The organism is Nostoc sp. DedQUE04, assembly GCF_034530995.1.
GTDB lineage: Bacteria > Cyanobacteriota > Cyanobacteriia > Cyanobacteriales > Nostocaceae > Nostoc.
Window position 1 is genome coordinate 57,672 of sequence record NZ_JAVRCA010000014.1, and the last position, 109,208, is coordinate 166,879.

The following is a 109,208-nucleotide window of genomic DNA, read 5'->3' on the forward strand; positions in this document are numbered from 1 at the left end:
GCTACCTAGTTTTAACTCGGAAATGAATATTGTTCTTTTTTATCTCTTTGAATCAAGGATATTGTATCTAAGAACACAATTGTATTTTGTAATACCTTTTGTCCAAAAAATATGCTAATGAGTACAACGAGATGAACACTTTTTTTTGTTCTGATGATTCGCGGCAAGTAGGAGAAGATGTTATTGGTAGTGCCACCAATTATCAAACTTATATTTTAGTTGAGTGTCCTTTACCTTGGACATCAGAAGCCTTTAACTCCAAGTGGGTGCCTCAGAATTTGAGGATTTTGGTAGAAGAAGTGAAGCGTGCAAAACTGCCAATTAGATTTCTTCTAATTGCTAATGATTTATCACACAAGGTAAATCACACTACGCTTTTGATTTATCAAAAAGAAGAGGGGCTAAGTAATGGATACCATAAACAGGAGTTTCAGCTAGCAAATATTGAGCAAGTAGCAGGAGTTGTCCAAAAATGGATATGGGGTATCGATTCTAATTTGGAAGTAGAAACTAGTACAACTAGAGATATTTTAGTTTGTACCCACGGCAGCCATGATAAGTGTTGTGCGAGATATGGCGCTCCTTTTTACTTCCAAATAACAGCGAGTAAAGCTGATTTGTGCTTAGATAATGTGCGAATTTGGAAATCATCGCACTTTGGTGGACATCGGTTTGCACCAACAGTTATAGACTTGCCAGAAGGAAGATACTACGGTCGTCTCGATCGAGATTCATTTAGATCGATTTTGACTCGTACTGGTGATATTCAATGCTTACATCAAGTCTATCGAGGCTGGGGAATTTTGCCTGCTGCACTTCAGGTTTTGGAAAGAGAGTTAATTCTCTATAAAGGATGGGATTGGTTTAATTACAAAGTTGCAGGCAAAATTTTAGAGCAAAGTTTAGACAATAATACTATTTTAGCTGAAATTAGTTTTGAACAACCTTGTGGTTCTCTCTATACTTATCAGGCTAAACTTGTAAAAGATGAAACGAAGACTCAACAACTGAAAAGTTCATGCAATGCGACACGAGAGTTAGTAGTTACTAAATATGCTGTTGGTAGTTTTTGGATTACCTCTAGTAAGGTAATGAGTTATAGTACGCAGAAGTAAAGAGAGAGTTTTTAAACGCAGAGGAACGCCAAGAGAAGCGCAGAGGAACGCAGAGTATTACTAAATTTAGTTTGCTACAAATTAATTCGCTATACAAATTCGTAATAAAATCTTTGCGTCTTTCTGCGTTTAAATTTCAAATCAAGATGAAGCCATATTTAAGACTTTTCGTAACAGTATTTGGTCTTCTAATTTGGCTTTTAAACGACCATTTTCGATATCTCGAATCCAGCTTTGGCTTTTACCTGTAAGTTTTGCCAATTCTCTTTGGGAAAGATTTAAATTTTTTCGCGCCTGCAAAATCTGTTCGCCTAGCAAATCGTTTGTAGCTTTGGGCTTCTTTTTGGCTTTAGCAGTTCTTGTTTTCTTTTTTTCCGATTCTGAGATTTGCTGTTCCCATTCTGGCGGCAGTTCAAAAGCCAAAATCCGCGCATTCATTAGCAGATTCCATTTACCACGGGGGCCTGTGTCTGTGAGGCGAGTTTCAGCACCACCGTCATTAGTCCAAAATTCTAATGCTTCATCTGGATCTTCGGGAAGATCGATTAATTTCGCCCACAAAGGTTGAATTTCTGGTGGGTAAGTAACTGGATCGAAAAGTGGCTTCATTCCATAGTGATTGAGAATTTCCAAATCGCTTTCAAAGGTTCGCAGCAGACGTTTGCGTTCTTCCCGTTGTCTGGATGCAAGGGCGACTTTTTCTTCACCGTAAGCAATACGCAGCAAGGTAGGAATGGTAATGCGTTGTTCTTTGCCCATTTTGGTTTTAAACAGCAACCACAACATTAGTCGAACTGCGCCTTCATGTTGCTGCCAAATACTCATGACTGTGGTTAGCAGCGTTTTAGGGAGACTGCCGTATTGATAGAATGCAGTTCGCTCTTTACACGCTTGTTTGTTTAAGAAATATTGCGCCCATAAACCTGCTTTGACTTTAAAAGTTAGTCCAATCAGATATTTGCATCCGAGATTGTCTTCTTGGAAGTGGTGCTGAATATCTACTAAGTGCCATAGGCGGCTACCGACAAGAGAAAATCCGTTAATTCGGCCTTGTTGCGGCCAGTCAATGGAGATCGTCAGGGAGCAAGCTTGCTGGACAAGATTTTTCATTAAAGCTAGCTTGGCTGCTTTACTTAAGTCTTTGCGCTTCTCCATCCCCAAATATTTCTCGATTTGTCGCTCATCGATCGCAAATTCTTGCTCCCAAGGTTGCTCTAAAGCTGTAGCATAAGCTGCAAAAATCAGATGTATGCAAGCGGCTCTGATGTCAAGCCCCTCAATTGCTGCTATGTCTGTGGCCTTGTCGTTCACTTTCAAGGGATCTTGGATATGAAAAGCGATCGCACCTCGGCCTTGATTGACTTGTCGGCTATAACTGATGTACCCTTCTTCATCGGTTTCCCAATGTAGGGATGTGCGCTGCGCTAATACATTACAAGCTTCCCAAATTGCGATCGCTGAAGCAAATGGATTATTCTTGCCGTTAGAAAACAAATCTAAACTGGTAGAATCTCTCGGTTCAACTTTGCATCTCCCCTTTTTCGCCTGCCAAGGAATGGGAGACTTAGTTGGACAAGCTATTACACATTGTGGTTCTGAATAAAAGCCCTCACAATTATTACAAAGACCAGGATCGACCCAATATTCATTGTCCTCTATTCTGATTGCACCCGTAGGACATTGGGGGCGGCAGTTGTCACATCCAACGCAACTGTTGTTAGGAATTGTATAAGGCATTTGGCTCTTTTCCCACTCTAATCGTTGAGATGTCTGTCTCAGGTCTCCCCTGGATGAGTCCTGTCTATTCATGACTCGCTAGCACATAATCTTTCTAGCGAGAATAATTTTTCTCGCCCATTCACTCCCCACATCCATATTTTGACTTTGCATCCAATCGGAAGCTATTTAAGGCTTTTAAACCGAGCCGGACAAAACTTATTTATTAACTATACATTTCATGAAAAAAATGATTAATTTGTTCGTACAGAGCTTAGAAAGATATCTTAATATTCATTTAATTAGGTATTGAATGAACATTTTAGCTTTAACCATAAATTGTTTTGAGAACATATTTAAGCCTGATACGATTGGACTTCATCTGATTTATTAATAATTTTAATATTTAAGACACGCTCGGTTTCTGCCATAAAAATCACAGTTACTTTATAAATTGATTATGTTTCCTTCATAAATTCATTATATTGATTTAAATGTAAAACCAATATTTATTTTGTCATCATTTATATAAATAGTTGAATCAGATCGACTTGCAAATTGTTGCTTTGCAAAATACATATTGCACATATCAAAATGTAATTAATGAACATTTATTTTTGTATATATGCATACTGTTTCTCTACATTTCTTTGTCTAAAGCTAAAAGTAGTTGAAAAATAATATCATCACTTTTATCGATATCCTTGCGTTTAGATCGGGCTTTAGCGACGAGGGTAGGTTTTAAACCTGTAATTTATGCGTCTCTTTTTTCTATACTTTGCATGGGAATAGCTGATTAGCGGCTGCTGCCTCCAGTCAGATATTGAGTCAGAGACTCAATGAATGCGTTCCCATGCGGAGCATAAGAACGAGGTAAACTTAAGCATTCATAATGATTATTGGCAATAAATTGCATTTATCTTTGATTTAAAAAATGATTTTTAATTGTGTTCAAAGTTATCGATTTATTATCAAGCAAAAGTGAGTTTTGAATATAAAAAATAAAAATATTAGGATAAGATGATGATTAATGCACAAACAGATTGATAGGCAAAATTGCCAAGGGATTATTAATGGCACAACTAACAGGTTTGACGTTTGGCGGTAAAGCTTGGACACCAAAATTCGCTCAAGAAATTGACAAAGATAAATGTATCGGCTGTGGCAGATGTGTTAAAGTCTGCGGGTACAATGTGCTAGGTTTGAAGGCACTCAATGAAGAAGGTGAATTTGTAGACGACGAAGACGATGACGAAATTGAACGGAAAGTAATGGCAGTTACTTCTCCAGAAAACTGTATTGGTTGTGAAGCGTGTTCGCGGATTTGCCCGAAAAATTGCTACACCCATGTTGCAGTAAATAATTAGAATTTTTAGAGTTAGTCCAAATTGTTGTTAATTCAAGGAGGCACTGTTTGTAAAAAGCGTAAATGCGCTAGGCAAGGTAACTTGAGGGGAATACTAAGTATTTACTGCAACTAATAAATAGTTCCCAGTAAACAAATCCGTAAATTGCAAAATGTCAGTTATTAACAAATTTAAACTTGCTGCTAATATAGCCTAATCAATATTAGGCCAACAGTGCCCTCTTGGAACAACGAGCTTTTTTGAAAGCAGGGGGCTAACTTTTTCATAGGAGTTGAAATATAGTTTGTATTTTTTTGTGGGAAAGATATGGAAAAAATCTGGAAGTTTCCCCCATTTTTAATGGCTGCACGTTAGAAAGTTAATAAGTGAAAAGGGAAAAGGGAATTGGGACTGGGGAATAGGGACTAGGAAGACAAAGAATAGTTTTTCTAATACCTAATACCTAATCCCCAATCCCTAGTACCCAATACCCAGTACCAATAAAAGACTGTTTACACAGGTAGCATGTATGCAACAAGTTCCTGTTTCATTATGGACTCTGGTTGCTGGGATAGTAGTTACAGCAATCAGCATTTTGATCGGTCACAACCACACTCTCATGCCGGTGCAGGCATCGCTACAAGCGCCTTTGGTAGACGGTTTTTTCAACGTCATGCTTACCATTGCGATCGCACTCTTCTTGGTGGTAGAAGGAACAATTGTAGTTTTTTTGGTTAAGTTTCGTCACCGTCGCGGTGATGATACCGATGGTTTGCCAATAGAAGGCAACGTTCCCTTAGAAATCTTTTGGACAGCAATTCCCACAGTGATTGTCCTCGGTTTGGGCATCTACAGTGTAGATGTTTTTAACCGAATGGGCGGCTTTGAGCCTGCTGGTCATCCTCATTCAGCAGCTCATGTTGCTCATATACCGGGGAGTGCTTTGGCAGCTACATTAAGCGATACTGAAGCAACAACTGCCCCAGCAATCGGTATTGGCGCGTCTCCTCAAACTCTAAACAAACCAGCCGATTTAGTTGTTGATGTCAAAGGCATACAATACGCTTGGTTATTTAATTACCCTGATAGTGGCATTACCTCTGGGGAATTGCACATACCCGTCGGTGCTGATGTCCAACTCAACCTTTCAGCACAAGATGTAATTCATTCATTTTGGGTGCCAAACTTCCGCCTGAAGCAAGATGCACTTCCCGGTATCCCTACCGAACTGCGATTTGTCGCCACCAAACCAGGTACATATCCCGTAGTTTGTGCTGAATTGTGCGGTGGTTATCACGGTTCAATGCGGACACAGGTAATTGTCCACACACCGGAAGAATATAATAACTGGCGGACAGAAAACCAGATTGCTCAACAACAAAACTTAAATCAAGTTGTTGCTGTTAATCCAGCCAACTTATCAACATCAGAGTTTCTCGCGCCCCACACCCATGATATGGGAATCAGTGCAGCAACTCTAGAGTCAGTAGTCATGAGTCATTAGTCATTAGTCATTGGTCATTGGTCATTAGTCATTAGTTATTGGTAACTGACAAATGACAACAGACAAATGACAAAGGACAAAAAGACAAAAGACAAATGACAAATGACAAAGGACAAAGGACAAAAATATATGACACAGGTAGAATTTCCACGAAATACTCCACCAGAAGGAAAGAAACCGGAAATGGTGGCTGGCCACGCTTCCCATCCGAAGGCGTGGAAATGGCAAGACTATTTTACATTTAATGTTGACCACAAGGTTATTGGTATTCAATACCTGGTGACAGCGTTTGTCTTCTATCTCATCGGCGGACTGATGGCTGTTGCTCTCCGTGTCGAATTAGCAACACCAGATGCAGACGTACTCGACCCCAATTTGTATAACGCTTTCATGACCAATCACGGGACGATCATGATCTTCCTGTGGATTGTTCCTAGCGCCATTGGGGGATTTGGTAACTATTTAGTGCCGTTGATGGTTGGTGCTAGGGATATGGCGTTTCCGAAACTGAACGCGATCGCTTTTTGGTTAAATCCACCAGCAGGTGCGCTCATTTTAGGTAGTTTCATTTTCGGTGGTTCCCAATCTGGTTGGACAGCTTACCCACCTTTGAGCTTAGTGACAGCACCAATCGCTCAAACTATGTGGATATTAGCGATCGTTTTGGTGGGAACTTCCTCAATTTTGGGTTCGCTGAACTTTGTAATCACCATTTTGATGATGAAGGTTCCTAGCATGAAATGGGATCAAGTACCCCTATTTTGCTGGGCAATCTTAGCAACCTCTCTGCTGGCGCTTCTCTCCACACCTGTATTAGCAGCCGGTTTAGTTCTGCTGTTGTTTGACCTCAACTTTGGCACCTCCTTCTTTAAACCAGATGCAGGCGGTAACGTTGTAATTTATCAACACTTATTCTGGTTTTATTCTCACCCGGCAGTATATCTAATGATTCTGCCCATCTTCGGCATCATGTCGGAGGTAATTCCAGTTCACGCCCGCAAGCCAATCTTTGGTTATAAAGCGATCGCTTATTCTAGTGTAGCCATCTGCGTTGTCGGTTTGTTCGTCTGGGTACACCATATGTTTACCAGTGGCACACCCGGTTGGATGCGGATGTTTTTTACCATCTCTACTCTTATAGTTGCAGTTCCCACTGGCGTGAAGATTTTTGCCTGGGTTGCTACCCTTTGGGGTGGTAAAATCCGCTTCACAGGTGCGATGCTTTTCGCCATTGGTTTGTTGTCCATGTTTGTCATGGGCGGCTTAAGCGGTGTGACGATGGGAACAGCCCCCTTTGATGTTCACGTCCACGACACATATTATGTTGTTGGACACTTCCATTACGTTCTGTTTGGCGGTTCCGTGTTTGGCATTTACGCCGGTATTTATCACTGGTTCCCCAAAATGACCGGACGAATGTTGAATGAAAACTTGGCACGCATTCACTTTGCCCTTACCTTCATCGGCACGAATCTCACCTTTTTACCCATGCACGAGTTGGGTTTAAAAGGAATGCCGCGAAGAGTGGCAATGTATGACCCCCAATTTATCGACCTCAACCAAATTTGTACCTTTGGTTCATTTGTTTTGGCGATATCGGTAATTCCTTTCGCCATCAACATGATTTACAGTTGGTTGAAAGGGCCTTTGGCTAGTGATAATCCTTGGCAAGCTTTGACTTTAGAATGGACAACTAGCTCACCACCTGCAATTGAAAACTGGGAAGTGTTGCCGGTTGTAACTCATGGCCCTTATGACTACGGTCAGGAGCATAGAACTGAATTACAGTCATCAGCGACGCCAGAAGCTAGTGCTTAGGTAGTAGAGTGAGTAATGCGATCGCACTCAAAATCACTGAAACTTCTAGTCATTAGATTTAAAAACTCAAAACTCCAAGCTTGGAACCCAAAACTTCAAGCTTGGAACACGAACGCCCGAATCAATAAGGGACTTCCAACTAAAATAAATATCCTATCTTGGGTGTAGGCAGGGGGGCAGGGGGCAAGGGGAGAAAGAAAAATACGATCTGAGTAAATTGGATAATTTATTTTCTGGAAGTCCCTAAACGAACGCCCAAATTCAATAAACGGACACCCGAATTCAATAAACGGACGCCTGAATTCAATAAACGAACGCCCGAATTCAATAAACGGACGCCCGAATTCAATAAACGGACGCCTGAATTCAATAAATGGACGCCCGAATTCAGAACACGAAACTCGGAATTTTCAAAATTCCTGAACAAGTTAAGAGTTTGGCTAAACAAGAATTTTGGATAAAGAATGGAAATTTTGCCACTTCAGACTTCATTCTTTATTCAAACTTCCACAACAAGACAGAGTAGATCGTATTGTCAAAAAATCTATGACTATAGCTACAACCACAAGCGAAGAACACAGTGCAGGACATGAAGAACATCCAGATTTAAGAGTCTGGGGATTGTTGACGTTCCTCGCTTCTGAATCCCTAATGTTTGGGGGATTTTTTGCCACCTATTTGTTTTTCCGAAGCAGTACAGCCGTTTGGCCTCCAGAAGGGAGTGAAGTAGAACTACTTGTGCCGACGATTAACACCATTATTCTGGTGTCTAGTAGTTTCGTGATTCACTTTGGTGATACGGCGATTAAAAAGAATAACGTCAAGGGAATGCAACTGTGGTACGCCATTACTGCAATCATGGGGGCAGTTTTCTTAGGTGGTCAGGTTTATGAGTACTCAACATTAGGATATGGTTTGACCACCAACGTCTTCGCCAACTGCTTTTATATCATGACTGGGTTCCACGGTTTGCACGTTTTTGTGGGACTGTTATTGATATTACGCGCATTGTGGCGATCGCGTCTTCCTGGTGAATATTCTGCAACCAATCATACTTTCATCGAAATGACAGAAATTTACTGGCACTTCGTAGACATTATTTGGATTGTCTTATTCACCTTGGTGTACGTTCTCACTTTGTTTTAACAAAAGTTAGGAGTGAGGAGTGAGAAGTCAGGAGTTAATAAGTTATAACTTCTAACTCAGAATTCACAACTTCTAACTTCTAACTCCTAACTCCTAACTCCTAACTATCCAAGAGTTCATTATGCAAGCTAATACAAATAAATTCTCATGGTTTCAGGTTCCAGATAATATCAAAAACCTATTAATTTTAGCTGCAAAAAGCTGGGAAAATACATCAGAATCAGAAAAATATATTCAACAAGCTTTAGACCAGACTGGTGAAAACACAGATGTATTGGTAGCAGCATATAGATTTTTCTATTATAAAAATAATTATTCTCTTGCATTACAAACAACAGTCAAATTATTAGATAAAATTAAAGAACTAGAAAAACTTCCTGATGACTGGGAGCAACTTCAGCCGATATTAGTCAATCGCAAAGAAGACCCACAAATTCGATTGTACTTAAATGCTTATGCTGCTTCTGGATTAGTGCTAGCAAAGTTAGGAGAAATTGAGCAAGCCAAAGAAATCAGCACCAGAGTCAAACAGATAGACGAAAAGAATGATTTTGGTTCTGGTATTCTGCTGGATATTCTGACACGTCCAGCAGAAGAAGACGATTAATTAGTCAATGCACTTCTCTGTAAAAGAGTGGGGGGACAAGGGGACAAGGGGACAAGGGGAAAAACCATAGCAATGCCCAATACCCAATGCCCAATGCCCAATGCCCAATGCCCGATGCCCAATGCCCAATGCCCTTTTTGTGAAAAATCATGAACAATTGGTTATCTACCAAATCCTATTCCTTATTAGGAGCAAGTACTGATAGTAACTCTATCATTCCTCCTATTAACATACCTACTAAACTGCCTGTAGGTAACATTCCTAATGTCTCACCGATCATTGTGATCCAATCTTCGCCACTATCAATTTAAAAATTATGAAAGGTAGGGATTGGCTGCTAACAGGGGACGGTCAGCATCAAGCTTGTAAATCTGTAAGAGCCTGGGATTTATTGAGAGAAAATTACCGCCTTTATCGGTTTTTAACTGAGGTGGAAGATGTTCTCAATAGCAGCGACAATGAAACCAATTGTCTGCCAGAAATTCGGATGCTTGTAAGGCGCTTAATGGTAAATTCCTACTGGGTGCAAAGTCAAAAGTTAGAACCTTCACCCAAAACGGGAAGCTCTGTTTTACTCCTATATGATGAATTGGGTTTTCCCTTAACTGTGCAAACAGTAACATTTGCACCGGGAACCCGTTCAAACATTCATAATCATGGGACATGGGGAATAGTGGCGGTGTTAAAAGGTCAGGAAAAAAATACTTTTTGGCAACGCACTAATAGCCCAGAATTTCAGGACAAAATTGAACCGACGGGAGAGCTAACTCTATTACCAGGAGATATTATTAGCTTTACTCCCGATGCAATTCACAGTGTAGAAGCAGTGGGTGATGAACCAACTGTGACTTTCAATATTTATGGCGAAACCGATCCAAATGAGAGGTTTGAGTTTGACTTAGTTAGCCATAAAGCGAGGAATTTTTGATTTCATCGGTTCGTAGTTGGCGCTTTAGCGCAAAAGAGTAATTAGGAGATAGTTGAATGGCAAAGGTAATTTTCTATAGCAAACCAGGCTGTAAAGGTGGAGTTAAGCAAAAAGTTTTGCTAACAGCTGCCGGTCATGAGGTGATACCACAGAATCTGCTAAAAGAACCTTGGACAGTTGAACGGTTGCGTTCCTTTTTTGGCGATCGCCCCGTAGCCGAATGGTTCAATCTTTCCGCCCCCAAGGTAAAATCTGGTGAGGTGGTTCCTGAAAAAGTGGATGAACAAACCGCTTTGGCGCTGATGCTGAAAGAACCACTGTTAATTCGCCGCCCTTTGCTAGAAGTAGGCGAACAGCGCGAGGTAGGATTTGATGTACAAAAGATTGATGCTTGGATTGGCTTACAAGCTGTAGATGAATCCTTGCAAGAAATCAGCGACAAGCTTCTGAAGCAAGATTTGCAAAACTGTTCCCACGGTAAAGATCATAGCCATCAACACCATAATCACTAGGCTGGCTGTAACCATCATGGCGAACAACATCAAAAGCAAGGCAGCTTGTAGTCATTAGATTTCTTGCAAAAGTCTATAAATAACACTCTAGCCCTGTCAAGGTAAAAAAGTAACCTTGACAGGGCTAGTACAGTATGGCGTAAATTGTCTAAAACTCTCACACAATGGTAATTACGAATTACGCAAAGTGGTACTAGTCTTAGCCTTTAGCTAACTTCTTGTTGGATGTGTAGTAAACCTTACTACCAGTATCAGGTACAAAATGGCAGCTGATACATGAATTCCATAATGACTTCCAAATTGGTTCTTCCGCCTTGTGGAAATACTCACCCATTACTGGTTTGATTGCCTCAGTTGCCTTCAGCAAATTGTAGTGAGGGATGTTAAGGAATATATGGTGAGCAACATGAGTACCAATATCGTGATGGATATGATTAACCAAACCATAATCACGGTCAATACTAGAAATTGCGCCTTTGAGGAAAGTCCAATCTTCTCCACGATACCAGGGAAGCTCTGGCTCAGTATGGTGCAAGAATGTCACCAAATCTAGCCAAACTATAAATACAAGGTAGGGCACAGCGTAATATTTCAGCAACCACATCCAACCCCATTGGTAGGTGAGGAAACCGAGCAAACCTACCATCCCAATCAAAAGGACAGTGCTAGTGATAACATCCCATTTTTCCGATGATTTGAAAAGCGGACTGCTGGGCAAAAAGTGAGAGCCTTCTTTATTAGGAGAACGCTTAAATAAATACAGAGGATAAGCCAATAGAAAAATATAATATCGGACTATCTTTTGTGCTAAAGGCATCTCTTTGTATTCTGATTCCGTCACAGGATACCAGCTTTCATCGTTATCGATATTGCCAGTATTTTTGTGGTGAGTTCTGTGACTAATCCGCCAACCATGATAAGGAACAAGTATTGGTGTGTGAGAAAGATGTCCAATCAAATCATTGAGCCATTTATGCTTAGAAAAAGATTGGTGTCCGCAGTCATGCCCGACTACAAACAAAGCCCAAAACATCGTTCCTTGCATTAGCCAGAAAATCGGAAAGAAAAGCCAAGAATCCAGGTAAGAAGCAACTGCATAAAGCAGACCGATAATCAAGATGTCACGAAAAAAGTAAAAAAGTGATTTTGTCACATTGGGCTGAAAGCATTCCGCAGGAATTGCAGCTTTTAAATCCCCAAGTGTGAAAGGCAATTTAGTCGTATCCTCAGACGTTTCAGAAGGAGGATTATTGAACGTGATGATGTTTGATGGCACTGGATTCTTTTGATTGGATATAAATCGGAACTTTAATTGAGACAAAATTATCTCACCTATAGGATGCCCACGAAACTAGCGATCGCTAACATCAAAGAAGATAAATTTTGGCAATTTAGCTAACAAATTTTAGTTAGTAAAAAGTCGCCAAATTCTATTTAAACACAGCATGATAAACGCTCTCGTTGAGTTCAAGAGCGTAAGTCTAATCACAGCGCTATTTATTGCTCTGTATAATATTCGTTGAAAGTTTTATAGCCAACATCAGTTGTGTATAGTTGACACTGGTCTGTAATCTGCTTCATTAAAGACCAAGAAAACTGACACTCATCATGGAGATAAGGCTGCCAATTTTCTTTGATGCTGCTGTAAGCTAGCCGCAAATTATAAGAAGGAATCGCAGTGGAAATATGATGAGGGACATGAACATTGATATCGTGGCACAAAACCTCTACCCAACGCGGATAATCGCAATGAATAGTGCCAAATAGCTGTGCTAGAGCTTCGTTCCACTTGTTCGCTGTCGTAAAAGGAACATCTGCGGCAGTATGGTGAACAATAGTAAAAGTACTCATCCAAAAATGGTAAATCATCCAGGGCACTAGCCAAAATTTGACAAAGCCCCAGATACCAGTTGTGGCGATGAGAGTCGGGAAAGCGATCGCTGCAAACACAACTACTACAGCCACAGAAAGCTTGATACTCGATTGGTCTTTAGTTTTAAAGTTCCGCCAATCAAAATGCACCACAGCCCAATGTCCAATGGAACCTACCCACCAGAAGCGTTTACGCATGAACAGTTCAAAAGCAGACTGTCGGGTTTTATCCCAATCTTCAAATACTTCTGGTCTGATTGGATGCCAAGCGTTGTCCTCATCCAGCTTGTTGGTATGAGTATGGTGATAATTATGCTTAATGCGCCAACTGTGAAAAGGGTAAATTAACGGCATCATGAAGAAATGCCCTACCAAATCATTTACCCAACGACGTTTGGCAAAAGACCTGTGACCGCAATCATGGCCAATTACAAAAAAACCTGTTAAAGCAGTACCCGTAAAAATCCAAGCTAGGGGCAAGAGAAACCAAGGAGCGATAATCAGGCTGTAATAACCCAACGCAACTGCCAAGACACTGAGTATTACTTGTGTCCAAGCTTTGCGACGGTTCTGCTGAAAACATTCCCGTGGCAAGGTTTTGACAATATCTTTGAGCCGAAAGTCGGAATTACTAGGCTCGTCACTTAGTTTCTGGCTATTAATTATTGATGTAGTCATGGACACCTAAAAAACAACAAACTCCTCCACCAAGTCACCAAAAAGTAACTTGCAGTAAAATTTCTTCACATTAGCGCTTTGGATTATAGCAACCTAACCGACACAAGCGCACCAGTAAATAGCTTTTTGAAAAGTTAGGAGTTAGAAGTGATGAGTTCAAAAAGGTATATATCCTAACTCCTAACTCCTGTAGAGACAAGGGTTAATCGCGTCTCTACTCCTAACTAACTTTTGTTGGGGCCAACTTCACATTAGTTGCCAGACCAACTGCTTGCAACAATTGAACTGTCATCCAGGTTAAATCGATTTCCCACCATTTCAGCCCGTGACGAGCTGAATATTGAAAAGCATGATGGTTATTATGCCAGCCTTCACCGAAAACTAGTACGGCTACCCACCAGCAATTAGTCGATTTATCGCCAGAATCATAGCTCTGATAGCCAAATTTATGAGTAGCGCTGTTCACCAACCAAGTGCAGTGGTAAACCCAGACAATGCGAACAAAAATTCCCCAAATAACAAACGGCCAGCCACCTAGAAGCAAAAGCAATACACCTAGAGCAACCTGGATTAAAATGAAATATTTTTCTAAAAACTGATAAACTGGGTCTTCGGCAATGTCTTTGGTGAAACGAGGAACATCAGCGTGAGCGGGACAGTAGTGAATCAGCCAATCCATGTGGCTCCACCAGAAGCCTTTATTAGAATCATGGGGATCGGCATCAGTATCTGAGTGTAAATGATGAATGCGATGCGTCCCTACCCACTCAATTGGGCCTCCTTGACACGAGAGTGTGCCGAAGAAAACCAAGAGATACTCTAGCCACTTGGGAGTTTGAAAACTGCGGTGAGTAACAAGGCGGTGAAATCCGAGAGTAACTCCTAAACCACCTGTTATCCAGTACAGCAAGAAACCCACACCAACTGCCGTCCAGCTAAAGTTACCAGGAACAAAGGCAAATAAAGCGCCGATGTGCAGTCCAATGAAAAATAGGGTATTGACCCAGTTAATTTGAGGTTTGGTTGAAGTAGCAATTGTCATGCAGTAACCTGAATTTTAATTTTCCAGCTTAAGAACAGCGCGATCGCAAAATCCGCATATCGATAATTTTTTTTTGAACGAGGAACTGATGAACAGCTTAGAACAGCTGCGGCAAGCAGAACAGGCACTATTAGAAATTTTTTCTGGTATTGACGCTCAGGTCAAGCATAATCTAAAACGAGTGCTGGATGCTTTTCGTAATCACCGTGTAGGCGCACACCACTTTGCAGGTGTAAGTGGTTATGGTCATGATGATTTAGGACGAGAAACTTTAGATAAAGTTTTTGCCGAAGTTATGGGCGCTGAAGCTGCGGCCGTGCGGGTTCAGTTTGTTTCGGGAACTCATGCGATCGCCTGTGCTTTGTTTGGTGTTCTCCGTCCCGGAGATGAAATGTTAGCAGTAGTCGGTTCTCCATACGATACGCTTGAAGAAGTCATTGGTTTACGGGGTCAAGGTCAAGGCTCCCTTATTGAGTTTGGCATAAATTACCGCCAATTGGAGCTAACCCCAGAAGGAACCATAGATTGGCAAGCTTTAACTACTAGTGTGGCTGAAAACACTCGTTTAGTCTTAATTCAGCGCTCTTGTGGCTATTCTTGGCGTCCTAGTTTATCAATTGCCGATATTGAAAAAATCGTCCACTTAGTCAAACAGCAAAACCCGAATACCGTTTGCTTTGTAGATAACTGCTACGGCGAATTCATTGAAACCAGAGAACCCACAACTGTAGGTGCTGATTTAATGGCGGGATCGCTGATTAAAAATCCTGGTGGCACCATTGTCAGCGCTGGCGGTTATGTCGCCGGTCGCGCCGACTTGGTAGAAGCAGCCGCCTGTCGCCTCACGGCTCCCGGTATCGGTAGTTATGGCGGTGCTACTTTTGACCAAAATCGCTTGCTGTTCCAAGGTTTATTTCTAGCGCCGCAGATGGTAGGAGAGGCAATGAAAGGGACTTATCTTACTGGTTATGTGTTTGATAAACTCGGTTATCCAGTCAATCCCCCTCCCTTGGCTCCCCGTGGAGATGTAATTCAGGCAATTAAACTTGGTTCTGCCGAAAAGCTAATTGCTTTCTGTAAAGCCATACAACAGCATTCTCCGATCGGTTCCTACTTAGACCCCGTTCCAGATGATATGCCAGGGTATGAGAGCCAGGTAGTTATGGCTGGGGGGACATTTATTGAAGGGAGTACTTTGGAATTATCAGCAGATGGGCCAATGCGATCGCCGTATGTAGTTTATTGCCAGGGTGGGACTCATTGGACTCATGTAGCGATCGCCCTGGAAGCTGCGATCGATGCAGTTGGCAGTATCGATAGACAGGAGAAGGGCGAGTAATGAGCGATCGCTACACCACCACTGCTGCACGTCTAAATATCTATACCCAAGGTCAAGGATTCCCTATTTTGGGCTTACATGGTCATCCTGGTACTGGTCGTAGTCTTTCTGTCTTTACCAATCATTTATCAAAACGCTACAAAACTTTTGCCCCTGATTTACGCGGATACGGCAAAAGCCGCTACAACGGCAATTTTGACATGAATGACCATTTGACTGATTTAGAAGCACTGCTAGACCGTTTGCAGATTGAAAAGTGCCTAGTATTGGGATGGTCACTTGGTGGCATTTTGGCAATGGAGATGGCATTACGTTTGCCAGAGCGCGTTACTGGGCTGATTTTGGTGGCGACAGCTGCAAAACCCCGTGGCAGTCATCCTCCTATTACTTGGCAGGATAATTTATATACTGGCATTGCTGCGCTATTAAACTATATAAAACCGAGTTGGCAATGGAATATTGAAACTTTTGGTAAGCGATCGCTTTTCCGCTACCTAATCCAACAACATACATCTATCACTTACAAATACATCGCGAAAGAAGCAGTACCAGCTTATTTGCAAACCTCTCCTGCTGCTACTCGCGCCCTCTATAGTGCAATTCAATCAGGATATAATCGGCTTTTAGATTTACAGCAAATACAATGTCCTAGTTTAGTACTTGCTGGCGAACAAGACCGTCACATCACATCTGATTCCAGCTTACAAACTGCTCAACACCTCAACAATTCTCAGTGGCACTGCTATCCCAACACCGCCCATCTTTTTCCGTGGGAAGTTCCCCAGTTGGTGCTGAATGATATTGACCATTGGCTCGAAGAACATCCGCAGGTAATTCGTAATTCGTAATTCGTAATTAAACTGAGAGTCACAGGAATTGACTATAAAAGGTTTAGCCGTTACAGGTGGGGTCTAAATCTTCACCCGTAATGTAATTACGAATTACGAGTTATTAATAGTCAAAAATAGTGAAAAAATTTTGACTATTGACGAAGAAATGGAGAAGGAAGATGTGGTGACGCAATGAGTGAAAAAGACGTAATAACCCCCGTAAAAGAATTTTCTGTGTCTTTATATCTTTACGTCTTTGCATCAGAGCCTCCTTTTCATTCTCTGGCCTAACTTAAATTTGACCGCCAAAGGCAGGCTGTACTTTGCGGTCAAATCTTTCCCCCAAGTCGTCAGCAATTGTTAAGTTACTAGGTTTGCAACGCTTGACATTCACAATAATTCCCTGCGCTCCTTCAAGCTCTAAATCTTCTATGTATCCTTTACTTGCTAATGTTGCATCAGAAGAATTTAGAAATGGCCCGAAGTAATACGTGCAACGGGGATTCTGCGTCACAATCTCTACCCACCAAGCCAAGCCGAGGTAGTCGAATGTGTTAATTAACACTTCCTTGAGGTTATGCCAAATGGTTTTCATGGTTTTCGCTGATTTATAAACGTCTACAGGGTGTTAAACGATAGGGTACTTTATTATCTTTTACATTTCTTTATACTCTGTTACTGTTATTTTTTCAAAGAGATTTTTTGCAATTTATCTAAGTGCAGCGTATTTAGCGATCGCTGACGATAAATCTCATAAAGCGCCATACCTGCTGCTACAGAAGCATTCAGGCTGGGAGTTTTACCTTGTAGAGGAATCGATACTAAAAAATCACAGGAGCGTTGAGTCAACATACCCAGACCTTCACCTTCTGAGCCAATTACCAAAACGATTGGGCCAGTAAAATTGACTGTATGCAAAGGTTCGCTACCACTTGCAGCAGTACCGTAAATCCAAAAGCCAGCTTCCTTTAATTCTTCTAAGGAGCGGCTGAGGTTGACAACTCTAGCTACAGCAAAATTTTCTAAAGCGCCTGCTGCCACTTTCATGACAGTGGAAGTGATCCCAGATGCCCTTCTTTGGGGAATCACCAATCCTTGAGCGCCTATTGCTTCGGCTGTGCGAATAATTGCTCCTAAGTTGTGGGGATCGGTAATTCCGTCAGCCACGACAATTACAGCATCAGTTACAGATTTGCACTGCTCAATTAGATCGGCCAATTCCATATAAGCGTAGGGAGCAATTTGTGCTGCCACACCTTGGTGATTAGCGCCGTTGGTGAGATAGTCTAAACGTTTGGGTTCAACCTCATCAATAACTGTGCCATTTTCCTTTGCTTGCAAAAGGAAATGGTGAAAGCTGGGATCGTACCGCAGACGGGTAGTAATCCACAGACGATTGAGATTGCGCTGATTTTGCAATGCACTCAATACTGGATGACGACCGTAGATGAGATCGTTATCTTCTTCTGTAGATTGTGTAGATACAGATGGCTGAGAAAAGTTGCTATTTCGTTGTCGCGAGTTCCCATAACTGGGGTTGCTATCTATTTTCTTGGGATTGCGATTCGGATTAACAACAGAGATGGTGTTGCCATCTACTTTTCTGGGGTTGTGAGTTGGATTCGCACCAGAGATAGGGTTACTATCTACTTTTCTGGGGTTGTGAGTTGGATTCGCACCAGAGATAGGGTTACTATCTACTTTTCTGGGCTTGCGAGTCGGATTCGCACCAGAGATGGGGTTGCTATCTATTTTCCTGGGATTGCGAGCCGGATTAGTAACAACACGTTTACCTTTAATTTTTACGGGTTGTCCACGATTTGGTTCGCTAGAAGTCTTGACTTTTCTGGGTTTATCCTGCATTTGAGTTCTGAATATAGCGTATAGTTGCTCGTTCCGATTACCTCAATTTTTTGAACCTAATCTAGTGTTGTGGCTACAGCGAAATTGAGTTTTCACTCTTTTTCTAGATGAAGTATTTGCAACAGCTCGGTTAGACGTTGGTAATCGGTGATATATAAGTAGCCTATTAAAGTTTCTAGACTAGTTGCCTGTTGATAAATTTCGGGATTAAGTCGCTTAGGGCGTCCTGTTGCGGCGTTTCTACCCCGTCGGACAATTTCTAATTCGGTATCCCTGAGATGAGGAATCAGCGATCGCAAATGTAGCGCTTGTGTTTCTGCTCTTACCTGCTCCACTACCAGACGATGGTAAATTCCTGACCGCTGCAATGGCAGCAGATAGAACATTCTAACATACAACTCATAAATTGCATCCCCTAAATATGCTAAAGCACTAGGAGAAATTTGTTGCACTTGCGAGAGGGAAATCTGTTGGAATGGCCCTGTGGTTGCCAAGAGTGCTTCAGTCCAAGACAAGCTCTGTTTGGGAGTTTCATCTTGTCCATCTAATAGCTCTTCCTCCTGTGACTTCACAAATAAATCATTCCTTGACGGGCTACATTTGGCAGGCATTCTTGGCAAAGACTGATTTTTCTGAAGTATGCCGTGATAGTATACTTAGCATAATCAATACTATCAAAATTACTTCCTAATTTCATCTTTTTGATTGAGAGTTGGCATTTAAAATCACCCTGATGTCAACATCTATAAACCAAATTTCGCCTACTTCTTGTGGTCTGCGCCTAAGATAGGGTAAAATTTTAACATCAAATTCACCCTTTTACTTGGCAGCATTGCCATACTTACTGAGTAAACGACAACTTTTAACTATACAGCATCAAGTCAAGTCTATCTATAAACAAATCTGCTGGCTTTGTATTTCTTACAACAAATATCTCAGACTTGATTATTTATCCAATATTCTAACCAACAATTACATACCCAATACACACCTAATAAATTGGGTCTCTATATCTTTAAGTTATTACTCAACTTTAAACATAATAGCTCAACTGGCTTTATGCCTCTCCCACAAGGAGAGAGGTTTTCTGCCAGAAGTTTTAAAAATTAAGCTACCCGATTTTGAATCTGGATAGCTAAATTTACCTCTGAGATCGAGCAATCAAGACTACTTGACGTTTTCTAGAGCGTCTTCAACTGATTTTTGCAGGGAGAGAAACTTCTCTAGGCGAACAAGCTTGACCGTTTGAGTTACGCGGGCATTCGTGACAATTTGCAAAGTGCCATCAGCAGTTTGAGCTTGCTTGGCTAGCTGCACCAGAGCGCCCAAGCCAGAGCTATCAACAAAGTCAATTTGTGAGAGATCCAAAATAATGTGCTTAGGGCCCTCGTCTATCTTGCTGCCAAGTGTCTTGCGAAATGTCGGCTCGGAAAAAGCATCTAACAAACCTGTGAGGCGGAATAGCTGACAGTTATCCCGGACTTCACGAGTGCCCCTCAGGCTAACGGTTAGATTTAGTGGCTCAGCAATAATTCCCTCCTCATGAGTTAAAGTGAACGCTCAAGTATAAATGGTTTTTGAGCAAGTTGTCTACAATCTGTTGAAATAGGAGATCGGGAATTGGCTACTGGGTAATGGTTATTAGAAAACTTTTCCCCAGTCCCTAGTCCCCGATCCCCCATTTGCATTTTGCTATTTTTATTTAATCCTAGATGCGACAACTTGACTCTTGCTTTTTGCTCTAATTCCAAATTAAAAATGCATAGTTCAAAAAGAATTCTTTCATTTTGAATTTTTTATTTTTAATTTTGAATTCCCTGGAGGGGTTGACGTGCTGTTCGCATGGCTTGAACAAATTGCTCAAACAAGTAATCAGCATCGTGGGGCCCAGGGCTGGCTTCTGGATGATACTGTACGGAGAACACTGGTAGAGATTTGTGACGTACCCCGGCAATAGTGCGATCGTTTAGGTTTAGATGGCTGATTTCTACAACTGCCGTAGGTAAAGAATCTGGGTCAATAGCAAAACTATGGTTTTGACTAGTAATTTCTACTCGTTGTTGTAAACCGGCAGGCTGATTCAAACCACGATGACCAAATTTGAGTTTATAGGTTTCTGCTCCTAGTGCATGACCTAAAATTTGGTGTCCCATACAAATACCAAAGATGGGTTTTTCACTTAACAGGAGTGCTTTGGCAGTCGCAATCCCTTCAGTGACAGCAGCAGGGTCGCCAGGCCCATTAGAAAGAAACACACCATCTGGATTGTATTTGAGAATTTCCTCTGGTGGTGTATCAGCAGGTACAACAATTACCCGGCAACCATAACTGACTAAGCGACGTAGGATATTGCGTTTTACACCAAAGTCAAGGGCAACAACGGTAAAGGCTTCCCCAAGATTTTCCCCAGCCTCCGAGTTAAATTCCCAAGCTGGAATTGTGGGATCGGACCATTCATAAGCCGTTGAGGTAGTGACTTCACGAACCAGATTCAATCCTGCCATGTTGGGAGCTGCTAGTACCTGCTCTAACAATTCCGCTTCATCGAGAATGGTTGTAGAAATGCCACCGTTCATCGCTCCGAACATCCGAATTTTGCGGGTGAGGGCGCGGGTATCGATGCCGTAAATCCCTGGTATTTGGTTTTGTTTGAGGTAGTCAGGTAAAGTTTGTGTCGATCGCCAGTTACTTGGATGATGACAAATATTCCGGGCGATCGCACCCCGCACTTGGGGCCCATCTGATTCTTCATCTTCGAGATTGACGCCAGTATTCCCCAATTCAGGATAGGTAAAAATCACAATCTGACCGCGGTAACTAGGGTCAGTCAGAACTTCTTGATAGCCTGTCATGCCAGTGTTGAACACCACTTCTCCGATCGCGGTTCCCGTCGCACCAAAAGACCAACCGCGATAAGTGGTTCCATCTGCAAGGACAAGTAAAGCTGGTATTGAGTCAGTCAGGGGCATAGTAGATTGGGCAGTGGGCATTGGGCATTGGGCATTAGGCATTGGGCATACTCTTTCTTATTCCCTATTCCTTATTCCCCAATACTGCGATTGTTAATTATCCCATAAGTTGAGCAATTGGGAGTTTTTAAAATAGTTAATTAAAATTAAAAGGGAATTAAAGTAGCGGGAGTGGATTTGGCAAAGCTTGGGCAGTTAAAATTAATTATGCTTCAGTCTTTTTTATCCCGTGCAACCCTAATTTTTGTCTCAAGCACTCTAGCAGTTTTGTGCGTTGCCTGTAGTGAAGACAAACTGAACACCGCTACTGGTGGCGACGAGCAACCTATGCCAATTGGGGATCTAGCACCAGTCCAGCCTAGCGTTGAACCAGTAAGACCAGCAGCTACCCCAAAAGCGCAGCCGCTAGATCCGTTTGAAAGTGAACCAAGTCTTTTTGAGATGGGACGAGACAAAGCTGTTGGCGCTTGGAGTATCAGCCAATCGGCTCAATCTCCAGATGATTGGAAATTGGTGGCGAGTCAGTATCAGGATGCGATCGCGCTGATGCAAAAAATACGGCGACAAAGCCCAGAATTTGCGATCGCTCAAACCAAAATTACGGAATATCGCCGCCAGGTTAAATATGCCCAACAGCAAGCAAATCCTCGCCCTGTCGCAGTTAGAGAACCTCATAAAATAGTCGTTGTTGTTCCCCAAAGAGAAACTATACCAAAGCTCACTTTACCTCCACGAGAAACAAAACCGTTATCACCAGAGCCAGCTTTGCCTTCATCAGCAGTGGTGATTCCCGATGAAGCAGTATTTACAGCGCCGATAAAAAGACGAATTGGTGGTACGCCAATTGTGGAAGTTACCTTTAATGGTCAGCAACAATTTGAGATGATTGTGGATACGGGAGCAAGTGGCACTGTCATTACCCAAGAGATGGCTAATGCTTTGGGAATCGTCACAGTGGGAAAAGCCAAGGCAAATACCGCCAGTTCCAGAGCTGTAGAATTTCCTGTGGGCTATGTTAATTCGATGGCCGTTGGCGGGGTAGTAGTGAATAGAGTAGCAGTAGCGATCGCAGGTGCGGAACTAGAAACTGGACTTTTAGGACATGACTTTTTTGGTAACTACGATGTCACTATTAAGCGTAATGTGGTAGAGTTTCGCCCGCAATTGCGATCGCAAATCAATCCGCCAGAAACTCAACTAACTGCTCCAACTTCGTCCAAGCAGCCCCACTTTGTAGGATATCCTTAGCGATTTTAATACCCTCGGCGTGATCGAGGAAGGCGATCGTACCCGCGACTTGCAGCGCCAACGACGCATTTAAGGCAACTGCATCTTGTTGCGCCTGAGTTCCCTTACCTTGGAGTACCGCCTTAAGAATCTCCGCATTCTCTTGGACATCTCCACCCCGAAGCATACCTATAGGAGCAGGCGTTAAATCCAAATCTAGGGGATTAATAGTAGTTAACTGCACTTCGCCGTTTGATAACACCGCTAAGTCAGTTTCATCTCCTAACCCAGCCTCATCAAGTTTTTCTCGCCCGTGTAGCACAATCGCCTTTTCCTTACCCAAATTTTGTAAAGCTTCGGCAACAGTTGCCAACAGTTTGGGAGTAAATAAGCCTACCACTTGCCCAGTTGGACGCAAGGGATTTACTAACGGCCCGAGCAAATTAAAAATTGTTCGCACTTTCAAAGTCCGCCGTAATGAGGCAACAGCCTTGAGTGCTGGATGCCAACCAGGAGCAAACAAGAAGGTGATCCCCACTTCTTGTAGTGCTGCTTGTACTTTTTCACTAGAGGCACTTAAGTTTACACCCAAGGCTTCCAATACATCTGCACTTCCTGTGAGACTTGAAGCTGAACGATTACCGTGTTTGGCGACAGGTATGCCAGATGCAGCAGCAACAAAAGCAACTGCTGTGGAAATATTAAAGGTTGATGAACCATCGCCACCAGTGCCACAGGTATCAATTAAGGGGATTAGGGATTGGGTAGATTCTTGCCCAGTCCCCAGTCCCCAGTCCCCAGTCCCCAGTTTTGATTGAGATTGTAATACTTCAGCCATGCCGGTCAACTCGTCGGCAGAAATGCCTCTAAAGTTAAGTGCTGTTAAAATTGCTCCCGATAATTCTGGGGGAACCGCTTCACTGAGCCAACCCTTCATCAATTCAGCAGATTGAGTGCGAGACAATGATTGTCCATCTATTAATTGTTGCAGCAGGATATACCAGCTAGCAGACGATTCTTGAGCAGGGATTGGAGAAGTTGCCATAGCTAAGATTTGTATGTTGTAGCTATATTGAGAGCTATGGGAGTTATACTACCGGAAAATTGGAAGCTATCAAAGTTAGGCTTAAATCTCAAGGCTTAATTGCAAAGCTGGATTAGCAAGATTCTGAACTTGTGATTTTTTCTTAAAATCAAGTTTAACTTTGTAGTTAGTAATGAATAACTCTTTTCCTTTAGCTGCACCACTTTGCTTATAGTTATTCATCCCATACTGTAATTCCCACTCTGAAATATTAGCCCATTGAAAATTTTCTAGAATTTGCGTTGAATTGTCATAGGTAATTAACCAGCGATGATGACATTGTTGCAAAAGTTCAGAAAATCTCTGATGTTCAAAAGAGGTGTGTAAGTCACCGTCTTTACCATATAGTTTTGATTTAGTAGCACTAAAATATGGCGGATCTAAAAATAAAAATACATCTTTTCCATCTGATTTTAATAAATGACTGTAATCCAAATTAGTAATTTGAACATTTTTTGATAAAATATTTTCTAATTTTTCAAGTCGTTCTATTGAAGTATCAGTAAATCTTTTATGGAAAGCTTCTTGGGAAAAGCCACCTGATTCTACGGTTCCAGAAAAAGTAATTCTATTGAGTACGAAAAACCGAACGGCTCTTTCTAAATCAGATAAATGATTTACATCTACACGAGTTAATTCTATAAAGAGTAATTTACCATCTGTATATTTAACTTTAATATCTCGAATTTCTTTCACTAACTGAGTTATATCAGATTGGGCAAACTTCCAGAATAAGAAGAGTTCGCGGTTTAAATCGTTAATCCAAATTTTGATATCGGGAAACTTTTGTCTTAAATAAATAAATACAGAACCACCACCCACAAAAGGTTCTCGAAATTCAGAAAAGCTATCTGGCAAGTATTCAACTATTTGATTTATTGCTTTTGACTTACCACCAGGATATCGTAAAGGACTTTTGAGCATAATTAGAAATCATCACATATCGGTTAAATTGCCAAAAATTAAAATTATAGCCTAATAATAAAAGTCCTCATTAGAGGACTTTGCAGTGTATACGGGTATTCAAGCTATACTACCAAAAAGCAGGAATATTTCTCTCAAACTGAGAATATGTTACTATTCAACATTGGTACTTAATATTAGACCAAGGAATTCCAGCGAAAAAATCCCTACCCACCTTTAATATCTCAATGATTTCCTTAATGCAATCTTTTGATTCTATTGTAGAAGATATTATCTCACGCTGATGATCAAGATATTTGTTCCAATCACGTTCTACTACATCAGCTACTTTTTCAAAACCATCAGCTGTGTCTTGCCAGAATTGGTCAATTCCTTTGAGGAACTGTTCACATACACTCTGTTTCTCAAAATCTTTAACAAGCTGTTTAGCTAAACGCTTTTGCCATGATTCTGTCCAAGAACTCCATAAGTTTGCTACTGCCAAACCTATCGTAATAGATAGACCTATCCCAAGCACAATTGGGCCACCTATAGCCGCGACGATAGTCATTATTCCAGCCGTACCACCACTGAAACCAAAACCAACACCAAGTGCTGATAAAAAACTGACAAACTTAGCAACTAAGATGTAACCGCCAAGATTTCCAAAAGATATTGCCCAAGCCGCCAAAGCACCAAAGCTACTTAAACCTGCAACTGCGCCCATAACAGATGCTTCCCAATCAAAACGAAAAGTTTTGGAATTTGTATATTCTCCTGATTTGTATCCATTAAATTCTGCTTCTGGGTAGCCTTGAAAGAAAGTATCAAGTTCTATTTTGAATTTTTCAGAATTTTCTTTCATAAGCTTTTCTAACTCATTTTGAAGTTTTTCAACCAGATACCCAGCAAGATATTCCTGCGCCTCTTTTTTGTCATCGTACTTTTGGCGAATGATTTGTTCTACAGCATCAACATTGAGTAGTTGTTCTGTATACTTCTGAAAATCAATTTCGGTATTTTTTTTTAATTTATCTATATTTTTCCTAACGTTGTCACGTTTAAGTTTATTTTCTTGCTGCCGAACAGACTCATTTTCTGTCAATACACTTAATTGTGATCGTTGTGCATTTTGTGCTTCTATATCAGCAATACTTGTGTTATATGTATCAATCAAGCTAGTATACTTTTTTGTATTATCCTCCTTTATAGCTTTCATTTCTCGATCAATACGGCATATACGTGCTTGAGGTAGAGAATCGCCAAGTATATTGGTTAATTCATCAAATAGGTGCTGACATCTATCCGGTCTTTCTGACCAAAAAGTGAAGAATCTTTTTCGTACTTCTGCTTCAGTGATGGCGCGATTTGTTTTTTCTCTACGACGCTCTAGAACAGTTTCGCTGAGGTTTTTATAAAATCTTTTTGAAGCTTTATCTGAGATTTCTTTCAGCTGATGGTCAGAGATACTTGGATCAGCATGAGTCGCTACAATGAAGAAGTTGCCTAGTGTTGGGAAATTATTGCATTCAGTTTCTGGAGCAGGAAGTAACCGTAGTAAACCGCCAAGGCGAATCATGTCTTGGCCGTTAATATGACCTTTGGCTGGCGAAGCATACAGCAATATATCGGCTATCTGTGCAGCACTAGTAGCTTTTTCAACGTCTTTTGAGACTTCATCAGATTGATCAGAATAGCCTGGGAGGTCTATTAGGTTGCAGGCTTTTAGCAGGGAAGAATCCATATAAACTACGGCTGCATGAGCTGCTACATCATCATTGCTACCATGTACTCCATATTCCTGCAAAATATGAAAGTTTCCTGCTTGTAAACAATACTGCTCGCAACGTTCTTTGTCATTTAGAAGTAATAAGTCAATTATTGGTTTACCACTCTCATCTTTTAACCAAAAGTTTTCATCAAAAACCAAAACATCTTGTTTGAACCATTGAGGGCGGTCTTCTATATGGCGAACAAATGTAATTACTCTAGTGGCTGGCTGATAACCAACTGGTAAATTTTTGCTACCCAATAGAGCATTTGCTAGGTGTGATTTACCAGCATCAAAACCTCCTGTCAATGCTAAATTAGGTTTTTGCTTATAGAGCTTCAGTTGCTTTTTGAGATCATGTGGTGTAGCTGGCGGTGTTGGTATATCTAGTTTGTCTAGAGGATGAGTAGCATCAATGTACTGATTCAGTAAATTTAGTTTGTGATAAAGTTCAGCGTATGGAGTTCCTGGAGCAATTTCTTTGAGTGGTGGCGTTGATACTGACATAGCAGTGGCAATATCAAGCCCAAATATTCCCAGCCATTTCACTAAAAGCCCCATTGGAACTGTTTCAGGCTTTTGCTCATAAATACAAACTTCTTCATGGGAGATGCCCAGTATATTAGCAACCTGTACTTGACCCATGCCTACTTTCTGACGATATCCCAGTAAGTTAATATTCATTGCTGTATCTCAACTGCACTATTAATATTACTTATTTAGTTATGGTATAGATATTAATCTGCCAGTCAGTAGGGATTACCCACCCTTATTTATGGGAAAGAATTTTGCTTTGAGTTTATGTTGCAATTTTGTAAAAGTCTGTTACATTACTTTACAGGCAGTGATAACTGTTACAACATAAAAGCTCGGAGTATTATTTATGGCAGACGTTAAGAAGACTACGCCTTCGGTTTCAGAAGATCCTAATGCTTTGCGCTGGGGCTTCACTCCTCAGAGCGAAAATTGGAACGGTCGTTTTGCAATGATCGGTTTTATATCTGCTGTTGCGCTTGAAGTGTTTTCTGGTCAAGGGATTTTACACTTCTGGGGCATCCTTTAGATTTAAACGTTTTTAGCTTCATTAGATTATGAGGCAAGGCGGGGATCAGTAAAATTATCTGTCTTGCCTGATAATCTCAAGAATTAGAAAACTCGCCAGCAACTAGCGTGATGAGCGAAATATTACACGACCGGGAGATTCTTCTTGATTGATTCGCGCATATACTCGAAGACAAGTTAAGACTTCGCCAGGAATACCGCCACAGTCTAGTTGTAAGTCATCCTTGGATGAAGCACAGATATCTGCATAAAGTCCCGATAATTGGCGAATTCGCACTTCATTACCTGCATTAATAGCTTCATCAGCGACTTTCTTCAAAATGCGCCGTGATTCATGTTGTAGCTTTCCCCACCAAGAATAGCGTTCAGCCGGTGGTACAAATACTAGGGAATGTATTGCTTCATCCATGTCAATCCAAGCACGGAGAATTGACAGGGGATCGGTATTTTTCTCTGCTTTTTGGGTGCGTTGGAAGCGATCGCTTAAAGCATCAATATATTGATCGCGTTGTTCTGGTTTAGAGTGCAAGGAAATGACATCGAAGCTAAAAACGCTCTTTAAAGCATGATGTAAATCTGGGTCTATTTCGATAAAATTCATATATAAAAATAGAAATGCTGCTGGTAAATCGGATGCATTACCTTGGGGAATTTTAGAATTTGAAAGTGCTTGTTGATACAAGCTCAATCCCTGAGCTTGAACAGTACCAGTAAGTCCGGGGTAGATAATTTCGTCGCGGATAAAGGGAAGCTGAAAGAGATTAGAATTATCTGCGATCGCACCAACTTCTTGAGCTAAATCCAAGGTGCGCTGTCGCCAAGTTGCAGCTAAATCCTCTGGGACTCGCAGCAGTTTGCGTTGAATCTCATTCCACAAATCAGAGTCTGTTTGGCTTTGCAGTTGGGAATTACCCAAATAATAACTAAGTTCTGAGTCAGAATCGAAAGCTTCTCGAAGGTGATTTAGTTTTAACTCATCTGGCGGATCTTCCCAACCAGTATTTTGCTGTGGCGGTGCAGGTTGTAAGAGGTTATGAAGTTCTTGCAACACATCATCACATATTTTAGATCCTGGATCTAGTGGAAATTCAGCGCGAGCCTGATTTAAACTAGCCTCTAGTCCATATAAACTAAACCGCAGTAATCGGGCTAACTCCGAGTTTTCTATCTCTAATAATTGACGCAAGTGCTGCATGAATCTCACCTCCAAAGCGAATAAAACTTGGCAAACCTCTGCGCCCCTTTGCGTTTACTCCGCGCCCCTTTGCGTTTAAAAATCTTAATTTTTTTTAACGCAGAGGAACGCAAAGTTTCGCGCAGAGGAACGCAGAGGTTTAATGTATGCCGCAAAAGGGATCGCGTTCTTTATCAACTTCATTAGGTTGCAATTCTAATTCAGCACGATAAACACATCCTTCTTCTTTCAAGCATTCTTGATTTTGTGATGTCCAGTAAGGTACTTCACCAGCGTGCATTCTTAGAATACCTCGATCGTCGAGAGTTACACGATATTGGCAAGGATAATCTGTGGTTACATCTGGTTTGCTGAGTGCGCCAATTCTTATCCATTTTTTGCTGTTGGTTTCGGCATCTGTTTGATAAACATAGAAGGTGTGCTGGCCAGTTTGTGGGAATGGAGGTAAGGGATTACTAATTAACCCAATTCCTGGTTGCGTCACCCCATCGCGCAAATAATGAAATTTGTGAAACGTTTTACTACCATCATTTCCGACTTCAAATACAAGATGATAGGCATCTGGTTGATCGACAGTTGCTGACTCAATAACATTGACGGCAATATCACCATCATTTAAGTCTTTATTGAAGCCTTCCACAGCGATATTCCAGTTCAATTTACCATCAGCAAATAGTGCTGAAGTTTCTGAAACTACCGATTCTAAATCAATACCAGAAATATCAATCAAATAATGGGGATTTCCTTGACAAAGCAATACGTTAAATTCGAGGGTTTGGTCAATCTCAAACTGGACTTTTATTTTTTTCAGAAATTCTACTTCTGGCATTTCCAGTTGATTCATCAGGTTTTTGCCGTCAAAGCTTCCCCATAGTCGTAAATCTCCCTCTTCGTAATCTTGACGGTAGATAATATTAGTTAATTGTATGCCTTGCCAATGAGTACGAACTTTGGCGACAGTTTCCCAAGGTGCGAGTTGATAGAGTTCTTGTCCAGCTTTGAATATAGTTAGTAAATCGTTGCTTTGGGTTTTGCGTTTGAAGTTGCAGGGTAAATAATAAAATAGGTTTTTAACATCAATTTCTAGCTGGTTAGCTCCCTTACGCAGCAAGCTTTTGGATTCTTCTGGATCGAATCTCAATCTTCGTAACTTTTCGGCATAGCAAGCACCGGCAGAGGTGGCTAGCTTGGTAAATTCCAACACAAAGGTAATCCGTTCTGGATTCCAGACAAAATATGGAGACTTACTAAATTCTTGGTAGATTTGGCGCTGCACTATGTCTAAATTACAAGTTTTACCAGACAAAATTAACCAATCAACTTTTTGGGAATTCCAAGAATCTTTGGTGAGATCGTCGGGACGCAAACGACTTTCCATTAATCCTTTGGCAATTCCGATCGCTTCTTTAATTCCCGAAGCGGCGGCTCGTTCAAATTGTTGGTTGTCTAGGGTAACACAGATGTTATTTGGATCTTTGACTTGCAATTTAATGGCGCTTTGGGTAAGCAATTCGGAAATTTGCTGCTCAGAAAGTGTAAAGGTTAATAGAGAATTCTCCGTTGGTAGCTTTTGCCCAAGTTTCAGTTTAGCTGCTTCTGCATAATCCCAAAGAATATAAAAGGATTGCAGACGTTGAGGTGCTTGTTGCCAACGAGTCGGCAATACTTTTTCGGCTGTATCTAGGGCGTCTTTGTAAGCAATATCGCCTTCTGGATTCTCTTTATCTAGGCATTTTAAAAGACTGCCAGTTTTAAATTTGCTGTGTTCTAAAAAACGCTCGTTTAACTCGGAGTTAATTAAATCTTCTAACTTTTCGTTTTCTAGATCGCCTATTGTGACTGCTGTCAACAAAAAGTCTGCGATCGCAACTTTTAATAATCTGAAAATTCGCAGTGTAATTAACTCACCGCCTAGCTGTAAATGACCGGATGAACCTAATAGTTTGGGAGTAAGTTTATAGTAACGTCCTCCTAAACCCCGGTCTTCATAATCAGCAAAAGCTGGGGTTTTATCTTCTAAAGTCAGTTCAATTAAAGCTAAGTCTGTGGTTCCCCCGCCAATATCCAAGACGAGGACATTTTGTGACCATTTGTTTCCTACTTGGCGACAACGGGTTTTAAATGACTCGATCCCAATGTTAAGATTACCGCCAAATTCTCGCCATAAAAAGAATATTGCTACAGAAACGGCTTCATCATAAGCAGTTTGGACATCATCAATTCCCAACTGCTCAACTAGTTCTCTAACTTCCTTGCGAACAACTGGTGGGGCGACTGTTGGGTAAGTGACAACTGCTGTTAAAAAATCTCCTTCCGAAAATCTGCGTCGTGCGTGTTGGCGGTAGTCTTCAGTTAACTCGATTAAATGCGCCCAAGCAGATTGGATTAACTGGTTAGCGGTAATTGTTTCTTCTTCGCCATCCAAAATAACTGAAAATGATCGCTCCTGGCCAAAATAGCGTTTGGGTGAATGGTGAAACCTGCTGATAATTTCCTTTAAAGAACCGCTTGTACCTTGAGCGATCGCTTTTTTTCGGTTATCTCTAGCTTCCCTACCCATCCGCAGTTTTAAATCCTCTAAGTGTGAAATTTCCGACTCGCTGGGAATTTCCGTATCGCGGCGATCGATATCCAGCACAACTGGGATCAGATTTTGCGACTCTAGGGTAGGGACGCGGAACACCTCATGATAGATTTGGTAAAGTTTTTTGCTGACAGCACGGCGGAATCTCTCGCTGTTTCCTAAAGAAAGTTCAATTTGGCGAATTGCTTCCAAAAATCGCTCTTTATTATCACTTTCAAATACTTCACTCAATCGGCTGGGTTCTATCTCCAAATTTTTGCTAATTTCTATGATAAACTTTGCCCAATCATCAGTGCTGACATCCGGTAAAGCCACTGAGGCGGGAGAACTGAGCCATTGCGATAAGCGATCGCGCAACCGCATTTCTTGCTCTTTGGGTAAAATTTCTGCGATCGGTACTTCAATTGGATCGAAGAGTGTGACTGTCGAATTCGATGTACCAAAATCTAAAGCAAACCATCCCGGAAATCTTTTTTGTTGTTTCTCGCTTGGTTCGCGATCGCTATAGTTATTCAATTGAAAAGGGTTCATTATAGTATTCACTTTCTGTTGTTTATTTTATAGCTGGCTAAAAACTGTAATGTTCTATCATAAAATTACAAATTTAGAGAATCTTTGGTCTTGTACCATTGATTCTCTTTAGCACTGGCTTTTTTATTTGGCGCATATATCTACGTTGGGCTACGCTTTTATATAGAAAGGACGTAGGCGTAGCCCAAACTAGACATCGCTATGAAAATTGCAGCAGTTATTAAGTTGATGTTGAAGATTCTTGCTCATCTGTAACTTTTACTTGTTCGACTTGTTCGATAGTTAAATTAAATAACTGGGCAACCTCTTCTATAGAAATACCATAAGCTAAACACCGAGGTATAAGTTCACGTTTTACTTCTTCTCGTCCTTGTTGTAGTCCTTGTTCTCGTATTTCTTCTAGTGCTTGTTTTAGTCCTTCTTGTCGTCCTTCTTCTTTAGCTTCTCGATAAACCCTGGTTTCTTGTAACTTAATTTCAAACATCGTCTCTACCTCTTCACTATTTACGTTTGCAAATTTATAACCAGTAATTGTTGTGATTATTCAGATGCAAGTCTTACTTGTTCTATAGTTAAATTAAGTAATTTGGCAACGTCTTCCATCGACATACCAAGAGCTAATAACTGAGGTACAAGTTCAAGTTTTAGTTCTTCTCGTCCTTCTTCTCGTCCTTCTTCTCGTCCCTCTTGTTTAGCTTCTTGATAAACCCTAGTTTCTTCTAACTTAACTCCTAACATAGCCTCTACCTCTTCACGACTTAAGTTTGCGAATTTATAAACTGCAATTGTTGTGATTACATCTATTATCTCCTTCTTAGCCAAGACAGTTATCTGCTCTTGTTGCACCCGCTCAATTAAACGTTTCGCTTCCCGAACCATTTGAGTCTCTGAGGCAATAGTCAACAGCATCAAACTGATACCTACTTTGTACTCATCAGGACTACCTAACTCATCTAAATAAATTCGTTGTACTTGAGAACTGTTCAGTAACGATCTATGAATAGTGGTGTTTTCCGGTTCCAAGCTGCGAGACTGTAAAATAATTACCCCATACCAGTCATCATAAAGCGACGCGTTACGATACATATACAGCATGGATTCTGAGAAAAAGCGATGGTACAGTAACTCATCTCTTTGGAATTGTACCTCAGCAAAAAAGATTATCTGAGATGCAGCATCTGGTGGAGGTAAAAATACCCCATCAATCCGAAATGTTGGTTCTTTAACTTCAACTGATTCAAAGCGATAGCTAGCAGCTTCAGGCGGTGGCTGTTCTACTAACTCGAAAAACAATTCTGGGACACGCTTGAAAATTGTATAAAAAATCGCATCACGTCTCATAAATACATCCTCATATCTCGACGCGATCGCGTCATCTCAAATCTAAATCATCTGAGTGAGAAACAGCCGCAATTTCGGAAATAATCTGCAACCAAGTAGGAATTTGGATCTCAGATGGCAATTCCCCAGCCGCCAAATATCTTAGCAAACTTTCTTTTTTGGAAAGGTTTTGCAGACTCGGAATAATCTGATCCAAAATACCTTCTAGTTCGGAATTAATTTGCTGATTAACTTCGCTAACATACTGCACAAGATGGAGGCTGGCGCTAGCTGTAATTTCATCTCGCAGTCGCAGTACTAAAAGTTGGTGATTGCTCGATCTGGGTAAGCCTTGGCTTTTCTCTGGTGCCCAATCAAAGATTTGACCGACGTTGTGTTTATCGTCTTGACGTGCTAAAGGAAAAATAATTTCAGGTGCAACAGTTTTATCTTTACTAGTAATTTCCGAGATAATTGCTTCTTTCCATTCGTTAGGGTCGCATCCTAGTAATAATTTGTAAAAGAGATCGGCATCTTCAAAACCAAATTTTTCTTCGATTTCTTGTTCCATTTCTGGATGAAAAAATGCCTGCAATTGTTCGCGTTCTGGGGCAATATAATTTGATAGTTGGTTCAACAAATCTACCACGGCTTGCTGGATGCGATCGCGGGCAAAATCTTCTACTTCTTTAACGGTTTTCTCAAATACTGGATAAAAATCATCGCTCTTAGTTGGAAGGGAAGTATTTACGCGGTTTCCCCGATCGAATAATTTCCCGGCTGCACCTTTAGATTCTGCCAGAGCGATCGCTCCATTATTGGCTTTGTTGAAGAGTAAAGTCCACTGGTTCCAATTAAGAATTCTAAAGGTGAGTTCGTCTTTTACTACATCGCTGACAACAACACCGCGTCGGTCTTTAAGTGGTTCTTTGCCGATATCTTTTTGGAAATTTCTGTAGATTTTATCTAAGCTTTCGACCACAAAGCGCAATTCGATAAAAGCCGGACTATCGCCTGTGGGGATACCTTGCTCGTGAATTTCATCTATGATGTCTTTTAAGTGATCTTGTTGCTGACTCACCACATCAGCAGCTCTTTTGGTATCTTCATACAGTTGCTTCAAACCATGAGTAGCTACGTGAGTTTGAATCAATTCCCGCAGCTTACTAAGTCCGCCATCTTGACTAAAGTAACCCAACTGTCTGCCCAAATAGCTACGGGTGTTAGATTCTATCAGATTTTTACTTAATAGCTCCCATTTCTCTTGTAGCCGTTTAGACCTGTCTAGGTAATCAGGATAGTCTAGGTTAGCTAAAAATTCTGGTGAACCAGCTTTGACTTTACTAGAACGTTTTGCTAATTCAGCCAGTCCCAACAGTGGCGACAGTAAAACGATGCGGTCTTTTTGGGTTGTAAATGCTGCTGCACCGTCAATGGTAGTTTGCAGAACTTTGAGTTTTTGGAGAACCGTTTCCTCTTCTAAATGACTATCTTCAATCAGATGATCGAGTTCTCTTTCGCCACCCTCGCTGTCTAGAGGGAGTTGATCGAAGCGACCCACACCGACAAGAATTAAATCTTTCAGGTCTTGTCCCGGTCGCTGCTGCTGCATCATCGTGAAGATTTTATTAGCGCGATCGCTCCCAGGAGATTTACCATTTAGCAATACCAAAATTGTCTGTACTTCTGCCAATTCCCGCAATGACAAAAAGGTATCTCTAGCCCCAGAATTAGCAGCCCCCAATCCTGGAAAGTCGATGAGAATAAATTTACCTGCATCTGTAAAATCCCAAATTTCCCGTGAGATTTTCACATCGATATCGACGCGGCGGATCAGTGGGAAACTGTTTTGCAATAACTTTGTTGGTAGCCTCTGGGGTGGACTCGGTAATCTGATGTGCGCTGGGGGTAGATCCTCAAATTTCAGAGTTTGGATTGCCATTGGCTGCTCAACGAGCTGTAGCCCCTCGCGGGCGGTGATAGCATCAATTTGGTAGTGCCCACCACACATAACTTCCCCATAGGCTTGATAAGCCCGCAGGAATAATACCAACTCCCGGAGTAAATAACGTAGCTCCAAATTGTTACTACTATTCCACGCTTCTTCACACCAGCTAATAATATCTGTGCCAGAGTTGAGTTTCGATACTGGTATCGGAGGAAGCCCTGCTGCTGTGGTTCGTTTATTGGCTTCCCCTAGCATGAAGCGGAGACACTCGTGTACTCCCTCATGGGAAAGATACTCTACCGTAAAGTTACTTAATTGCGTCGTTGCAAAATCGTCTTGCGGAATAATATGTATGGCGGTAACATTACCTGTAGTGGGGTTTTCACTGACTGGTAAAGCATCTGCATATCCAATTAGACTGCCTAAAAGTAAGGTTTTTCCACTACTAAATTCTCCCATCACACCAATTTTGACAGGCGAAGTTGCCAGGTCTACAGTTTTCTGGGCAGCCGATCGCAAACGCAGAAGACAGTCATCAAGACTAGCTGGAACCCAATCTTCTTGTTTAGAAGGGTACTGGGGCACAGAATCTATCTTTCGGAGGATGAATTCGCCGTACTCCTTAAAACGGCCCAGTTTATCTGGTTCCATAAAGTAGTTTCCGCCTAACATTAATTTCTGTGAGCTTTATAACATATAAAATGCGATTACCAGGCATTGTTACAACCAGTTGATATCACATTTAGCATTTCTCTCATTTAATTTGTGATTTTGCTGTAGCAATCCTAAATCAAACGTGCAGATTTGTTCTCTTTTTATTGGCATACTTTTCTACAAAATGCTGCGCGTACTCCTACGAGGAAGCAAGTTACATGTAGTGTCTCGTAGATAGACAGTTCGTCATCACCTAGATCGATTGTCACTCAGATAATATTGCTATATAAGGCATTTTGACTAGTCAAGACAATTTTGAAAAATTGGGTTTTGTTGAGAACAATAAAAAACAATACATCGATCGTTATCCCAAATTACAAATAGATAAAGTTGGTTTTTATACACCTATTTAAATCAAATTTGCTGAATACAGATGTAGCTCTCAAACATTTTTATACTCCATTATTTTAAGCAAGATAGAGCCATCAGCCAGATTTTAATTCATGCTGAATTCTTATTGATAAAAAATCAATATTTATTTTGGATAAAATTCTTGATTATTGTGAATTTATTATAAAGATGTAAATGCCTTACAGAGAATCATATAGTTTCCGTAAAGCTAAATCAGGTTTTTCAGCAATGCAATTACATAGCTAAGATGAATTTATCGGTGACTTCAAAAAGAAACAAAGTCAAACAAGCTCTGTGATATATATAGTTTAAATTTCACGCAAAAGGCTGAAGTTAATCTTAATGATAACTTCAGCATTTTTTCAATTTATTTACACTAAAAGAGGAATTGCTGCATATATAAAAATAAATAAAGTATTAAGATCGTTAGCAGGTTGGCATAAACAAGATTATATCCATATATTAAGAAATTGTATTTTCAGCATATTACCTTAATAATTTAGGCAGAGCAGGCAGGCAAAAGTGTTTTCTAAAAAGGTGCAGAGCTACGTTAAACAAATCATAGTTGAAGAGGATGAAAAAGTATTCTACCAGCAGGCGGATATTGCTCCTCTGATGATTTGGATGTCTAGATGTAATGCACTTTACTGTTACTTCAATTCTAATTGGCTGAAATTTACTGGAATACATCTAACAAAAGCTGCATCTGCGCGGGAAGAGGAAATAGGCAATATTTGGACTGGCAGCGTCCATCCAGAAGATAGACAGCGATGTGAAGATATATACCTCAGAGCATTTGCGACGTATGATTCCTTTCAGAGGCAATATCGCCTGCGTCGAGCTGATGGTGAATATCGCTGGATTTTAGATACAGCCGCGCCACGATTTGCGGCAGATGGTAGCTTTGTCGGTTACATCGGTTATTGTATCGATCTAACAGAAGTGCCGATCGGGATCGGTCAATCTTCCCTAACAGAAAACAGCTCCCTATCGACAAATTCATCTCGTCGCCTACGTAAAATTACAGATAGAGAACGAGCAACAGAATTAGCAAAAGCATTGGAGCAACTGCAAGCTGAAATTAGCAAACGCCAAGCAGTTGAAGCAGAGTTACGCCAAAAAACATCAGAATTTACCGCGATTTTGCAAGTACTTCCTGATTCCTACTTCCGTCTTGATGCTGCTGGAAGTATTCTGGATTACAAGCAAGGGTTGATGGAGAGTCTGTATATTTTACCAGAAGATTGTCAGGGCAAGAGTTTGCGAGAATGCTTACCGATTGCTGTAAGCGATCGCTTCCATCAAGCAATAAATCAAGTACTTGAAACTCAATATGAAGTCAGTTTTGAATATACCTTACCGCAACCAGAAAAAAACAATAATTTTGAAGCTAGGTTATTACCATTACCAGACCAGCAAATTATAGTTCTTGTCCGCGACACCAGCGACAACATCCAAGCAGCCTTAATAGAAAGTGATGCCAAGTTCCGCAGCATTGTAGAAAATGCCAACAACGTTATTTTTGCGCTGACACTTGAAGGGATATTTTCCTACGTTTCTCCTAACTGGACTGAAATTTTTGGGCATGAGATTGCAGAGGTTGAAGGCAAATCTTTTGTTCCCTTTATACATCCTGACGATGTGCATATTTGTGTCGATTATTTTCAAAGAATTTTGACAACAAGCGAAAAACAAAAAGCAATTGAATATCGAGTCCAACACAAAAATGGTAGTTGGCGATGGCATACAAGCAACTCATCTGCGATTAAAGACGCTAATGGCAATATTTTGTACTTCGTTGGTATTTGCTATGACACCACTGACCGTAAAGAAGCAGAAGTAGCTCTAGCAGAACGAGCGCTTTTAGCAAATTTTCGTGCCGATGTCGATGCGGCATTGACCCAGAGTGACAGCTTACAGAATATGATGCGCCGCTGCACTGACGCCTTAGTTGAACATCTTGATGCAGCCTTTGCTCGCATCTGGACGCTAAACGAACAAGACAATGTATTAGAGTTGCAAGTCAGTTCTGGGATGTACACCCATATTAATGGGCCCCATAAATGTGTGCCAGTCGGTCAATTCAAAATTGGTTTGATTGCCGAAGAGGGCAAACCCCACTTAACTAATTCTGTGCAGACAGATCCCCACGTTGGTAACAAAGAGTGGGCACAGCGAGAGGGTATGGTCGCCTTCGCTGGCTATCCCTTGATTGTTGAAGATGAAACTGTAGGGGTGATAGCCATGTTTGCCCGCCATACAGTAACAGAATCAACTTTCAAAGCATTGGAATTTGCCGCTCAAGAGATTGCCATTGGCATCAAGCGCAAACAAACAGAAATTGCACTCAGAGAAAGCGTCCAGCGAGAAACATTGCTCAATCGTCTTTCTAGCCAAATTCGAGCTTCTTTGGATCTCAATTACATTGTGGAAACCGCAGTACAGGAGATTCGCAACTTATTCCAGATCGATCGCTGCGTCTTCTTTTGGTATCGGCAAGACGCTGATGTACCATACTGGGAAAGAGTCTATGAGGCGAAAAGTTCTTTTTTACCGTGTTTACTTAACCAACAAGAAGCAACTCATGCCGAAATCAAACTAATTGCAGCCAAAACCTTGAACGGAGAAATCATCCGCATTGATGATACTGAGACTGTGGGTGATTCCATAGCACAGCAATTTTTGCAGGATTTTGGTTTTACTGCTTTTATGGCGCTGCCTGTACACACTCAATCTGGTGAAATTGCTGCATTTAGCTGTGGTTATTGTAGTGGCTTTCGTCCTTGGCTGAACAACGAAGTAGAATTACTACAAGCAGTTACAGTTCAACTAGCGATCGCCATTGACCAAGCTAAACTTTACACCCAAAGTCGCATCACCGCCCAAACTGCCCAAGACAAAGCCCAGCAACTAGAAGCAGCACTGCTAGAACTTCAACAAACCCAAGCGCAACTGATTCAAACTGAAAAAATGTCCAGTTTAGGACAATTAGTTGCAGGTATTGCCCACGAAATCAATAATCCCGTCAATTTCATCTACGGTAATATTAGCCACGCCAGTGAATATACTAAGGATTTGCTGCACTTAGTAGAACTTTATCAACAAAACTACTACCCACCAACACCAGAGATCGATCGACAAATCAATACCATTGATTTGGAATTTCTCAAGCAAGATTTACCCAAAATTCTGGAGTCGATGAAGATGGGATCTGAACGCATTCGGCAGATTGTCCTATCTTTACGTAATTTTTCTCGCCTTGATGAAGACGGTACAAAAGCAGTGGATATTCATGAAGGGATGGATAGCACTTTGCTGCTATTGCAAAATCGCCTCAAAGCCAAACCAGGACATCCCGAAATCCAAGTAATTCGAGACTACGGCAATCTACCACCAGTAGTCTGTCACGCCGGACAGATGAATCAGGTGTTTATGAATGTGTTGACAAATGCGATCGATGCTTTAGAAGAGTCATACTCTGCGGGAAGCCGAAGCGCCTATGTCAATAGTCATACCCTGCAAAAAGGCGTTCGCGTAGCGTCTCCAAGAGTTGCGCTTATGTCATTAGTAAACAACACTGAACAAAGGACACATGACCAAGGACAAATAACTTCTTTACAAATTCACATTCGCAGCCTCATTCAAGAAGACTATGTAATCATTAGAGTTGCTGACAATGGCCCAGGGATGAGTGAAGAAGTACGCAAACGCCTATTTGACCCCTTTTTCACGACAAAACCTGTGGGTAAAGGTACAGGTATGGGATTATCAATTAGCTACCAAATTGTAGTGCAAAAACACGGTGGAAAGATCCATTGTATTTCAGCACCAGGAGAAGGTGCCGAATTTGTTGTAATGATTCCACTAAAACAAGAACCCTCAACCTAGATATCACGCAATAGAGATAGAAGTGAAAAAATCTAGAGACGTAACACTGTTACGTCTCTAGAACGGTTCTAGATAACGCATATTTAATTTTTGAAGAAGTAATCTTAATCTAAACTTAATCAAAACTTAACCTAATAGTTGTTAACTAAGATCAACTCACTTTTTGCTGCAACATTTTAACCCCCTCAATAACCTAAAATTTACAGGAATTGAGGGGATTATTTCTTCTAATATAGGGAATTAGGTTTGAAAAACGTTGTAATGGTAGTACTATCTTTGCGTAGGCATAGGCAATCCAGACAATGTACATAATGAACTGCACCTACGCACCGAACAAAAAATATCTGAGTACAAATAAAATAGAAGGCTGGGATGATACAACCCCAAAGTCAAAATAGTATCACCTACACACGCGTTATCCACCTAAGTCATGTAATTGACATAGATATTCCCCAATGGTCTGGAGATCCCACAGTAGAATTTGAGACTGTGGCTGAACTAAATAATGATGGTTATTACTTGCGGCGTTTCTCCTTGGGGGAACATAGCGCTACCCATATCAACGCCCCTAATAGTTTTCATAGTTCTGCTGTGGGAATTGACCAATATCCAGCCCAGTCTTTGGTTGTACCTGCGGTAGTTATAAACGTTTGCCAAGCTACAGCAGTTAATCCTGATTATGCCCTGACTGTTGCTGATGTTTTGGCTTGGGAAGCAGAATATGGTGAAATTTCTGCTGGCTGCGTAGTTATATTGAATACTGGTTGGCAAAAAAAGTGGTTGGATAAAAGTGCATTCCTCAATCATGATGCTCAAGGGATTCCCCACTTTCCCGGATTTGGCAGCGATGCAACTCAATTTTTACTTGATGAACGGCAAATAGTTGGGGTAGGAATTGATACTCATGGTGTAGACCCCGGACAAGATAACAGTTTTACGATTAACCGCTTGGTATTGGAAAAACCGCGCATTGTGTTGGAAAATCTCACAAATTTGGATCAACTACCACCTAAAGGTACTACTCTAGCGATCGCACCTCTAAGATTACGTGGTGGTTCTGGTTCTCCTGTGGGAGTGTTGGCGTTAGTGCCTTAATTTTTATATCGATATTTGCTTATCACGCCAATTTCCTAAACTTGAGGATAACCTAGAAAGCAAGCAAACTTAATACACAAGTTTTCAGTGGATCATCGGAGATTTTCAAAATGACAACTCCGCTATCTTGTCGTAATTATATAGATGGCCAATGGTTGAGTGCTGTAGGAGAAGCAACCCTAGAAAGTCGCAACCCTGCCGACAAAACCGAAGTCGTGGCCACATTTCCCCGTTCTCAAGTTAAAGATGTAGATACAGCAGTAGCCGCCGCCCGTCAAGCCTACCAGAGTTGGCGCAAAGTCCCGGCCCCAGCGAGGGCAGAATACATTTTTCGCGTTGGGGAAATATTACTTCAACATAAAGAAGAACTTGCCCAGTTAATCAGTCGGGAAATGGGTAAACCCTTGACAGAAGCCAGGGGAGATGTGCAAGAAGGTATTGACTGCGCCTTTTACAGTGCTGGCGAAGGACGGCGACTATTTGGGCAAACCACACCCTCGGAAATGTCCAATAAATTCGCCATGACTGTGCGGATGCCTATCGGAGTCTGTGCTTTAATTACTCCCTGGAATTTTCCGGTGGCAATTCCTTGCTGGAAAGCGATGCCAGCTTTGGTTTGTGGCAATACAGTTATTCTCAAACCTGCTGAAGATACTTCCGCCTGTGCAACTAAATTGATTGAAATTTTTCAACAAGCAGGTTTACCACCTGGAGTAATTAACTTGGTGCATGGTGTGGGAAAGGAGGCGGGGAAAGCTTTAGTTGAGCATCCCAATGTAGATTTAGTATCCTTTACTGGTTCTTCAGAAACGGGTGCTTTTGTCGGCGCGACTTGCGGACGCACTCACAAGCGTGTCTGCTTGGAAATGGGTGGTAAAAACGCTCAAGTGGTGATGGAAGATGCCGATTTAGAACTTGCTCTCGATGGGGCAGTGTGGGGAGCGTTTGGGACAACTGGACAACGGTGTACGGCTACTAGTCGGCTGATTTTGCATCGTGATATCAAAGAAAAATTTACCGCTATGCTTTATGAGCGTACCAGTAAGTTACGCTTGGGTGCTGGCAATGACTCTGATACAGATATTGGGCCGATAGTCAATGAAAAGCAACTCAAACAGGTGAGCAAGTATTTGGATATCGCTCGTGAAGAAGGAGCAAAGGTTTTAATTGGTGGGGAAATCGCTCGTGAAGGCTCATTGAAAAACGGTTACTTCTTTCAACCAACTATTTTGGATGATGTAACTCCTGATATGCGCGTCGCCCGTGAGGAGATATTTGGGCCAGTAGTGGCATTAATTGAGGTTAGCTGCTTTGAGGATGCGATCGCAATTCTCAACGATAGCAATTATGGTCTTTCTTCTTCAGTTTACACTCGCGATATCAATCGGGCTTTTACTGCTATGCGCGACATCGAAGCAGGTATCACTTATATTAACGGCCCGACTATTGGCGCAGAGGTACACTTGCCCTTTGGTGGTGTGAAACAAACCGGTAACGGACACCGCGAAGCTGGAACTACTGCAATGGATGTTTTCACAGAATGGAAAAGTGTCTATGTTGACTTCTCTGGAAGTTTGCAACGCGCTCAGATAGATAATCGCAGTTAATTATCTACAAATACACTTGGGCTAAGAGGATGTTTAAAAAGTCCTGTTGTTGGTAGCAAAAAGTTTTAGATCCCCCTAAATCCCCCTTAAAAAGGGGGACTTTAAGAAGTTTTCCCCCCTTAAAAAGGGGGGCTAGGGGGGATCAATAAGTGCCTAAAATCACATTTAACCACTTTTCAAATAACCTCTAAGGTTTTATTCTCCCTAACCCTTGGCTGTGCGAAAGTTTAAGCCAGGGGTAGTTCATAGTAAATTTGGGTCAATTCCTTCCCAGCAAAGCAATCTCTGAGTGTTGCGTTGGCGTAGCCCGCCGCAGGCATCTCTCTTTGATGCCATTTTTTCAAACTAGATGCTCTAATAAGCCGCTTTCAGCCGCGCTAGTAGGAGAAAATAATCTTTAAACCGTTGCAAACTCAGTATATTTCCTCACTTCTGGAGGCTGAAAAGCCAAGACAATATCGCTTGCAGGAACATCTAAACGCATTAACTCAGTTGCCATTCCTTCTTCAGTCAAATCTTCTTCTATGTAAATTTTTTCATTTTTGATGCGAATATAGACAGAAATTCCTTTAATTCTTTTGCCTTGTTTCCAACCAATATTGAACCATAAATATTGACTTCTTTCATCATCAAACATTAACACTTCATCCACATCAACAATAGGAACCTGTGATGAAATACTTTGATACTCTGTTAAAATTTGCTTGATTATATTTTGATATTGAGTTAACTTATCCATTTCACAATCTCCTCTTTCTTCATATTAATAACTAATAGTGAGACTTGATACTTTGTCAAAACTAATTTAATTGCCACTTTTGGAAAGAAATCTTCATAAATTACTTCCCCTATTGCCAAATATAATTTCTGTTCAGGATGTTCAATAGAAAGGAAAGCTTGATAAATGAGATACTGACCTAATGCAGTTTCAAAATCACGCATAGGGGAACGGCTGAGAAAACTTTTAATTTCAATAACAATTTGTTTTCCTTCTCTACTAGCCGCAATAGTTTTTTCACCAGCCAGATCGGCAAAGAGTTTCACTTCTTCATATTTAATGGGATAAGGATCGGCTGTAATTATCCAACCATCCTTAATTAGAGCATTTTTAACCGCATCATGATATACATCTTTTGCTGGCATTTTCTCCCTGATAATTCAGACAAAGTAACGATTGGGGCTAGTTAATATAATTTTACTAAGGGCGGTTATGTTTGCGATAATTAAAGTTCTGGCGGTAAACCAAGCTTGGTACGAAAATTCTTGTCATATCTTGCATATTTCCAATTTGTAGCAGATTTAACTTGCTTATAAGTCAGGTTTTTAGCACCACTGAGGTCGGTACCACTGAGGTCAGCATAACTGAGGTTAGCATCGCTGAGGTCGGCATAACTGAGGTTAGCATCACTGAGGTCAGCACCACTGAGGTTAGCATCACTGAGGTTAGCATCACTAAGGTCTGTACTCCTGAGTCCAGTATTGCTAAGGTTGACACCACTGAGGTTGGTATCAGGGCCAATCAGGAACATTTGTTTGTCAGTAAGATTGAAATTCTGAGGGAATACAGTTTTCTTAGTGTAAAAAGCATCCTTGAGGACAGCTCCCCTAAGGTTGGCATCGCCAAGGTCGGTATTGCAGAGGTTGGCATTGCTGAGGTTAGCATGGCTGAGGTTGGCATTGCTGAGGTGAGTACTACTGAGGTTAGCACCGCTTAGCTTGGCATCGCTGAGGTTAGTATGGCTAAGGTCAGTATGCCTGAGGTCGGACTCTTTGAGATTGACATGACTAAGGTTGGCACGACTGAGGTCTGCACTGTAGAGATTGGCACGACTGAGGTTGGCATGACTGAGGTTTACAAGGCTGAGATTGGCATAGTAGAAATCAGAATTTTTGAGGTTAGAGCCTGGAACAATTAAATACATCTGCTGATTAGCAGGATTAAATTTTTCTGGGAAACGAGTATCTTTATTGTAGAAAGAGTGCTTTAAGTCTGCTCGTTTTAAGTTCGCGCCTCTGAAATCTGTCATTCTGAGGTCAGCACGAATTAACTTAGCATTACTGAAATCAGCATTCCTAAGATCAGCATTTCTTAAGTCAGCATTTCTACTTGTTTTATCCCAGATAAAACCCAAATAAATATCTATATTAGCTCCACTGAAGTTAGCTTTTTTAAGGTTGCTGTTTCTAAAATTAACACCACTTAAGTCAGTATTACTGAGATTAGTTTTGTAAAGATTGCTTTCGCTAAGATTGGCACCGCTGAGATCGGCATCGCTAAGATTAGCCTCACTAAGATTGGCACCACTCAAGTCAGCAAAAGAATCGTAAAAGCTAAGTTTAAGACCTCTAAGGTTAGCACCGCTCAAGTTAATATTAGCTAGACTGACTCCATTTTTTACCAGTTGTTGAAGTGCATAATGTTTTTTCGGCCCTGAAAAGTTTTCAAGAATCCACCAGTTAAGCCAGTTACCTGTTGCAATTGCCAGATACAGAAACAATAAAGTACCAAAACAACCTAAACCAAATCTTTGTCGCCATTTATCACTGAAATAACGGTATTTGACACTTCTTTCAATAAAATATTGAGCTAAGGAAGAAAAAATTACTTCTTCAGATAATTTTTTAGAAAATGATTTAATTTTATCAAGTTGTTGCTTTGTTAAAAGATAGTTTTCAGAATTTCCGTTATCTCTCCATACCTCAGCTAACGCCTCTATCTTGCGCTTTTGTCGCAATACATCCCGACTTTCCTCAATCCATTTGCGTAATACCGACCAATGGCGAATCAGTGCTTCATGTGCCACATCTACCACAGCAATTTGATTAGATAAGGTACTGGTGACAACTAGTTTCTCATCAGCTAACCGTTGAATTATTCTATTAATCACAGCTTCTGAATACTGCGAACTAACTAAATCTCGTTGCACAACCTGTCTACGCGTATCTTCTGTTCCTTCTCCCAACTGCGTCAATTCTAAAAAAATCCGCTTTGTTGCTTGCTGTTCCTCAAGTGATAATGACTCATAAACTTGTGTAGCGCGTGTTTGCAGGGTTCCCCTGACTCCGCCTAGTTTGCTATATGTAGTCAGGCTTAACCGTTCTTCAGTTCTTTGCTGCCATAGTTCTGTCAGCGTGTACTGCAACAACGGTAAACTCCCCGGTGAATTTTCTACATCTGCAATCATTTGAGAAACTAATTCCGGTTCTACTGCTAAGTTCACCTGTTGGGCAGGTTTGAGAATTGCTGTTTCTAATTCCTCCCGAATCATCGGTGTTACTGTTACTAAATGGTCTTGAATTTTTTTAGCTAGTCCGCCATACTCTTGTTCCAGACATTTCCCAAAAAAATCAGCCCGCATTGTAATTATTAGACAGAGTTTATTGTCATCCCGTTGCAAAGCACCTAGCACACATTCAAAAAACTGCTGTCGTTTTGCAATGTCTTGACATTGAGTAAAAGCTTCCTCAAACTGGTCTACCACTAGCACTATGCGCTGAGTTTGTGCAGCAGTAATCAACTGTCCTAAACCAACTGCGCCTTTGGCAATTAATTCTTCAGATTTTGCTAATTGTGATGCGCGTTCAATATCTGATAATTCTGATTCTACAAATGCCAGTGCTAAATTTTGTAAGGGGTTAATCCCTGGTCGAAATATTTTCAACTGCCAAGTTTCGCTACCTGATAACCTACGCCCTAGCTTTAATTGATAAAGTAAACCGGCTCTGACAACACTAGATTTACCACTTCCTGATGCTCCCAACACAGCGAGGAAATTACCCGATCGCACTTTTTCTAATAATTCGTCAGTTAATGCCGTTCTGCCATAAAATAATTTAGCATCTGCTTCTGTACAATCAAAATAAGACAACCCTTTGTAAGGACAAATAGCTGATATTTGTACTGTGGAGTTCACAGGAGAAGAATTCCATTTGCGGGTGAGATTAATTGCTTCACCAGAGTTAGCAAATATGGGACGTTGGGGGAACGGGTGATGTTCTTGATTGAGCAAGTCTACTAAAGTGTAGTTACTCACCCAACGGTCTTGTTTTGGTTCTAAACCTTTGAGCAGTGCGGCGGTGAGAACGCTGTGTTGGCTGTTAATATCTTCAAAAGCGACTTCAAAATTACGAGAAGCCGCAATAAAACACCTGTCTCTGCCTTTACCCCGATCGCCTGGATCTGCCTCTGCAAAATTTAGCACTTCTCCGCTATAGCAGCAATCCAAAATCACAATTTGTTGTCTTACTTCACTTTCTTGCAGCAGTCGCCGCAGCCATTGTAGAGATAGTCCCCAATTACTCGCATCGGGGTTGACTTCACTTGTCGCTAAAAAGCCTTCCTGAATTCCTAAATTTTTCCGCAATCCATGACCAGAAAAATACAGCAGTGCTGTGTCTGGCGGCTTCCCATCTGGCTTAAACAATTGGACGATCGCTCTTTCTAATTGAGTTAAACTAACTTTAGTTTGCTTACCAATGCGAATCGTCTCATTTTCCTTGTCTTTGACTGCTGGTAGCCGCGTTACCCGAAATTCGCCATATTGTTGTAAGATTTGAGCGATCGCTTCAGCATCCGTAGCTGGTGCGTTGAGACATTTTAAGCGGTCATACGTATTAATTCCCACCACCAAAGCGTCTCGACTCATCCTGCAAAGCCCTATGATAGTTGTGCCGAATTATTTCCAGCTTCTACAAGAAATTTACCGCATTTTCCGTAAAATTTTGTAGATAAGCACTGCTGGACTACCCTAGACGCAATTCTTTTAGGCGAGATTTATCCTATGACTCAACTCACACCTATTCAGTTAGAAGATGGCACGATTATTTACATTGAGGCTACAAATAATGTAGATGCTCCGCCAGTGATTACCGAAGTTTCTCCAGAGGGAGAAGAAGAAGCACTAATTGATAAGGGATGGAATGCTGATGCTGCACAAAAACAGATAGTGCAAAATTTTCAAGCAATTGAAGGTACAATTCGGGCTTACACTGTTTATTCACTGAATGCTTTTAAGAAAATCCCTGTTGCCAATATTGATAAAGTTACTCTTGAATTTGGCATCAAAGTTGGCGGTGAAGCAGGTATACCTTACATAACTAAAGGCACGGCTGAAAGTAATCTGAAGGTAACGGTAGAGTGTTCGTTTCCTGACCAACCGGAAAAGCAAACTCAGCAATCATGAGTGAGAGTATTGACGCAGCCAAAATTTCGATTATTATTCCGGCTATTAATGAAGCGGGGAATATTCAAAAAGCCATTGCTACTACTCAAGCCAGTACAAATATAGAAGTGATTGTAGTCGATGGTGGCTCTAGTGATGATACTGTAGCGATCGCTCAGTCTTTAAATGTCAAAGTTATCTCATTATCTCCCGGTCGTGCTGTGCAAATGAACGCGGGTGCTTTAGCGGCTAGCGGTGAGATTCTGCTGTTTCTCCATGCGGATACCCGTTTGCCAACGGGGTTTGATGAGATGATTCGCACAGCGCTACAAAAACCTGGGATTGTAGCTGGTGCTTTTAAGTTGCGGATTGATGCGTCACTTTTAAGTTTACGATGGGTGGAGTGGGGAGTAAATGTGCGATCGCATTTTTATCAAATGCCCTATGGCGACCAAGCAATTTTTTTAACCAAGGAAGTATTTCAAAAAATAGGCAGTTTTCCCGAATTGCCTATCATGGAAGACTTTGAACTCATGCGTCGTTTAAAACGCATCGGATGCATTGTAATTATTCCCACACCAGTTGTTACCTCAGCGCGTAGATGGTTGCAAAAAGGAGTATTAAAAACTACGCTACTTAATCAGATAGTAATTATTGCTTATTTGCTCGGCGTTTCACCTGAGCGAATTTGTAGCTGGTATCGCCGAGAAAAATTTAAGAGGCTTTAAGCTGTTTCTCATGTAGGTGCTATATCTTAGGGGCATTAGACCTCTTGCATAAATCAAAAATAAGAAAGAACCCCACCCCGCCAAAGCTACGCTTTGTCTCCCCTCCCCGCTTGCGGGGAGGGGTTGGGGGTGGGGTGTTAGAGACTTTTGCAAGAGGTCTATTGGATTTGAGGTGTAAATTTTAAAGTTGAGCCTCAAAAGGTCAACATCGAGCCTCAGAAGGTCAACATCGAGCCTCAGAAGGTCAACATCGAGCCTCAAAAGGTCAACATTGAGCTTCAGAAGGTCAACATCGAGCCTCAAAAGGTCAACATTGAGCTTCAGAAGGTCAACATCGAGCCTCAGAAGGTCAACATTGAGCCTCAGAAGGTCAACGTCGAGCCTCTGAGGGTGAAACTTATAAAAATGAACAAGCGTTTATTAAATTCCAAACTCAAACTGCTACTCCTAAGTTGCCTCATTGTCACTCTAATAATTGCCGCTAAACAGTTCAACTTTCAGGGATTTTTACAGACTTTAATCATTTGGGTTCACAGCCTTGGTGCTTTTGGGCCTATCGCCTACATACTCATTTACAACTTAGCAACATTACTGTTTATACCCGGTTCCCTCTTAACCCTCAAAGGTGGTTGTCTGTTTGGTGTATTTTGGGGATCGATATATGTGCTAATTGCTGCAACACTTGGAGCAACCTTGGCTTTTATTATTGGACGCTACCTCTCACGAGATTGGGTTTCTCGACAAATGGACAAACATCCTAAATTTAAAGCGATTGATTTAGCAGTTGCTAAAGAAGGATGGAAAATTGTTTTGCTAACTCGTCTTTCACCTATATTTCCCTTCAATTTATTAAATTATGCTTTTGGGATAACACAGGTTTCTCTCAAAGACTATATATTAGGTTCCTTCGGCATTATTCCCGGTACTGTGATGTACGTTTATATTGGTTCTTTAGCTGGTAATCTTGCCATGATTAACACCTCTCATCAACCAATTACTCCAGAAACTCAAGTCTGGCAATGGATAATGCGAGTAGTTGGGTTGATTGCTACTGTTGCTGTAACTGTATATATCACAAAAGTTGCTCAGAAAGCATTAGCTCAAAGTGTGGCAGTAGAAGAAATCACAACCCATGAAAAAACTAACAATCATTCAGATATTTAAAGCCTCTCTGCGAGACGCTACGCGAACGACTCCGCTCGGCTTTAACACTGAGCGAAGCCGAAGTGTTAAAAGTATTAATACCAGAAACTTCCAGAAGTTTTTTCGCTTCAGTATATTAATATTACTAATATTGGCAAGTAGTTTCTCATTAAACGCAGACCCAGCTTTAGCACAAGAATCGGTAACTTTAAATTCTTTCAATCCCCAAGCAATTTTACGCCAAGCCTTGCAGTGGATTGAAAGCCTGGGCGCAGTAGGAGCCATAGCTTTTATTGTCCTTTATATTATTGCTACCGTTGCTTTTTTCCCAGGTTCTATTCTCACCTTGGGAGCTGGTGTAATTTTTGGTGCAGTTTGGGGTTCTCTTTACGTGTTTATCGGTGCAACCCTTGGCGCTACTGCTGCTTTTCTCGTCGGACGTTATTTAGCAAGGGGTTGGGTTGCTCGGAAAATCGCAGATAACAAAAAATTTGCCGCTATAGATGAAGCGGTAGGTAGAGAAGGATTAAAAATTGTCCTGTTAACGCGACTATCTCCGATATTTCCTTTCAATTTATTAAACTATGCCTTTGGCATCACGGGAGTTTCACTTCAAGATTACTTCATCGGCTCTGTAGGCATGATTCCCGGAACCATTATGTACGTTTATATTGGTTCCCTTGCAGGTAATCTTGCCATGATTGGCACTGAGGCTCAACCTACCAACCCAACTTTACAATGGGCAATTCGCATCTTGGGTTTGATTGCTACAGTAGCTGTGACAGTTTATGTCACCCGGATTGCGCGGAAAGCTTTAGAAGAAAAATTATAAGGGTGGACAGATGCCCTCGCTATCTTTGGTAATCTTCGTATATTACAAAATAAATTGCGGAAAATGGGATAACAACTGAACAAAGGAAAGTGATATGAAAACTGAAAATAGTAAACTAAATGATGAAGCCCAAATTCGCACGATAATCGAGGAGCGCGTCAAAGCATTACCCAACAAGGACATCAACGCGCTTTTGTCCAATCACGCGCCGGATATTCTGTCTTTCGATGTCATCAATCCACTGCAATATATCGGAGTAGATACGGTTAGAGAACGCGTCCATAAGTGGGTTTCTTCATTTCAAGGCTCAATCGGCTATGAGATTCTAGACCTGAGCATCACGACGGGCGAAACAGTGGCTTTCTGCCATTACCTCTATCGTGTGAGCGGAACACTGACAGACGGAGGGAAAGTCGAAATGTGGGTGCGGGCGACTGTTTGCTTGCGTGAGATTGACGGCAAGTGGATGATTGTGCATGAGCATCAATCAGTGCCTTTCGACCCGGAGACAGGCAAAGCGTCGCTTAATCTCAAGCCGTAGGACTTCGTGAATCATAAGCTACGCCTAACAAGTCGTTGTACTCAAGCGCGAAACAGCGGCTTTTTTATCACATTGTCCGTTAATTTTTATCGAGCTTGGTTGCGGTTTTGCACCGCGTCAATTCAATCGTTCGGCGGTTACTGCCTGAATTGGATGCGCCGACAAATAATTAATTTTGTTCAAAGTCCAATTATTAAACAAGCATAAAAAATAAAAGACTGAACCGCCTAAATTTATCAGGATTCTTAATTTTTAATTTTGAATTCCTATAAAAGGCAGTTGAATTTAGTATTATTTTCAATTCTTAAAAAAGGTTTTGCTAATGACCAATTCAGATTTAGAGAGAGTTACTGTTCGCCCAACGGATGAGTATAACCAAAAGTTGGTGTCTTACGTTCATCCGCCAAATTGGGTTAATCCTCAACCCGCAGATGTTTACGATTTGGTAGTAATTGGCGCTGGTACGGCGGGATTAGTAGTGGCTGCGGGTGCGGCGGGTCTGGATTTGGGTTTAAAGGTGGCGTTGATTGAAAAGCATCTCATGGGTGGAGATTGCTTAAATGTTGGTTGCGTACCATCTAAAACTATTATTCGTTCTGCCCGCGTCGTTGGCGAAATCTGGGATGCTAAAAACTTGGGAGTTAATATTCCCCAACATAATATTGATGTTGATTTTCCCAAAGTTATGGCTAGGATGCGGCGAATCAGGGCTGATATTAGCCCTAACGACTCGGCGGAGCGTTTTCAAAAGTTGGGTGTTGATGTCTTTTTGGGTAGCGGTCGATTTGCAAGTAAAAATACCGTGGAAGTTGGCGATAAAACCCTCAAGTTTAAAAAAGCTGTAATTGCAACTGGCGCAAGACCTGCACAACTGTCGATTCCAGGAATTGAACAGGCGGGTTATCTAACCAATGAAACGGTTTTTTCCTTAATTCAACGACCGGAACGTTTGGCGGTAATTGGTGGCGGCCCCATTGGTTGCGAATTGGCGCAAGCTTTCCGGCGTTTGGGTTGTGAGGTGGTGCTTTTCCATAGCGGTTCTCATCTCCTGAATAAAGAAGACCCTGAAGCCGCTAAAATTCTCCAAAAGGTTTTGATTAATGAAGGAATTCGCCTAGTACTTGATTCCAAGCTGGAAGAAGTGGTAACTGTGACTGAGGGGAAACGGCTTTACTTTTCCTCTAATGGTCATCGAGATTCGGTGACAGTCGATGAAATTTTAGTTGGCGCGGGGCGATCGCCAAATGTCGAAAATCTAAATTTAGAAGCTGTGGGTGTAGAATATGACAAGCACCAAGGCGTGAAGGTAAATGATTACCTGCAAACGACCAATCCCAAAATTTATGCAGCTGGCGATATCTGCATGAACTGGAAGTTTACCCATGCTGCTGATGCTGCGGCGCGGATTGTAATTAAAAATACCCTGTTTTCTCCCTTTGGCATAGGACGCTCGAAACTCAGTAGTTTGGTGATGCCTTGGGTAACTTATACTGACCCAGAAATTGCTCACGTGGGGTTGTACGAACACGAAGCGGAAAAATTGGGTATTGAAGTGACAACGATTGAGATTCCTTTTAGTAGTGTAGACCGAGCGATCGCAGATGGTGAAGAGTTAGGATTTCTCAAAATTCACCATAAAAAGGGGTCTGATGAAATTATCGGTGCAACTATTGTCGCCAGTCACGCGGGTGAGATGATATCAGAAGTGACTACGGCAATGGTGAATAAGATTGGCTTGAGCAAGTTAAGCAGTGTAATTCATCCTTATCCCACTCAAGCCGAAGCGATTAAAAAAGCAGCTGATGCTTATCGTCGAACGCTCCTAACATCAAATACCAAAAAATTGTTGGGATTTCTGACAAAGTTATCTTAAGCAAAATCAGCGAACGGTCAGATAACTGTTCGCTGATAACTGATAACTTTTATGTCATCTCTAAACCAACGTGAGTTCGATGAACCTCTCCCGGACAACCTCCCTCTCCCACGGGGAAAGGGAGGAGCAACGAGAAATTAGGGTTTTCGCTCCCCTCTCCGTGTCGGAGAGCAGGGTGGTTTCATACGAAAAAAGAAAAATATATAAGTCTTGATTTTTCATGTATAACGATAGATTTTGACCCCTCTCCAAACCTCTCCCCGAAGCGGAGAGAGGCTTTGAAACCCATTTTTAGTTTTTCTCTCGTTGTATGAAACCACCCTGCCCTCTCCGTGTTGGAGAGGGGTTGGGGGAGAGGTCAAAAAAGGGCTTGTCGAACTCACATTAAACTGTATTTATCTCTAAACAGGTCGGAAACGATCGATCTCGCCTCCGGTCAAGTTTGCGTAATACAGATTACCATCAGGGCCAGTGGTGATTTGTGTAGGCAGTCCTAGATTAGGCCTGTCTGTTTGGGAAGCAAACCGCTTAACTGAGGTAACTTTACCTTGACTATCTAATATCAAAGCATCGATAGTTCCTTGACTGAAATCACCAATGAATAAGGCACCTTGATAGATTGCAGGGAAAGTATTACCTGTGTAAAAGTCACCCACCAGGATCGAATTAGAACCAGAATGCTTGTAAGTGTACAGTGGTTCTGTAACAGATGAGCCACTATTATAGAAGGCTTTTGCTGCATCTAAATTAGCGTAGACTGGTTGTTTCAGACTGACGACATTACCATTTGCATCAAGGCCACCTTCATAGAATGGCCAGCCAAAGTTAGCTCCTGGTTTTCCGATATTCACCTCTTCGTAAGTACCGAAGCCAACATCACCAATTACGGGAGTATTGGTCTTTTTATCAATTGTGAAACGGAAGGGGTTACGCAGACCGTAGTCATAAACTTTGGAAATATTGCTATTAGCGTCACCGTTGTAGAAAGGATTGCTTGATAAGCCTTTACCAGTAATCGGGTCAATCCGCAAAATCTTGCCGGATAAATTATTCTTATCCTGGACGCGAATTGCTCGGGGGTCTACTCCATTGTAGGAAGTACCATCTCCTAAGCTTACAAATAGAGAGCCATCAGTACCAAAACGCACAGAACCAACTGAGTGAGATTCACTATCATTGGCGATAAAATTCTGGATATTTTGGACTTTATCGAGGTTATTCAGATAATCCTGCAAGCTGGTAAACGGCTTACCAGTATCTTTGTTGAGAATTCCTGATGGTGCATAGCCAAGTGAAACATTTGTGCTATTTCCATCTGGGTGGCTGATATTTGCCCAAGTGCCATTTGTGCCAAGTAGCACAACTTCGCTGCCAGCAATTGCAGTAGTGTAATTAGTATTGGGGTCAGCTGTAAAGCGACTTAGGCGTGCAGTCCGATTCCCATTCTGATCGGGATCGTCCAATGTGCTATTGGGATTATTCTTAGAATTGCTTGTATTAGTTTCTGGTGGATCGTAGGTATACAACAGGTAAACATAGTTGTTGCCGTTTGGACTTTTACCAAAATCTGGATGTACGGCAATGCCTAACAGACCGCGATCGCGCGTATCATTTACCTGTCCGCGAATATCAGTAAACGGGGTTGATAATAAAGTACCGTTTTTCATAACTCGCACTACCCCATTTTTCTGGGCAATGAACATACTGTTACCATCAGGTGCCCATTCAAAAGCTGTGGGTTGATTCAAACCAGAAACTACTGTATCTAAAGCAAAATTACCAGAGTCATTATCAATAATAGTGATACTTGTCTGTTGATTAGTTAACTGCACTCCAACTGGGTTACTGAACTTCAAAGCAAATGTTTCATTTGATTCCCCAACGTTGTCATTCAGAATGGGGATAACAATTGTGTTGCTGGTTTGTCCGGCTGCAAAACTCAAGCTTCCAGATACAGCCTGGTAGTCAGATCCAGCTTTAGCAGTCCCATCTTGGGTTATGTAGTTGACGCTAGCAGCCGCCGAAGCATTGCCCCGTGTAACTGTCACCTTAGCAGTACCGTCACCCTCATTAACTACTGGCTGGCTGAAATCGAGGCCGGAGCGATCGTTGTCTTGAATTGTAATTGAGAGAGTTCTTTGGACTCCTAGTGTTGCCCCCTCTGCCTGATCGATGACAAAATTAAAGCTTTCATCTGGTTCTATCGAGGAATCATCATTGATCGGAATGGATATCTGTGTGCTGCTTTGTCCCGGTGCAAAAGTTAGTATTCCAGCACTTTCAACGCCTTCACTGCCATAGTCAACTCCTTTTGTAGCAGTATTAGCTATAGTTGCATATTTAATTGAAGATGTACTACTTAAATCTCCAGTTCTAATTAGTTTGACGGTAACACTACCACTGTCTTCGTTCACAGTCATCGAAGACGAGCCTAAGGTGATAGTGGTCGGAAGAACTGGTGAATAAAGTTGAGACTGAGGAATGATTTCCTTCGCCTGAGAGGCGCTTGACCAACGCAGTTGAGAAACGGCATTGCCTGTATTTTCGTAGTACTCAAGTTTAATATCGTACTTCTGACCTGCAACCAATGCGATCGAGCCACTAGATTCAGTGGCAGCTTGATCGACAAATTGACTGATGATTTGTTGACCATTCACCCACAGTCGTACACCATCATCAGCAGTGGTGTAGAACTTGTAAGTTTCGCTGTACTTGGCTTCTACCTGACCTGTCCACCGCGCTGAGAAAGTATCTGCATCAATCGACGGAGCGGGAGAATCAGCGCGCCAGTTAAAGTTCACCGTCGGATCTGTAGTAGTTACCTTCAGGTTAGTGAAGTCGATGTTGTCGTAGTACTCTCCTTTGAGTCCATTGCCACTACTAGGTGTGCTGACATTACTATACAGTTGGGACTGAGGAATGATTTCCTTCGCCTGAGAGGCGCTTGACCAACGCAGTTGAGAAACGGCATTGGATTTATTTTCATAGTACTCAAGTTTAATATCGTACTTTTGACCTGCAACCAATGCGATCGCGCCACTGGATTCGGTGGCAGGTTGATCGATAAACTGATTGATGATTTGTTGACCATTCACCCACAGTCGCACACCATCATCAGCAGTGGTGTAAAACTTGTAAGTTTCGCTGTACTTGGCTTCTACCTGACCTGTCCACCGTGCTGAGAAAGTATCTGCATTAATCGACGAATCGGGAGAACCAGCGCGCCAGTTAAAGTTCACCGTCTGATCTGTACGAGTTACCTTCAGGTTGGTGAAGTCCATGTTGTCGTAATACTCTGCCTTAAGTCCATCTCCCTGAGAGAGTAGGCTAGACCGAGCAGAAATATTGGTTTGTCCTTGGTCAATACTTTCTAGAGATGATTTAGTAGTAATTACTGGACTTACAGATGTTGATAAGTTTTGATTTGATGCCATAATTTAGTGTTTCAGGATTAATTTAACATTAAATATTCCAACAAGAAATGCCTCATGAAGCTTGATATAAATATACTGATAAGCTAATAATTGATTAACTTATAAAGATATATTCAGTAATTACTAATCATGAATAATTAATTGAAGAATATATTAGTCTTTGTTAGTTTTTGTTTTCTTTCAAAAAATTACTGAATTCTTGAGACCTTCTAAATTTTATTGATGTGCAAATGCATATCAGCAAGGCAAGCAGTGCTTAAGAAAGCAAATACATGCGTAATTAGTCAAATGCAATAACTTTACATAGATTACTTAAGTATTCTTTTAGTGCTTACACATTTGACAATAGATAGCGGTGTTATGTCTATCTTCTGTATGGAACTTTGTTTAAATATTCATATTGATCTATCCTTTTTTAAAGGAATATAAAAGTTTTGATGATATTTAAATAAAAAATGCCAAAATACCGGATAATCTAATGTGCTTATCGACAAATTTATTAACTATATAAAATTTGTATAAAGAAAAATTTTAATATTTAAAGATTTGAAAAACTAATATTTATTTATACTTCATTTTGACTATTACTTTATCTCTTTGTTACCAGAACCAGTATAAATTTAGTAATAACCTAAAATCAGTGGAACAAAAACTTTTGCAAAAGCCTCACCATTCATGCATTTAAGCTAGAGAACACAATCCAATACTGCTCGGTTATACCATTTCTTTGTGAAGCTGCATATATTTACCCCCCGGCTACGCCGTCCCCCCTTGCCAAGGGGGGACTAGAGGGGGGTCTTATTATGTGCATCTTCATACAGAATTGGTATTAAAGGCAAAAGGGTAAGCAGAAAAGGATTGGAAGGCTCGATATATAAAGTTTTTTTCCCTTTAACCTTTTCTCTTCCCCCCAAAACCCTACTCTTTCGTTCATTTACAAAAGTTTTCAATTTACTCTAAGTCAGAAAAATTACAAGTTTGACGTTGCACATTCCCACTTTCCCCTAGACTAAGGGCAGCAACCTTGTTCAAACTGGCTGAGGAAAGTGGACTTTGACTGAGACAAACAATTTAAACTCTACCATCCAGAATCTCTCGCGCAGGGAATTGCGAGATTTAGTGCGGACTCAGCTGCAAATGCTCCTGGAAGCAGGAGACTTGCAAGGAGCAAAATCAATTCTTGTACCCGTGCAGCCTGCGGATATCGCCGAGGCGATTGAGGGTTTACCAGAAGCGATGCACGCTTTGGCTTTTCGCTTGCTTTCTAAGGATGAGGCGATCGAAGTTTATGAATATCTCGACTACAGTGTTCAAGAACGGTTAATTGAAGAACTTAAAAGCCAGGAAGTCTGCGATATTGTCGATCAAATGTCGCCGGATGACCGAGCTAGGTTATTTGATGAATTACCGGCAAAAGTCGTCAATCGCTTGCTAGAACAACTGAGTCCAGCTGAACGTCAAGCTACAGCCCAACTATTGGGTTATGAAGCTGATACAGCTGGGCGAATTATGACGCTAGAGTTGATCTCGCTGAAAGAAAATTTCACAGTATCTCAAGCTCTAGAGCGAATTCGCAACTTAGCTAATGCCAGTGAGATGATTTATTATCTTTATGTCATGGATGCGGCAAGGCGCTTGACGGGGATTGTATCGTTGCGGGAATTAGTAACGTCTCAGCCGGAGCAAATTATTGGCGAAATTATGACCCGTGATGTGGTGTTTGTCTACACTGATACGGATCAAGAAGAAGTTGCAAGATTAATCCAAAGATATGATTTTTTGGCTGTACCTGTAGTAGATCGAGAACAGCTTCTAGTAGGTATTGTGACGGTGGATGATGTAATTGATATTCTGCAACAAGAAACCACCGAGGATATCTATGCTTTAGGTGGTGGTGTACAGTCGGGGGGCGACAATTATTTTCAAATGAATTTGCTGGAAATCGCTCGGAAACGGGTTGTCTGGTTATTGGTCTTACTTGTAACCAATACCGTTACAGGCACAATTATTAAGTCGCAAGAAGATATTTTAGCAAAAGTGGTGACACTGACGGCCTTTATTCCCTTGTTGACTGGTACTGGGGGTAATGTAGGCGCTCAATCTTCCACAGTGGTGATTCGCGGGATGAACACCGATGAAATCCGATCGCGTGGTGCATTACAGGTAATCGGCCGGGAAGCGATCGCAGGCGCCTTATTGGGAGCAATGTTAGGTACGATCGCTACTGTCTGGGCTTATTTTCTGCAAGGACGATTAGAAGTAGCGATCGCTGTCGGCACTAGTTTGGTAGCTATTTCTATTTTGGCTTCGATCTCCGGTTCAGCACTGCCATTTCTATTTCGCTATCTGCGTTTAGATCCGGCATTAATGTCAGCACCGTTCATCACCACAGCAGTTGATGTCGTAGGCGTTTTGATTTACTTCAATTTGGCGCGGGTAATTTTAAAGTTATGAAAAGAGTCATTGGTCATTAGTCATTAGTCATTGGTCATTAGTTATTAGTAACGGACAAAAGACAAATGACAAAAGACAAAGGACAAATGACTAACTTAACTTTTACAATTCTGATTCCGTATCTGGAGCAACAATTTCGCCAGTACCCAATTGCAGTATCATGTCCTGGTCAGTAATCAATCCGCTAAGTTCCTTCACTTGTAAATTCATGTCTTCACAAGCTTGTCTAAGTTCTCTGGCAAATTTGTTGAGGTCTTGACCATAGCCACATTGATAAGCAGCAGTTTCAATCCCTTGCTGGGCATTTGCTCTAGCACAATCTACTAGTTCTCTGCCATTCAATGGTGTAGGAGATGCCATAGACGTAGTTATTATTTATTAAATGTTTTCTGCTAGATAGACTATCAATATTCACACATTTACTCATCCCTCCAATGGAAGACCATCAGGGTATAATTAGAAGTAATTATTTTTTTCTCATTAGTCATTAGTCCTTTATTCAAAGTGAATAACCAATGACCAATGACTAATGACTAATGACCAATGACTGAATTTTTCATTTAACCATTGACAACATCTCCACCATTGACATGTAGCACTTGTCCAGAGACATAAGAACTATCATCAGAAGCTAAATATACGTAGCTAGGAGCAACTTCTTCTGGTTGTCCGGCTCGTTCCATTGGTACTTGTTTGCCAAAAGTTTCAACTTTCTCTTCGGGGAAAGTTGAGGGAATTAAAGGTGTCCAGATTGGCCCTGGCGCGACAGCATTAACGCGAATTCCTTTGGATACCAAATTTTTTGATAAGGAGCGAGTGAAAGCAACGATCGCACCTTTTGTGGAAGAATAATCTAGTAGTTGTGGACTACCTTTATAAGCTGTTACCGATGTGGTATTGATGATAGCACTGCCTGCTTGCAAATGCTTGAGTGCAGCCTTAGTCATGAAAAACATTGAGAAGATATTAGTGCGGAAAGTTCGCTCTAGTTGTTCTTCAGTGATTTCTTCAATACTTTCTTTAGGATGTTGTTCAGCAGCATTATTGATGAGAATATCGAGTTTGCCAAACTCACCAACTGTTTGTTGTATGGCTTGCTGACAAAAAGTTTCATTGCCAATATCACCTGCAATCGTTACTGCACGACGCCCTTGTTTTTCTACCAAATGTTTTGTTTCTTTGGCATCATCGTGTTCGTTAAGGTAAAGAATAGCTACATCTGCACCTTCTTTTGCAAATGCGATCGCAACAGCACGACCAATCCCACTATCTGCACCTGTAATCAATGCTACCTTATCTTGTAACTTACCACTACCGCGATACTGAGCATCATCTGCTTTGGGTTTTGGTGTCATTTCTGATTCAACACCTGGTGTTTCTTGTTGCTGTGGCGGTTGTAATTTTTGCTCTTTTTTCTCTTTTGGTTCTTTTGATTTAGCCATCTGTTTTACCTTGGTAATTGAATATTGAATGGGTATTGAAAAAGGGTAATTGGGCAGTAGTTACACTCCATCTTTCTCCTATCCCCTATTTCATAACTAAACCTTGGATCGAAAATTCAACCCAAGGTTTATTTTTTGCTTTGACTTTCACTAGCCATTTGCAATTTTAGGCATTTCTATCCTGGATGTTTGCCAAATTTACTTATTCGAGCAACTCTACGCAATTTACATTACTTACATTATTTATCCTCACGCCTGACCATGAAAAAAAGTACACAACTCTAATGTGATGAAGAATTTCTCTTTTTCACCTGCTTTCAAGTTAACTATTATATTGCTGTACTTTATCGCCCCCTAGAGGTAAAGTATGCTGCAATTAGCTCAACCTTAAGAGGGAAAAGAATTAAAGAAGTCGGCGATTTGTGGGTTGCTATAGCTCGATCGATCCTTGCGGACTTCCAGAAATTTTTTACAAAACTACCTGAATCTTGACACGGCAACTATACATCGTCCAAAAGGGTGCTTGGTGCGCTACATTGAGATTATTAGAGGGCATGGGTTATGGCAACATTAAATATTTCCGAGTTAGAACAGGTTGAAAAGTTTCGCCACTTACAATTAACCCTGCGCGATCGCTGGAAAACGAGCGAAATATTTGACAATAGTGAAGCGGATATTTTAATTATTCCCTCCTTGAGTCTTGACCAGGGAGAACTCCAAAAGATCGAAGGCTGCGAGCATTATGAAGAAAGATTACTATTTTCGTTAATTCGGTTGCGAAATCCCCGAACTCGACTGATTTATGTAACATCAGTACCGCTGCATCCGAGTATCATTGATTATTATCTGCAATTGTTGCCAGGAATTCCCTTTTCTCATGCTCGCAATCGCTTGCTGTTACTTTCTACTTACGATTCCTCTTTTAAGCCTCTGAGCCAAAAGATTTTAGAACGCCCCCGCTTGCTAGAGCGGATTCAGAAATCTTTGAGGCTAGACAAATCATTTATGATCTGCTACAACTCTTCGCACTGGGAAGGCGAATTGTCTTTAAAATTGGGTGTACCACTGTATGCGGCTGCACCAGATTTACAAATTTGGGGAACAAAAAGTGGCAGTCGGGAAATCTTCAAGGAAAGCGGAGTACCGCATCCAGATGGCAGCGAAAAAGTTTGGAACCATACAGATTTGACAGAAGCTACCGTTGATTTGTGGGAACGGCAACCAACATTAAAACGGGTAGTAGTAAAACTTAACGAGGGCATTTCTGGAGAGGGAAATGCATTGTTGGATCTCAGACCGATTGAGAATTTAGCACCAAACACTGGTACTCATGCCGAAAGGATAGCAGCAATTAGCGATCGCTTATCAACGATGCGCTTTCAAGCAAAACAAGAAACTTGGGATAGTTTTTTGGGAAAAATGCCTGAGTTAGGGGCAATCGCTGAAGCATTCGTGGAAGGGGAAATTAAGCGATCGCCCAGCGTTCAAGGACGGATCACTCCCCAAGGCGAAGTGGAAATCCTGTCAACTCACGACCAAATTCTCGGAGGCCCAGACGGTCAGATTTATCTTGGTTGCAGCTTTCCTGCTGATGAAAGATATCGATTGCAATTACAGCAATTGGGACTTCAAGTTGGCAAAAAGCTAGCAGATAAAGGCACTTTAGAGCGGTTTGGTGTAGATTTTATCGCCGTTGACAAGGGTAATGGAGACTGGGATATTCAGGCGATCGAAATTAACCTGCGTAAAGGCGGTACAACGCATCCATTCATGACCCTGAAATTATTAACGAACGGCCGCTATGACCTTTCCACGGGTTTATTTTATAGTCAACAAGGTCGTCCAAAATATTACATTGCCACTGATAATCTGCAAAAAGAGCGCTATCAGGGATTATTACCCAATGATTTGATGGATATCATTGCTCACCACAGACTGCACTTTGACAGCGGTACAGAGACGGGTACAGTGTTTCATCTTATGGGCTGCCTTTCGCAGTTTGGCAAGGTGGGATTAACCAGCATCGGTGATTCACCGCAACAAGCACGAGATATTTATAACAAAGTTGTCAAAGTTCTGGATGAAGAAACCCGCAACGACAATCGTGATTTCTCGGCATTTTCAGATTATTCCTTTCCTGTAGTTTGGGATGAATTATAAGCTAACGCGCCTACATATTGCACAAACTCCGTGTAGACCGTCATTAGTCATTTGTCATATCATGTCCGCTTGATTGCTTATTAAACCCGAAGAACCCCACCCCGCCAAAGCTGTGCTTTGTCTCCCCTCCCCGCTTTTCGGGAGGGGTTGGGGGTGGGGTTCTTTTATTATGGGTAATTTGGCGGACATGATATCATTTGTCATTTGTCATTTATCATTTGTGTTTACTAAGGACAAAGGACAACCTCTCCTGAAGGAGACGCTGCGCGAACACCAGTTGATGTGCTTTTATTTTTGCGTAACAGCTTAGTTAAGGAATGTCGTTTGTAACCACGATCGTGGCACAGCAAGCCTTGTGCCCCAATGATATTATGTCTGCCAGTTATATATACAGCGTATTTCAGGTAAATGAAGTACACGGGTAGGGGCATATGTTGTGCCCCGCCAATTAGTTCTAAATGGGCCGATCGCTGTTAGGTAAATTTTGCTGGTTGCTTGGCTGTTTACCAGATTGCAATTGGGTATATATATAGGTTACTACGGCTAAAGTTAGCCCAATAGCCAACACCACGCCTACGATTCGCAAGAAATTGGGAGTAATTCTCGTAGTTAGCTGCTCACTTAGCCTTGGTTGGTAAATAGTATCATCCGTTCGTGTTTGTGTTCTGCTTTGATTAGACGCAGGTCGTGGCTGATACAACGTCATATCTGGTTGCACTGGCGGTCTACTTTGATTCGATCCTGGTCGCGGCTGAAACAACGTCTTATCTGGTGGAACTGGCGGTCTATTTTGATTAGATCCTGGTCGTGGTTGAAACAACGTTTTGTCTGGTGGTACTTGTTGACCACCTTGATTAGATCCTGGTCGTGGTTGAAACAACGTTTTGTCTGGTGGTACTTGTTGACCACCTCGATTAGATCCTGGTCGTGGTTGATATAACGTCACATCAGGTTTGCTGGCGTTCGGATTATTCACAGGATTCTGTTGATTTTGCTCAACTGGGTTAAATGGTCTGGGAACGGTTTCATGATTTGAGCCTTGGTTGTGTCCCGCCTGAATGGGAGGAACGATTGGCTCAGATTGGTTTTGCTTAATCGGGTCAAATGGTCTGGGAACAGTTTCGTGATTTGAGCCTTGCTTGTAAGCAGATGGAGGACGAATAACAGTATCGTCGTTTGATTGTCTGGGAACTGTTTCGTGATTTGAACCTTGATTGAAACCAGATGGAGGACGAATAACAGTATCGTCGTTTGATTGTCTGGGAACCGTTTCGTGATTTGAACCTTGATTGAAACCAGATGGAGGACGAATAACAGTATCGTCGTTTGATTGTCTGGGAACCGTTTCGTGGTTTGAGCCAAGATTTGAAGAAGGTTGCGATCGCCCAGTAAGTTCTCCGGGTACGCTAGATTCGGTGGCAAATTTGGCAGCAGCTTGCAAAGCTTGATTTAGTTCTTCTACCGTTGCAAATCGGTTGGCTGGGTTTTTTTGGAGACATTTCATCACCACGGCTTCTAATTGTTCGGGTAAATGCTCACACCCTGGTTGCTCGCGCAGTGGTTTTGGTGGCTCATAAGCATGAGCTAATACCCAAGAAGCCTCACTCACTTGACTACCCTTAATGCTGATTCCAAAGGGGTCGGCTGCACTCAGCATTTCATAAAGGATAATCCCTAAGCTGTAAATATCACCTCTAGCATCCAGGTTGCGATCGCTTTGGATTTGTTCGGGAGGTGCGTAACGAAATGTACCGATAAATGTACTAGTTATATTTGTAATATTGGAATTTTCTGAAGATTCACTACGAATTTTGGCAACACCAAAATCCAAAACCTTTACCCATTCTCCCAAATCTGTGGGCATCAAAAATATATTATCTGGTTTCAGGTCGCGATGAACTACCTGAATATGTTCAGTGGTTTTGCCGCCATCCCGTTGGAGAGTCACTCCTTGATGAGCAAGCTGTAAACCCTTACAAACTTGCGCCATAATCTTCACCGTCCGCTCAACAGACAGCCGCTTTTCGCGCAGCAGTAATTGCCTGAGCGTTTGTCCCCGTAAATATTCCATGACATAAAATGGAAAACCTTCTGGGGTTACACCACAATCACTAATCTTCACAATGTGGTCGCTTTGCAAAGCAGCACAAACTGCCACCTCCCGCTCAAAACGCTTTCTCATTTCGAGTGATGCCACTAGCGTATCTTTGAGCAACTTCAAGGCTACCTGCTGACCAACACGGGTGTCTGTTGCTAGGAAAACTTCTCCCATGCCACCCCCGCCCAACCGTCTGTCTAAACGGTATCGCTGGTTATCACCGACGAAGCGACCATTCCAAGAATTTGAAGAAGGTGGGGATTTCATCTGGGGCAACCCATCCTAGTTACTTTAAGTGTTAACTTTATTCAGAGATAATACTAGTATTACAAATATGATTGCTTCATAACTTAGATGAATATTAGTAATATATACTACTAGTAGTTATCTAATTATACTCAGCTTAACATATTAGTAAGTTAAAGTAATATGATAAATTTGATAAAATGTTTAAACTTTAGACCTAATAGCAGTTGAAATTTGTTCCTGATATTAAGTTAGCGCGAGTTGCCGAGAATCGTCTGCTTCAGTAGTACTGAGTGACTAAAAGAGTAAAACCGTAGAGCGCAAACTACGAACCTAGCAAGTCAAACTTTACAGACAAGTAATTGAATTTAACACTCTGATTAAATTACACTGCTAATTTTGACCGGCTAATCAGGAGGCTAAGATGGAAAGCAACACCACAACATGGTGGATATATGCATTATTGTCAGCTGCCTTTGCAGCATTGACAACTATCTTTGCCAAAATTGGGATAGAAAATGTGAATGCTAATTTAGCAACAGCAATCCGAACTGTGGTCATTTTGGTAGTTGCTTGGGGGATTGTATTTTTTCAGGGAAACGTAGTTAATATCTTAGCTATACCCCAAAAAACCATGATTTTCTTATTATTATCTGGAGTATCTACAGGGTTATCATGGATTTTTTACTTCCAAGCCTTACAAGCAGGAAAAGCTTCCCTTGTTGCACCAATTGATAAATCAAGCTTGGTATTAGTTTTATTATTTTCAGTCATTTTTTTGGGAGAAACATTAAGCTGGAAGATCGTTTTAGGAACTGGGTTAGTAGTCATCGGCACTTTAGTTTTAATCATTTAAAATCTTAATTAATCTCTACTCGCTCCCAAATTAAGAATTAGGTTTTCTTTATCCGGCAAAACCCTAGCTTTTTGGCAAATACTTTTTTCACATCACAGATTATCGATGAAGTGAAAAAAGTAAAACTACTGTCCCATAAAGGTTTAAGTTGAAGCGTTCGTGCTGATAGTCTTGGCGACAACAGGACTTAAAGTTTTGCAAAATAGATTATTCTATTAATGTACTCTGGCGTACATGATTAATATGTGCTATTGCCATGAGGAATCAGGATGAGTAATGTGCTATCTATAGCCGCAGTGACAGCAGTACTAAAAGTATTGCTGGAAAATGGTTTAGTCAGCGATCCGATCGCTGCTAGTGTTGGTGATGTGATTGTAACTGCCCTACCGCCCGATCGAATTTCAGTTGAAGCTGACGAGCGTGCCCAAATCAACCTTTTTCTCTATCAAGTGACGCAGAACCGCAATGTCGATTGGGTATCTCAAGAATTTCGCAGCAGGCACTCACGGATTAATGGAAACCCACGCTCTCCAATTCCACCACTAGCTCTCGATCTCCACTACTTACTCACAGCCTACGGAGCTAAAGATTTTCAGGCAGAGCTTTTACTCGGCTATGCAATGCATTTATTACACAAAACACCAGCGATCGCATCTGATATTATTGAAAATACTTTGATAAATGCATCTACAACCAATACCTCAAGTGCTTTTTCGCAAGCTGTAGCAAGTGTGTCTGTATCCGATTTAGCAGAACAAATTGGGCAGATCAAACTGACTCCAGAGTTTTTTAACATGGAAGAAACTTCTAAGTTATGGTCTGCTTTACAAACACACTATCGACCTTCAGCTACCTATTTAGCATCAATGGTATTGATTGAAAGTAGTAAATCTGACAAAGAAGAAGATTTCTACATGATGCCCTTGTCTCAACCGAATATAGAGCAAGTTATAGCTCCAACAAAAACCGAACAAATGATTGTTGCAGGTACAAAATTAGTAATTCGTGGTAAACGGTTACGCGGTGAAATCACACGAGTTCGTTTTGGTAATACGGAAACATTACTAGTACCTCAAGAAGTAAAAGAAACGCAAATCAGCTTATTAGTCCCGCCAGATTTATACGCCAGTATACAGGGTGTCCAAGTTGTACATTTAACAATGGGCAATGCAGAGCAAACGAATCATCTAATTGAATCAAACGTGGCGGCTTTTGTCTTACATCCAACAATTACAGCATTCGTTACTCAAGTAGAAAATAGCGGTGAGAATTTACGCGCAGCAGAAATTACCGTTAAATTCCAGCCCAAAGTAGGTAAGGCACAGCGAGTAGTTTTGCTACTCAATCAGGTATCAAGTGAGAATCCGGTAGCTTACTCTTTTTTGGCTGCACCACCTACCCAAGACACTGATGCGATCGCGATTCCGGTCAAAAATGTTAAACCCGGAACTTATATTGTCCGCGTGCAAGTAGATGGCGCCGAAAGTCCACTTCACAAAAATCAGTTAGGGGAATATGATTCGCCACAGGTGACAATTTTATGAATGCTACAACAATTAATCACAATTGGGATGAGGCAAACTACCGCTACCTATCAGCAGCTCTAGCTGTAGTGCGTGGTATTTTGGAAAATCACACGGCAAAAGATGAAGAGAACCACCAAGAGCATTTACAGCAAGCGTTACAGGAAGCTGCTGCTGCTATGCCTGCACCATCGGCATTGGAGAGAGTCTGCAAAATGTTTCGCCTCTCATCCTTTGAACGTAATTTGTTGCTGTTGTGTGCAGGTATGGAATTAAATGGAGATTTTGCCAAATTGTGTGCTATAGTTCACGACGATTCACAACGAGCTTACCCAACTTTGGGTTTAGCTTTGGCAGCTTTACCTAACGTTCATTGGGATGCGATCGCTCCAAATGCTCCCTTACGTCATTGGCGGTTAATTCAAATTGGTGATGGTCATGCCCTGACTCTCAGTCCCTTGAGAATTGACGAGCGGATTTTACATTATCTCACGGGTATTCAATATCTTGACGAACGGCTAGCTGGCATCATTGAGCCATTACCAGAGGTTAGCGATTTAGTTCCCTCCCACCAAGATTTAGCAGAGCGAATCGCAGCAGTTTGGGCGCAAGCTTACAAGGTTAATAATTTGCCAATTGTCCAGTTATCTGGTAGTGAAACTGCCAGTAAACGTGCCATTGCCGCCACAGTTTGTCAACTTCAGGGTTTAAGTTTGTGGGTAATACCTGCACAAGTCATTCCTTTAGCACCTGGGGAGTTGGATAATCTGATTCGCCTGTGGACTCGCGAGACGATTTTAAGTAAGAGTGCCTTACTGATAGACTGCAACGAACTGGATACTAATGATACAGCACGGCTGAATGCGATCGCTCGTTTCATCGAACGCATAAACGGCTTTTTAATAGTTACGAGTCGAGAACGCATCGGCTTATCACAACGCCTAATAGTTAATTTTGACGTACATCAACCAACTAGCAAAGAACAAAGTGCAGTTTGGCAAGATGCACTAGGGGCGAGTGCATCGCAAATGAATGGGCAAGTCAAAACCTTAGTGGATCAGTTTAACCTTAGTGCTGCAACCATTCGCGCTGCTTGTGCAGAAGCCGCAGGACAATTAGCACAAACACCAGAAACTGATATAACTAGCATTTTATGGGATGCCTGTCGCGTGCAAGCACGTCCGCGCTTAGATGAACTCGCCCAACGGATTGAGCCATCTGGTGATTGGGATGATTTAGTATTGCCAGAGGCACAGAAACAAGTTCTCCGGGAAATTGCGGCTCATGTACGGCAACGTAGTACTGTATATAATAATTGGGGTTTTGGGGGCAAGAGTGCTAGGGGATTGGGAATCAGCGCTTTATTTGCAGGTAGTAGCGGCACTGGTAAAACTTTGGGAGCAGAAGTACTGGCCCATAAATTACGCCTCGACCTCTATCGGATTGACTTATCATCGGTAGTCAGCAAATATATTGGTGAGACAGAGAAGAATTTGCGCCGAGTATTTGATGCCGCAGAACAAGGTGGAGTGATTTTGTTATTTGATGAAGCCGACGCTTTATTTGGTAAACGCAGTGAAGTTAAAGATGCGCGCGATCGCTATGCCAATATAGAAGTTAGCTATCTATTGCAACGGATGGAAAGTTACCCAGGTCTAGCAGTCTTGACTACCAACCTGAAGAGTGCAATTGATACAGCCTTTCTGCGGCGGATTCGCTTTGTGGTGCAGTTTCCCTTCCCTGATACAACACAACGAGCCGAAATTTGGCGGCGTGTCTTTCCAACTGAAACCCCAACCGCAGATTTAGATGCTCTGCAATTAGCACGGCTTAATGTTGCTGGGGGTAATATCCGTAACATCGCCTTAAATGCCGCTTTCCTCGCTGCCGATGCTGGGGAACCAGTGCAGATGAAACACGTATTGCGGGCGGCTCAAACAGAATATAGTAAGTTAGAGAAACCCTTGACTGATGCGGAAGTTGGCGGCTGGATGTAATTTTGCAATTTTGACCTTATACCAATTTGAAAAATGATTGCGACAGATGGATTCACACCAAGCCAGACGCACGAAAGCAATTCCAAATCTAAAATCTAAAATCCAAAATCTAAAATGATATTACTCTGGTAATTCACCAAATCTTTCCCGATAGCGAGCAAGCATAGACTCCATTTGAGCAAGTTGCTGCTCGGCTTGTTCGCGTTGTTGCTCGGCTTGTTGACGCTGTTGCTGTTCTTGGTGTGCTACTTCTTCTGGCGTGGGGGTTAGTTGTCCATCGGGAGTGAAAAAGCGCAACTTCGATTGATAAACTCCCAAATATAACTGCAATTGCTGACTCCATAACCAACCAGCTTCATTTGCTTCTAGTTCTTGATAACGACCATCTAGTAAATGAAATCCTTTAAATTCTAAACTTACCGGGTCAAACCAAAAATAATCAGGAGTCCGCCAAATATCTTGATAGATTTCCTTTTTCAATCCTCTATCAGTAGCAGCTGTTTTGTCAGAAAGAATCTCTACAATCACATTTGGGTATTTGCCATCTTCTTCCCAAACTACCCAGCTTTTGCGTGTTTTGCGTTGGGTATTTAAAACTACAAAGAAATCGGGGCCTCTAAATTGCTCAGACTTGCGTTGACGCGGACTGTAATAAATTGTCATGTTACCGCAAGCGTAGAAATCTTGACGCTCCTGCCACAACCATTCCAAACACTGAATCAACAGCAGTATTTGCCGCAAGTGAAGTTCTGTTTCCAAAGGTGGTTCATCACTGTATAAATCACCAGGAGGAAATATAACATCTTCTGGTGTGTCTTCTATAATTATTCCTAAATCTTGAGCAGAAGACATAATAATTTCTCGTTTGACAAGATAAATCTAACTTAACCCAATTCATTCACCTGCAAAAGCGATCGCCCCAGCTTTTTAGAATTATAAATCTCGCTCACACAGAGTCACTGCTGGCACAGAATAATTTCTACTTAAGTCGATAGCGATCGCCACGAAGCAAATTGTATAATTTGATTCAAAAATATGCTTGAGGATGTGAGATGAGCGATCGCATATTTAAACCCAAGAAAGCAGGTATATCCACTTCAAATCCGTCGCTGCTCTCAGCAACAACTCCAACGCTGGCAAATCCAGTGCGTGGCTTTGACATCGCAAATAAAGCTCCAATCCAAACATCCTCTGAGGTATCAACAGACCTGCAAGCAGCTCGGTCTGCTGGCGAAGAATCCTGGGAATCACAAGCTATCAAAAAAAAGCCTGTTCACGACATTAGTAGCATAGCGTTGCGTCGTCCACAAGCAAAACTGACGGTTGGAGAACCAGGAGATCGGTATGAGCAGGAAGCCGATAGAGTGGCTAATCGAGTCATGTCAATGCCTAATACTGCGATGCAACCGCAAATGACACAAGAAGAACAGACTCAAGAGGAAGAAGTGCAAACTAAACCTCTCGATGTTTACTTTGGGCAAAGGAAATCGGCAGGGAATAATCAGTTGACTCATGTAGTACAACAGAAAGGTGGGATATTGCAGAGAGATGTGTTGCAGAGAGCGCCAAAAAACTCAGTAGTTACAGAACTTTCGACAAAATTGCCACTGACGGAAGCTAATGCAAGATTAATTGATGCTTGTCATAATTTAGGTAGTATTTATGTGGATTTATCTGTAGCAAATACTGATTTAATCAGTACCAAATTAAAAATTTTCTCTATAAATTACGATATGGCTTACAGCAATTACTCAAGAGTAATTGGTCAAGGAAGAGCAGAAGCACAAAATCAAACTCTTTGGAGAGGAATATTTTTAGGAATAGGAACGGGTGTTTTAGCAGGTCTTGCCGCCGCCTATATTGCTCCTTCTACTGCTGCCGGATGGTTTGCTCTCACGCTAGCTGATGCAGGTACAGCAGCCGGTTCTTCATTTTTACAAGGAGCTGCGTCTTCAGCAGTAGCTCTTGCTGTATCAGACGCCATCACAACGCGAGGCAGTGATTTACAACCTAGCGGTCTTTCACCGGATATGCTGCGAAGTAATATTTGGCAACACGTTGCATCAATGTATCGTGGTGCATTGCAAACCAATAAAGTATTAGCAAACTTACATAAGAATACTGTGATTCTTGAGCGATTAATTGCAGAAATTAGGGTACAAATTGCTGGTGGTGCATCGCCATATTCGCCAGCAGATATACTAACAGCAACTAATACTATGAACGATCGCATTAATGGAATGGCAAGTGTCTTTAGTGAATTGAGACAAAAAGCAACTGCGATGAGTGCCTTTGGTAATTCTATTTTGGCTTACGATCCTACAAAGCCTGGAGTCGATCAAATAGAAAAAGATATTTGGATTATGTGGATGGGAACTTTAAGTAATGATGACTCTGACATTCTTGATTTAGATAATATTGAAGATCATTTGAAGAGTATCGGGATTTTAGGTAATGGTGGTTTATTAGGTGTAGATTTTGGAGACTATACCTCAGAAGACGATGAACTAGCGGCTTTAGCAGCAGCTCGTCCTCGCGCTGCAACCATAAAAGGGAAGTACGATCAAACCACTTCTCAATGGACTGCACCAAGTCCTTGAGTCAACTTTTAATTATTTACTTTGATTTGTTTCTAGAGCCGTCTACTAAATCAAAGATTTTTACATCATTTCCAATCTCCGACTGGTGACACAGATTTGAGCAGCACACTTTAAAACTTTTTCAACTTGTTTTGGTGCTTTGATTTCAGTAAATAGCTGAATCGCTCGATCGAGATTGATTTGACTTTCATTAGGCTTCAACATCTTTTGATTAGTTAAACCCAATTGAAAATAAGCTTCAGCCAGATCGCATTTAGCGCCTATTTTATCCAAAAGTTCGATTGCTTCTGTATGCTTAACAAGAGCTAATGCAAAATCTGTTTTTTGTCGGTGGATTTCTGCTAAACCATTGAGTGTTTTTGCTTTTACCTGCATATAATGACTTTTTTCAGCAAAAGTCAAAGCTTGCTGGAATATCTGATTTGCTTGAGAAAATTCACCTAAATTGACGTATGTTTGACCCAAAATTTGCATGAAATAGACAAATCTCCCAGTTTGTTCTACCAGTTTTTCCTTCGTAATATTTTGATAAGCTACATCTGCTAATTGATATGAAGAATCGCGCAAACCTAAATAAGAATACACCAAAGCTAAACAGACTGAAGCTTTCTCTGCCCAGCGATGATGCTCGGTATTTTGAGCTAAATAAATTACTTTTTGAAATAACTTTGCGGCTGCCTCTAGTTCCCACAAATCTATTTGATAAAGACCAATACTTAATAAAGAATCTACCTCTAGCATTCTCAGATAGTAAACTGTATGTTTATTCTCTGGCTGAGGTACAAGTGATTTGAGTGCTTGGGTTGCGAGTGTAATAGTCTTTTCTTGACAAGCGATCGCTTGACTAATTTTACCTGTTATCCAATATAAATCGCCTAATATATTATAAAGTTCGCTGAGATTTTGGTCATCTTCTAGATTGTTAACAACTCGCTCAAGTGCCGCAAGTATCGGTTGAATTAAACCCATCCGATACAATGTGCTACCAAGAGGTAAAAACTGCTGCCATTGATTATTTCGGCTTTTTAAAATGACCTTACCCGCCAACTCAAATTCATAAATTTCTATGTAGTGATAATATGCTTCTAGAGCTTGCAAAGCATCTTTAAAGGTTTCAATTTGTTTAACACTAATTGTCCAAAATTCTGCGGCTTTGTGGTTGGCAATTTGCCATTCATCACTGGGGCGTAAACGCGCGATCGCTTCTTTTTGAATCACCGGATGTAACCAATATTCGCCTTTTTCACACTCCACCAAAGACCGATTTCTCAAGGAGGCGATGATTTGGCGATGTTGATCGGCTGGAACATCCCACAGTAAACAAAACAATCCTTGTGATGAAATGCTGGGTATATCTTGGTAACGATAACATCCTAAACGGCAAAGGAGGCGATATGCTTGGGGATCGAGAGCTTGCAAACGATTGATTTGACTAACGGCTAAATTTTTTAAGTCGGTTGCGGCTAACGGATCGGCATGATTTTCTTGCCAATAAAGAACCATGTCACCGTCAAAATCTTCCTGAATCGAACCGCAGAGAATTCCCATTGCTTTAGCATTACCGCCATAAGTGCGATGCATGATTTGCAAGGTTGGCGAGTTGATAGTTAACCCACGGTTGCTAAAAAACTGTTGCCATGCGCTTTCATCCAAACCAGGAAGCCGATAGTGATTCACATTTAACCCAGGTTCACAAAGGCGATCGCGACTAGTAATCAAGGTAACAGATTGCACCCTGGCATCAGCCAACACTCGCAATAGTTCTACATAGTTGCGGTGAGAAGCAATCAACCCACCTTGTCGATCTAATGCAGGTTCGAGATTATCAATTAACACCCCAATGCGCCGATTGTGGAGTTGGCGCTTGAGTCGCGCTAAAGTTACCCCAAATTCTACCCCAGGTTCTTCGTCAAAATCTTGTTTAAGCCATTCCTCTACAACTCGTTCGGCGGGGGTGATGTTTTGCGTTTCCTTCGCCATCAGTAGTTCCAAAACCAAATCAAACCCCTGATGGAGATATTGCTGCGCTAGAGTAGTTTTGCCTAAACCGCCTTCACCTTGGATCACAATCACTTTCGAGCCTTGATTTACCAAAGTATTTAAGTGAGCGATCGCTTCTGTTCGTCCAATAAAATTGGTATCCTCTAATTTTGGGGTGGGATGTGGCGATCGCGAGTAATCAATCAGACTGGATGATATCGCAGTAGTTTTTCTCAGAACTCGCTCTAAAGTAGCGCGACAATTACTTTTAGTAATCTTTTCTCGCAATACTTTAGAAAGCAGCTTCCATAACTGAGAACCAGCATCCTTGGCGTGTCCTTCCGTACAACCGTAAGCATGAGCGATATCCAAGTATTTTCTACCCAACCAAACTTGCACAAGAATCACTTTTTGCAAATCGCTCAACCGTTCCCCAGTCTGCGGGGGAATTGTAGCGTCTAACCATGCTAATGCTGCTTCAGCGTCCATTGTGTAACGACAAGGGTAGTTCAGATTTTAGGGACAACTATAAATTACTTTACAGTTATGTTGCTGGAGTTTTCGGATAAGATTCTGTAAACCCGACTTTTTTCCCGACTTTTGCAAACTTTATTCAAAATTCAGCAGCAAGTTCTTGAAGGGATTGCTGTTATTCCAACGGTAAGTATTAAAGTCTCGTCGATCAAGCGTTAAAATTTGTCCATGTCCCAAATGTTCTGCTAGAACAACCAGAGAAGCATCTGCCATATCCATCGGCAAATCTGCATATTTTTCTATGAGTTCAACCATGCGTTCAACATGGTGACTTTGTAAGTTGAACACTTCAAATGCTTCCTGTGCAACCTCTCTCAAAAAACTACATTGAGCATTGTTTCCACCTCCTCTAGCAAGAAGGTAACAAGTTTCGGTAATAACAGGGTAAGTAGTGACTAGTGGTTCATTGAGAATATTTAAAACTTGTACTGCTAATTGATGGTATTGATCGTTTTGGTTTCCAAGTGCCACGAAAAAGCCAGTATCAACTATAATCATAGTTTTCTTGCATTAGCGATCGCACAATGGCTTCGGAATTAGCAGCTAAGTCAGCTTCTCCTTTGAAACAGCCGATAAATTTACTTTGCTTGAGTTTCGCTAAGGGATCTGTTTTTTGTTGCTGAAGTTGTTGATAGCGCAGTTCAATCGAAGACTTAATTGCCTCTACTGTATCTTGGTCAGCCTCCTGTTGAATGTAGGCAAGCTTTTGAGCATATTCTTCATCTAGCTGAATATCAAAATTCTTCATTACCACTAACTTAGAACGTTTACCTAAAGTATATCGTCCGCGTCAAATCGTCTAGAATAAAAAATCATTAGGTCACTCCACCACCATCATTACTTATGGTGAAATCAGACCCCCGTCAATTGCCTAGCAGTGCTGAACTTCCTTGTTCAGACGATACCCCTGTGGATAACGAAGACCAGAACTTTATTCCCAACTTGCTTCTCTTCTTGCTGCAATATATTTGGGCAAACCGTAATGACTGGTTTTTCAGCGTGGATATGGGCGTTTACCATACTACAGGGGTTAGTCCACTTGTGCCGATTGTCCCAGACGGATTTTTGAGCTTAGGTGTAGAACGCCGCAAGTCAGATAAATCTCGTAAAAGCTATGTTGTTTGGGAAGAAAATAACATAGTGCCTATCTTGGCTTTAGAAATTGTCTCTTTAACTCTGGGTGGAGAATACGACAAAAAATTAGATACTTATGCCAAGTTAGGGGTACTGTACTACATTATTTATAATCCAGAGTATTGGCAAAGAGACCGTCACCAACCTTTTGAAGTTTATCGCTTAGTAGATAATAGCTATCAATTACAAATTGGTGAACCCTTTTGGATGCCAGAAATTGGTTTGGGAATTGGGCGATCGCAATACGTATCTGGTAATATCCAGCGTCAGGTTTTGTATTGGTATGACCAACAAGGAAAGCGCTATCAAACTCCAGAAGAACAGTTGGAGTTAGCGCAACAACAACTTGAACGTTATCGTCAGCAATTTGGGAAACTATCAGAAGACTGAAGTAACTTTAGTAAAAATAATTTGAGTGTATTTTTGAGCTAATTAATTCTTAATTAATTGCTGTGGTAATGGCATTAGTCGAAGTATTCATATTCTTGAACAACATCCCCTTCTTCAGTCGTGGTATTACAGAAGAAAGCTCCAGCAAATTCAGTTTCGATAGTTCTAGCACCAAGCAAAGTAGCGTTTTCCAAATTCGTTCCTTGCATAGCAACACTTTCTAAATTAGATTTGCTCAGATTGGCCCCACTCAAATCGGAACCCATAAGGCTCCCACCAAGCAAATTTGCTCCAGAAAGATTAATATTTCGGAGATTACATCTGCACAATTTAATTTCTGACAAATTAGCTCCGCTCAAATCAATACCACTGAGATCGACTTCAATAAAGCGTCTTTCACCAGCAGCATAATGTTGCAACAGTTCCTCAGCAGTCATACTTTAGCTTCCAAAACACGGCAGTTACTACCTAACAGTCCATGTTATAAAATATCTAGTACAAATTTGCTAATAAAAAGTTTTTATCAATAATCATTTTCATTCTCCCCGTCTATAAGCTTCAATCTCTGCTGCTATTTCTTCATCATAAAGTCGTCTTAGAAGGGCGAGGTTGGAAACCCAAATTTTCTCTAACCAACTTTTTCCCCGACTCTTCCAACCACATCACATAAAACTGCCGACTTCAGCCGACTGACAAAAGGAAGTGCGATCGCTTAGGCTATTGGACAAAGTTTTGTACGGTGTGTTATTCTCTCACATCACAAACTAACCTTAATAACTTTCATTCTCCCCGTCTATAAGCTTCAATTTCTGCCGCTATTTCTTCATCATTGAAGGAATTATTTGCGTGTATTGCTTGTATTTATTGGAATAATTTTTTTAATTCTTCTGCTAAAGTAACCTTTTGATTATCCTCTGTCAAAATAATCACCTCAACTCTCTGTCCTGCTTTAAATGGTAAATCAGATAATACTAACTCCTTTGGATCTGCAATAGTGATATATGTTTTATAAGCGTTCATGATTTATATTGTTACTCAACTTTTATCTACCCTTGTTCTAACAATTTCGCCACATTCTCTGCAATTCTCTCTTCTAACTTTGTAAAGTCGTCTTAGAGGATGTTTGAAACCCAAATTTTCTATAGCGCTTCTCGTTTGGAATGCAATACATTTTGACCTCACTTCCATTCCTCTCTCCTAAAAGGAGAGAGGCTTTGATACTCACTCCCCTTCCCTGCGAGGGAAGGGGCTGGGGGTTAGGTCTGTATTTCACGCAATTGAGAATCGCTACATAAGGGACTATCTCTTCCCAAGCGTTGTGAAAGTTCCTATCTGGTTGCGATCGCGCCTACCTTAATCCAGTAGAGCATCTGTAGCCTTTCTTTGCTTGTTGCTGTTACTGCATGGCGCAATCGGTGTTTTAGTTCTTCTTGACTCTCAGATCCTTCTACTTGGAAGCTATTTCTCATACCCCTACACCCTGTTTCTGCTTCTACTAATTTAGTGCATCTTCATGGTGTAGACAAATAATTCGGTTGAACAATTTTAGCCCATCAAATGCTTGTTATTTCGTGACAATTAAGAAATAACGGTTGAACAATTTCAGTCATGACTTTCTAAGATACTTGACTCCTAGTCCAATAAAAAAATAAAACGATTAAACAATTTCTGAAAAACTTTACATAACAAGAGTTTGACGGACTCTCCAAAATATTAAACATCTTCTAATTCTATTGCTGGCATGGTAGTGTTCACAAAAATACCTCAGTGGCGATCGCACTTTATTTCACTTTACCTATAGTCAGTAGCATTGAGCGATCGCTGCTTTCGTTGAGCGCGCTTTGTGATGGCTATCCGCCTGCCAAGAGCGATCGCTGTGCCTGACAGAGACACTGAAATTAGATGTACGGGTTGCCCAAAATTTCTTTGAGATAAGAAAAGCTTACTTGTTCATGAAATACTTTCATTGATACGAATAAGCCAACAACTTTAATCCCCCTGACAAGTGTAGGTTTTTTACACGATGGCTAAAACCCAGATTATTACGTGGTTAATATGGGTTCTTGATATGCGTCTCCATATAAATGCGTACATACAACGTTACAGTCTGTTGACAAGCATCTATGTGAGGATATAATCGTCTGTAAATCAACAATTAGGCTAATAGAGTAGAAGAACGTATAAGTTTCTTGAAACGATGTTTTGGCTTACAACGTTGTTTATATAGGGGAGAGTTGGGATTCTGTCGTTGGGTTGGCTGGGGAATTATTGCTCATAATTTAACTATTATTAGTCGCGAGACTCTCAAAACTGAAAAAATTTATAGCAGTCGCCAAAGCTATTAGGACATTAGGATAAGTTTATTAAAACGCAAAGGAGCGCAGAGTTGAGTGCAAAGTAACGCAGACTTTATTTCGGCCTTTTCGCTACGTGTACTAAGCCTGCTGTCCGTTGCTATGTCACCTGTTTATTTAAATTGTTACTATCAATTAAACTTGAGTCTAATTCAACATTAGACTATTAAAAATAGCAGAGTAAATAGTTCAATACAGCTTGATAGTTAATCAATAGTTTGTGTATACAAATATTGATTAATTATCAAGTTTTACTCTGATTTGTTTGGCAGTTTCGCACCGGAAACTAGTCTAAACTCCAGTTAATAGAAATGTCCCAACATAAGCAGAAAGCTGGTACGCTGAACACTGCAATCGATAACTTTATAAAAACCACCCATAGCTACTGGTCTGGGCTTTTTCATTGTTACGAAATTGAAGATTTTCCCAGAACTAATAATGACTTATAACATGCTTTTGGTATGCTACGTCATCATCAACGTCGTTGTACAGGTTGTAAGGTTGCCCCCTCATCCCTCGTTATTCGTGGTTCTGTCAAACTTGCCTGCGCGATCGCAACTTCGCTTCATTCTTTTACCGCATCTGATTTAGCACAAGTTGATATTCATACTTGGCTCGAATTACGCTCTCAATTGCAAAAACACCACGCATTGCCAGAATTGAACAGTATCGATTTCGCAGAGATCCCAAGGCTTACTTGGCTAATCTAGAGAGTCGTCTTCTCTAGTAAATTTTACCACACTAAGTGTAAATAATTACTCAATATTTGCGCAATGTGGCGATTTTTACTGTTATTACTAACAGTACCCTAGCAAAATTACTGACATCGGGATGGGGAAGTTCAGTAAAGGCGTAGAGCTACAGATGACACCCTTGTTTGAGGTCATTGATTGCTAAAAGGATTACTGAATTCAGGATAAGCGAGTTCATTAAACGCGTAGAGCTACGAATTACAAAGTTACTTGGGGTCATTAAATTAGAGAAACGAGCGTGACTGAAAAGCAAAAAGGTTGAGAGCATCACGCTCAATGCCTCTGAGACATCAGGCATCTCTGGAACATCATTCAACATCCATTCAGTTAACTTGAGGAATTCATTATGCGTCGTATTCTACTACTCTCGGCAATGATTCTTGGTAGCACGTTTGCGTTCAGCTCTGTTGCTCAAGCAGGGAGTACCGATGTTCATTTTAATGGAAATGTCCTTTCCTCCTGCACATTTAGCAATGTCCAGAATGGCACATTAGGATTAGACGTTGCTGGCACAACTCTTAGCAGTCTGCCAACCAGTGGCGGCACTTCTGGCCAAGCCAAACTCACCTGTAATAACATTCTGGCAACCCTCTCGGCATCTGCACCCCAACAAACCACTGCACCCGCTGGCTATGACCATACTACAGCCGTAAAGACAGTTGCAGTTACAGGCACAGGCGCAAACCTTGTTGCTATTGTCGCACCCTCTATTCCTTTTCCTGTGCCCCTGCCAGGTGTCACCAATTTGAGTGTGAATATGACAACCACAACCCTTGGTCTAATCCCCAGCGGTGCCTACGATATGTTTGTGACGTTGACAGTGACCCCTTAATAAAGCAACGTACAAAGATACAGATGGGGGAATTCTAGCTAACTTGTTTACTTCCCCCATCAATCATTCTTTCATTCCTTCTAATCCTTAGATTTATTCGCAAAGCCAGGATCGGTCATCATGTTCTCCCGTGTTCACAAGCCCGCTTCATCCACAACTTTAAAAGCCATTCAACTGAGTGGCTGGTTACTATCAGCAGCTTGTTTGGTCAATGGTGCTGCTTGGGCAAATCTGGGAGCATCCCCTCTGGTGATTGAAGCCCAGGCAAACCGGGGACAAGTAAAAGCAGTGCTTAACGTGATCAACTCTGGGGATACGCCGTTGCGGGCGAGGGTTTATACGGAGCCATTCACTTACAGCCGCGATCGCGGGTTCCAAACAATACCCTCTGATTCAAGCTATCTGGGTTCTTATATACAGTTTTCTCCTAGAGAATTGATTGTGCCACCCAGAAGTAGCCGTCGGGTTCGTATGGTGGCTCAACTTGCTCCCAGCCTAGCGAATGGTGAATACCGGGCAGTCATCTTTACAGAAGCCTTGAATGAGTCAACAGACACAATCGGACGGAAAGTTGGCATTATCACTCGAGTCGGTACGACTGTTTACGTCCGCAAGGGAGATACAGCGCCGAACTTAGTTGTCGATCGTGCCAGTTTCAATGCCAAGCAAAAGCATCTCGAACTATTCGTCAAAAATATAGGCAATGCATCTGTGCGCCCAATGGTTCGCTGGTCGTTGAAACAAGCAAACAAAGTATTTCGGAGTGGAGAATTGGCGCCTACTGCCATCATTGCTCTGGGCGATCGTAATTTAGCTTTAGCCGTTTCAGAAAAAGATACATCGCCCTTACTCCCTGGTAACTACCAACTAAGTGGACAGTTGCTCTGGGGTGAGGACAACGCTCAGACAGTGCCATTTTCGGTGGATTTGATAGTACCTGCAAAGTAGGAACTGCACAATCAAGAATTTTTAGGACTTACGTACTCGTGATACTCGTGAGGAAAAACTAAGCCTTTGCGATTACTTCTCTACGAGACGCTCCGCAAACGCTTTGCTCGTAATGACGTAAAATCCTTGTCCGTGCGTCCTACTTTTATCGAGCAGAATTAATTACACAACGCCATTGTGAATGAAGCTTCCCCGCAGGGGTACGCTTCATTCACAATGACTGTAAATATTCTTGTCCAACTACTTACGACGATGACTGGCCGACTGTGTAGGGTCTCAACAGATTGCTTGCTAACTAATTTGCACAAAGTTAAGAGCCACCTAGAAGACCTGAGGAAGGCTGATTTTGCCTGCTGATTTTAACTCCGCTTACCTCTATGTTCCCAACAATTCCCCCACCCGCCATCGTCCACTCAATTCCCCACAACATTTCTAATAGTAAATCTCTTTCGGAGATCGGCATCTTTAGCATTACTCCTAAATCTATTGATGAAAAACAGATTGCTTTAAGTCCATCAGCACGCGATCGAGAACAGGAACCATCGGGTGCTGATGCACAATCAAGCGTTAAATCAATTGCTTTAAGTCCATCAGCACGCGATCAAGAACAGGAACCATCGGGTGCTGATGCACAATCAAGCGTTAAATCAGATGCAAAACTGCTGGGACAACCGTTATCCATTGATTTACAAGATATAGAGTTTCTAGTTACAGAACCTCCATCTGTGCATATTCCGGCAACACAGCCTGAGATTGCCCCAAAGGTTGTACCTGAGTCTTTGGGTTCTGAAAAGGCGAGTCCGGTTGAACCTGTGACTGTTACGCCTACAGGTTCCGAAAAGGCGAGTCCGGTTGAACCTGTGACTGTTGCGCCTACAGTTTCAGCAAATTCCGCCACTTTGCCAACAAGCGATGCGAAGATGCAGACATCGGAACCGAATCTGTCTCCCATTGCTCAGGTGCCGGAGGGCTTTACAGTGTTTCCGGTGGGTATCAACATTGGTGGGCGCAATGTCAATGAGGGGGTTTCTGTTCGGGGGCAGGAAAATAGCTCGAAAGCGCTCGATCTAGAACATTGGTTATTGCCCTATGATGCCGTGGTGCAAGCGCTGAAATTAAGCACAAAAGTTTTACCCGACAATCAAATCGAATTACGATCGCCCAGTCTTGCCGTTCGTATCGATCCTGCCAAACTCCACACCGATCCAAAATTGGGTCTGGTTTTTTCAGTGGGGGAGGTGCGATCGCTATTTGGAGTTCAGGTTGAGTTTGATCTCAAAGAGTACGCGATTGTGTTTGACGCACCCTGGCTGACGGCACCGGAACAAAGCTCATCACTGGAAGAGGCTCCTGTGCAGCTTGAAGGGCTACCCCGAATTGCATCGCCAGATATTTCTCTGGCTGCGATCGAACAAGGGGTCAGCGTCAGTGGTGGAGATTCAACCCCAACTGCTTTCCGCGGAGATTTGACTGCGGTGGGTAGCATTTTGGGCGGCAGTTGGTTTGTGCGGGCAGACCAGCCCAAACTATTTAGTTCCAATAGCTGGCGGATTACAGATGCGCTATTTCAACGCCAGACCGATGCTAATGATTATTTTGTGGGTACTCAGCCCCCCTTCTGGCAGAACCTCAGCCCTAACGACTATGTAGGCTTTACCTTCATTCAGCGCCAGGGCTACACACCACCGCCACAATTTTATGGCGAAAGCGATCCGCGCCAACGCCTGCAAGCAGCACAGGTGGGACGAACGGTGTCCGGGCAGGCAGAACCAGGGACTTTAGTGCGATTGGTAAAAGGATTTAGCGATCGCATCATTGCCGAAACCCTGGTGGATTCCTCTGGCGTGTATCGGTTTGAGAATCTCAAATTGGAAACCCCAGCGCTGGGCGGCTACTACCAGGTCTTCCTCTATCCCAAAGGACAATTAACTGCCCAACCAGAAATTCGAGACGCGACGTTTTCCAATTTGGCTGGTCAACTTCCTGCTGGTGCTTCCGCGTTGATCGTTTCCGGTGGAGTGAATCGAGATTACAGCAAACAGGATAATAACAATCTCTTTGGCGATTTTTCCACATTTCGGGGTGGCATTGCTCAACGATGGGGCGTTTCAAATAGCGTGACGCTAGGTGCAGGCACTGTCTACGATCGGTCTTTAAGAGGACTAGCCGAACTCTTCTGGCAGCCAGAAAACGTCCCCTTCAAGGCAGCAGTTTCAGTCCTAAGCGGCAGCGATAATTCAGCATGGGACATCAATGCAGATGTCAGTTACGACCCATCGCAAAACTTCAGTGCCCGGTTCACCCACGATCGCTTCTCCAGCCGATTAGATGCCTATTGGCAACTGGCTAAAGGCATCACTTTGCTGGGCAACACCAATAGTAATGATGCCACCTCTGGAGGCATTCAACTCAACTTCAGTGGCAGAGATTCTTTTACCTTTGCCCGCCTTACTTTTGACACCAAAAGTCACTTGCGCTGGAATCTGATTCAACGGTTGGGAAAACTTGAACTGAACTCTATCGGCAATGAAATCAGTTCCCAGTCGGCGCTAAGTTTTTACCTGGGAAAGCACAGCGATTTTACAACTGGACATTCCTTTGTTCTCGGCTACGACACTTACAACCAAAATAGGAATGACGATCTAGTTAATCTCGCTTGGCGTTATCGCTCAAAAGAACGTTCCATCGATGGCACGTTGTTATGGGAAGCCCAATTAGGCTATGGTATCGGCTCGCGGGGTTCTGGCGTACTTGCCTCTGTGGGCACTACAATCATCCCTGGCGTAATGCTCCGCGCACGCTATCAGGGCGTATCAGTGACAACAGGCGAATCGACTTTTGGTATCGAGTTAGTATCGGGGCTGAATCTTCAAGGTGGTATCACTCCTGGCGATCGTCATGCCAACTATTTACGGACTCAGGGTGGTATTCTGGTGCAGCCGTTCTTTGATCGCAATAACAACGGCCAACGCGATGCAGGCGAGGAGTTTTACACAGATCCCAATCTCGTGACGATCAATAATCAAATGGTTCAAGCTGCTAGGGCACAGGTTGACCACGATCGCATCTTGGTACGTTTGCTGCCCAACACCTATCGTCTGGATCTGGATGCAGCAGGGCTACCCCCCGATTGGCAGGCAGCAACCAGTGCTTATGCAGTTAAGGTTGTGGCTGGCAGCTATACTCCTGTGCTAGTTCCCCTCGTCCCTGCCTATTCGCTCTCAGGCATTGTCACAGATAGCCACGGAACCCCATTGAGTGGTGTCCGAGTCGAAGCAATTCAGGTTGGCTCCGGCGTGGATTCCGGGCAGCGGCTCATATCAGTTACAAATGATGCCGGGGTCTACTTTATAGAACACCTGCGGCAAAGTAGTTATACGTTACAGGTGAATGGCAAATCCATTCAACCGAGTAAAATCAAGCTAACCGAAACGTCTCCACCCTTTCAAGAACTCAATTTGCAACAATTAGAAATATCTGCTGTGTTGCAAAAACCATGAAATTAACTCGCTTTCACCAACCCTCTTCAGATGAATCAAGTATTTTACGCTTAACCCGGATTTCTCACAAAGAGATAAAAAAGGGGGTGAAAAACTGCGAAAATGTGGATATATTAAGTGTTTCAGCAGTTACAAGTATGACCCCATCTTCAACAGATCGTATACCAAAACAGTTCAGATTTGAACAGCCAAAGTCAGTCCCAGTGGTTGCTTAAGTTGAAGTTAAATTCCTTTTTATGTATTTCTAATAAATGATACTTTGGGCTTGGGTTGATTCAAGTTTTGTTTTGGAATGCAGGCATTTTATGAACAGAGCATTCTGATTCGAGTACTGATACAAAAAGAGTAATTATTTTAACTTAATAGCTGGGCTTTATACTTAATTCATCTTTGCGCCTAAATTTTGATTGATGATATATCAAAAAAAAGCCTCACATCAGGTCATGTAAATTAATTTTTTACTGCTTGTGAGAACTGCGGGCTAGTATTGACAAAATCTACTCGTTTTTAACTTGTGACAAATGGATACAGACTGGTTTTCAAATTTTCGGACAAGTCTATTCATTATTGGATGGGGTAGCCCTACCAGCTATGAGTTCCATTTGATTTGTAGGGATTATAACAGTGAAGACTGTACCTATATTTACTTGACTGCATACCTTAATTTCACCGCCATGCAGGTCAATGCATTTTTTGACAATTGAAAGCCCTAAACCTGTTCCGGGAATATTCCCTACATTCTTAGCCCGATGAAAGGGCTTAAACAAGTGGTCTCGATCGTCATCAGGAATCCCAATACCTCGATCTTGAATTTTGAAGATCGTTTCTTCATTTTGACAAATCAGGTTGAAGTCAATTGCGCTTCCTGAAAAGGAATACTTGACAGCATTCGACAACAAGTTAGTCAAAATAGATTGGAGTAACTTTTTGTCGAGTTGAGTATAACTATTGCTGCCTGCGTTCCGTTTGTCGGTAATAAACAGCGTAATCTGATGGCTAGGGGCACTCAGTTGTATTTCTTCTACTAGATCGTGGCAAAACTGCATAACATCGATCGCAGTTGGCATGAATTCCACTTTCCCACCTTCTACGCGGTTAATCATCAACACATCGTCTAGTAGTTGGGTAATATGAGTGATAGATTTTTGGACGTGCTGAAACTGCTTTCGGCTTTGGTCTGGATTGAGGCGGTGTCCGTAGTCTTCTAAGATGCCGATGGAAGATGACACGATCGCCAATGGCGTGCGGAACTCGTGAGAAGCCATTGAAATAAAGCGCGACTTCAATTCATTTAGTTCTCGTTCTTTCTCTAGTGCTTTACGCACTTCGGCTTCTGCTTGTTTTCGCTCGGTGATATCTCGACAGGTGATCACAATGCCCGCTACATTTGGCTCATCTAGGAGGTTTTTCGCGATCGCCTCAAAATCATGCCAAGAACCATCCGCATGATGCAAACGAAATTCTACTGTTGTTTTTTGAGATGGATTATCAATGGCTCGATACAGCAGCGCTGACGCAGAAAGGCCATCGTCTGGGTGGACTAACTCAGGAAGATTTTTAGCAATCCAATCTTCTGGCTGATGTCCTAGAATATGCATCAAAGAAGGGCTAACATAAACAACCCGTCCACTTGATTCTAAGGTAGCGATGATATTCGATGCATTTTGGAGCAACGAGCGAAATCGCTCTTCACTTTGCTGCAATATCTCGGCTTTAGCCAGTTTAATCTCGGTTTTAATTAGTTGAGATTGTGCCTGCTGCAACTGTTTGAGAGCTTGTTCTAGCTCCTGGTTTGCTGCTTCTAACTGAGCTGGACTCGATAACGCTAGCGCCTTAGGAATCAGAGGAATGAGTTCCAAAGCTGTATACATTGAAACAAGGGCTGTCAAGGCTTTGACTACACCTGACAGCCAGTAAGTTGGATACCATAATGTCCAGATATCCATCAGATGTCCGGTGCCACAGGCAATAATGAAAGCACCAAACATCAGAAATATCCAGTTAAACGGAATATCGCGTCGTTTGGAGACAAAGTAGACGAGCAAGCAGGGAATAGAGAAGTAGGACAATGCAATCACACTATCAGAAAGCACGTGCAGCCACACCAATCCTGGTTTCCAGAGATAGCAATGTCCGTGTGGAATAAAACTGTTTGAATTTAAAAGAGGATGGAGTAAATCTAGCATCTTGAAGCCTCTTCTCAAGTCCTTCAATATGATTCAATTTGTATCTGGCCGATCTTCTTGAGAAGTGAGTGGCATTGGCAATGCAATCCGAACAATAGTCTGTTCGCCAGTTATGCTTTCGATTGTCAACTCTCCTCCATACAATTCAATTAAGCGTTTTGAAGTAACTAGCCCTAACCCAGCACCATTGTGTTCGTACAACTTATGATGAAACTGTATATAAGCACCCACATTCTTAATTTGCTCAGAGGTCATGCCACGACCGCGGTCGATTATATAGAGCGAATAAAGGTTATTGCTTGGAAGGCCAACGACACTGACTTTAGAACCTGACAGAGAAAATTTGAAAGCATTGTTAATCAATTCTTTCATAACTTTCTTGAGACTAGTAGGTGAAATCTGTACGGCTACATCTTGTAGATCGATCTCTAAATCTAATGTTCGCTGTGCATTCTGGGCTTCCTGATATGCAGTCTCTTCAACTATCATTTTGAGAGAGGTCTTAGGGGCATATTCTCGGAAACTAGCAACTTTTTCTGCATCAGATAGGGTTACTTCGAGTTTGGCGTAGAGCAAAAAGTTTTGAGTCAAGCCATAAAGCTGCTTGCCGGATGTATAAACTGCCTCGATCATTTCTAATTTCTCAGTATCTGACGTACATTCCCAGTCTTCGATTAATAACTGTGGTAATGCAATAATAGTTTGCAATGGCGTATGCAGTTCGTGGGGTAATGACACCGTAATCGTGTTACACAACTGCTGAAATTTTATTTGGTTCTTTTGAGCAATCATCGTTTGCTTTTTGAACTGAACCTCAATTGCTCGTCGCAGTTCAGAAGGAGTGAAGGGTTTGGTGAGATAGTCATCCGCACCTAGTTCCATTCCGTATCGCAAATCAGTTCGATCGGCTTTAGCGGTGAGAAAAATCACAGGGATAGTGGCCATTTTCGGGTCTTGACGGAGCGATTGGACAAACTCGTAGCCATTTAATTCCGGCATCATCACATCGCAAATAATCAAATCTGGCATCTCTTCTTTGGCCTTTTGCAAGCCAATCAAGCCATTCTCAGCCGTAGTTCGATAAAACCCTTCAAACCCTAAAATTGAGGCAATATTCTCGCGGACTTGAGGTTCATCTTCGACAACTAAAATCTTTTTGAGAGTAGATTGCATGATGATTTTTCCTTATGCTGCTAAAGCAAGATGTTTAAATGAAGCTACTACTGATTTTTCGTAATTTGCTGATTGGATTTGTTTCCCCTTTAAGGGACTTCCAAGTAAAAAAATATTCCATAGCAGAGGGACAAGGAAGACAAGGGGGACAAGGGGGACAAGGAAGAAAATAAGTCTAGTTGAGTAGACAAATTGGATAATTTATTTTTTGGAGTTCTTTAATTCGGAATGCAAGCCAGAGCGCGATGATGGAAGCACATAAGGCAAAAAGAATCGAGGCAATAATAAAAAGCAAATTATAGTCAGCCGTTCCCTCAAGTTTCATAGCTGACATACCGTTGTAGTGCATTGCGCCAACTCCACTTCCTAGTAAAATTCCCCCTATGACCAGATTGAAGGTTGTCTCTCGTAATAAACAATGCTCTTCCTGATGCAGCGATCGCCACCATTAGGGACAAAATAACGATAGGCAGATCGTAAAAAACTGGGACAGGGAACTGGTAAGTCAGCATAGCAATAAAGTGCATTGACCAAATTCCAATGCCCATTGCAGCCGCACCTCCAGCGAGCCAAAAAAGACGTGCCAGATTACGAGCTGCCATGATTCGTCCTGCTAGGTCGAGTGCTGTATAAGCAGCAAAGACAGCAATGCAGAATGAAAGGATCGCGAGCTGAATATCGTAGGTTGCCGTCATAATTAAACCCTGAACAATGAGAGTGGAGTTGAATTTAAAACTCTACTCTTTAACATTAGGGCTGAGAGGATTGCCCTTAAAAGAGAGTAATTCCTTAATCTCTAATGGATTTTGCCTTTGCGGTATTATTTACTTAAGTGCATCAAGAACAAATTTTTATCCGTATTGGGGGAAGTACTGGATGCTAAATACTGTTTTCGTAGAATTACTGTGAAACTTATACCAATTCGCAATTCCCTGCTTTTGGCAATGGGCTATGCTCTAAGCGCAGCTATACCGCAGGCTTTATGCAATGAAGATGGGTCAGATATGGCAAGCCTTTTGGGGTTTGAATATATTGCCTTATCTCGTTGAACCAAGAATCCTCATGCCTTTACCCGCATTTCTCACAAGTTTGACGAACTTCAGGGGCAGAGGAGCAGAGGAGCAGAGGAGCAGAGGGGCAGAGGGACACAGGAGAAAGAACTTGTACAACAACTCTCCCCTGCTCCCCTAGCTCTCTGGAGATGTGGTGAGAAATCCGGGCTTTAGGCTGAGGAGTGTCAATGAGCGAGAATTGGTATTAGCCACTTAATTTACTGACTTAGCTTTCTGGGAATTCAGTATAAGCCGAGAGACTGCTTTTGCAGAATAGGCTAGACTGAATCGTTAAACCAATCTCTAAGTAGTAAGTAAGTCAGCACAATAAAACCAAATTGTCTAAATAAAAGTAAACAAGGGTCAAACTTTTTTCCCCCTGCCCCCTGCCCCTTTTCCTCTTGTTGACCAACCCGATGTTTCTCATCTCAGTATTGTGGCTGGAAATGTTATGTTCTTGCCCCGCTCATTTCTGTTAAGGCTTGTCCTAGAAAACACGATCGCACCGCCGCCCATCACCGTTACCCCAGATGTGCTGGTGACAGAGGCGATCGCACTTTTGAACTCCAGTTCTGGCAACTTTGATCCCGGTATGGGGGCTAACGACTGCACAGGCTGTTTAGCTGTAGTCAGTGAAAACCAACTGATGGGACTGTTCAGCGAACGAGTGGTGACACGTTTGGTTGCCAGTGGGCGATCGCTTGCTGGAGTCACTTTAGCAGAGGTAATTGAACCACCAGCGATCGCCTTACGGCAATCTGAGTTAACGAATCCTGATGTTGCCCTGAGCCTTTTACAAAAACACCAGATTCAGCACTTGCCGATATTAGACGACAATGGGCAGTTACTAGGGCTGCTGACCTACGAAAGTTTATGCCGTTTGCTGCAACTTGTAGAACCCGATCGGCCAGATGAGGCATCAATCGCCGCTTTGAAACTTCAGACAGAGCGATCGCAGCTTTTAATGGCAGTCTCAACGCGGATTCGGGCTTCGCTGAGTTTGGCGGAAATACTCAATGCCACGGTGTCTGAAGTGCGGCAGTTTTTGGGCTGCGATCGCGTGTCGATCTATCACTTTTTGGAAAATGGGCAGTTCCAGGTAGTAGCAGAGTCCCTCGCCGCCGGTCAACGCTCCTTTGTCAGTGAAGAGATTTACGATCCTTGCTTTGCTCCAGATTGGACAGAACGATACGGCCAAGGACGAGTGCGAGTAGTTTCCGATATCTATACGGCAGGGATGACCCCCTGCCATGTTGAGTTATTGGAGCATTTGCAGATTAGAGCCAAAATTCTAGTGCCGGCGATCGTTAACAACCAATTTTGGGGACTGGTTAGCGCCAGTGAATCGGCTGTGCCGCGTGATTGGCAACCGGCTGAGGTCACATTTTTAGAACAACTTGGCATTCAGGTGGCGATCGCCATTCAACACAGCGAAACGGCGGCCCGATTCCAGCAACAAGGGCAAGAGCTTACCGCATTGCTAGATCGTTCCCCTGACGTGATTTTTCGGCTCAATCGAGACTTACACTACCTCTATCTCAACGCCGCTGTTGAGGTCGAATTGGGCTACGCGCCAGAAGCGCTGATTGGTCAACCACTGCTCGCTGCCACCCTTGCCCCAGAACATCTTGCTGAGTGGCAAACTCTCACTCAACAAGTAGCAGCAACCAGGCAAGAACAAACGATTGAATATCAACTTCGCCTTCAATCGCGCTCCATCTGGTTTCAAACCCGTGTCGTTCCAGAATATAACATGGATGGAACCGTCACGTCGTTTTTGTGCGTGGCGCGCAATATCACCCAAAAGAAGCAAGCTGAAGCTAGACAAGCCGCCTATATCAACGTCTTGCTAGAGTGGCAAAACCGCCATCATGCTGCCCAGCTAGCCACTAAACAAGTGCTGTATGAATGGGATACATCCTCCAATCGCATGATGTGGGGCATCAATGCCGAGCAGGTGTTTGGCTATAACGCCTCTGAAATGCCCCAGACATCAGCCGATTGGTTTGCCAGCATTCATCCAGAGGATGAGAAACGGGTGCAAACGGCCGTCGCAGAGTATTTTGAACATCAGGGACATCTCTACTTGCAATATCGGTGGCAACATCAGGCTGGGCATTACATCTGGATTGAAACTCAGGCACAGTTTTTTGCAGATGCTAACGGCAACTTAACTCAGATTATCGGGTATGTCACTGATATTAACGAGAAAAAAAGGTTAGAAGCCGAACGCACGCAGCTAGAAACTGCCCTCAGAGAAAGCGAAGCCCAACTCCGACAAATTTTTGACAATAGTCAGGATGTGTTTTTTCTCAAATCCCTCGATAGTAAGCAGATGATTTATACCAGCCCAGCCTGGGAATATCTTTACCAAACGCCGTTGCAGCAAACCTATGACAATCCTCAATCTTGGCTCGATTTTATTCATCCAGACGATCGCGATGGCGTAGTCACGTTTAACCAGCAAGCTTGTCAAGGGAAAGAGGTTTGCTCCTTTGCCTATCGGATTATCCGTCCCGATAACTCCATTCGCTGGCTCTGGAACCGCAGCTTTCCGATTCGCAACGAAGCCGGAGAGATTTACCGTCTTGCTGGGGCCAACATCGATATTACTGAGCAAAAAAAACTGGAACTGGAATTAAGCGTAGTCAAAGAACGCTATCAACTCGCCATTCGGGGTATCGGCGAAGGAGTGTGGGATTGGGATCTTGTCAGCGATCGCGTCATTGCCAGCGATCGCTATTGGGAAATTTTAGGCTACCCATCCCCAGCCAAAAACGCCTGGAAGTTTGCCGATGAGATGCTTAGGGAAGAGATCCATCCCGACGATCTCGATCTGATGCAATTAACCCTAAAAGGCCACCTTGAAGACCATTTGCCCTATGAAGTAGAATTTCGCAGACGTAAGCAATCAGGTGAGTATATTTGGTGTCGTTCTCGGGGAGAGGCAATCCGGGATCAAACTGGCAAGCCGATTCGCATGGTGGGAGCGATCGCAGATATCACAGAACCCAAAGCAATGGCAACTGCTCTACAAGCTAGTGAAGAAACCCTGCGCCAGGTGGTCAATACAGTTCCGGGAGTGGTTTATACCTATTGCTGTTGTGTGGATGGAACGAAAAGTTTTCGATTTATTAGCCAAGGCATTATCAAGCTTTGCGATCGCACCCCAGAGGAAATCCTCAACGACTCCCAAGTGCTTTGGCATCTCATCGTTCCAGAGGATGCAGAGAGGATGCGGGATTTGATTGACCAATCTGCTGCAATGCTCACTCCTTGGACGGCGGAGTTTCGCCTGATAACTGCTAGCAAAGTCTTAAAATGGGTTTTTGGTCATTCCATCCCCTCCCGACAAGCAGATGGTAGCATTATTTGGCACGGCATTCTAATTGATATTAGCGATCGCAAGCACGCCGAAGCCAAACTGCGTCAACAGGAAGAATTTCTCCGTAGCATCTACACAGGAGCAGAACTGGCGATTTTTGTGATTGAGGTGAGCATAGATCAAGAATTTCGCTTCCTGGAATTCAACCCTGTGGCTGAACGATATGGCTCAGTTACCTGCGAAGAAATTCAGGGTAAAACGCCAGAGGAAGCATTTGGTGAGGCGGTCGGTTCAGCAATCCGGCAAAAGTATGTCCTATGTCTAAAATCGGGTCAGAAGATCAGCTATGAAGAATATATTTCTTTTCCAGGGGGTTCAATTTGGGCGCTCACCAACCTATTTCCAATCCGGAGCGAAGCGGGAAATATCCATCGCATCATTGGTACAGCTATTAATATCAACGATCGCAAACAAGCCGAGCTAGAACGCCAGCGCAGCGAAGCTCTGCTTCAGGCATTGATCGCCGCATCTCCAGTTGGGCTAACCCTGTTCGATCGGGAACTGCGCTACCTCTATGGCAACGAGGCATTAGCCAAAATCAACGACCTGCCATTAAGTAAGCATTTGGGACGCACCTTATGGGAAGTTTTTCCGGAAATGGCATCTCAGTTTGCTCCCATGCTGCTCCAGGTTATAGAAACCCAAGTACCAATTATAAATATGGAGTTTAGCGGTGAGGTCAGGCCGGGTGTATTTCGCAGCGCAATCTCCAATCACTATCCCGTTTGTTTACCCAATGGGGAAGTAATCGGCGTTGGCGTATCCGTGATGGACGTAACCGAACTTGTCCAGGCACAACAAAAACTGAGGGAAAGTGAAGCCTGGTTCCGTACCTTGGCAGACAACATTTCTCAGTTTGCCTGGATAACCGACGAACACGGCTCGATTGAATGGTATAACCAGCGCTGGTTTGACTACACAGGCACCACACTGGCAGAAATGCAGGGCTGGGGATGGCAGCAGGTACATCACCCCGATCGTGTCGATGGGGTAGTGAAGAAAATTAGCCACTGCTTTGAAACAGGCGAAATCTGGGAAGATACCTTTCCCTTGCGCGGTCGAGATGGGCAGTACCGCTGGTTTCTCTCTCGTGCTATTCCCATCCGAGATGAACAGGGTAGGGTGTTACGCTGGTTTGGCACCAATACAGACATCACCGAACAAAAACAAACCGAAGTTGCTCTGCAAACAAGCGAGCAAATACTGCGTCAACTTACTAATATGGTGCCTGGAGCCGTCTATAAATATCAGCGCTTGCCGGATGGGTCAAACAACTTGATCTTTATGAGCGAAGGTATTGTCGATTTGTATGAATATACGCCAGAGGAACTCCTCAAGGATGTGCAAATCGTGTGGGATATTATTTTCCCAGAAGATATAGAAAAAATCGGCGCTTCCATCGATCGATCGGCTGCAACGCTCGAAGCATGGGAGATGGAGTTTCGCATCAGAACTCCTAGCGGCATCTTGAAGTGGATTTCAGGACATTCTATTCCCACTCAGGAAGAAGATGGCAGTATTATTTGGTTTGGCATCCTCACGGATATTAGCGATCGCAAACAAGCCGAGCTAGCACTTCAAGCAAGCAAACAGCGTTATCTAAACTTGGCTGAACTATCACCAGTTGGCATTTTCCACACCGATCCGAGCGGAGACTATAAATACGTTAATTCCCGTTGGTGTCAACTAGCAGGGCTGTCCTTCAAGGAGGCAATGGACATGGGGTGGAAACGAGCATTGCACCCCGAAGACCGCGATTGGGTCTTTCTCAACTGGCAGAGAGCTACCCAATCGCAGATTCCCTTTTTAATGGAGTGTCGCTTTCAGAGACCAGATGGAAAGGTGCATTGGCTGATCTGTCTGGCGATCGCGGAAACTGACAAGGCTGGCAAAATCACTGGCTATATCGGAACTATCACTGACATCACCGAGCGCAAATTTTCCGAACAAGCCCTGCAAGAGAGCGAACAACGCTACCGCGACTTGGCAGAAGCGATGCCCCAGATGGTCTGGTTGTCAGATGTCACGGGTGCTGTTTACTACTTAAATCGGCGTTGGTATGACTACACAGGGCAAAGTGAAGCTGAGGCAATGGGATTTGGTGCAGCAGCAGTGGTTCATCCCGATGAGCGCGATCGCACCCTCCAGGAATGGGCACAAGCGATCGCCACTGGCAGTTTATTTGAGAGCGAATATCGCGTCCGCGATCGTCAAGGACTGTACCACTGGTTTCTGGCACGGGGAATACCAATCCAAAACCAATCAAGAGAAATTACAGGCTGGGTAGGCACAGTTACTGATATCGATGACTTTAAACGCGCTCAACTCGCACGCAAACAAGCCGAGCTGGCTTTGCAAGCTTCAGAGGCAAGACTGAATGATGTGTTGAACAGTGCAGGTGCGTCAATTGGGCATTTTCGATATTATCCAAATGGTTTTTGGGAAACTGATTATCACTCTAAGGGATGCGAACGAGTGTTTGGCTATCGACCAGAGGAATTTCTGGCGGAAGTTTGGTTATCAAACATTGTCCCAGAAGATTGGGCAGTCATACAGGAGCGGATGCAGGCGGCGATTAAAGCCGAGAGAGAAACCACACTTGAGTATCGTTTTTATCATCCAGATGGCTCGACTCGATGGGTTTTAGATACGCTGACATCTCACTGGAATGAGAGCAATCGCTGCTGGGTTGTAACGGCAATTGGTACAGATGATAGCGATCGCAAACACGCAGAACTGGCACTACAACAGCTTAATCAGGAGCTAGAAGCCAGAATCGCTCGCCGCACAGCAGCATTGAGTGACAGTGAGTTGCGCTATCGGTCTTTATTTGAACAAGCAGCCGTCGGTATTAGCCAATGTCACTCATCAGGACATTATATCCAAGTCAATCAACGCTTTTGCGAACTGACTGGTTATACTAAATCTGAGCTACTGGATATGTGCTGGGAAGAGTTGATTTATCCAGAAGATTTGCAATTAATTCGCGGTGAGGTGGCTGATTTACATCGCGGTGAGTTGGCATCCATAGCCACTGAAATCCGTTATGTCCGCAAAGATCGTCAGCTACAATGGGTCGGACTGACAGTGTCGCTGCTGTATGACACTGTCGGTAGAATCATCAGTGACTTAGCGGTGGTGGAAGACATTAACGATCGCAAGCAAGCTGAGATGGCGCTGCAAGCGAGTGAGCTTTCCTATCGCACCCTGGCTGAAAACCTACCGGGAATTGTCTACAAGCTGTATCCTGCTGAAAATAATACATTTGTTTTTTTTAACGACCACTTAACGGCGTTATTCCACCTTGACCCCCTGGATCTCGCCAATCAAGGCACTCTCTGTCCAGTCAACTCGCTGATTGTACCAGAAGACCGCGATCGCGTTATCGAAGTCATTCAAGGGGCGATCGCCAATCAACAGCCCTTTCAGGTCGAATATTGCATTTACATACCCGCAACCCAAGAAAAGCGATATTTGCTCGAACAAGGCAGCACCGTAACTGACGACATTGGACAAGCGCTGCATATCGTTGGCATTATTTTTGATGTCACCCAAATCAAACAGACTGAGGAAAAACTTCGGAAAATTAACGAACAACTGACCATTGCCAATGCAGAACTAGCCCGTGCGACTCGCCTCAAAGACGAATTTCTGGCGAATATGAGCCACGAACTTCGTACCCCCCTCAACTCCATCCTGGGACTGTCTGAAGTCTTGCAAGAAAGAACATACGGGAATTTAACCGAGCAACAACACCATACCTTAACCACAATTCAAACCAATGGGGAACATTTATTAGAACTAATTAATGACATTCTCGATCTAGCCAAAATCGAATCCGGTAAGCTAAACCTACAAATAACACCCGTTTCAGTGGAGCAACTTTGTCGCAGCACAATTCCTTTTATCCAACAGCAAGCCTTCAAAAAGCAAATTAGTTTTACCCTCGAACTGTCTCCCAATCTGCCTGACATTGAGTTAGACGAACGACTGATACGCCAGGTATTAATCAACTTGCTGACCAATGCCATCAAGTTTACACCCAATGGTGGTGCTGTCATCCTCAAAGTGCAAGGCAATGCAGCCGAACAAACAATGAGCTTCAGCGCCATCGATACGGGCATTGGCATTGCTCCAGAAAATATTGACAAATTGTTTCAGCCCTTTGTTCAAATCGATAGCAGCTTATCTCGGCGTTATGCTGGTACGGGGTTAGGTTTAGCCTTAGTCCGGCGCATTATCGAGCTACACAAAGGCTCCGTGAAAGTTCGCAGCACCGTCGGTCAAGGCAGCGAATTTATAGTGATGCTTCCCTGGAAACAGGTCAATCAGCCTAACTCAGATAAGCCTGTCCATCGCACCACTGCTATTGCCGAAATTGCTTCACCCTTCTTAGCTGTAGAAACAAAAAATACAGCAGAGAATGTAGTAAAGAAACCTGTTGTTCTCTTGGTAGACGATAACCTCGATAACATCGAGACGCTACAAGCTTATTTAGAATTGAAAGGGTTTAACATTGTGGTTGCCCGCAATGGTTTGCAAGCGATTCATCTCACCCAAATGCAGTCTTTCAACTTGATTTTGATGGATATTCAAATGCCAGATATGAATGGACTAGAAGCGATTCGCCAAATTCGATCGCAGGAGCAATACAAGCACACTCCGATTTTGGCGGTAACGGCTTTAGCCATGTCAGGGGATAAAGAAAAGTGTTTAGCCGTTGGAGCGAATGATTATTTGACCAAACCCATCAGTCCCATCCATCTTGTCAACACGATGAAGAAATATCTCCAGTTGTGCCAACTGAATATGTCTGGTAGTGATATCATGTCCGGCTAATCAGTTGCGTCCATTAAAGTTATTTTGAAGGCTAGTACAGCACGGCGTAAATAAAGCAACTATTAGTAACAGACAAAAAGCTTACAATAAGAGCTTTTGCGCCTTCTGCCCTCTGCCTCCGTACTTCTGCCTTCATGTACTAGGAGTATAATCAATTTGGCTCAGTCTGGTTTACACTTTAGGGTTGTTCGTGCATGAGTGAATTTGAAATAGTCAATCAAGAACTGACGATTCTATTAGTGGATGACGAACCCGATAATTTTGAAGTTATCAGCGGCATTCTATACAATTGTGGCTATCGTTTGGGATATGCATCGAGTGGTGTTAGTGCCTTAGAACGGCTACAAAGAAGTCAGCCCGATTTGATTTTGCTTGATGTGATGATGCCAGGGTTAAATGGCATTGAGCTGTGCCGTCGCATCAAGACTAATCCAAATTGGAAGCATATTCCGATCGTTATAGTCACTGCATTGAATGGAAAAGAAGATTTAGCCCGTTGCCTCGAAGCTGGCGCAGATGATTTTCTCAGTAAGCCTGTAAGTGCATTAGAGTTACGCGCCAGAATTCGCTCGATGCTCCGCATTAAGCAACAGTATGATGCCCTCAAAGCTTCTCTACAAATGCGATCGGACATGGCAAATATGATTGTACACGATTTGCGTAATCCTCTGACTAACATTGTTTTGTCTTGTGAAATACTCAGCCGAGCGAATTTGCCAGAGCAATGTCAAATTCGGATCGATCGCATAAAAATAGCGGAACAACAGTTGCGATCGCTAACCGAAAGCCTACTGCTCATGGCAAAACTAGAGTCAGGAAAAATGCTCGTGAATCTGGAGACAATCGAGCTGAATCGCCTGATTGATAGTTGTATCAGCGATATACAGGCGATCGCCAATCAAAAAATGATTCAGATAATTTCCCACCTCCCAGAACCCGAAAGACCGATTTACGCCGATAAGCTCGTGATGCGTCGAGTTTTAGACAATTTATTATCAAATGCAATTAAATTTTCTCCGTCTAAAAGTCCAGTTACGGTGCAAGTCAATTATTTAGACGAGCTGACAACCCAGATTCTAGTGATTGATATGGGTGTTGGAATCAATGACGAACTCAAGCAAAAAGTCTTTGAAAAGTATGAAATTGGGACTCTGATGAAAAACATTGAGCAAGTTGGTTTGGGCTTGGCATTTTGTCAGATGGCGATCGAAGCTCATGGCGGCAAAATCTCAGTAAAAGATAATCAGCCTCAAGGGTCAGTCATTTTAATAGAAATCAGCAGTCTCTTTCCAGGAGCAAAACACGCTTATTTCTGAAACAGGGCGATCGCTCGGTTGAAGGTTAGAGCTTGAACAATAAGGAATAATCAGAAGTTTTGCCGTACAAAATAATACGTTATCAAGAGAAAAATGGCTATACTTTCTTCAAAGCTAGGTGATATGAGATATTGCTAGTAGTCATACGAATTTGCAATTCAAAAATCCTTACTTGATAAGAGTTTCCAGTTTTGGATCTGTTTCAGGATTTTAGTGAATTGGTATCACAGAAGTTTATTGTCAAAAACTCTGGTTGTATAAAAATAAAAAGCAGAGCGTTGATAACCGTATTGTAAGTTTAAGTCAACCATATACGTCCGAATGGCACTAAGAAAAGCGGGGAAAATCGTGGAATGTGCCGCAAAACTGTCTGCTAGTTGCTTTGATGAATATGTATTTTTTAGACTATATTAGTTAAGATAACTTTAATGAATAAAGAAACTTTAAAGCACTTTTTAGTCACCTTGAAAAACTATACTAGTACACTAAGGTATAAATATGGACACCCTTTCAAAAGCCCAAAATAAAGGCTTTTTGACTTTTGATCCTTCGACTACCCTCAAGGTCAACTTTTGACTTCCAACGTAGCGGTACTAGTTATTGTCCAGAATCCGTTGATGTTGACAAAAATTATCGCACCAGAGAAAATTCAGTTTATGAAAACAAGGAGATATTAGAAGTACTGGTTCACCTTTGAGCAGACTCCAGAAGACTGTAGTAACGAAAAAAAGAAGCAAATTTTAGAATTCCAAATATTGGTTTTCAAACTGGCGACATTGTTAAAGCCATAGTTAATAGCAGCAAGAAAATAAGCATCTATGCCGGACGTTTGCTTTGTCGAAAATCTGGAAGCTTTGATATTTCAACTAAAAACGGTCGTGTTGCGGGAATCAGTCACAAATACTGTTTAGCAATTCATAAACTGGATACAGTTATGCGTTTTAAGACGGCGTTTGTTGACTTTTTTATTACGTTTTCAGTAAGCCCTAAATATTATGGATAATCCAAAAATTCTGGTTGTAGAAGACGAAGTTCTGATTGCGAGAGAATTAGAAACCAATTTAATGAGTCTGGGTTACACCATAGTCGGAATTGCAGGGGATGGAGCAGAGGCGATTGCCAAGGCGGCAGAACTTCAGCCTGACTTGATTTTGATGGATATTATGTTACCGGGAGAAATCGACGGTATTGAGGCGGTAGAGCGCATTCATCAGACTGCTCCAATTCCGGCGATCTATATCTCTGCCTACGATGATGAAACTATTTTGGAACGGGCAAAAGCAACCCACCCCCTTGCTTATCTGATCAAACCCTTCAACGAGCGCGTCCTGAGAACAACTATTGAGATTGCGTTGGCATTGCACACAGCTGAATCCGAGATCGGAAAAGCGATCGAGATAGCTCAAAGGCAAACCAAGGCTGAAAGCCAACCCAAGCAACAGCAATTAAATCCTTTGTTTCAAAACTATTTGGGCATGGTAGTGCATGAAATAGGCAACTCTATCAGTGTGATTCAGGTCAGTGCCGAACTATTGAATGAATTTGAGGCTCCACCCTTGGTAAAGCAGCGTGCCATTGAGCGTATTCAGAATGCGGCGCTCCGTATGAACTGGTTACGCGAGGATTTACTGGTTCTGGTGCAAACCGGAACAAATCAGTATCAGCTGCAACTGACTGAGATTGAGTTGTTGAGTACGGCTCAACAATTAATCGAAATAGTGACAGTACAACAACGGCAAGATCGATTGCGGCTGCTGAGTCAGCAAGAGACGCTTGTTGCCTTCATGGATGAACGATTGCTGAATTATCTGTTAAAGAATTTGTTGTTAAATGCTCTGAAATATTCGCCTGAAGATACGTCGATTTTGCTCCTGCTCGATCGGCAAGCAGATCGAGTTGAAATTGAAGTTCGAGATCGAGGTATTGGGATTCCAGCCGATTATTATCCTAATATTTTTCAGCCGTTTCACCGAGGCAGTAATGTAGCTGATATTCCAGGCACGGGCTTGGGTTTAGCAATTGTGAAGCGCTGTGTTGATTTGTTGCGGGGAGACATTACTTTCGACAGCGAAGTTGGTAAAGGTACAACGTTTAGGGTAACTTTGCCTGTAACCAGACCGTCGAGTGAACAAAAAATCTCTGTTGATACTGGCGTTCGGTAAATTTGAGTTCAAAGCGCGTTCCTGGTTGGCAACTAAATTGGCTAACTTCTTTTAATTAGTTACGAGAAGCCGTATGGAAACAGTTAGATAAATTAACTGCTCAATTTAAATCTATTGCTGGCTGGAATTTTATTTTGGAAGCGTTATTTGTATCAGGCTTTTCGTGAAATGGTATAAGTCCAATGATTATTGTTTTGTTTGGAAGTCCGCCGTTTGCGGAATTGGCTTTCTGGAGTTTAACTAAAAATCCCATTGGCGATCGCTTGCGTGGCTGCTTGGCTGGTCAACGGTTTAGAGAACAAGTAACCCTGTCCCAACTTACAATTCAATTCTTTTAATTTTTCCAGTTGAACTGAGGTTTCTATTCCTTCTGCCACGATGTTAATATCCAGGCTGTCAGCCAGGGTAATAATAGCTTTAATGACGGCATTTTGGCCATCTTCATCAATCTGGCTAGTAAAAGAGCGATCGATTTTCAGCGTTTCAATTGGGAACTGATGCAAACAGTTCAAGCAGGAGTATCCCGTGCCGAAGTCATCAATACATAACTGAATTTGCAGCGATTTCAGCGATTGGAGGACTTGACTGTTATCCTCTGTCATTTCTAACAGATAACTCTCAGTCACTTCTAATTTTAAGTACTCACCTGACAAATGGGAGTGCTGCAATATTTCTGCCAACCGTTGACTAAAGTCAATTCGATTCAATTGCAAGGCGCTGATATTGACATTCATAATCAAGTCAGCGTGTTGAGGAAACTGTTGTTGCCAACTTCGCAGTTGCTCGCAGGCTTCTTGGAGAATCCACCAGCCCAACTCCTGAATTAGCCCCTTTGCTTCCGCGATCGCAATAAACTGAATCGGTGGTATGAGTCCTTTTTCAGGATGATGCCAGCGAATCAATGCTTCAAACCCGATTAACTGATTTGTAAACAAATGAACAATCGGTTGATAATGCAAGCAAAATTCTTGCTGTTTACCCGAATATGTGCTTTTTAAAATCGCTCGTCTCAAGTCTGTTTCTAACTGTAACTGCTCGGAAAGATTGACTCGTATTGCCGGAGCGAACACAGTATATCCGCTGCTTGCTGTTCTGGCATGATGCATTGCTAAAGAAGCATCCACAAGCAGATCGATAGCGTTGCTATAGTTAAATTGGCTGTGCGTAATCCCGATACTTATGTTGTTGAATACTTCACAACTTCCTAAATCGAGCGTCTGTTTCAAGCTTTGTTGATGAAATTGTTCGGCTAGCTTGGTTGCCGTCGATAGATGCTGAAGGTTTTCTAGAATAATAATAAATTCGTCACCGCCAAAATAGGCGAGGAACTGCTCAGGTGCAAGGATTTGCCGCAGTTGAGTAGCTACAGTTTGCAGCAAGCGATCGCTCATCAGTTGCCCAAAAGCATCGTTGATTTCCTTAAAGTTATCTAAACCCACAAATAACACGGCATACTGAGAGGTTGTATTTGTGGGTGTCTGTTGAGTTAACCGATTAAGTTGCTCGATTAAGTACGCTTTGTTGGGTAAGTTGGTCAACGAATCCCAAAGTGCACAGTGCTGCTGCGCCTGGAATGCCGCTTCCTGCTTGGCGAGTCGGGCGGCGATCGCTGCTAATAATTCATCGACACTAAAGGGTTTCGTCAAATAATCGTCTGCACCGAGATTCATACCCTGACGAATATCTTCATGGGTGCTTTTAGCTGTTAAAAAAATAAAGGGGACTAATGTAGTATCTAGATTCTGCCTTAATGTCGATAGCACCTCGTAGCCATTTGCGCCTGACATCATCACATCGCAGAGAATTAGTTCGGGATGCTGGGACTGAGCTAAAAAAATCCCTGTTTGACCGTCTTCGGCTTCCACGACCTCAAAGCCTTCTGCTTCTAAAATATCAAGAATTTCTGCACGCAATGAAACTTCATCTTCAATGACTAATATTTTGGACATATTAAGTAAGTTGGCACAAAAAAACTAAAAATGGATTACCTTCATTGAAAGTCGCGGAAAACTCAATCGAATTGTGGGTGGAGAGGGATAGCCGCCCGCCGACGGCATTGGGCATAGGAAGGCAGTGCTTTGGGCAGGTTTCCCGACTTGTAGCAACTGCCGTCATTGGTGGCTCTTTTCCATGCCCCATACCCCATCCCCCATGCCCAAAAACTCTACCCACAAAAGGATGGAGTTTTTCATTTATTAGGAGCCAAGGTAGTAGGCGGATTAGTCTCAATCGGTAGTTGAAGCGTAAACTGAGTCCAACCCGCTTTACTACTAATTTGAACTTTACCGTTCAGTCGTTTAGCCAATTTCTCAACCAGTGTTAAGCCTAGACCATTGCCGCCTTGCTGCCAGCGATCGCTCTCTGGAACTCGATAAAACGGTTGGAACAGATTGGGAATGAACTTATCGGGAATCTCTGCTTCGTTGCTAACAATAAGCATAATCATCTGACCATCTGGATTTATTGCCTCGGATGCAGTCAAATCACAACGAGCTTCTAAAACAATTTTACCACCGGGAGCAGTGTATTTACAGGCATTGTTAAGCAGTTCGCTCAAGATGCGCTTGAAATCTGCGGCATCGATTACAGGCATTGGCAAATAAGGTGGAATGTTGCTCCAGAGAGTTTGTTGGCGTTTTCGAGCCTGGGTTTTGAATGGTTCGACGATCGCAGGAATCCAGGTTTGTAAATTCAATTTTTCGGGTTGCAAAGGACGTTCGTTTGCGCCTAAATAATGCAAATCGAGCAAGTCATCGATCAGATGAATTTCGCGGTAACACTCTTGTTGCAAGCGATCGATGTAGCGTTGCGTTTGCTCTGGGTTGGCAGCTTGTTGCAAGAGTTTTAACGCCATCATTATATTAGTCGCTGGGCCTCGTAATTCCTGTGATGCACTCCCAATAAACTCGTCTTTAAGCAAATTGGAGTGTTGAAGCTGGGTAACTTTCTGATGAATCTGGACGATTGTTGCTTGTTTAGTTAATCGACTTGTAATCGCGTTAAGCAACTCATCCATCCTAAAGGGTTTTGTCAAATAATCATCCGCGCCTAAGTCCATTCCCTGCCGAACATTTTCGCGGGTCGCTTTAGCGGTGAGGAAAATGAAAGGAATCAGTGCTGTGTCCGGATTTTGTCTCAGTCCCGATAACACTGCATACCCATCAGCTCCGGGTAGCATTACATCGCAGAGGATCAGGTCAGGGAAGTTTGTTTGAGCTGAATCCAGCCCCTCTAACCCGTCTTCTGCTCCCATTACATCAAAGCCCTCAGATTCTAAGATATCGAGGATTTCTTCGCGTAATGATGGCTCATCTTCAATTACCAGGATTTTGGTCATGAATTTGCTCTACTAAAGCAATTGGCAAGGTTACTCTAATTAAAGTACCCTGATTCATTTGACTAGTAACATTGATTACACCTTGACACTCTTCCACAAATTGCTTAACAATTGCTAGCCCTATGCCCGTCCCAGGCAAATTGCCAACATTGCTACCGCGATAAAACGGAATGAATAATTTGTCCTGGTCTTCTAGGGGAATGCCAATACCCCAATCTTGAATAGAGAATGTTACATGTTCGGGAGCAAAAATCAAGTCAAACATCACCTTTCCAGAGTCAAGAGAATATTTAATCGCATTGGAGAGTAAGTGGGTGAGTATGAGTTCCAGCACAGTTGGATCGAGGTAAATTTGCCGACTATTGCCCTGACTTTCAAAGATAATCGGGTGTTCGCTGGTGGTTAATGTGGCAATTAATTCTTGACAAAACTTTTCTAAGTTCAACGGTACGGGGTTGAGTTTAGCTTGATGTGGCCCCGAACTGTTCATAACCAGCATATCGTTGAGCAACTCAGTCATGCGCTGCACTCCAGCAATGATGCGATTGTAGCGAATCTGGTTTTTTTCTGGAGTCCATTGATGAGCATAGCGTTTTAACGTCTCTGTTGCTACCAAAATCACACTCAGAGGTGTCCGGAATTCATGGGAAACCATCGTGATGAATTCAGACTTGAGTTGATGCAATTCTCTTGCTTGCTGCAAAGCTTGTTGCATGGCGGCTTCTGCTCGTTTGCGATCGCTAATATCTCGGAGAATGCAGACTGTTCCTCCATGCGGTAACAATGAGATTGACAGTTCTTGGTCAAAGGGTTGACTATTACATTTATAACCAACGGTTTCTCCTCGCCAAAATTTCCGTTGCTGTAGACTTTGCTCAATTTCGCCCCTCAAGCCAGCTTGTTGATTCGGGTGATAGTGAATTTTCCAATTGGTTTGTAGCAGGAGACTGGAATCTTTGTAACCGTAAATTTTGGAATATGCTTCGTTGACATACACATAGTTCCATTGGGCATCTAAAATGGCAATTCCTTCACTTGATACGGCGATCGCCACTGACTGTTGATGCATGATCTGTTGCATTCGCGATCGCTCGATGGCATAGTGAATGGAGCGAATCAGGGCATGGGTGTTAATTTGCCCTTTGACGAGATAATCTTGTGCGCCTTGCCGCACTGCTTCTAAAGCGATCGCTTCGTCTTTGAGGCTGGTGAGTACGACAATCGGCAAGGTTGGAGCTGCTGTATGGAGTTGGGCGATCGTCTCTAAACCATGAGCATCGGGCAGGGAAAGATCGGACAAAATCACATTAAAACTGTGGCAATGCAGTTTTTCGAGGGCTATTCTCAGTTTTTCTACGACTGTCACCTTCCAACTAGTTCGATCTGTGTTTTCCAGAAATTCTTGTAATATATCTGCATCTTCTGGGCTATCTTCAATTAATAGAATTTGTAGAGAATCATTCTTCGTCATGAGTTTTGCCCATAGTGATGCCAAAACCTATCTTAAAAAAGATATCCCCAAAATAGTAACATTCTGCCATAGAAGAACTTTCAAGAGCTTTTTTTACAAAAATAGATAGTGACATATTGAATTATATTGAATTATATTGAATACAATACTAAAGCAACAAAGCGTTTAATTATTCTGAAATACGAACAGTTACAACAATTAATCCAAAATGCAGAACAACTGCACTAGGAAAAACGAAAGTTATTACAATCTAAAAAAGATAGAATAATCATAAATACTACTAGCAAAAATATCCACGTTTTTACTAGATTAAAATTAATATATAGCTTCATTTTTCGTTTGAGAAACCAACCCCCAATCCCTAATCCCCAATCCCCAGTCCCTTTTACAGAATTGGATCTGTAGCGATACTTGCGGCGGTCGTAGCCATTGCTTCTTTCCCATGTAAGTAGAAAACAGTAATAATCGAAACCTGATACTAACTTAATAAGCTATTCTTAATGCGATTATTTAAGAGTTTATTAACAAAATGCGTTAGCCCTAATCAATATGGGTCATTTTGCCAGTTTTTGCCAAAGTTTTTGTAGGCTCTTATTTTGGCAAAGGTATTGCCTAATACAAGGGCTTTGAATGCACCAGAGGTTATCTAAAGCCTACTATACAACTTTGGGAAACTTAACAGCCGCCAGCCAAAAAAATTCAATCGAACGAATCACCTTAGCAAATTCTTCTAGACCCACAGGTTTGGTTACATAACAATTGACGTTGAGTGCGTAAGTTCGCAAAATATCTTCATCAGCCGCAGAGGTTGTTAAAACCACAACCGGGATCAACTTCAGATCGGGATCGGTTTTCAGTTCCGCTAAAACTTCTCGACCATCTTTTCTCGGGAGATTCAAATCCAGTAAAATCAAATCTGGACGAGGTACATTGGCATAATCGTCCTGCCGTCGCAAAAATTTTAGGGCTTCAACACCATCCTCCACCACATGAATTCGGTTGAGAACTTTAGCATTGCCCAGGATTTCAATCGTTAAATCGGCATCTTCCGGTGAATCTTCGACTAAAAGGATTTCAATAGGTTCAATCGGGTGAGAGTCTTTGCTCATTGGGAGTTTTCTTTTTTTATGGGAATTGTAAACCAGAAAACAGATCCTTTCCCTACCTCTGATTCCATCCAGATATTTCCGTGGTGACGCTCAACAATTTTCTTACAAATGGCTAAACCCAGTCCTGTGCCAGAATATTGGCGACGGGTATGTAAGCGCTGAAAGATGATGAAGATACGCTGTGCATATTGCGCTTCAATCCCAATCCCATTATCGTGCACTGCAAATAGCCATTTGTTATCTTTTTGGGTTGCACTGATATGAATTTGAGGTGGCTGTTCTTGACGATATTTAATCGCGTTGCTGATTAAGTTTTGTAATAAACGGCTAAATTGCTCTTTGTCGGCTTCGATCGTTGGGAGGCGATCGCGCGTGATGGTGGCGTGGCTTTCGGCGATCGCAACATGGAGTGTCTGAATCACTTGGTCAACTATCCGATCGCAATCGGTTGAAACTAATCGAAAATCGCAACGACCGACTCTGGAATATGATAGTAAGTCTTCAATTAGTGCTTGCATTCGAGTCGCAGCATTGACAATATAAGTGATGTATTTATTGGCTTTCTCATCTAACTGTTTTTGATATTTCTCTGCCAGTAGTTCGGTATAGCTGACAATGACCCGCAAGGGTTCCTGTAGGTCATGGGAAGCAACATAGGCAAACTGCTCTAACTCTTGATTAGATCGTTGCAGTTCGTTTTCAGTTTGCTGGCGCTGCTCCACTTCATTTTGCAGTTGCCGAATCGTTTTCGTTAGCTCTTCAGTGCGTTGAGCCACTCTTATTTCCAGTGCTTGATTGAGTTGTTCAAGGGTCTGATTTGCAATCTCTAGTTGAGCCGGACTGGGTAATGTTAAAGCTTTAGGAGTTAACAAAATCAGCGTCAGTGCTGCATGGAGAGAGACGATCGCTGTTACTGCTTTCATTCCTCCTGCGAGCCAGTATACTGGATGCCACAGCGTCCAGATTTCTAGCAGATGAGTGGTTCCACAACAAACAATGAAGGCTCCAAATAGCCAAAAAGCCCCACGAAAAGGGATATCTGAGCGTTTATAAGACAAGTAAATCAGAAAGATGGGAATGGAATAGTAAGCCAGGGCAATTAACGCATCTGACATTCCATGCAACCAAACTAACTCTGGCTGCCAAAGGTAGCAATGTCCATGCGGTATATAGTCGGATGAAAAAAATGCTTGTAAAAATGCTTTCATCTTTTTAGCTATTAGCGAATGGTTATGTGTGTAGGACTTACGCAAAAAACCTCTCTAAGTCTTATTACCAACGAAGTTCAAACACCTGTGCCAAGCCGCAAAGCGTCTACGGCAAAAGCAGCCGCTTCGGCTTCTCTGTGTTTTCTGCATCCTCTGAGATTTAATTTTACATTACCTGTGCGTAAGTCCTGGTGTGGTCTAAGAGTAAAGGAGGACTAAGAATACTCATAAATAACCATAATCTTATTTCATTAGACTCATAGGCACTGCGGCTTAAAAATTAAAATGTGTAAATAATTACTTATAAAATTGCTAAAATTGCGGTTTATGCTGAAATAAATAATAGCACCCTGACAAAATTACTGAGATTGGGATGGGTAAGTTCAGTAAAAGCGTAAAACTACAGATCGCACCCTTGTTTAAGGTGATTGATTGCTAAAAAGATTACTGAGTTCGGGATGAATAAGTTCATGAAACCCGTAGAGCTACGAATTACGAAGTTTCTTAAGGTCATTAAATTAGAGAAACGAGTGTGACTGAAAAGAAAGTAGAAAGGTTGAGAGCAAAAGTTCATTATTCAATCAAAAACATAGTGTGGATAAATCCATACAAGGGAAATACCTGAACTATGGATTTTCTATCTAAACCTATTTGCGATCGCACTCAATTCATCTCGTGCATCAACTATCTCTGAAACGCCATTAAACACGCATTGAATTATAGTCAAAACAAACGGCTAAATTGGACTAACAAACAAGCTGTAAGCTTTGATAAATAAGACTTTTGAATACTTCAAAAGTAAAACTAACAAAAGTTTTGAAGATAAAAACAAACTTCTATGAATCCTAAATTTATGTTGGACACAATACCTACTGCGATCGCTACTAAAAACCTCGATTGGAAAATTTCTGCTAATCGCCTAGTTATCATTGACCCCAAGGTAGAGAACTACGAAACATTAGTAGCAGGTGTCTTACCGAATACTTCTGTTGTAGTTCTAGATAACAATAGAGATGGCATTGAGCAAATTAATCAAGTACTAGCATCCTATCAAGAAGTTAACAGCCTGCATATTGTTTCTCACGGCGCACCAGGACGAGTCTATTTAGGGAGTAGTCAACTCAGTAACGAAACACTCAATCGCTATGCAGAGGACGTGCAAAGTTGGTCAAGCCTTCTCTCCTCTGCCTCTGTACTCCTTTATGGTTGTAATATTGCATCTGGAGAAATTGGCGAAGCCTTTTTGTCAAAGCTCCACCAACTGACTGAGGCAAATATTGCAGCTTCTGCCAACCCTACTGGCAGTACTTTTAAAGGAGGAGACTGGGAACTGGAAGTTACAATTGGCAAGATTGACACTTCTTTGGCGTTTTCAGAAACAGCAAGGGAAGCTTACACCTCTGTGCTGGCAATCATTACTTTAACAGGACTAACAAACCCTCTGACAGAAGGCGGTGCTACAGATACTTTAGGGGTGAGTGTTAATGTCGCCAGCCTACTTAGTAGTCTCGGTGTTGCCGGCACGACTTTGGTTAATGGTGGAGTGCCAATCAACCTGACTCTGACTCCCGATGCTCAACTGAACTTGAATGGTTCAAACTCCTCGGTGACTTTAACTATCGACCCGACTCAAACCACCCAAGTTTTCCCCTCAGTCACCATCGCCGCCATCAATGATAATCTGACAGAAACTAATCAGACTGGTACAATTAGCGCCACAATTACAACTAGTAACCCTACTCTCCAGGCTATTCTTAACCCCATTTCCTCCCTACTGTCTGCAAATGTTACTGCTAATATCCTCGATCCGGTAACACCTCCAGCAATTGTCTCCCCGATTACTTTAACAGGACTAACAAACCCTCTGACAGAAGGCGGTGCTACAGATACTT

At 42.2% G+C, this 109,208-nt stretch carries 79 protein-coding genes and 2 pseudogenes; 39 read left to right on the top strand and 42 right to left on the bottom strand.

Annotated features, from left to right (window positions below; translation table 11 throughout):
* Positions 1-131: 131 nt before the first annotated feature.
* Entirely contained in the window at positions 132-1,115 is a 984-nt protein-coding gene (locus tag RM049_RS12540; protein WP_322674031.1) for a sucrase ferredoxin, read from the top strand.
* Positions 1,116-1,256: 141 nt separating this feature from the next.
* On the opposite strand, the gene RM049_RS12545 is transcribed toward RM049_RS12540, so the two are convergent.
* Positions 1,257-2,852 (bottom strand): helix-turn-helix domain-containing protein, encoded by a 1,596-nt coding sequence (locus RM049_RS12545; protein WP_322682807.1) that lies wholly within the window; start codon positions 2,850-2,852, stop codon positions 1,257-1,259.
* Between the two features lie 1,052 nt (positions 2,853-3,904).
* Between RM049_RS12545 and fdxB the strand changes: the two genes are divergently transcribed.
* The 7 genes from fdxB to RM049_RS12580 all read left to right on the top strand — a co-directional run bounded on the left by fdxB (position 3,905) and on the right by RM049_RS12580 (position 10,692).
* Positions 3,905-4,198, top strand: a complete 294-nt coding sequence (gene fdxB, locus RM049_RS12550) for a ferredoxin III, nif-specific (protein ID WP_174710795.1) — start codon at positions 3,905-3,907, stop codon at positions 4,196-4,198.
* A gap of 508 nt (positions 4,199-4,706) precedes the next feature.
* Positions 4,707-5,681 carry a cytochrome c oxidase subunit II gene (locus RM049_RS12555; protein WP_322704386.1) on the top strand — a complete coding sequence of 325 codons (975 nt, stop codon included), beginning with the start codon at positions 4,707-4,709 and terminating at the stop codon, positions 5,679-5,681.
* Positions 5,682-5,810: 129 nt separating this feature from the next.
* Positions 5,811-7,499 carry a cytochrome c oxidase subunit I gene (gene ctaD, locus RM049_RS12560; protein WP_322682850.1) on the top strand — a complete coding sequence of 563 codons (1,689 nt, stop codon included), beginning with the start codon at positions 5,811-5,813 and terminating at the stop codon, positions 7,497-7,499.
* 546 nt (positions 7,500-8,045) lie between these two features.
* A complete protein-coding gene (locus RM049_RS12565) occupies positions 8,046-8,645 on the top strand; it encodes a heme-copper oxidase subunit III (protein ID WP_322682806.1) in 600 nt (199 codons plus the stop codon).
* Positions 8,646-8,766: 121 nt separating this feature from the next.
* On the top strand, positions 8,767-9,252 hold the full coding sequence (locus RM049_RS12570) for a hypothetical protein (protein ID WP_322704387.1): 486 nt from the start codon (positions 8,767-8,769) through the stop codon (positions 9,250-9,252).
* A gap of 316 nt (positions 9,253-9,568) precedes the next feature.
* Positions 9,569-10,180 (top strand): cupin, encoded by a 612-nt coding sequence (locus tag RM049_RS12575; protein WP_322704388.1) that lies wholly within the window; start codon positions 9,569-9,571, stop codon positions 10,178-10,180.
* Positions 10,181-10,236: 56 nt separating this feature from the next.
* Positions 10,237-10,692 (top strand): ArsC/Spx/MgsR family protein, encoded by a 456-nt coding sequence (locus RM049_RS12580; RefSeq protein ID WP_322674037.1) that lies wholly within the window; start codon positions 10,237-10,239, stop codon positions 10,690-10,692.
* 199 nt (positions 10,693-10,891) lie between these two features.
* Here RM049_RS12580 and RM049_RS12585 read toward each other — a convergent pair whose 3' ends face one another.
* The 3 genes from RM049_RS12585 to RM049_RS12595 form a co-directional block, all read right to left on the bottom strand.
* The gene (locus RM049_RS12585; protein ID WP_322704445.1) at positions 10,892-11,968 is read right to left on the bottom strand and encodes a fatty acid desaturase; all 1,077 of its coding nucleotides are present in this window, start codon (positions 11,966-11,968) and stop codon (positions 10,892-10,894) included.
* 221 nt (positions 11,969-12,189) lie between these two features.
* Positions 12,190-13,242, bottom strand: a complete 1,053-nt coding sequence (locus tag RM049_RS12590) for a fatty acid desaturase (protein WP_322704389.1) — start codon at positions 13,240-13,242, stop codon at positions 12,190-12,192.
* Between the two features lie 220 nt (positions 13,243-13,462).
* Positions 13,463-14,284 carry an acyl-CoA desaturase gene (locus RM049_RS12595; RefSeq protein WP_322677631.1) on the bottom strand — a complete coding sequence of 274 codons (822 nt, stop codon included), beginning with the start codon at positions 14,282-14,284 and terminating at the stop codon, positions 13,463-13,465.
* 88 nt (positions 14,285-14,372) lie between these two features.
* Between RM049_RS12595 and RM049_RS12600 the strand changes: the two genes are divergently transcribed.
* The gene (locus RM049_RS12600) at positions 14,373-15,623 is read left to right on the top strand and encodes a methionine gamma-lyase family protein (RefSeq protein WP_322704390.1); all 1,251 of its coding nucleotides are present in this window, start codon (positions 14,373-14,375) and stop codon (positions 15,621-15,623) included.
* On the top strand, positions 15,623-16,471 hold the full coding sequence (locus tag RM049_RS12605) for an alpha/beta hydrolase (RefSeq protein WP_322704391.1): 849 nt from the start codon (positions 15,623-15,625) through the stop codon (positions 16,469-16,471). Before RM049_RS12600 ends, RM049_RS12605 begins: the two co-directional genes overlap by 1 nt.
* A 274-nt stretch (positions 16,472-16,745) precedes the next feature.
* Here RM049_RS12605 and RM049_RS12610 read toward each other — a convergent pair whose 3' ends face one another.
* The 5 genes from RM049_RS12610 to carA form a co-directional block, all read right to left on the bottom strand.
* Positions 16,746-17,048 carry a DUF1816 domain-containing protein gene (locus RM049_RS12610; RefSeq protein ID WP_322674043.1) on the bottom strand — a complete coding sequence of 101 codons (303 nt, stop codon included), beginning with the start codon at positions 17,046-17,048 and terminating at the stop codon, positions 16,746-16,748.
* An 86-nt stretch (positions 17,049-17,134) separates the two neighbouring features.
* A complete protein-coding gene (gene rlmB / locus RM049_RS12615; protein WP_322704392.1) occupies positions 17,135-18,316 on the bottom strand; it encodes a 23S rRNA (guanosine(2251)-2'-O)-methyltransferase RlmB in 1,182 nt (393 codons plus the stop codon).
* A 92-nt stretch (positions 18,317-18,408) separates the two neighbouring features.
* Complete coding sequence (locus RM049_RS12620; RefSeq protein WP_194044898.1) at positions 18,409-18,888, bottom strand: Mini-ribonuclease 3; 480 nt, start codon at positions 18,886-18,888, stop codon at positions 18,409-18,411.
* Positions 18,889-19,483: 595 nt separating this feature from the next.
* A complete protein-coding gene (locus RM049_RS12625) occupies positions 19,484-19,849 on the bottom strand; it encodes an STAS domain-containing protein (RefSeq protein ID WP_084227153.1) in 366 nt (121 codons plus the stop codon).
* A 269-nt stretch (positions 19,850-20,118) separates the two neighbouring features.
* Positions 20,119-21,285: a glutamine-hydrolyzing carbamoyl-phosphate synthase small subunit gene (gene carA / locus RM049_RS12630; protein ID WP_322704446.1), complete on the bottom strand. Its 1,167-nt coding sequence runs from the start codon at positions 21,283-21,285 to the stop codon at positions 20,119-20,121.
* A gap of 207 nt (positions 21,286-21,492) precedes the next feature.
* Here carA and RM049_RS12635 point away from each other — a divergent pair, with 207 nt between their 5' ends.
* A complete protein-coding gene (locus RM049_RS12635) occupies positions 21,493-22,533 on the top strand; it encodes a retropepsin-like aspartic protease (RefSeq protein WP_322704393.1) in 1,041 nt (346 codons plus the stop codon).
* On the opposite strand, the gene trpD is transcribed toward RM049_RS12635, so the two are convergent.
* The 3 genes from trpD to RM049_RS12650 form a co-directional block, all read right to left on the bottom strand.
* Positions 22,463-23,557, bottom strand: coding sequence for an anthranilate phosphoribosyltransferase (trpD, locus tag RM049_RS12640; protein ID WP_322704394.1), 1,095 nt, complete (start codon positions 23,555-23,557; stop codon positions 22,463-22,465). The two genes, RM049_RS12635 and trpD, sit on opposite strands and share 71 nt — an antisense overlap.
* An 81-nt stretch (positions 23,558-23,638) precedes the next feature.
* A complete protein-coding gene (locus RM049_RS12645) occupies positions 23,639-24,520 on the bottom strand; it encodes a DNA adenine methylase (RefSeq protein ID WP_322704395.1) in 882 nt (293 codons plus the stop codon).
* A gap of 157 nt (positions 24,521-24,677) precedes the next feature.
* Positions 24,678-26,954 carry a dynamin family protein gene (locus RM049_RS12650; protein WP_322704396.1) on the bottom strand — a complete coding sequence of 759 codons (2,277 nt, stop codon included), beginning with the start codon at positions 26,952-26,954 and terminating at the stop codon, positions 24,678-24,680.
* 199 nt (positions 26,955-27,153) lie between these two features.
* Between RM049_RS12650 and RM049_RS12655 the strand changes: the two genes are divergently transcribed.
* Complete coding sequence (locus tag RM049_RS12655) at positions 27,154-27,333, top strand: high light inducible protein (RefSeq protein WP_190893926.1); 180 nt, start codon at positions 27,154-27,156, stop codon at positions 27,331-27,333.
* Between the two features lie 102 nt (positions 27,334-27,435).
* Here RM049_RS12655 and RM049_RS12660 read toward each other — a convergent pair whose 3' ends face one another.
* The 5 genes from RM049_RS12660 to RM049_RS12680 all read right to left on the bottom strand — a co-directional run bounded on the left by RM049_RS12660 (position 27,436) and on the right by RM049_RS12680 (position 35,561).
* Positions 27,436-28,527 (bottom strand): hypothetical protein, encoded by a 1,092-nt coding sequence (locus RM049_RS12660; RefSeq protein ID WP_322704397.1) that lies wholly within the window; start codon positions 28,525-28,527, stop codon positions 27,436-27,438.
* A 139-nt stretch (positions 28,528-28,666) separates the two neighbouring features.
* Positions 28,667-31,642: a molecular chaperone gene (locus RM049_RS12665; protein ID WP_322704398.1), complete on the bottom strand. Its 2,976-nt coding sequence runs from the start codon at positions 31,640-31,642 to the stop codon at positions 28,667-28,669.
* A 220-nt stretch (positions 31,643-31,862) separates the two neighbouring features.
* Entirely contained in the window at positions 31,863-32,126 is a 264-nt protein-coding gene (locus RM049_RS12670; RefSeq protein WP_322704399.1) for a hypothetical protein, read from the bottom strand.
* Positions 32,127-32,182: 56 nt separating this feature from the next.
* Entirely contained in the window at positions 32,183-32,983 is an 801-nt protein-coding gene (locus RM049_RS12675; RefSeq protein ID WP_322704400.1) for an Rpn family recombination-promoting nuclease/putative transposase, read from the bottom strand.
* A 31-nt stretch (positions 32,984-33,014) separates the two neighbouring features.
* On the bottom strand, positions 33,015-35,561 hold the full coding sequence (locus tag RM049_RS12680; RefSeq protein WP_322704401.1) for a proteasome protein: 2,547 nt from the start codon (positions 35,559-35,561) through the stop codon (positions 33,015-33,017).
* 936 nt (positions 35,562-36,497) lie between these two features.
* Between RM049_RS12680 and RM049_RS12685 the strand changes: the two genes are divergently transcribed.
* From RM049_RS12685 to RM049_RS12695, 3 genes are all read left to right on the top strand, one after another.
* Positions 36,498-39,863: a PAS domain S-box protein gene (locus tag RM049_RS12685; protein ID WP_322704402.1), complete on the top strand. Its 3,366-nt coding sequence runs from the start codon at positions 36,498-36,500 to the stop codon at positions 39,861-39,863.
* A gap of 372 nt (positions 39,864-40,235) precedes the next feature.
* Positions 40,236-40,958 carry a cyclase family protein gene (locus tag RM049_RS12690; RefSeq protein WP_322704403.1) on the top strand — a complete coding sequence of 241 codons (723 nt, stop codon included), beginning with the start codon at positions 40,236-40,238 and terminating at the stop codon, positions 40,956-40,958.
* 110 nt (positions 40,959-41,068) lie between these two features.
* The gene (locus RM049_RS12695; RefSeq protein ID WP_322704404.1) at positions 41,069-42,565 is read left to right on the top strand and encodes an aldehyde dehydrogenase family protein; all 1,497 of its coding nucleotides are present in this window, start codon (positions 41,069-41,071) and stop codon (positions 42,563-42,565) included.
* 397 nt (positions 42,566-42,962) lie between these two features.
* Here the strand turns inward: RM049_RS12695 and RM049_RS12700 are convergent, their stop codons facing one another.
* The 3 genes from RM049_RS12700 to RM049_RS12710 all read right to left on the bottom strand — a co-directional run bounded on the left by RM049_RS12700 (position 42,963) and on the right by RM049_RS12710 (position 47,211).
* Positions 42,963-43,304, bottom strand: coding sequence for a XisI protein (locus RM049_RS12700; RefSeq protein ID WP_322704405.1), 342 nt, complete (start codon positions 43,302-43,304; stop codon positions 42,963-42,965).
* The gene (locus RM049_RS12705; RefSeq protein ID WP_322704406.1) at positions 43,292-43,708 is read right to left on the bottom strand and encodes a XisH family protein; all 417 of its coding nucleotides are present in this window, start codon (positions 43,706-43,708) and stop codon (positions 43,292-43,294) included. The genes RM049_RS12700 and RM049_RS12705 overlap by 13 nt, the downstream gene beginning before the upstream one ends.
* Before the next feature lie 80 nt (positions 43,709-43,788).
* Entirely contained in the window at positions 43,789-47,211 is a 3,423-nt protein-coding gene (locus tag RM049_RS12710; RefSeq protein ID WP_322704407.1) for a pentapeptide repeat-containing protein, read from the bottom strand.
* Between the two features lie 135 nt (positions 47,212-47,346).
* Between RM049_RS12710 and RM049_RS12715 the strand changes: the two genes are divergently transcribed.
* From RM049_RS12715 to RM049_RS12740, 6 genes are all read left to right on the top strand, one after another.
* Complete coding sequence (locus RM049_RS12715; protein ID WP_322704408.1) at positions 47,347-47,748, top strand: CU044_2847 family protein; 402 nt, start codon at positions 47,347-47,349, stop codon at positions 47,746-47,748.
* Positions 47,745-48,455: a TIGR04283 family arsenosugar biosynthesis glycosyltransferase gene (locus RM049_RS12720; RefSeq protein WP_322704409.1), complete on the top strand. Its 711-nt coding sequence runs from the start codon at positions 47,745-47,747 to the stop codon at positions 48,453-48,455. The genes RM049_RS12715 and RM049_RS12720 overlap by 4 nt, the downstream gene beginning before the upstream one ends.
* Positions 48,456-48,860: 405 nt before the next feature.
* Complete coding sequence (locus RM049_RS12725) at positions 48,861-49,619, top strand: TVP38/TMEM64 family protein (protein ID WP_322704410.1); 759 nt, start codon at positions 48,861-48,863, stop codon at positions 49,617-49,619.
* Entirely contained in the window at positions 49,588-50,430 is an 843-nt protein-coding gene (locus RM049_RS12730; protein ID WP_322704411.1) for a TVP38/TMEM64 family protein, read from the top strand. Before RM049_RS12725 ends, RM049_RS12730 begins: the two co-directional genes overlap by 32 nt.
* A gap of 94 nt (positions 50,431-50,524) precedes the next feature.
* On the top strand, positions 50,525-50,971 hold the full coding sequence (locus RM049_RS12735; RefSeq protein ID WP_322704412.1) for a YybH family protein: 447 nt from the start codon (positions 50,525-50,527) through the stop codon (positions 50,969-50,971).
* Between the two features lie 322 nt (positions 50,972-51,293).
* On the top strand, positions 51,294-52,844 hold the full coding sequence (locus tag RM049_RS12740) for a mercuric reductase (RefSeq protein ID WP_322704413.1): 1,551 nt from the start codon (positions 51,294-51,296) through the stop codon (positions 52,842-52,844).
* Between the two features lie 401 nt (positions 52,845-53,245).
* Here the strand turns inward: RM049_RS12740 and RM049_RS12745 are convergent, their stop codons facing one another.
* The gene (locus RM049_RS12745) at positions 53,246-56,278 is read right to left on the bottom strand and encodes a PA14 domain-containing protein (RefSeq protein ID WP_322704414.1); all 3,033 of its coding nucleotides are present in this window, start codon (positions 56,276-56,278) and stop codon (positions 53,246-53,248) included.
* A gap of 1,053 nt (positions 56,279-57,331) precedes the next feature.
* Between RM049_RS12745 and mgtE the strand changes: the two genes are divergently transcribed.
* A complete protein-coding gene (mgtE, locus tag RM049_RS12750) occupies positions 57,332-58,732 on the top strand; it encodes a magnesium transporter (protein ID WP_322674071.1) in 1,401 nt (466 codons plus the stop codon).
* A gap of 102 nt (positions 58,733-58,834) precedes the next feature.
* Here the strand turns inward: mgtE and RM049_RS12755 are convergent, their stop codons facing one another.
* Both RM049_RS12755 and RM049_RS12760 read right to left on the bottom strand, forming a co-directional pair.
* Positions 58,835-59,092, bottom strand: a complete 258-nt coding sequence (locus tag RM049_RS12755) for a hypothetical protein (protein WP_094352695.1) — start codon at positions 59,090-59,092, stop codon at positions 58,835-58,837.
* Between the two features lie 200 nt (positions 59,093-59,292).
* Positions 59,293-60,174, bottom strand: coding sequence for an SDR family oxidoreductase (locus RM049_RS12760; protein ID WP_322704415.1), 882 nt, complete (start codon positions 60,172-60,174; stop codon positions 59,293-59,295).
* Positions 60,175-60,735: 561 nt separating this feature from the next.
* Here RM049_RS12760 and RM049_RS12765 point away from each other — a divergent pair.
* On the top strand, positions 60,736-62,334 hold the full coding sequence (locus tag RM049_RS12765) for a peptide ligase PGM1-related protein (RefSeq protein ID WP_322704416.1): 1,599 nt from the start codon (positions 60,736-60,738) through the stop codon (positions 62,332-62,334).
* A 454-nt stretch (positions 62,335-62,788) separates the two neighbouring features.
* On the opposite strand, the gene RM049_RS12770 is transcribed toward RM049_RS12765, so the two are convergent.
* Positions 62,789-64,699: a serine/threonine protein kinase gene (locus RM049_RS12770; RefSeq protein ID WP_322704417.1), complete on the bottom strand. Its 1,911-nt coding sequence runs from the start codon at positions 64,697-64,699 to the stop codon at positions 62,789-62,791.
* Positions 64,700-65,102: 403 nt separating this feature from the next.
* Here RM049_RS12770 and RM049_RS12775 point away from each other — a divergent pair, with 403 nt between their 5' ends.
* The 3 genes from RM049_RS12775 (at position 65,103) to RM049_RS12785 (ending at position 69,054) form a co-directional block, all read left to right on the top strand.
* Positions 65,103-65,534, top strand: coding sequence for an EamA family transporter (locus RM049_RS12775; RefSeq protein WP_322700581.1), 432 nt, complete (start codon positions 65,103-65,105; stop codon positions 65,532-65,534).
* Positions 65,535-65,803: 269 nt separating this feature from the next.
* Positions 65,804-67,078 carry a DUF4255 domain-containing protein gene (locus RM049_RS12780; protein WP_322704418.1) on the top strand — a complete coding sequence of 425 codons (1,275 nt, stop codon included), beginning with the start codon at positions 65,804-65,806 and terminating at the stop codon, positions 67,076-67,078.
* Positions 67,075-69,054 carry an ATP-binding protein gene (locus RM049_RS12785; RefSeq protein WP_322704419.1) on the top strand — a complete coding sequence of 660 codons (1,980 nt, stop codon included), beginning with the start codon at positions 67,075-67,077 and terminating at the stop codon, positions 69,052-69,054. Before RM049_RS12780 ends, RM049_RS12785 begins: the two co-directional genes overlap by 4 nt.
* A gap of 120 nt (positions 69,055-69,174) precedes the next feature.
* On the opposite strand, the gene RM049_RS12790 is transcribed toward RM049_RS12785, so the two are convergent.
* On the bottom strand, positions 69,175-69,906 hold the full coding sequence (locus tag RM049_RS12790) for a Uma2 family endonuclease (RefSeq protein ID WP_322704420.1): 732 nt from the start codon (positions 69,904-69,906) through the stop codon (positions 69,175-69,177).
* Positions 69,907-70,106: 200 nt separating this feature from the next.
* On the opposite strand from RM049_RS12790, the gene RM049_RS12795 reads away from it, so the two are divergent.
* A complete protein-coding gene (locus RM049_RS12795) occupies positions 70,107-71,654 on the top strand; it encodes a hypothetical protein (protein ID WP_322704421.1) in 1,548 nt (515 codons plus the stop codon).
* A gap of 60 nt (positions 71,655-71,714) precedes the next feature.
* Here the strand turns inward: RM049_RS12795 and RM049_RS12800 are convergent, their stop codons facing one another.
* The 3 genes from RM049_RS12800 to RM049_RS12810 form a co-directional block, all read right to left on the bottom strand.
* A complete protein-coding gene (locus RM049_RS12800) occupies positions 71,715-74,123 on the bottom strand; it encodes a tetratricopeptide repeat protein (RefSeq protein ID WP_322704422.1) in 2,409 nt (802 codons plus the stop codon).
* A 120-nt stretch (positions 74,124-74,243) separates the two neighbouring features.
* Positions 74,244-74,666, bottom strand: a complete 423-nt coding sequence (locus tag RM049_RS12805) for a type II toxin-antitoxin system VapC family toxin (RefSeq protein WP_322704423.1) — start codon at positions 74,664-74,666, stop codon at positions 74,244-74,246.
* Positions 74,653-74,916 (bottom strand): CopG family transcriptional regulator, encoded by a 264-nt coding sequence (locus tag RM049_RS12810; protein ID WP_322704424.1) that lies wholly within the window; start codon positions 74,914-74,916, stop codon positions 74,653-74,655. Before RM049_RS12810 ends, RM049_RS12805 begins: the two co-directional genes overlap by 14 nt.
* 95 nt (positions 74,917-75,011) lie before the next feature.
* Between RM049_RS12810 and RM049_RS12815 the strand changes: the two genes are divergently transcribed.
* Positions 75,012-75,692, top strand: coding sequence for a Uma2 family endonuclease (locus RM049_RS12815; RefSeq protein ID WP_322704425.1), 681 nt, complete (start codon positions 75,012-75,014; stop codon positions 75,690-75,692).
* 74 nt (positions 75,693-75,766) lie between these two features.
* Here the strand turns inward: RM049_RS12815 and RM049_RS12820 are convergent, their stop codons facing one another.
* From RM049_RS12820 to RM049_RS12830, 3 genes are all read right to left on the bottom strand, one after another.
* The gene (locus RM049_RS12820; RefSeq protein ID WP_322704426.1) at positions 75,767-76,129 is read right to left on the bottom strand and encodes a pentapeptide repeat-containing protein; all 363 of its coding nucleotides are present in this window, start codon (positions 76,127-76,129) and stop codon (positions 75,767-75,769) included.
* 424 nt (positions 76,130-76,553) lie between these two features.
* Positions 76,554-76,712: a hypothetical protein gene (locus RM049_RS12825; protein ID WP_322704427.1), complete on the bottom strand. Its 159-nt coding sequence runs from the start codon at positions 76,710-76,712 to the stop codon at positions 76,554-76,556.
* A gap of 308 nt (positions 76,713-77,020) precedes the next feature.
* The gene (locus RM049_RS12830) at positions 77,021-77,161 is read right to left on the bottom strand and encodes a hypothetical protein (RefSeq protein ID WP_322704428.1); all 141 of its coding nucleotides are present in this window, start codon (positions 77,159-77,161) and stop codon (positions 77,021-77,023) included.
* Between the two features lie 693 nt (positions 77,162-77,854).
* Here RM049_RS12830 and RM049_RS12835 point away from each other — a divergent pair.
* The 5 genes and pseudogenes from RM049_RS12835 to RM049_RS12855 form a co-directional block, all read left to right on the top strand.
* Positions 77,855-78,037: pseudogene (locus RM049_RS12835) on the top strand (ISNCY family transposase); the annotation flags it as partial.
* A gap of 470 nt (positions 78,038-78,507) precedes the next feature.
* Positions 78,508-78,756, top strand: coding sequence for a hypothetical protein (locus RM049_RS12840; RefSeq protein WP_322683218.1), 249 nt, complete (start codon positions 78,508-78,510; stop codon positions 78,754-78,756).
* Positions 78,757-79,144: 388 nt separating this feature from the next.
* Positions 79,145-79,630: a hypothetical protein gene (locus tag RM049_RS12845; RefSeq protein WP_322683219.1), complete on the top strand. Its 486-nt coding sequence runs from the start codon at positions 79,145-79,147 to the stop codon at positions 79,628-79,630.
* Between the two features lie 120 nt (positions 79,631-79,750).
* The gene (locus tag RM049_RS12850; protein ID WP_322683220.1) at positions 79,751-80,578 is read left to right on the top strand and encodes a P pilus assembly protein, chaperone PapD; all 828 of its coding nucleotides are present in this window, start codon (positions 79,751-79,753) and stop codon (positions 80,576-80,578) included.
* 377 nt (positions 80,579-80,955) lie between these two features.
* Positions 80,956-84,078: a carboxypeptidase regulatory-like domain-containing protein gene (locus RM049_RS12855; protein WP_322704429.1), complete on the top strand. Its 3,123-nt coding sequence runs from the start codon at positions 80,956-80,958 to the stop codon at positions 84,076-84,078.
* 557 nt (positions 84,079-84,635) lie between these two features.
* Here the strand turns inward: RM049_RS12855 and RM049_RS12860 are convergent.
* From RM049_RS12860 to RM049_RS12870, 4 genes are all read right to left on the bottom strand, one after another.
* The gene (locus RM049_RS12860; protein ID WP_322683222.1) at positions 84,636-86,264 is read right to left on the bottom strand and encodes a PAS domain-containing sensor histidine kinase; all 1,629 of its coding nucleotides are present in this window, start codon (positions 86,262-86,264) and stop codon (positions 84,636-84,638) included.
* Positions 86,265-86,297: 33 nt separating this feature from the next.
* The gene (locus tag RM049_RS12865; protein WP_322704430.1) at positions 86,298-87,437 is read right to left on the bottom strand and encodes a response regulator; all 1,140 of its coding nucleotides are present in this window, start codon (positions 87,435-87,437) and stop codon (positions 86,298-86,300) included.
* Positions 87,438-87,612: 175 nt separating this feature from the next.
* Entirely contained in the window at positions 87,613-87,786 is a 174-nt protein-coding gene (locus tag RM049_RS39280; RefSeq protein WP_409883806.1) for an MHYT domain-containing protein, read from the bottom strand.
* Complete coding sequence (locus RM049_RS12870; protein ID WP_322683224.1) at positions 87,752-88,132, bottom strand: MHYT domain-containing protein; 381 nt, start codon at positions 88,130-88,132, stop codon at positions 87,752-87,754. Before RM049_RS12870 ends, RM049_RS39280 begins: the two co-directional genes overlap by 35 nt.
* Before the next feature lie 210 nt (positions 88,133-88,342).
* On the opposite strand from RM049_RS12870, the gene RM049_RS12875 reads away from it, so the two are divergent.
* The 5 genes and pseudogenes from RM049_RS12875 to RM049_RS12895 all read left to right on the top strand — a co-directional run bounded on the left by RM049_RS12875 (position 88,343) and on the right by RM049_RS12895 (position 100,191).
* A complete protein-coding gene (locus RM049_RS12875; RefSeq protein WP_322683225.1) occupies positions 88,343-88,486 on the top strand; it encodes a hypothetical protein in 144 nt (47 codons plus the stop codon).
* A gap of 454 nt (positions 88,487-88,940) precedes the next feature.
* Positions 88,941-96,713 carry a PAS domain S-box protein gene (locus RM049_RS12880; protein WP_322704431.1) on the top strand — a complete coding sequence of 2,591 codons (7,773 nt, stop codon included), beginning with the start codon at positions 88,941-88,943 and terminating at the stop codon, positions 96,711-96,713.
* Positions 96,714-96,907: 194 nt separating this feature from the next.
* Positions 96,908-98,029, top strand: a complete 1,122-nt coding sequence (locus tag RM049_RS12885) for a hybrid sensor histidine kinase/response regulator (protein ID WP_322704432.1) — start codon at positions 96,908-96,910, stop codon at positions 98,027-98,029.
* Between the two features lie 223 nt (positions 98,030-98,252).
* Positions 98,253-98,428 (top strand): annotated as a pseudogene (locus RM049_RS12890) (IS5/IS1182 family transposase); the annotation flags it as partial.
* Between the two features lie 596 nt (positions 98,429-99,024).
* A complete protein-coding gene (locus RM049_RS12895) occupies positions 99,025-100,191 on the top strand; it encodes an ATP-binding protein (RefSeq protein WP_322704433.1) in 1,167 nt (388 codons plus the stop codon).
* A gap of 236 nt (positions 100,192-100,427) precedes the next feature.
* Here the strand turns inward: RM049_RS12895 and RM049_RS12900 are convergent, their stop codons facing one another.
* From RM049_RS12900 to RM049_RS12930, 7 genes are all read right to left on the bottom strand, one after another.
* Positions 100,428-102,140 (bottom strand): putative bifunctional diguanylate cyclase/phosphodiesterase, encoded by a 1,713-nt coding sequence (locus tag RM049_RS12900; RefSeq protein ID WP_322704434.1) that lies wholly within the window; start codon positions 102,138-102,140, stop codon positions 100,428-100,430.
* 1 nt (position 102,141) lies between these two features.
* On the bottom strand, positions 102,142-102,330 hold the full coding sequence (locus RM049_RS12905) for a hypothetical protein (RefSeq protein WP_322704435.1): 189 nt from the start codon (positions 102,328-102,330) through the stop codon (positions 102,142-102,144).
* 49 nt (positions 102,331-102,379) lie between these two features.
* The gene (locus tag RM049_RS12910; RefSeq protein ID WP_322704436.1) at positions 102,380-103,528 is read right to left on the bottom strand and encodes a response regulator; all 1,149 of its coding nucleotides are present in this window, start codon (positions 103,526-103,528) and stop codon (positions 102,380-102,382) included.
* A complete protein-coding gene (locus RM049_RS12915; RefSeq protein WP_322704437.1) occupies positions 103,506-104,999 on the bottom strand; it encodes a sensor histidine kinase in 1,494 nt (497 codons plus the stop codon). The genes RM049_RS12910 and RM049_RS12915 overlap by 23 nt, the downstream gene beginning before the upstream one ends.
* Positions 104,986-105,114 (bottom strand): hypothetical protein, encoded by a 129-nt coding sequence (locus tag RM049_RS12920; RefSeq protein WP_322704438.1) that lies wholly within the window; start codon positions 105,112-105,114, stop codon positions 104,986-104,988. The genes RM049_RS12915 and RM049_RS12920 overlap by 14 nt, the downstream gene beginning before the upstream one ends.
* Positions 105,115-105,655: 541 nt before the next feature.
* Positions 105,656-106,108, bottom strand: a complete 453-nt coding sequence (locus RM049_RS12925; RefSeq protein WP_322676293.1) for a response regulator — start codon at positions 106,106-106,108, stop codon at positions 105,656-105,658.
* Positions 106,105-107,316 carry a sensor histidine kinase gene (locus RM049_RS12930; protein WP_322704439.1) on the bottom strand — a complete coding sequence of 404 codons (1,212 nt, stop codon included), beginning with the start codon at positions 107,314-107,316 and terminating at the stop codon, positions 106,105-106,107. The genes RM049_RS12925 and RM049_RS12930 overlap by 4 nt, the downstream gene beginning before the upstream one ends.
* An 838-nt stretch (positions 107,317-108,154) precedes the next feature.
* On the opposite strand from RM049_RS12930, the gene RM049_RS12935 reads away from it, so the two are divergent.
* Positions 108,155-109,208, top strand: a 1,054-nt coding sequence (locus RM049_RS12935) for a DUF4347 domain-containing protein (RefSeq protein WP_322704440.1), incomplete at its 3' end; no start/stop codon positions are given.

What these genes read in the sequence shown, in the direction of transcription:
- carA (WP_322704446.1), bottom strand. Translation starts at nt 21,285, where the DNA reads ATGCCCCTGACTGACTCAATACCAGCTTTACTTGTCCTTGCAGATGGA.
- RM049_RS12545 (WP_322682807.1), bottom strand. Translation starts at nt 2,852, where the DNA reads ATGCCTTATACAATTCCTAACAACAGTTGCGTTGGATGTGACAACTGC.
- RM049_RS12740 (WP_322704413.1), top strand. Translation starts at nt 51,294, where the DNA reads ATGACCAATTCAGATTTAGAGAGAGTTACTGTTCGCCCAACGGATGAG.
- trpD (WP_322704394.1), bottom strand. Translation starts at nt 23,557, where the DNA reads ATGGCAACTTCTCCAATCCCTGCTCAAGAATCGTCTGCTAGCTGGTAT.
- RM049_RS12650 (WP_322704396.1), bottom strand. Translation starts at nt 26,954, where the DNA reads ATGAATATTAACTTACTGGGATATCGTCAGAAAGTAGGCATGGGTCAA.
- RM049_RS12670 (WP_322704399.1), bottom strand. Translation starts at nt 32,126, where the DNA reads ATGTTTGAAATTAAGTTACAAGAAACCAGGGTTTATCGAGAAGCTAAA.
- RM049_RS12825 (WP_322704427.1), bottom strand. Translation starts at nt 76,712, where the DNA reads ATGAACGCTTATAAAACATATATCACTATTGCAGATCCAAAGGAGTTA.
- RM049_RS12860 (WP_322683222.1), bottom strand. Translation starts at nt 86,264, where the DNA reads ATGCTAGATTTACTCCATCCTCTTTTAAATTCAAACAGTTTTATTCCA.
- RM049_RS12680 (WP_322704401.1), bottom strand. Translation starts at nt 35,561, where the DNA reads ATGGAACCAGATAAACTGGGCCGTTTTAAGGAGTACGGCGAATTCATC.
- RM049_RS12660 (WP_322704397.1), bottom strand. Translation starts at nt 28,527, where the DNA reads ATGCAGCACTTGCGTCAATTATTAGAGATAGAAAACTCGGAGTTAGCC.
- RM049_RS12790 (WP_322704420.1), bottom strand. Translation starts at nt 69,906, where the DNA reads ATGTCTTCTGCTCAAGATTTAGGAATAATTATAGAAGACACACCAGAA.
- RM049_RS12775 (WP_322700581.1), top strand. Translation starts at nt 65,103, where the DNA reads ATGGAAAGCAACACCACAACATGGTGGATATATGCATTATTGTCAGCT.
- RM049_RS12885 (WP_322704432.1), top strand. Translation starts at nt 96,908, where the DNA reads ATGAGTGAATTTGAAATAGTCAATCAAGAACTGACGATTCTATTAGTG.
- RM049_RS12845 (WP_322683219.1), top strand. Translation starts at nt 79,145, where the DNA reads ATGCGTCGTATTCTACTACTCTCGGCAATGATTCTTGGTAGCACGTTT.
- RM049_RS12695 (WP_322704404.1), top strand. Translation starts at nt 41,069, where the DNA reads ATGACAACTCCGCTATCTTGTCGTAATTATATAGATGGCCAATGGTTG.
- RM049_RS12600 (WP_322704390.1), top strand. Translation starts at nt 14,373, where the DNA reads ATGAACAGCTTAGAACAGCTGCGGCAAGCAGAACAGGCACTATTAGAA.
- RM049_RS12595 (WP_322677631.1), bottom strand. Translation starts at nt 14,284, where the DNA reads ATGACAATTGCTACTTCAACCAAACCTCAAATTAACTGGGTCAATACC.
- RM049_RS12690 (WP_322704403.1), top strand. Translation starts at nt 40,236, where the DNA reads ATGATACAACCCCAAAGTCAAAATAGTATCACCTACACACGCGTTATC.
- RM049_RS12815 (WP_322704425.1), top strand. Translation starts at nt 75,012, where the DNA reads ATGGTGAAATCAGACCCCCGTCAATTGCCTAGCAGTGCTGAACTTCCT.
- RM049_RS12635 (WP_322704393.1), top strand. Translation starts at nt 21,493, where the DNA reads ATGCTTCAGTCTTTTTTATCCCGTGCAACCCTAATTTTTGTCTCAAGC.
- RM049_RS12930 (WP_322704439.1), bottom strand. Translation starts at nt 107,316, where the DNA reads ATGAAAGCATTTTTACAAGCATTTTTTTCATCCGACTATATACCGCAT.
- RM049_RS39280 (WP_409883806.1), bottom strand. Translation starts at nt 87,786, where the DNA reads ATGCACTACAACGGTATGTCAGCTATGAAACTTGAGGGAACGGCTGAC.
- RM049_RS12570 (WP_322704387.1), top strand. Translation starts at nt 8,767, where the DNA reads ATGCAAGCTAATACAAATAAATTCTCATGGTTTCAGGTTCCAGATAAT.
- RM049_RS12795 (WP_322704421.1), top strand. Translation starts at nt 70,107, where the DNA reads ATGAGCGATCGCATATTTAAACCCAAGAAAGCAGGTATATCCACTTCA.
- RM049_RS12865 (WP_322704430.1), bottom strand. Translation starts at nt 87,437, where the DNA reads ATGCAATCTACTCTCAAAAAGATTTTAGTTGTCGAAGATGAACCTCAA.
- RM049_RS12610 (WP_322674043.1), bottom strand. Translation starts at nt 17,048, where the DNA reads ATGAAAACCATTTGGCATAACCTCAAGGAAGTGTTAATTAACACATTC.
- RM049_RS12820 (WP_322704426.1), bottom strand. Translation starts at nt 76,129, where the DNA reads ATGACTGCTGAGGAACTGTTGCAACATTATGCTGCTGGTGAAAGACGC.
- RM049_RS12755 (WP_094352695.1), bottom strand. Translation starts at nt 59,092, where the DNA reads ATGGCATCTCCTACACCATTGAATGGCAGAGAACTAGTAGATTGTGCT.
- RM049_RS12785 (WP_322704419.1), top strand. Translation starts at nt 67,075, where the DNA reads ATGAATGCTACAACAATTAATCACAATTGGGATGAGGCAAACTACCGC.
- RM049_RS12760 (WP_322704415.1), bottom strand. Translation starts at nt 60,174, where the DNA reads ATGGCTAAATCAAAAGAACCAAAAGAGAAAAAAGAGCAAAAATTACAA.
- RM049_RS12840 (WP_322683218.1), top strand. Translation starts at nt 78,508, where the DNA reads ATGCTACGTCATCATCAACGTCGTTGTACAGGTTGTAAGGTTGCCCCC.
- RM049_RS12555 (WP_322704386.1), top strand. Translation starts at nt 4,707, where the DNA reads ATGCAACAAGTTCCTGTTTCATTATGGACTCTGGTTGCTGGGATAGTA.
- RM049_RS12665 (WP_322704398.1), bottom strand. Translation starts at nt 31,642, where the DNA reads ATGAACCCTTTTCAATTGAATAACTATAGCGATCGCGAACCAAGCGAG.
- RM049_RS12910 (WP_322704436.1), bottom strand. Translation starts at nt 103,528, where the DNA reads ATGACCAAAATCCTGGTAATTGAAGATGAGCCATCATTACGCGAAGAA.
- RM049_RS12900 (WP_322704434.1), bottom strand. Translation starts at nt 102,140, where the DNA reads ATGTCCAAAATATTAGTCATTGAAGATGAAGTTTCATTGCGTGCAGAA.
- RM049_RS12675 (WP_322704400.1), bottom strand. Translation starts at nt 32,983, where the DNA reads ATGAGACGTGATGCGATTTTTTATACAATTTTCAAGCGTGTCCCAGAA.
- ctaD (WP_322682850.1), top strand. Translation starts at nt 5,811, where the DNA reads ATGACACAGGTAGAATTTCCACGAAATACTCCACCAGAAGGAAAGAAA.
- RM049_RS12880 (WP_322704431.1), top strand. Translation starts at nt 88,941, where the DNA reads ATGTTCTTGCCCCGCTCATTTCTGTTAAGGCTTGTCCTAGAAAACACG.
- RM049_RS12725 (WP_322704410.1), top strand. Translation starts at nt 48,861, where the DNA reads ATGAACAAGCGTTTATTAAATTCCAAACTCAAACTGCTACTCCTAAGT.
- RM049_RS12905 (WP_322704435.1), bottom strand. Translation starts at nt 102,330, where the DNA reads ATGGGGCATGGAAAAGAGCCACCAATGACGGCAGTTGCTACAAGTCGG.
- RM049_RS12645 (WP_322704395.1), bottom strand. Translation starts at nt 24,520, where the DNA reads ATGCTCAAAAGTCCTTTACGATATCCTGGTGGTAAGTCAAAAGCAATA.
- RM049_RS12770 (WP_322704417.1), bottom strand. Translation starts at nt 64,699, where the DNA reads ATGAAATCCCCACCTTCTTCAAATTCTTGGAATGGTCGCTTCGTCGGT.
- fdxB (WP_174710795.1), top strand. Translation starts at nt 3,905, where the DNA reads ATGGCACAACTAACAGGTTTGACGTTTGGCGGTAAAGCTTGGACACCA.
- RM049_RS12920 (WP_322704438.1), bottom strand. Translation starts at nt 105,114, where the DNA reads ATGTCACTATCTATTTTTGTAAAAAAAGCTCTTGAAAGTTCTTCTATG.
- RM049_RS12870 (WP_322683224.1), bottom strand. Translation starts at nt 88,132, where the DNA reads ATGACGGCAACCTACGATATTCAGCTCGCGATCCTTTCATTCTGCATT.
- RM049_RS12655 (WP_190893926.1), top strand. Translation starts at nt 27,154, where the DNA reads ATGGCAGACGTTAAGAAGACTACGCCTTCGGTTTCAGAAGATCCTAAT.
- RM049_RS12700 (WP_322704405.1), bottom strand. Translation starts at nt 43,304, where the DNA reads ATGGATAAGTTAACTCAATATCAAAATATAATCAAGCAAATTTTAACA.
- RM049_RS12925 (WP_322676293.1), bottom strand. Translation starts at nt 106,108, where the DNA reads ATGAGCAAAGACTCTCACCCGATTGAACCTATTGAAATCCTTTTAGTC.
- RM049_RS12735 (WP_322704412.1), top strand. Translation starts at nt 50,525, where the DNA reads ATGAAAACTGAAAATAGTAAACTAAATGATGAAGCCCAAATTCGCACG.
- RM049_RS12780 (WP_322704418.1), top strand. Translation starts at nt 65,804, where the DNA reads ATGAGTAATGTGCTATCTATAGCCGCAGTGACAGCAGTACTAAAAGTA.
- RM049_RS12915 (WP_322704437.1), bottom strand. Translation starts at nt 104,999, where the DNA reads ATGACGAAGAATGATTCTCTACAAATTCTATTAATTGAAGATAGCCCA.
- RM049_RS12710 (WP_322704407.1), bottom strand. Translation starts at nt 47,211, where the DNA reads ATGAGTCGAGACGCTTTGGTGGTGGGAATTAATACGTATGACCGCTTA.
- RM049_RS12805 (WP_322704423.1), bottom strand. Translation starts at nt 74,666, where the DNA reads ATGATTATAGTTGATACTGGCTTTTTCGTGGCACTTGGAAACCAAAAC.
- RM049_RS12730 (WP_322704411.1), top strand. Translation starts at nt 49,588, where the DNA reads ATGAAAAAACTAACAATCATTCAGATATTTAAAGCCTCTCTGCGAGAC.
- RM049_RS12720 (WP_322704409.1), top strand. Translation starts at nt 47,745, where the DNA reads ATGAGTGAGAGTATTGACGCAGCCAAAATTTCGATTATTATTCCGGCT.
- RM049_RS12800 (WP_322704422.1), bottom strand. Translation starts at nt 74,123, where the DNA reads ATGGACGCTGAAGCAGCATTAGCATGGTTAGACGCTACAATTCCCCCG.
- RM049_RS12850 (WP_322683220.1), top strand. Translation starts at nt 79,751, where the DNA reads ATGTTCTCCCGTGTTCACAAGCCCGCTTCATCCACAACTTTAAAAGCC.
- rlmB (WP_322704392.1), bottom strand. Translation starts at nt 18,316, where the DNA reads ATGCAGGATAAACCCAGAAAAGTCAAGACTTCTAGCGAACCAAATCGT.
- RM049_RS12765 (WP_322704416.1), top strand. Translation starts at nt 60,736, where the DNA reads ATGGCAACATTAAATATTTCCGAGTTAGAACAGGTTGAAAAGTTTCGC.
- RM049_RS12810 (WP_322704424.1), bottom strand. Translation starts at nt 74,916, where the DNA reads ATGAAGAATTTTGATATTCAGCTAGATGAAGAATATGCTCAAAAGCTT.
- RM049_RS12715 (WP_322704408.1), top strand. Translation starts at nt 47,347, where the DNA reads ATGACTCAACTCACACCTATTCAGTTAGAAGATGGCACGATTATTTAC.
- RM049_RS12895 (WP_322704433.1), top strand. Translation starts at nt 99,025, where the DNA reads ATGGATAATCCAAAAATTCTGGTTGTAGAAGACGAAGTTCTGATTGCG.
- RM049_RS12565 (WP_322682806.1), top strand. Translation starts at nt 8,046, where the DNA reads ATGACTATAGCTACAACCACAAGCGAAGAACACAGTGCAGGACATGAA.
- RM049_RS12575 (WP_322704388.1), top strand. Translation starts at nt 9,569, where the DNA reads ATGAAAGGTAGGGATTGGCTGCTAACAGGGGACGGTCAGCATCAAGCT.
- RM049_RS12590 (WP_322704389.1), bottom strand. Translation starts at nt 13,242, where the DNA reads ATGACTACATCAATAATTAATAGCCAGAAACTAAGTGACGAGCCTAGT.
- RM049_RS12540 (WP_322674031.1), top strand. Translation starts at nt 132, where the DNA reads ATGAACACTTTTTTTTGTTCTGATGATTCGCGGCAAGTAGGAGAAGAT.
- RM049_RS12580 (WP_322674037.1), top strand. Translation starts at nt 10,237, where the DNA reads ATGGCAAAGGTAATTTTCTATAGCAAACCAGGCTGTAAAGGTGGAGTT.
- RM049_RS12745 (WP_322704414.1), bottom strand. Translation starts at nt 56,278, where the DNA reads ATGGCATCAAATCAAAACTTATCAACATCTGTAAGTCCAGTAATTACT.
- RM049_RS12605 (WP_322704391.1), top strand. Translation starts at nt 15,623, where the DNA reads ATGAGCGATCGCTACACCACCACTGCTGCACGTCTAAATATCTATACC.
- RM049_RS12855 (WP_322704429.1), top strand. Translation starts at nt 80,956, where the DNA reads ATGTTCCCAACAATTCCCCCACCCGCCATCGTCCACTCAATTCCCCAC.
- RM049_RS12830 (WP_322704428.1), bottom strand. Translation starts at nt 77,161, where the DNA reads ATGAGAAATAGCTTCCAAGTAGAAGGATCTGAGAGTCAAGAAGAACTA.
- RM049_RS12705 (WP_322704406.1), bottom strand. Translation starts at nt 43,708, where the DNA reads ATGCCAGCAAAAGATGTATATCATGATGCGGTTAAAAATGCTCTAATT.